This window comes from Bacillus cereus group sp. MYBK5-2, assembly GCF_051915685.1.
GTDB classification, from domain to species: domain Bacteria; phylum Bacillota; class Bacilli; order Bacillales; family Bacillaceae_G; genus Bacillus_A; species Bacillus_A cereus.
Window position 1 is genome coordinate 1 of sequence record NZ_JBQAFE010000002.1, and the last position, 115343, is coordinate 115343.

Below are 115343 nucleotides of genomic sequence, written 5' to 3' on the forward strand. Positions count from 1 at the left end.
AGTAGCGCCCGTGTTACCTTGAGGTCCAGTAGCGCCGGTAGCGCCCGTGTTACCTCGAGGTCCAGTGGCACCGGTAGCGCCAGTAGCGCCCGTGTTACCTTGAGGTCCAGTGGCACCGGTAGCGCCAGTAGCGCCCGTGTTACCTCGAGGTCCGGTAGCGCCAGTAGCGCCCGTGTTACCTCGAGGTCCAGTGGCACCGGTAGCACCCGTGTTACCTTGAACACCTTGAGGTCCAGTAGCGCCAGTAGCGCCCGTGTTACCTCGAGGTCCAGTGGCACCGGTAGCGCCCGTGTTACCTCGAGGTCCGGTAGCGCCAGTAGCGCCTGCTGGTCCAGTAGGTCCGGTAGGTCCTTGAATGAACGAAGCAGAATTAACTAGAGCAGTTTGTAATGCTGCTATTAATTTAAGAAGTTCTTGAAGTGTGCAAGGGTCAATTCGGAATAATTTTGTAATGTATAGTAAATAGTTAATGAGATTTTGAAGCTCAATAAATACAGCGCTTGCTACAAAGGTTGGATTTCTTAATATAGTTATTAAGTTTTTAATGATAGCTAACCCTTGTGCTTTCAGGGAGGAAGTAGCGTCTAGTGAACAAATAAATTTACTCAGTAGGTTCAATGTATCGATTAGATCTTCAATATTTTGGGGAGATGGATTTGCGAAAAGTGTTGGGATTATTTTTGTTAAATCAATAATAATCGCACGAAATGTTCTAAGTTGAGCTTTAGTAATTGGGATTGATGGAGTATTTGGGATTCGTCCGGCGCTACTTGGAAAGCATGGTTTGGAGAATTTGTTTTGATTGTCGTTATAACGAGACATTAAATCTCTCCTTTCTCACGAAAATGTGAACGAAACTCATCATAGTAGATGCAGAAATTAGTTAAATGGTCATAGTAAAATCGTTTGTTTAAAGAAAAAATAGAAAAAACGCCTTACAATAAGGCGTTTTTTCTATTTTCTGCGTATTGATAATATCGCTTTAATGAAATTTTTGATTTGAATCCAGCGAGTTTTATAATTTCTGATTCAGGAGTTTCTTTTTTTATTAAGTTTAAAATATAGGTGTTACGAAAATGTTGTCCTGAAATTCCTTTGCGTAAATTGGCTCTAGCCACTTCGAGGCGAATCATTTTTTGTATAGCAATTTCCGTTAATGCCTTTGGTGCATCATTTTCATATACCCACCTGTATGTTCCACGGTTAAAATCGAATGCGACAAATAATGGATCATCACTATGGTATTTAGGACGAACTGGTTCCGGGATGCTTTTGTAATAATTATATAGTTGTTTTTTGTCTTCTTTTGCTAATGTAATTGTTCTTTCTACACCTGCGGTTGCTGGGATTGATAATGTGTTAGTTTCAAAGTGAACGTGATGCATTGTTAATGCTGTAAGTTCCTGTAAGGATAAACCGTAGTCAATCAATAGATTTAAAATAGCAATATTGCGATCCATTAATAAGGGGCGCACAGGAAGTTGTTTTTCTGAAAGTCCTTCTAATGAAGTGACTATATACTTTAACCTTTTTTCTTCATCAGGTGAAATGAAATCTTCGTTACGAAGTGTACGGTCTGGTTGAATAGATATCTCCATATTTTTCAATGGATTAGGAATGTTTAGAAAATGATGCATTCTATTTAGTACAATAAATACACGATGCATCGTTTTTTCTGAGTAATGTCGATTCGTTTTTAAATCGGAAAAGTAATCTTCGTAGTCTTTTGTACAAAGTGTAGCCCATATATTACTGGAAGGGAGCTTTTTGTTTTTTTCTAACCAATGTCCGAAGTCTTCAACGTCATAAACATAACGTTTAATAGTTGAGGGTTTTCGGCCTTTATTCAATAAAAAAATAGAAAAGGCTTGTATTGTATCATGGAATTCCGTTGTCTCCATAGTCCCACCACCTTAATTATTTCTTATATTATAGCAAACTTTTCTGAAAATAGGCATTTACAAGGGGGACAGGAATAATAATATTTGGTGAGTGGATAAAATGAGGTGATTGTATGGAACAATCGATGCGAAAGAAAAACAACAATCAAATTAATATTGTGTTAAACCATCGAAAGAAAATTTCTTTGCCAGCCGCAGAAAATAAAACGGTAATTTCAAATGAAACTACAATTAAACATGAAATGCTGCAGAGAATTGAAGAAGAGATGGGGAAGCTTGTTGGGATGGATGATATAAAAAAGATAATAAAAGAAATATATGCTTGGATTTATGTGAATAAAAAAAGACAAGAGAAGGGATTGAAGTCTGAGAAGCAAGTGCTTCATATGCTGTTTAAAGGGAATCCGGGTACAGGGAAGACAACTGTTGCTAGAATGATAGGAAAATTGCTGTTTGAGATGAATATTCTATCGAAAGGCCACTTGGTTGAAGCTGAACGTGCTGATCTTGTAGGAGAGTACATCGGCCATACAGCTCAAAAAACAAGAGACTTAATAAAAAAAGCAATGGGAGGTATTTTGTTTATTGATGAGGCGTATTCTTTAGCTCGAGGAGGAGAGAAGGACTTTGGAAAAGAAGCAATTGATACGCTTGTAAAACATATGGAAGATAAACAACATGGTTTTGTATTGATTTTAGCTGGATATTCAAGAGAGATGAATCACTTTCTTTCATTAAATCCAGGGCTGCAATCTCGTTTTCCGTTTATTATTGAATTTGCGGATTACTCGGTAAATCAGTTGTTGGAAATTGGGAAAAGAATGTATGAAGAGCGTGAATATCAGTTATCGAAAGAGGCTGAATGGAAATTTAGGGATCATTTACATGCTGTAAAGTATTCGTCGCAAATTACATCGTTTAGTAATGGGCGGTATGTACGGAATATTGTTGAAAAATCAATTCGTACACAGGCGATGCGGTTGTTGCAAGAAGATGCCTATGATAAAAATGATTTAATTGGAATATCGAGTATGGATTTGATGCTCGAAGAGGAGACGCACAGTACATAAACTGTGCGTCGATTTTTGTGTATAAGTTCGTTTACTCTTTTTTTGTTTTTTCTTGGTGTGCTTTATGGAAGTGTTCCATTTTAGCGCTCTTTTCGTGTGCTGAATTAGGATCGTGCCCGAATTGATTTACTGAGCTTTTTTGAGCTCCTTTATTAACGTGGTTTGTCATTTGTATTCACCTCACTTTAAAAATTAGTATAAACATTATATAAAGAAAAAATCGTTAGAAAAGAAAAACCTCTTTACGATATGTAAAGAGGTTAGATTGCTATTTATGCATTGAACGTTCTTTCGTTTCGATACGTCTGTGCGGTAAATGCCATTTGTAATGAATAGAAACCATGCGGAAGCAAACAATTAAAATGAATAAAATGTAAAGAGCCCAATCGCTAACAATAATTTGAGCGCCAATTAAGAAACCTGCTAAAATTGTCCAAAAGGCATATACTTCAGCTCGAAGAACGAGAGGTTTTCTGCGGGCTAAAAGATCGCGAATGATACCGCCGCCGATACCAGTTAAAACAGCTGCTACAATTGTGGCGCTAATTGGTAAATTTAATTTTTGGGCATATAATGCTCCTTGTACAGCAAATGCTGATAAGCCGATAGCGTCAGTGATATTTTCCCACTTTTTCCAATGTCTAATTAACTTATTTGGAAAAAGAAAAATAATAGTCATTGATAAAAGTGCGATTTGGAATAACATGTCTTGTTGCCAAAATGCGACAATCGGATAACCGATTAATAAATTACGAAGGGCACCTCCCCCAAATGCGGTTGCCATTCCTAAAATATACACCCCGAAAATATCATAATCCTCTTCCATTGCAACAATGGCTCCGCTTAGTGCGAAAGCGATTGTGCCTATGATGCTAAAAATCTCCCATGCCATGAATTTTCTCCCCCGCTAACTAGATGAAATGTGCTTCCTCTGCTATTATATTAGAAGGTTTAAATTTCGAAAAGGATGAGTGAACATATTTGATGGAAGAAAAAGAAAAAGTCATATTAGTAGGCTGTCAATTGCCACAAGATGATGATGAAAAATTTATGCATTCCATGAAAGAGCTTGCATCACTAGCGAAGACTGCACGAGCAGAATTGTTAGTGTCAACAACGCAAAAACGACCAAAGTTTCATCCGGCAACTTACATAGGTAAAGGGAAATTAGAAGAGCTTACAATGTTAACTGAAGAATTAGAGCCGGATGTTATTGTATTTAATAATGAATTAACGCCGAGTCAAATTCGGAATTTATCCTCAGTATTAAATGCGAGAGTAATTGATCGAACGCAACTAATACTGGATATTTTTGCGCAACGTGCGAAGTCGAGGGAAGGTAAGCTTCAAGTAGAATTAGCTCAGTTGCAATATACAATGCCGCGTCTTATGGGGCAAGGATTGTCCTTATCGCGTCTTGGTGGTGGTATTGGAACGAGAGGACCAGGTGAGACGAAATTAGAGACGGATCGTCGTCATATTCGATCCCGTATTGATGAAATAAAGAAACAACTTGCAGTTGTTGTGGAACATCGAAAAAGATATCGTGAGAGAAGAAAAGATAATAAAGTATTTCAAGTTTCGTTAATAGGGTATACAAATGCAGGGAAATCGACACTGTTTAATAGATTAACGGAAGCTGATACGTTTGAAGAAAACCTTCTGTTTGCAACATTAGACCCAACGACGAGGAAGATGCCGTTACCTTCTGGTTATACAGTATTACTAACTGATACTGTTGGTTTTATACAAGATTTACCCACTTCATTAATCGCTGCTTTTCGTTCGACACTGGAAGAAGCGGGGGAAGCAGATGTCATTTTACATGTAGTTGATTCCGCGGATCCTAACTACATAGGGCATGAAAAAACAGTAAAACGATTATTATCAGAACTTGAAATTAACCATATTCCTATTATTACGTTATATAATAAAAAAGATGAATTACATCAAAACTTTATTCCGTTTCCGAAAAGTGATTTCTTAATGACTAGTGCTTTTGAAGAAAGTGATTTATTGCGTATAAAAGAAGCGATAGAAACGAAGATGAAGAAAGAAATGGATTGTTATCGAGTGGAAATCCCTCCGAGTGAAGGTAAGTTGTTAACGCTTTTAAAGACGGAAACTCTATTAGCAAAGATGGAGTTTCTAGAAGATAAATTTGTATATGATTGTGCAGGGTATATTTTTACTCATTCATCGCTTAATGTGCAATTAAAGAGATTTTTAGTGGAAGAAGGAGAAAATAAAAATGTTTGATCGTTTGAAAAATGGAGAAAAAATTGCTCCAATTGTAAAAGAAGTAGAGAGTCAGATTACAGAAGTACATAAACGTGCGGATGAAGTGATTGAAAGCAATCAGTTTCGTGTATTAGAAAGTTTTCGGAAACATAAAATTAGTGACTCGCATTTTATCCCGACAACAGGTTATGGTTATGATGATATTGGCCGTGATACGTTAGAAAAAGTGTATGCTGATGTATTTGGGGCGGAAGCTGGACTTGTTCGTCCGCAAATTATTTCAGGTACTCACGCTATCTCTACAGCGTTATTTGGTATTTTACGCCCGGGAGATGAGTTATTGTATATCACTGGGAAACCGTATGATACGTTAGAGGAAATTGTTGGTGTACGTGGGAAAGGTGTAGGTTCATTTAAAGAATATAATATCGGTTACAATGCAGTTCCGCTAACTAGTGCTGGGCTTGTTGATTTTGAGGCTGTTGCAGCGGCGATTCATAATAATACGAAAATGATCGGTATTCAGCGTTCGAAAGGTTATGCTACTCGTCCATCGTTTACTATTTCTCAAATTAAAGAGATGATCGCGTTTGTTAAAGAAATTAAACCTGATGTTGTTGTGTTTGTAGATAACTGTTATGGCGAGTTTATTGAAGAGCAAGAGTCATGTCATGTTGGTGCAGATTTAATGGCGGGTTCGCTTATTAAAAACCCGGGCGGCGGAATTGTTAAAACTGGTGGTTATATTGTCGGGAAAGAACAGTATGTTGAAGCGTGTGCATATCGTTTAACGTCTCCGGGAATTGGTGCGGAAGCTGGAGCGTCTTTATACAGTCTGCAAGAAATGTATCAAGGGTTCTTCTTAGCGCCACATGTTGCAGGACAAGCGCTGAAAGGTGCAATTTTTACAGCTGCGTTTTTAGAAAAGTTAGGAATGAACACGTCACCAGCGTGGAATGCGCCAAGAACAGACTTAATTCAATCGGTTCAATTTGATGATAAAGACCGTATGATTGCCTTCTGCCAAGCGATTCAATATGCATCTCCAATTAATTCGCATTTTACTCCGTATGCAAACTATATGCCAGGTTATGAAGATGATGTAATTATGGCGGCGGGAACATTTATTCAAGGTGCAAGTATTGAATTGTCTGCTGATGGTCCGATTAGACCACCGTATGTTGCATATGTGCAAGGTGGATTAACGTATTCGCATGTTAAAATTGCGATTTGTTCTGCAATTGATGAATTGATTGAAAAGAATTTATTAACAATTTCTTAAAGGGGAGCTGTCGATATCGGCAGCTTTTTTCGTATAAAAGTAACGATTTATGCGATTAGAAAAAAGAATGAAAAAATTTATAAAAAAATCATGTAAGAAAAGCTAACATCTATTGACACTAAACATAACATGTTATAAAATGAGAAGCAGTTAAGGCGAAGGAGGAACTGAAAAATGAAAGAAGATAGACGTTCTGCCCCGCTGTTTCCAATTGGTATTGTTATGGATTTAACACAATTGTCTGCACGTCAAATTCGCTACTATGAAGAGCATAATCTTGTTTCTCCAACCCGTACAAAGGGGAATCGTAGATTATTTTCATTTAACGATGTAGATAAGTTGTTAGAAATTAAAGATTTGTTAGATCAAGGCCTGAATATGGCTGGTATTAAACAAGTGTTACTAATGAAAGAAAATCAAACAGAAGCAGTGAAAGTAAAAGAAGAAACGAAAGAAATTTCAAAAACTGAGCTTCGCAAAATACTTCGAGATGAACTACAACATACAGGTAGATTCAATCGAACTTCATTGCGACAAGGTGACATTTCAAGATTTTTTCACTAAAGATAACTGATTCTGAAGGCGATTAGAGGGACTAAGGAGGAATTTATAATGTCTAGATACACAAAAGAAGATATTTTCCGTTTGGCGAAAGAAGAGAATGTAAAGTATATCCGTTTACAATTTACGGACCTTTTAGGGGTAATTAAAAACGTAGAGATTCCAGTGAGACAATTAACGAAAGCTCTTGATAACAAAATGATGTTTGATGGATCTTCGATTGAAGGTTTCGTACGTATTGAAGAGTCTGATATGTATTTATATCCTGATTTAGACACTTGGGTAATTTTCCCTTGGACAGCTGAAAAAGGTAAAGTAGCTCGACTAATCTGTGATATTTACAATGCAGATGGCACTCCATTTGATGGAGACCCACGTAACAACTTAAAACGTGTGTTAAAAGAAATGGAAGCTTTAGGATTTTCAGACTTCAATCTTGGACCAGAGCCAGAATTCTTCCTATTTAAGGTTGATGAAAAAGGAAATCCAACATTAGAACTAAACGATAACGGTGGATACTTCGACCTTGCGCCGATGGATCTAGGGGAAAACTGTCGTCGTGATATCGTTCTTGAACTTGAAGAAATGGGATTTGAAATTGAAGCATCTCACCATGAGGTTGCTCCAGGGCAGCACGAAATTGACTTTAAATATGCAAATGCAATTCGCTCATGTGATGACATTCAAACATTCAAACTTGTTGTAAAAACAATTGCTCGTAAACATGGTTTACACGCAACGTTTATGCCAAAACCACTATACGGTGTGAACGGTTCGGGTATGCACTGTAACTTATCATTATTTAAAAATGGTGAGAACGTATTCTTTGATGCAAACGGTGACTTACAATTAAGTGATGATGCTCGTCACTTCATCGCAGGTATTTTAAAACATGCACCAGCATTTACAGCGATAGCAAACCCAACTGTAAACTCATACAAACGTCTAGTACCTGGATATGAAGCGCCTTGTTACGTAGCATGGTCTGCACAAAACCGTAGTCCGTTAGTACGTATCCCTGCATCTCGTGGTATTAGCACACGCGTAGAAGTGCGTAGTGTTGACCCAGCTGCAAACCCATATTTAGTAATGGCTACATTATTAGCTGCAGGTCTTGATGGAATTAAAAACAAATTAACTCCACCAGCAGCAGTAGATCGTAACATCTATGTAATGACAAAAGAAGAGCGCGAAGAAGCAGGTATCGTTGACTTACCAGCAACATTAGCGCAAGCATTAGTTACATTACAATCTAATGAAGTAGTATGCGGTGCACTAGGAGAACACTTACTTGAGCACTTCATCGAAGCGAAAGAGATTGAGTGGGATATCTTTAGAACACAAGTTCACCAATGGGAACGCGATCAATATATGTCTCTATACTAAGAGGCTTGAACCCTTGATACAACTCGTATCAAGGGTTTTTTAATTCCCTATTATTACAATTTTATGTGGTTGCAAAATGAAAAATAGCCACATAAAAGCCAATAATTAATAACAAGTAGTGATATCATAGAAAAACATTATCAGATAAACGTAAGTTTTATATAATTTATGAACTAAAAAAGCCTTGATACTACGGTATCAGGGCTTTTTTAGTGAAGTTATTGGATATATTAACTACTAGATAATGGATTGTTTTTGGTTATTTTGAATCATGTTACTAAGAAAATCTTTTCAAAAGAATTGATTTTATCTTTTTTAAATCACTTGTGCTATAACTTAATAATTCTTTACTGCCTGTACAACGCGACCAATTATTTTTACATCTTCAGCTGAAAGGTCGTAAGTTTTTGGTTCGTGGATAGGGTCATTACTCAATGGTATTAAAGTAATGATGCTTCCGGATTTTGAAATCTTTTTCACGGTAGCATCATAACCATTGACTTTTACAACAGCAATTTGTCCGTTTTCAACATAAGGAGTTTCCTCTACTAAAACATAAGAACCATCAGGGAATTCGAGATTCATGCTAGTGCCTTTTACAGTAAGATAAAAATACTTTTTACGCTTGTTTAAAAATGTACTCAGCATGGGTAAATAGCCTTCAATATTTTCTTCAGCGAATATTGGTGTACCAGCTGCTACAGAACCAATGATAGGAATATGAAGAATGTTTGATTGATCGTTTTGGATGGTTTCATAAATAGAAACTTCTTCTTTAACAGTATTGTCCTCTTGAGTTGCGAGTCTTTCTAAATCATCAGTAGTAATTCCTAATCCCTTACAAACTTTTATGACATTATCAACAGACGCTTTACCAATCCCTCTTGATAACATGGATTGCAGTGTTGTGGGGGGGAGACCTATTTTTTCGGCGAAGGCTCTTTTGCTATAGCCAGCTTCTTTTATTAAGCGTGTTACAACCTCTGCTTTTTTCATTACTTTCACCATCTTTCTTATTAAAATGTATACGATATTGCGTATTTCTGTATATATCATAACCTAACTAAAATTGTTAGTAAATAGAAAATTATACGAAATTGAGTATTTAAATACGTTTTTTTGTTGACTAAATACGAAACTGAGTTTATATTTAAATGGAAATGAACGCAATATCGTACAAAAAACAGGTGGTGAGTCAATGTATCCGAATTTGCGTGCAGAGATGGCGAGAAAAAGAATTATGATTACACAAATTTCTTCGCATCTGAAACTTCGCCACGCAACAGTGAGCGACAAAATAAATGGTAAATTTCGTTTTTATTATGATGAAGCTTTTGAAATTAAGAAAACTTTTTTTCCAGAACATAGTTTGGAATATCTTTTTGAATTTGAAGAAAATGAAGCGAATTGAAATCGGAGGAAATTTACTTAAAATGTAACCCTATAATCGAATTATTGAATGATGATTTAATAAGAGGGTTCATATCAAAGTATTTAATTTAAATTCCGATAACTAGTTAATTTGTAAAAAGAAAGTAAAGAATTATGCGTAGTGCGAAATTATCTCAATGCAATAAAGATAGTCCAAAATTAGTAGTGAGGAGGAGATGAGGATGGGGCAATTAATTGACTCATCAGTACATAGTTCATTAGTATTTGAAGTTAATGGCAAAGTAGTAACGGATAGTTTGATAATTGCGAAGATATTCAAAAAAAATCACTTCGACGTTTTGAAGGAAGTTCGAAAACAAATTGTATATGTAGGTGAAGAGTTTGGAGGAGAAAATTTTCACGAGTCCACTTATTTTAATTCAAAGAATAGGCGAATCCCTAAATATGATTTAACAGAAGAAGCATTCACGTTACTTGTTATGGGATATACCAGTAGAGAAGCGGTTGGAATGAAAATCAAATTTATGAAAGAGTTCAAACGAATGAAGCAATATATACAAAATCAACAAAATGTGCCAAAGGATCCAATGGGGGTTTTAAAGTTAACATTTGCTGCGTTAGAAGGACATACTCAGGAGATACAAGAGATAAAGTCTGAGGTGAAGGGTTTGCGAGAAAATACGCCGCTTTATGCTATCGAGTGTGAAGAGATAACAAGGGCTGTAAAAAGGTTAGGTGTTATGTTATTGGGAGGTAAAAATTCAAATTCTTATCAGGATATCGGTCTTAGAAGGAAGTTATATAGAGATATTTATAGTCAGTTACATCGGGAATTTGGTGTGAATAGTTATAAAGCTATTAAACGTTATCATTTGGATAGAGCAATACAAATGATTAATGAAGAATATTCAATTCCAACTGTTTTAAATGAAGCAATTACAGTTAAAAACTCACAAATAAATATGGCAGACATTCAGTAGGAGGAAAGAACATGCAAAGAAAGATTTTAGTAATTACTAGCAGTTTAGCAGGGTTACCAACTGTCAGTGAATTTAAAACAAAAGAAGATGCAAAAGAGCAGGTTAGAAAGCTTATTCAAAAAGGAATGAGTCAAAATGTGATTCGTATAACACAAGAAATTCCAATGAATATCGAAATCCAAGTGGATGTTGAACTTGAGGAATAAGAGAGGTTTAGAAGAAAATAGATATGGATAGCATGATTGTTTTGAATGAATGCATAAGAAAAGAATCCGTTGCAGCGGATTCTATAAGAAAAAATATCTCTAGATAAGTATAACATTGAATACCGTTTTTGAGAATTGATGAGGTGGCTAGTATGGGGATTATTCGAGTGAAAAAAGATAGTAATTATTCCGTTATAAATAATACTGGTTTAAAAGATGAAAGGTTGTCATGGAAAGCGAAAGGAATCTTAGCCTATGCGCTTACATTACCAGACGATTGGACTTTTCATATTAGCGAATTAGCTCGACATGCTAAGGATGGAGAAGATTCGCTCCGTACAGGTTTTAAGGAATTAAAAGAATTAGGTTATGTAAAACGTTATCCTGTTCGTGATGGGAATACAAAGAAAATTAAAAGATGGGATACGGAAATTTATGAAACACCACAAAGGAGAATTCCACGAATGGAAAAGCAAGATGTAGGAAAGCCATATGAGGAAAATCCGACACTACTAAATATTAATAAACTAAATACTAAAATACAAAATACTAATCATGATAATAAGGATAAATTAGAATCTCATATATTATTCGGTGGAGAGTTTAAAAAAATTCATAATTTTTTTAAAGAGAGCGGCATTCCGTTAAGTGAAATTGCATTGACGGAGTTAGGCGATTTTTGTGATTTGTTTAGTAGTGAGTTAATTCAGTATGCAATTAATAAAGCTATTGATGAGAACGCACCAAGATGGAACTACGTTAAAGCTATATTGAGTAATTGGAAGGAGCAAAAAGTTAAAACATTTGCTGATGTGATCGCGCTAGATAGGCGTTTCAAAATGAGTAAGAATAAGAAATTTAATGAATCAGGTAGAAATTATTTGACTAGAAAAGAGGTTGTCCCAGATTGGTTATATAAAGATGACGAACAAACGAATCAAGAAGTGGAAAGACAACAAGCACAATCCACTGATGAAGAGCGTGAGAGATTACAAGAGGTATTAAATAAATATAAGTCTTAAAAAAGATAAAATGGTCGTTGACTTTGATGTTTTAAAATGTTTTTTCTTAATGTAAAGATTAAATGATTTTATTCTTTAAGGATGTTCGATGTATATTGAACATTCACATGAAGATATTCGTGAATGTTTGGAGCAGGTATTAATAATTTGTGATTTCTGTTTGCTTCTTAATGTCCTATAAGGACTGCTAGAAGGGGGTTTTTTTATTATCTAGTCAGGAGTTAATTACAATATTGGAATTCTAAAGAGAAAATGAGTTTATAAATAGTAGGAAATGATTGTGTTTATTAAATGAAAGATGTTCTACAAATAACAAAGATTAAAAAAGCTAATAAGGATATAAGTTTTATTAAATTAGTAGTATTTAAATTTACAAAAAAGAAAGTAGGTGAATCGTTAGATGTTTGAATGGCTCAAAGATTATAAGAAGTTAGAAGAAGAAATTGCTTATTTAGAACACAACTTAGACAAATCAAAAGCGGAATTAAAGCGTTGGACTAGTGGGGACTTGCAAAATGTACGATTAACCGCTGAGTCAGAAGGGGCTAAGGTAGAAGACCGGATTGAAGCAATTGAATATGAATTAGCTCATAAGATGAATGAAGAATATGATTTAAAGCTTTTGATGAATAAGTTTGCAGGACTAGATCATCAAATACTTAAAATGAAATATGTTGATGGAATGACCTTAGAACAAATAGCATTTGAATTGCATTATAGTACAGGCTATATTCGACGCAAACATGCTGAAATAAGAAAGATTGTCAAGTTTTTAGATGGATTTTAATGTTACCTTTTTGTAGGGTACATGCGGTGTACAGAAAGTATTGAAAAAGTGATTTATAGTAGTAATATAAGATTTCGACGAAAGAGCAATTATTTTTATGGTTGCTCTTTTTGTTGTGAAAGAGGTGAGCCACATGAAGTGATTTTATAGATTAATGGGTATTTGGCTAATAACCATATGTAGTAAAGTAGTAGTTTTTTAGACAAAAATAATAGGAAAATAAGGAGATGTTTAGTAATGAGTATATTAGCTGCTTCAGCTACAACAAAAAATCTGCCACAACAAGTGTTACGTTGGCAATCGATGGTAGAAAGTGAATGTTCTGCACAAGGTGTTTCTGAGTTGGTTCCTTACGTACTTGGAATTATTATGGTGGAAAGTGGAGGGAACTCTGAAACAACACCGGATATTATGCAGTCAAGTGAATCACAAGGTTGGTCAATGAATACAATTAAAAACCCTAAAGATTCAATTTATTACGGAGTAAAGCATTTGAAAGGAGCTTTTGATGATGCAAAGAAAAATGGTATTACAGATTTAAGTGCCATTGTTCAATCATATAATTTTGGACGAGCTTACCTTCGCTGGTTAGCTTCTAACAATAAACAACATTCATTACCGGTCGCAGATCAATATTCTAAAACAGTGGTTGCACCATCGCTTGGAAATACGACTGGTGCTATGGTGAAATATAGTAACCCTATCGCTGTTGCATACAATGGTGGTTATCGATATAAAAACGGAGGGAATTTCTTCTACTCTGAAATTGTTAAACAATATGTAGATTTTAATGCAGGTGGAGTTCCGCAACCAGAGGGGATTGGGATGGCAAGATCAATATACTGGGAAGGATATGGCATTAACTATTATGATGGACCACACGGTAACTATCTTGGGGACTTTACGACAGCAGCAGAAGTATTATATTGGGATGCGTACTGGGGAGAAGATAATGATGTTTGGTTGGATTTAGGTAGAAGTCGTTGGGTAAAGGCAGAGCACTATTATTGGAGACCCTTCAAAGCAATATCAAAATTCCCAGAAGGATATGAAGTAAGCTATTGTGATGGAATTGACGGCGCATACAAAGGCAGTATTAATTCAAAAAAACCTCTTACAGTATTCTTCCGTAAAGAAGGCTGGATTGATATTGGTGGGAATAGTTGGGCACCAGAGAAACACTTTGACATTGTAGATATTCGATAAAAAAACAGCTCTGTTAAGAGTTGTTTTTTATCTTTAAACGGTGTTTTAGGCAAGAAGAGTTAGTTATATAGATAATAGCTTTCGATATTTTTGACTAAATTCAGTGACATTTAACTTATGGTTACAAGATGGATATTTTAATAGTAGATAACAATAGGGAAATGTTCTGTCTTGTTCACTTTAAGGTTGGGAAACCTACAGTATATTTAAAAAATAATAAATATAGACAATATAAAAATAGAAAGGAAGATTTATATGGCAACATTTATTTATCCAACAGATATAACGAGAGTAACAAGTGGTTTTAGGGGTGACAGACCGGATCATCATGGGATAGACCTTGCCCAAACAGGCTATCATCCGATTTATGCAGCGGCTAGTGGGAAAGTTAGTCGTTCGTATCTTTCATCTAGTTACGGTGAATGTATTATGATTGTTCATAATATTAATGGAGTTACATGGGAAACTGTATACGCTCATATGCGAAGTGGTTCTCGTACAGTTAAAGAAGGCGATTCTGTTACACAAGGACAAACAATCGGGGTTATGGGAGAAACAGGACAGGCTTATGGTCAACATTTACATTTTGAAATGCATAAAGGCGGCTGGAATATTAATAAGAGTAATGCTGTGAACCCATTAGACTACTTGGGAAAAGGTGGCGTTGTTGGTACACCGCAACCAGAAGGAATTGGGTTCGCAAAATCAATATACTGGGAAGGATATGGCATTAACTATTACGATGGACCGCACGGTAAATATATTGCGGACTTTACGACAGCAGCAGAAGTATTATATTGGGATGCGTACTGGGGAGAAGATAATGATGTTTGGTTAGATTTAGGTAGAAGCCGATGGGTAAAAGCAGAGCATTATTATTGGAGACCTTTCAAAGCAATATCAAAATTCCCAGAAGGATATGAAGTAAGCTATTGTGATGGAATTGACGGTGCATACAAAGGCAGCATTAACTCAAAGGAACCTCTCACAGTATTCTTCCGTAAAGAAGGCTGGATTGATATTGGTGGGAATCGTTGGACACCAGAGAAACACTTTGACATTGTAGATATTCGATAAAAACAACTCTGTTAGGAGTTGTTTTTTTATTCTTAAATTTTTATAGGGGAAAGAAGGAAAATGGAAATGAAGAAAATTGCAGATTTATCTCATCACAATAATTCAATAAATTGGGCTGCAGCTAGTAAAGAGCTAGACCTTGCTATTATACGTGTACAATATGGGTCAAGGACAATTGATAAACGTTATAAAGAGTATGTGCAAGGTTGTAAAGACTATGGTGTTCCATTTGGACACTATGCTTATGGATGTTATGTAAGTGTTCAGGATGCTATTGTAGAAGCAAATGATTTTATGGCACGCGCTGATAAAGAGGCGAAATTTTTAGTATTAGATGTAGAAGATGATACTTTAGCAAGTTGTGGAGCGGCTAACTTAGCAAAAGCTTCGCAGGCATTTATTGATACGTGCCGTGCAGCAGGCTGGAAAGTGGGGCTATATGTATCACACCACATGTATACAAGCTATGGACTAAATACTGTGAATGCGGATTTCCTTTGGATTCCACGTTATGGAAATAAACCAGCATATAGTTGTGATTTATGGCAGTATACAGAAACTGGTAGTCTTGCAGGCGTAACTGGTAATGTAGATTTAAATTATTTAAACAGTGAAAAATCTCTTGACTGGTTTACAGGTAAGGGTGGCGCTGTTGGTACACCACAACCAGAGGGGATTGGGATGGCAAGATCGATATACTGGGAAGGCTATGGCATTAACTATCATGATAGACCACACGGTAAATATTTGGGGGACTTCACAACAGCAGCAGAAGTATTATACTGGGATGCGTACTGGGGAGAAGATAATGATGTTTGGTTAGATTTAGGTAGAAGTCGTTGGGTAAAGGCAGAGCACTATTATTGGAGACCCTTCAAAGCAATATCAAAATTCCCAGAAGGATATGAAGTAAGCTATTGTGATGGAATTAACGGCGCATACAAAGGCAGTATTAACTCAAAAGAACCTCTTACAGTATTCTTCCGTAAAGAAGGCTGGATTGATATTGGTGGGAATCGTTGGACGCCAGAGAAACACTTTGACATTGTGGATATTCGATAAAAACTCCAGTAGTAACTGTTTTTGTATTTTATAAAGTTATGACATAAAAGATAGCTTTAGTAAGAATTATAAGACAGAGAGATAGCGATAAGGACATATTGGTGTTAAAAGATGATAAAAGATTAGAGTCACTCGAATGAGTAATTATTTAGGTTAGAAAAGGAGTGAGAATAATAGAAGAACAGATCTTAAATTCAATGATTCAACAAGGAGCATTCGCAGCTTTATTTGTGTGGATGCTGTTTACTACGCAAAAAAAGAATGAACAGCGTGAAGAACAATATCAAAAAGTTATTGAAAAAAATCAACAGGTCATTGAAGAACAAGCAAAAGCATTTAGTTCGTTATCAAAGGATTTATCAGATGTTAAACAAAAAATCTTGGGAAACGGGGATGAGAAATAAAATATAATATTAAATTATTCGTCGCGTATGCAGATTTCCCAGTAAGAATTCGACTAATATATACTAATGAGAAAAAGCCCTAATACCGCTAAGTATTGGGGCTTTTTTTCATTAATCTATAGTGAATACGGTTATGGTTGATTCTTCAAGAGGAAAGGGCGAATGAATTCCAATATTAATGTAAAGGAAATGAAACCTTGAATGATGTTTAGTGATAATACGTTTTTATTCAAGAGTTCGTTTGTTCATTTTCTAAATTTAAGGAATACATATAGTTGAGTACCTTGCAATAAACAATACTAAGTGGTATATTATGGATATGTCAGGTACCGTGTATTGAACAGTACTGGAATGAGAAAGGGGGATTGCACTTGAACGTTCAGTTTAAAAAAGGTGTGTTAGAACTGTGTGTACTGGCACTTGTGAAACGTAAGGATTGTTACGGTTATGAACTTGTTCAGCAAATCTCAAATAAATTTTTAATATCGGAAGGCTCAGTGTATCCTTTATTACGCCGTTTAACGAAAGAAGGATATTTTCAAACGTATTTAAAGGAATCCACGGAAGGGCCACCTCGTAAATATTATCAATTAACAGAGCAAGGGGAAACGCAACTGAATTTGTTAGTAACAGAGTGGCGTGATTTTGCGAAAGGTGTACAAGAAATTATTGAAGGGGTGGAATGGGATGAGTAAAGAACAGTTTCTTAAGGAATTATCAAGTCACCTTAGAAAGTTACCGGACGAAGAGAGGAAAGATATTTTATTGGATTATGAAGAGCATTTTCAGTTTGGGATAGAAGAGGGGAAAACTGAATCGGAAATAATAAAGGGTCTTGGCTCTCCGAAAGTAATTGCAAAAGAATTGCTTGCGATGTATCGTTTCGATGAAATGAAAAAAGATCCATCAACTTCAAATGTGACAAGAGCTGTTATGGCAGCGATTGGACTTAGTTTGTTTAATTTCATTATTGTGTTAGGCCCATTAGTTGCAATTATTGCTTTTATATTTTCTTTTTGGGTCGGTGGGATTGCTAGTGTAGTGACACCATTTTTCGTAATTGGAAAAGTATTTATGGGTACTTTTATATGGTTAGATTTATTCGTTAGTATAACTTTTGTTGGAGTAGGTTTGCTGTTATGTATTATTGCTTATTATAGTACGAAGTGGTTTAAAAGGCTTTGCGTACGTTATGTAATATGGAACTTCAAAATGATAAAAGGGGAGTAGATGATGAAAAAAATATTGTTAGTAGCAATCGCTTGTATCATTATTGGAGTAATTGGGATTTCGCAAACATATGAAAAAGCAGTGCAAACTGCAGAAGAAGGAAACAAAGAAGATATAATTAAAAACGAAACATTAAAAAATATAGAAGTTAAGTTAGATGCCGGGGATATTGTTGTTCAAAAATCTCCTGACTCTTCTTTTTATGTAAAGCAATCGGGAGATGTACGTAAACAAGAGATTCGTATCGCAGAAGATGGTGACACATTAAAAATTATTGGGGAAAGAGAAAAAGGTGCTTCATTTGATTTTTCTTTTTACGATTTTAGGTTTCAAACGTCTAAATTGACTCTACTTGTGCCCGAACGCTCTTACCAAGATGTAAAAGTAAATGCATCTGCTGGACAAATCGAAATGAGTGATGTGAAAAGTGATAGCGTAAGTGTTAGAACACTTGCTGGAGAAGTAGAGTTGAAACAAGTAACGGCTAAGAATGTGGAGGGATCGACAAAAGCTGGTGAGGTGAACTTTAAGAAGGTATTAGGGAAAGTGACCGCAAAAACAACAAGTGGGGAAATAAATATTCAAGATCATGATTCTAAATATAATCTAGAAGCAAGTTCAACTGCGGGAGATATAGATATTACTTTATCGGAAAAACCACAAGATGCGGTAATTACTGGGCAAAGTGCTGCGGGAGATGTAACGATTTTTAATGAAGAAAATAAAAATGTAACAATTGGAAATGGTAGTAAAAAGATTAGCGGTAAAACGGCTGCGGGAGATGTGACGATTGAAACTCGTTAATAAGAAATAGAATGCATGGAAATCTATCAAAATACAAAAAGAAGATAATTACCGTATATAAATAAGGTAATTATCTTCTTTTTGTTATTTTTAATGTAAATCACGATATACGCCAATTACTTTCCCGATAACTGACACTTGTTTTAAAATGATAGGTTCTAATGAAGAGTTTTCTGGTTGTAGACGGAAATGGTCTTTTTCTTTATAGAAACGTTTAACTGTTGCTTCGTTATCCTCTGTTAAAGCGACTACAATTTCACCATTATATGCAGACTGCTGTTGGCGAACAACAACTAAATCTCCATCGAAAATACCAGCTTCAATCATACTATCTCCAGAAATACGTAACATGAACACTTGGTCTGCTCCAGCAACAATACTAGCTGGAAGTGGGAAATGTTCTTCTACGCTTTCGACCGCTGTAATTGGTAAACCAGCAGTGACTTTTCCGACAATTGGAACTTGAATAACAGATTGTGTTTCCGTATCCATTCGGTCTTCACCTAAAATTTCAATGGCACGTGGTTTTGTTGGATCGCGTCGAATGTATCCTTTTTCTTCTAATCGTGATAAATGTCCGTGCACTGTAGAACTAGAAGCGAGGCCGACTGCTTGACCAATTTCACGTACGGAAGGTGGATATCCTTTTTCTTGTACTTTTAGCTTAATAAAGTCGAGAATGTCTTGCTGGCGTTTCGTTAACTTTTCCATGTTTTCTAACACCTCGTTTTCTTTCATTTTTCTTATTAATAAGTATAACATGTGAAAAAACATTCTACAAACATAAGTTCGAACAAATGGCGGATTTATGTTACACTATAGGGAAATAATAGGGAGAAAGAGGGGTTCAAAATGAATGCAATTATTTATGCACGTGTGAGTACAACGAAAGAAGCGCAAGAAACATCATTATTACGTCAAAAAGATGAATTATTGCATTTAGCTGAGCGCTATCAAATGAATGTTACTAAGGTGATTGAAGAGCAGGCTAGTGGATATACAATTGAACGTGACGGTATATTAGAGGTGTTGGATACAATTCGAGACGAACAAATTGATGTGTTACTTATACAAGATGAAACGCGTCTTGGTAGAGGAAATGCGAAGATCGCGTTAATGCATTGTTTACATAAAGAAGGCATAAAAGTATATACGCATACACATAATGGTGAATTACAATTGTCGGATTCTGATTCAATGGTATTAGATATTATTGGTATTGTTGAAGAATATCAAAGAAAGATTCATAATTTGAAAATTAAACGAGGTATGCAACGTGCAGTAGAAAAAGGTTATCGTCCAGAAAAAAATTTAAAAAATCGTCATTTAAGTGTAGGAAGAGAGAAAAAAGAAGTGCCAATTGAGGAAATTGTACGTTTGCGAAAAAGTGAACTCACGTTTGAAGAAATTGCAGCAACATTACGTGGATTTGGTCATAATGTTTCAAAGGCGACTGTACATCGTAGATATGTAGAGTATACGAAGCAATTGCTTGATAAAGAAGAGTAACTATTGTATGATAATAATCAGTTTTGATTAGAAGGGGGATTCGAGATGATTAATCACGAACTCGTTGAACGCATTAACTTCTTAGCGAAAAAAGCAAAAGCTGAAGGTTTAACTGAAGAAGAGCAACGTGAGCGTCAATCGCTACGTGAACAATATTTAAAAGGATTTCGTCAAAATATGTTAAACGAACTTAAAGGAATTAAAGTTGTTAACGAAGAAGGTACAGATGTTACACCGGCGAAATTAAAAGCTTTAAAAAAGCAAGATAATGCAAAATTAAATTAAAAGATGGGCGAAGCCCATCTTTTTTTATTTGTAAAAAATCGTTAGTTAATAACTTTCCAGTTGTTATTAACTGTTGCTTCTATCGTTTTATGTTCCAATATATAATTAGCGATAAGTTCAGACATATCTGTGGGTATATCTTTTACTACCGGTTTGTTTTGAAACATAAAGAAATTTCCCCCGCCACTTGCACGATAATTATTCATTACAACGTCATATTCTTCATTCATATTAAGAGGAGCACTGTTATGCTGTAAAGATTCTACTCTTTCACCAATTGGTTTTGAAATGTTTAATACGTATGAAATCCCTTCCCACATATCATAATTATAATGTTGTGGCTTTGGTTCTATGTAGGTAGGACTTACGGTGATGGATCCATCTGTTTTTAATGTGAAATAAGAAGCAGAGAGTTCAAGAGCATTTTTTATGTCCGCTCCAGTTAGTCTAATTACTTTTAATGTGTTCGGATAAATATAATTAGAAACGATGTCACGCATTGTTACATGTTCCGGGAAACCTGGAGATGTATTATGGAACAAACTTGTACAAGAAATTGATACATTAGCTATATCCATCTGTATTTTATTTATGAATTCGATAAAAGGATGATCATGCAAACGAGTTTGCATAGCATCTGAAATTTGCATATCCCCCTGAATGATTCCAATAGGTTGATCAAGCCACTTTTGTGTTTTCTCTTCGTAATCGGCTACCAATGAAAGTACATCTTGGTCAGCCTCAACTCCTTGTACAGATAATAATTCAGAAGAACTCTCTTTTTTAACCCATTTATGTTTTGTTTTTTCGAATGTTATTTTTACTTTTCCAACTGAGTGTCCATTACATCCGGTCTGTAAAATTGTTACACCGTTAGCCATTGTGTGAGCAATTTCCCGGTGCTGGTGGCCTGTTAATAAAATATCTATGTCTTCAATTTCATGGCACATTGCATATCCTTGGTTTTCTCCTGTTAAAACTTCAGTCGGTACCCCGGTTTGTAAATCTCGTTCAACTCCCCCGTGATACGCTACGACTAGTAAATCTGGTTTCTCATGTTTGCGAATGTAAGAAACCCACTTTTTCGTTGTTTCTAATGCGTCTTCAAATTGTAAGTCTTTAATGTGATGGGGTTGTTCCCAATTGGTAATGTAGTGCGTTGTCACCCCTAAAATAGCAATTTTTATATTGGATTCAATCTGTTTGATTATATAAGGTTTTCCGAAATAAGGCTTCTTTATGTTTTTATCTAAAATGTTTGCTGATAGGTACGGGAAGTTCGCAGTAGTCACAGCATTATTTAATATATCCATCCCGTAATTAAACTCATGATTGCCGATAATTGCAGCGTCATACTGTAAGTAATTCGCTAATAAGGACATTGGGTTTTTTTTGTTTTTTTCGTATGTAACATAATGATAAGTAAATGGTGTTCCTTGAATAAAGTCGCCATTATCAATTAAAAGAACGTTTGTATTTTGGGAACGTTCTTTTTTTATAAGAGTAGAAATTTTAGCTAAACCAAGTTCTGCTGGGGAGTTATCTTGGTAGTGAATAGGATAAACAGTGCCATGTATATCGCTTGTTAATAAGATGTTTAAAGTTACAGTTTGATTTTGTTCCAATATGACTCACCTTTTCTATTGTTATCTTCCAATTCATCATATCAAATATGTGAAGAGAATTTTAATGTGAGTGTATAGAATGTGTAAAGATTCTGTAAATAATCAATTATTTGTAAAAATATGTGATATATTTCTTCATGTTTATGAAAGGTTATTTTATAACAATGAAAAATGGAGGCATTAATATGTTGAAAAAAGTTTTTGCAATGAGCACAACAGTTGTACTAGCAGCGGGATTATTAAGTGGCTGTGGAACGAAGGAATCAAGTGCAAGTAAAAATGAAGATACGAAAAAAGGGTATGTACCGAAGACTTTAAATGTTCAATTTGTTCCTTCTCAAAATGCAGATACGTTAGAGGCGAAGGCAAAACCGCTTGAGAAGCTATTAAGTGATAAGTTAAATATTCCAGTAAAAGTTAGTATTTCAACGAACTACAATACAATTGTAGAAGCGATGGCATCTAAACAAGTAGATGTAGGATTTTTACCGCCAACAGCGTACGTATTAGCACATGAAAAGAAGGCTGCAAATGTAATTTTACAAGCACAACGTTTTGGAGTAGAGGATGAAACAGGAGCTCCTACAAAAGATTTAGTAGATTATTATAAATCTGAGTTTGTTGTTAAAAAAGACTCTAATATAAATAGTGTAAAAGATTTAAAAGGTAAAAAGATTGGTTATCAAGATGTAACATCATCAGCAGGGTATGTATGGCCTGCAGCTGTTCTATTAAAAGAGGGAATTGATCCGTTAAAAGATGTGAAACCTGTTACATTAAAAGGTCACGATCAGTCGCTTATTGCTCTTTTAAATGGTGACGTAGATGCAGCTGTTGTATTCCAAGATGCTCGTAATATTGTAAAAAAAGATTATCCGAATATATTCGAGCAAACGAAAATAGTGAAATTTACGGAGAAAATTCCAAACGATACGATTTCGGTACGTTCTGATTTAGATGAAGAGTGGAGCAAGAAATTACAGGATGCTTTCATTGAAATTGGAAAAAATGAGGAAGGTCACAAAATCATTAAAGAAGTATATTCACATGAAGGATATGTTAAATCTGATGATAGTAAATTTGACATCGTTCGTGAATATGGGAAGAAAGTAAAAACGCAATAATACATATGGAAATGGCAGCTAGCTGAAAGGGAATGTTTTCAGTTAGTTTGCCGTTTTGAATACATAGAAGGTAGGTAAGATGTGTGATAGAATTTCGAAATGTCTCCAAAGTGTATCCAAATGGTACAAAAGGATTGAATAATATAAACTTGAAAATTCAAAAAGGTGAGTTTGTTGTAATGGTAGGGCTGTCCGGAGCTGGAAAGTCTACACTTCTAAAATCGGTAAATCGTCTTCATGAGATTACAGAAGGCGAAATCATGATTGAATGTGAGTCTATTACTGCTGCAAAAGGAAAAGATTTACGACGTATGCGCCGGGATATTGGTATGATCTTTCAAAGTTTTAACCTTGTAAAGCGATCAACAGTATTGAAGAATGTATTAGCTGGCCGTGTTGGATATCATTCGACATTGCGTACAACGTTAGGTTTGTTTCCGAAAGAGGATGTGGAGCTCGCATTTCAAGCGTTAAAAAGAGTGAATATTTTAGAAAAAGCATATGCACGTGCTGATGAATTATCAGGAGGACAACAACAACGTGTATCGATAGCTAGAGCATTGGCGCAAGAAGCAAAAATCATATTGGCAGATGAACCTGTTGCGTCGTTAGATCCGCTAACAACAAAGCAAGTATTAGATGATTTAAAGAAAATTAATGAAGATTTTGGAATTACAACAATTGTAAACTTACATTCTATTGCTTTAGCTAGGCAATATGCGACGCGTATTATTGGATTACATGCAGGTGAAATTGTTTTTGATGGTTTAGTAGAAGCAGCAACGGATGAAAAGTTTGCTGAAATTTATGGTGACGTAGCACAGAAAAGTGAATTGTTAGAGGTGGCAGCTAAATGAATGATGTGACGATATATTCGAAGTCGATACCGAAGCCGCCGAGTAAGTTAAAACATATGTTAACGTTTATTCTAGTCATTTTACTGTTGTGGGGAAGTAGTATACAGGTCGACGCATCATTTTCAAAGCTAGTAGTTGGTTTTCCTAATATAATGGATTTGTTAAAAGAAATGGTGCCGCCAGATTGGAGTTATTTTCAAGTTATTACAACAGCAATGCTAGATACAATACGTATGGCGATTATTGGGACGACTTTAGGAGCGATTTTAGCTATTCCACTTGCACTGTTTGCGGCAAGTAATGTGTTTACTAGTACATTTTTATACAGTCCAGCTCGATTGATTTTAAATTTTATTCGAACGATACCAGATTTATTATTAGCGGCAATTTTCGTAGCTATTTTTGGAATAGGACCACTTCCGGGTATTTTAGCTCTTACTTTTTTCTCAATTGGGCTCGTGGCGAAATTGTTGTATGAATCAATTGAATCAATTGACCCTGGCCCACTAGAAGCGATGACAGCTGTAGGGGCTAATAAGGTGCAATGGATTGTTTATGGAGTCATTCCACAAGTAAAAGCACACTTTGTTTCCTATGTACTATATACATTTGAGGTGAATGTACGGGCAGCGGCTGTCCTAGGTTTAGTAGGAGCAGGTGGTATTGGACTATATTATGATCGTACACTTGGATTTTTACAATATCAACAAACTGCATCTATTATCATCTATACTCTTGTTGTTGTATTGGTAATTGATTATGTAAGTACATTGTTGCGGGAGAAATTATAATGAGTAAAACGACGATAATCGTACCAAAACCGAAGAAACCGAGTGTGTATCGCTCGTTTATTTTTATAGCACTTACATTTGTTTATATATGGGCTTTTTCAGGAGTACCGCTAGAGGGAATAAAGGAAACGGCGGGAGAAATTACAAAAGCAATTATGACAGGGATATTGAGTCCAGACTGGTCGTATGTATCTTTGCCAGATGGTGAAGATTTATTACATGGATTAATTGATACGTTGGCAATTGCGATATTAGGTACATTTATTTCTGCATTTTTATCTGTTCCGTTTGCCTTTTGGGCGGCAACGAATATGAGTAGTGGAAAATTAACTTCAGGATCTGGGAAAATTGTACTTAGTTTTGTTCGTACGTTTCCTGAATTAGTTATGGCTCTTTTATTTATAAAAGCTGTTGGTCCAGGCTCTTTTGCAGGAGTATTAGCCTTAGGATTGCATTCTATTGGAATGTTAGGAAAACTATATTCAGAAGGAATTGAAAACATAGATAAAGGACCGACGGAAGCGTTACTAGCAACAGGAGCAAATCGTTTTCAAATACTTTGGTATGCGGTGTTACCGCAAGTGTTACCAGATTTTCTATCGTATACGTTATACAGATTTGAAATTAATGTACGATCCGCTGCAATTTTAGGGGTTATTGGAGCAGGAGGGATTGGTACACCTTTAATTTTTGCGCTGAGTTCACGGAATTGGTCTCGTGTTGGTATTATTTTATTAGGTATTATTTTAATGGTAATTATAATTGATTTGATTTCAAGCTCGATTCGGAAACGGATTGTTTAACTTATTTGAAAAGCATCGAAGTTAGATGCTTTTTTATGTTTTTAAAAACTTATTTAAAAAAGTAAGTATAGAAGGAATTTGTATAAATATACAGATAATTCCCTTTCTTTTTAAAATAAAAATAATGAAAAAGTATGTCATATTGAATGCCCATACATTCCCGGAAACATTGATTTTTTTTATAAAAAATCAAAAAAATATCAACATATTTGTCGATACATGTTGTATAATCTTGCGTGGGAAGCTATCATATAAATGTATAAAACGTTTACTAATATAAGCGAAGGGAAGAATAGCATGTCACATTCAATCGAACAACTTTCTATCAACACGATTCGCACATTATCCATCGATGCGATTGAAAAAGCAAACTCTGGTCACCCAGGAATGCCAATGGGTGCAGCACCAATGGCTTATACATTATGGACTCAATTTATGAAACACAATCCAAATAACCCAACGTGGTTTAACCGTGATCGTTTCGTATTATCTGCAGGTCATGGTTCAATGTTATTATACAGTCTACTTCACCTATCTGGTTATGATGTAACAATGGATGACTTAAAGAACTTCCGTCAATGGGGAAGCAAAACTCCAGGACATCCTGAGTACGGTCATACAGCTGGTGTAGATGCAACGACTGGTCCACTTGGACAAGGTATTGCAACTGCTGTAGGTATGGCAATGGCTGAAAGACATTTAGCTGCTAAATATAACCGTGATGCGTATAATGTAGTAGATCATTATACATACGCTATTTGTGGTGATGGAGATTTAATGGAGGGCGTTTCTGCTGAAGCATCTTCATTAGCTGCTCATTTACAATTAGGTCGTCTTGTTGTGCTTTACGATTCAAACGATATTTCATTAGATGGCGATTTAAATCGTTCATTCTCTGAAAGTGTAGAAGATCGTTACAAAGCATACGGATGGCAAGTAATCCGTGTTGAGGATGGAAACGATATTGAAGCAATCGCGAAAGCAATTGAAGAAGCGAAAGCTGACGAAAAACGCCCAACGCTAATTGAAGTAAGAACGACAATTGGTTTCGGTTCTCCAAACAAATCAGGAAAATCAGCTTCACATGGTTCTCCACTTGGTGTAGAAGAAACAAAATTAACGAAAGAAGCATATGCTTGGACTGCTGAGCAAGACTTCCACGTAGCAGAAGAAGTATATGACAACTTCCGTAAAACAGTACAAGATGTTGGTGAAACTGCGCAAGCTGAGTGGAACACGATGCTAGGTGAATATGCACAAGCATACCCAGAATTAGCAAACGAATTCCAAGCAGCAATGAACGGTCAACTTCCAGAAGGTTGGGAGCAAAACTTACCGACTTATGAATTAGGATCAAAAGCAGCAACTCGTAATTCTTCTGGTGCTGTAATTAATGCAATTGCAGAGTCTGTACCATCATTCTTCGGTGGATCTGCTGACCTTGCTGGTTCTAACAAAACATACATGAATAACGAAAAAGACTTTACAAGAGATGATTACAGCGGTAAAAACATTTGGTACGGTGTACGTGAGTTCGCAATGGGTGCAGCAATGAACGGTATTGCACTACATGGTGGTTTAAAAACTTACGGTGGTACGTTCTTCGTATTCTCTGATTACTTACGTCCAGCAATTCGCCTTGCAGCATTAATGCAATTGCCAGTAACGTATGTATTCACACATGACAGTATCGCTGTTGGTGAAGATGGTCCAACACATGAACCAATCGAGCAATTAGCAGCGCTTCGTGCAATGCCAAACGTTTCTGTTATTCGTCCTGCTGATGGTAACGAATCTGTTGCAGCTTGGAGACTAGCTTTAGAATCTACAAACAAACCAACTGCTTTAGTATTAACTCGTCAAGACCTTCCAACATTAGAAGGTGCAAAAGATGATACGTATGAAAAAGTAGCAAAAGGTGCATATGTAGTTTCTGCAAGCAAGAAAGAAACGGCTGATGTAATCTTACTTGCAACTGGATCTGAAGTAAGCCTAGCTGTTGAAGCTCAAAAAGCATTAGCAGTAGACGGCGTTGACGCAGCTGTTGTCAGCATGCCATCTATGGATCGCTTCGAAGCTCAAACTGCAGAGTACAAAGAATCTGTATTACCAAAAGCAGTAACAAAACGTTTCGCAATCGAAATGGGTGCTACATTCGGATGGCACCGTTACGTAGGTCTTGAAGGAGATGTGTTAGGTATCGATACATTCGGTGCTTCTGCTCCTGGTGAGAAGATTATGGAAGAGTATGGATTTACTGTAGAGAACGTTGTTCGTAAAGTAAAAGAAATGCTTTAATGATTTTAGAAAAATCTCTCCAGCATGGAGAGGTTTTTCTATGTAAATGAGTTTTTTCGACAGAAAAAGTTTTTTATCTCTCCGCAGTCAGACAATCATTGCAAATTTTCTTATATATAATGAAGAGAAAAGGTTGTCCAGATTGGGAGTGGAAAAATGAAAACGTATGAATTGTATTTAATTCAAGAGGATATTGCGAAAGCTTATTTTGGTCGTGAATATTTGTTTTTTGATTTATTTGCTCGATTTTCAGAATCTGGGTCCCTTTCGGAGAAAAAAGTGTTATATAAGCAAATGATGTATATAACGATGCCATTGCAAGTAATGAAAATTCATCATAAATTAGAACAAGCTTTGCGCGTTCTTGGTAAATATGATAGAACACATCATACACATACACTTTATACGGGAGCGGAGTACGGCGAAATAATGGTGAAACCGCACTATATTCGTATGAATACCTCTGGAAATGTCTCTATGGAAACGACGTTCTTTGAGGTGTTAAGAAAGTGTGAATTAACATTTTTAGCTATGGATTATGAAAATACAAAGTACGGATGGCTGAATCCTCTAAAACAAGTACGAACATATGTGTAAAAAATGTCGAATTGTATCTTGTCTTATTGAAAAGGTTTTAGTACACTGTAAGGTAGACAACATGAAGGAGGAAAATATATGCCAATTTGGTTAGGTATTCTAGTGGGCGTAGTAGCACTAGTAGCAGGCGTGGCGTTAGGATTTTTCATTGCCCGCAAATACATGATGAATTACTTACAAAAAAATCCACCAATTAACGAACAAATGTTAAAAATGATGATGATGCAAATGGGACAAAAACCTTCCCAAAAGAAAATCAATCAAATGATGAGCGCAATGAACAAGCAACAAATGAAATAAGCGCTAAAAGACACTCGCTAAGAGTGTCTTTCTTTTTGTTAGTTATAGTTTTTAAAACTTTTAAAAATTCTGTATTTTTGGTAAACTGAAAACATCGCTCATTTTAAGGGAGGAGGAAAAAAATGAAAGTGTTTATGAATTTAGCATGGTTTTTTAAACAAGAAAAACGAGCGTACATAACTGGAATTATTTTATTGTTTGGCGTTGCACTTTTAGAACTTGTAGCACCAAAAGTAATTGGAATCGTTGTAGATGAAATTAATGATGGAACATTGACGACCGATAAGTTACTAAAATGGGTTGTACTATTAGTAATTGTAGGTATTACGATGTACATATTACGTTACATATGGCGTATTATGATTTTCGGGTCTTCATTAAAATTAGCTCGCCAATTACGAAAAAATTTGTATGAACATTTTACAAAGATGAGTCCATCTTTCTATCAGTCAAATCGAACAGGTGATTTAATGGCACATGCGACCAATGATATTCAAGCGATCCAGCAAACTGCTGGAGCAGGTGTTTTGACGCTTGTTGACTCATTAGCTGTCGGAGGATGTGTACTCGTAGCGATGGGGTTTACAATTAGTTGGAAGTTAACATTATTAAGTTTAATTCCAATGCCGATTGTAGCTATTTCGACAAATTATTATGGAACTTTATTACATAAAAGGTTTCATAAAGCACAGCAATCGTTTTCGGAAATCAATGATAAAGTGCAAGAGAGTATGAGTGGAATGAAAGTGATTCGCTCGCTTGGACAAGAGAAAGAAGATTTACAGGCGTTTCGAAGAAAATCAGAAGATGTTGTACATAAAAATGTGTTAGTTGCACGTATTGATTCGTTATTTGATCCGACAATCTCTCTTATCGTTGGATTTTCTTTTTTAATCGCAGTATGTTACGGATCGGTATTAGTTGTAAGAGGTGAATTAACAGTAGGTGATCTCGTTACATTTACGACATATTTAGGTACCCTCGTTTGGCCAATGTTAGCGTTTGGATGGTTATTCAATATTATGGAGCGTGGGCGTGCTTCATATGACCGTGTAGAAAAAATTCTTTCACAAAAATCAGATGTAGTAAATAGCGAAAATGCTGTACATACAATAGCGAGCGGTAATGTTTCGTTTGCCGTTGATTCATTTTCGTATAAGAAAAATGAATTGTTACATTTAAACGATATTCACTTTGATTTGAAGAAGGGCGAAACGCTAGGAGTTGTAGGACGTACAGGCGCAGGGAAAACGACTTTATTAAAATGTTTAATCCGTGAGTATGATCATTTTAATGGTGAATTAAAAATTGGGGAGCGAGATATTCGAGATATAACACTTCATGGTGTCCGTTCTGCCATTTCATACGTGCCGCAAGATCATTTTTTATTTTCAGCAAGTATTGGTGAGAATATTGCCTTTGGAAAGGCGGATGCTACATATAATGAAATTACCCAAGCTGCAGAGATTGCTTGTATTCATAATGACATCCTCCAATTTTCAGAAGGATATGAAACAGTAGTAGGGGAAAGAGGTGTTTCGTTATCTGGTGGTCAAAAACAGCGAATCTCTATTGCTCGTGCTTTATTAACAAATGCTGAAATTTTAATTTTGGATGATTGTTTATCAGCGGTAGATGCAAAAACAGAAGAGACGATTTTAAGTGCCTTAAAGAGGGAGAGAGCAGGGAAAACGACGATTATTACTGCACACCGATTAAGTGCAATTCAGCATGCCAATCTTATTCTTGTTGTTGATGAAGGTAGAATTGTACAAAGAGGTACACATGAAGAATTAATGAAGGAAAACGGCTGGTATAAGGAAATGTATGAAAGCCAGCAATTAGAAGCTTTAGTCGAGAAAGGAGGCGTATGATGGTAGAGAAGAAGCGAAGTGATTTAAGTAGATTGCTTTCCTATATGAAGCCATATAAAGGGTTACTATCTTTAGCATTTATCTTTTTAGTTGGTGCGACAGTAACGGAAATGATGGGTCCTTTTTTAATTAAACAATTCCTCGATGAACACCTAGTACCGCGGGATTTTGAACGATCAGCGCTCGTTACTTTATTTGTAATTTACATAGTTGCTCATTTATTAAAAGTACTATTTACGTATTTAAATCTATTGTACTTTCAGAACATTGCTTTTAAGATTGTTCAAGATATGCGAGTTGAAGTATATGAACATGTTCAAAAGCTGTCATTAAGTTTCTTTGATCGTACGCCGATTGGTACACTTGTATCGCGTATAACAAATGATACGGAAGCGATTAAAGATTTTTATGTCAGTGTATTATCAACATTTGTAAAAAATGTAGTCTTTTTAGTAGGTATTTTAGTAGCGATGTTTTTATTAGATGTAAAATTAGCGCTATTTTCTCTCGTATTAATTCCGATAATGTTTGCGATTATGGTATTATATCGCCGGAAAAGTGCAGCTTTTTATTTAGAAGTACGTAATCAACTAAGCGTGTTAAATGCAAAGTTGAACGAGTCCATACAAGGAATGAATATTGTTCAAGTGTTCAGACAAGAAAAACGTATGAGAAAAGAGTTTGAAGAAGTGAATAATAAACATTATAGTGCAGGGCGACGTACTTTGAAGTTAGACGCATTACTTTTACGACCAGCTACGGATTTAGTACATATTGTAGCTATTGCGTTAGTACTAGGTTTATTTGGGATTGATGCTTTAAAGAGCCCTGTTGAAGTAGGAGTGTTATATGCTTTTGTTAACTATATACATCGTTTCTTCCAACCTGTAAATGAGATGATGATGAAATTGTCCTTCTTCCAACAGGCACTTGTTTCGTCATCACGTGTATTTCATTTAATGGACGAGAAAGATTTAGCACCTGTTCAAAAAGGCAATGAGAATCCTGAAATCGTGGATGGAGATATTGAATTTAAAAATGTTACTTTTTCATATGATGGAAAGCGTGACGTTTTAAAAAATGTATCATTTCACGTGAAACAAGGGCAAACGGTTGCTTTTGTTGGGCATACTGGTAGCGGAAAAAGTACGATTATGAATTTGTTAATGCGATTTTATAATATTAAGTCAGGAAATATTGTAATAGACGGTGTAGATTTAGAAAAATTTGAAGAACGAGAAATTAGAAAGAAAATAGGACTCGTATTGCAAGATGCATTTTTATTTGCTGGAAATGTAAAGCAAAATATTCGTATGTATAATGAAGAAATTACGGATGAAGAAGTAAAAGAAGCTGCTCGATTTGTGCAAGCGAATACGTTTATTGAAAAGTTACCAAAACAGTATGAAACAGAAGTAGTAGAAAGAGGTGCAGCATTTTCAAGCGGTCAACGACAATTAATTGCTTTTGCTAGAACGATAGCAACGAATCCGAAAGTATTAGTATTAGATGAAGCAACAGCTAATATCGATACAGAAACAGAAGAGGCTATTCAAACAGCGTTGCAACAAATGCGAAAAGGTAGAACGACGATAGCCATTGCGCATAGGTTATCTACAATTCAAGATGCGGATCAAATTTTTGTGATGCATGATGGAGAGATAATAGAGAGAGGGACACATCAAGAATTATTAAGTGAGCAAGGTTTGTATTATAATATGTATTTGCTACAAAATAAAGTGAGTTTGCAAAAGGCCTTGTAATACAAGGTCTTTTTTATTTTGTATACAAAATATGTTTACTCTTTGTTTCTATAGCATAAATGTTGTGTCCTCTTATGAAACTTGTACATATTGTATGTATACGAAGTAAAAAAATGATAGGAGATTTTATATGCAAAACAGATCAAGTTCAAATGTTACGTTTATTGATGTGTCTCATTGGGAAGGGAATATTGATTGGAATGCAGTGAAGGCATCTGGAATTCCAGCAGCGTATGCAAAAGCAACAGAAGGTGTAAACTACATTGATCCTACTTTTACTAAGAATGTACAAGCAGCACGAAATGCGAATGTATTAATTGGTGCATACCATTTTGCACGCCCAGAACAAAATGATGCAATTTCAGAGGCAAAATATTTTGTGAGTATATTACAAAATAACCAGACAGACTTAATGCCAGTTCTGGATTTAGAATCACCAACAGATCCGAGTAACAGTAATTTAACTGGTAACGCTATATCGAATTGGGCAAGAAGCTTCATAAATTATGTGAAACAGGCTACTGGAAAAGATGTAATGTTATATACAGGAGTTTGGTATATTAATGAGTTCGGAATTAGCGGATTAAGTGATATACCGCTTTGGATTGCTAAATACTCGAGTACACCGCCTGCTGATGCTGGTGGATGGACAACGTGGACAGCGTGGCAGTACACAGATTCTGGACAAATTTCAGGCGTAGGAAATTGTGATGTATCAGCTGCAGTTTCATTAGAAGCTTTAAAAGGGAATGGAGCAAGTGGTGGAGGTAATGTTTCCCCGCCTAATAATGCAACTCCAGTGTACGGGGTTGCTATAATTAATGGAGATAATGTGAATTTGAGAAGTGGACCATCTTTGCAGTCTAGTGTAATTCGCCAATTGAATCGTGGCGAAACATATGAAGTTTGGGGAGAACAAGATGGATGGCTTTGTTTAGGGACAAATCAGTGGGTATATAATGATCCGAGTTATATTCAGTATAAACATTATGTGGCGACTATTACTGGTGATAATGTAAATTTGCGTGATGCTCCATCATTAAATGGAAATGTTATAAGACAGTTACATCATGGTGAATCGTATCGAGTATGGAGTAAGCAAGATGGATGGCTTTGCTTAGGGACAAATCAATGGATATACTACGATCCAAGTTATATTCAGTATGGTGTACAATAGAGTGAAAATAAAAGGTGCCCCGTCAGAGGTGCCTTTTATTAAAAATATACAACTTTTACAAAGTCTATATCGAAACCATAGTATACTATAATAGATATATTTATAAAAAATAATCGAAAATGAAATAAAGGGGTAAAAATATGAATTATGTGCTAATAGGTGCGGTTTTAATATTATTAGCTGTAGTATTTGTGCTGTTTTATAAAAATAAACAGTTAGAATCAGAGAGTCAGCAAGTAGAATTTGAAAAGAAACAAGCGATTGAAACGTATAAAAATGAAATTGCAGCTACGGTGATAGAGCATAAAGAACAACAAAATAATTTAAAAAATATGGAACAGAAAAAATACAATGATTTACAAGTAAGTGCAAATAGAGAAATTGAAAATATGCGTATGATGAAAAATCAATTAGCTGTGCAGCATAGTAAAGAACGTAGTGAAATGCAAAATAAACATAATAACGAAATACATATGTTTCAAAAACTAATTGCAAATCTACGAGAATATACTAAAAACGGCGCTGAAATGAATACGTACGAAACATTACATTATATGAAACGAGGATTCATAGAGCAAGGCACCATATTAGATGCTGAAATTCAAATCATGCCGAATGTTTTTATTAAAAATAATAGTGAAATAAACGATAATCGAATCCATCATCTCATCTTGTGCAAAACTGGTATTTATCTACTTGAGACGAAAGAATGGGAAGAGAAATTAATTCATGGTTTAACGAAAGAAAATGCTGGTATATATTCATTTATGATTGATGAAATGGGTAAGTATCAACAAGAAGTTGAAAAAGAAGAGACATTTGAATATATAGTAGGTAAAGATTCGTCAACTATACAAGTGAAAAATGAAGGGAATCCAGTATATAGGGCGAAGAAACTATCTCAAATTTTATACAGTGGTTTGAAAGAAATGCAGGCTAATAGTATAAAAGAAAAAGTAAAACCAGTTGTATATTTTTATAATAAAAATGGAAAAGAAATAGTAGACCTTTCTAGTGAGGAAACACCTAGATTAAAAGATCGGGAGCAAATTGTAACGTTCTTTAGAAATGAAATATTAGCAGGGGAAGTAGTATATACAGTGCAAGAATTAGAACAGATTCAAGAAATGATTAGCCGGATGAATTATATAGTGAGTTAAAAGGGGAGATCTTTCTGAACGCTATGCTACGTGGCATTTTGTATGTCTTTTTTTGTTTATATATAGTAATGTACATTGTATTTATATTCGTCATTGATATGGTCCATATACCCTTAAGTGTAAGGAGCATTTTTGTAGTATTCATACCATTTGTTTTATTAGTCATGATTCAAAGGGCTATTTTATATGTTTCTAAAAATCGTAATGAAGAAAAGAAGCAAATGTTGGGGGGGTTAATAGTAACACTCATACCATTAATAGTGTGCACTGTACAACTAAGTGTAAATGAATATACATCAAAGTTTAATCAAAATAGATGGTTAAATCATGCAGATAAGCGGGTACATATGGTAGATGATCTATTACAAAAATATAAATTAATAGGGAAATCAAATGAAGAAATTACACAATTGTTAGGAGCCCAACGGAAACGAGAAGTGGGGAAGAAGGAGTTATCACTTTGTATTATCTTGGGGCTGAACGTGGCTTTATTCCAATAGATAGCGAACAGCTTATTTTACAATTTGATAGAGATGGTAAAGTCATGGAATATACGGTGCATAAAGATTAAAGAAACGTGTAGGGAAGCTATATGTTATAGCTTCTTTTTTATTTTTCAATATGTCAAGGAAGGGGGAGAAGGTTTTTGAGTGGAATAAGGAATGAAAGCGGAGGTGATGCATATATATAGATGCATTGGGCAATTATTCGCCCGATTGGTGAGGGTTAATAATCAATAAGTACGGACAAAAACCCCACTGATGAAAGTTTCACTTTATCATATTGTATAAATGAAAAGGAGGTAAGACGGTGAAAGCAATCCCGACTGATGTCCTGAGTAAAGAATTGATGGAAAGAGAAGGAGTTATATCTATTACAGTAAAGGAATTTGAAAAAATAGAAGTAGCTGGAGTAGTAGTAGCTGGTCCAGCGGTTATTTTGATTAATCAAGATTAAGTACATATCATTGAAATAAAAAGCATCCATCTAGGATGCTTTTTATTTGTATGTAAGGATAAATATGATGGATAATTGTGTTACTGGAGGGAAAGTCTGTGGCAATTATTATAACAATGTTAGTAATGGGTATTTTATTAGGATTTGTTGGAGCTGGAGGAGCTGGGTTTATTATCGCGATACTCACTTTAGTATTTCATATTCCTATTCATGTTGCTCTTGCAACATCTTTAACTGCAATGGCGTTTACGACATTATCAGGTGTTGTCAGTCATTACCGTGAAGGTAATGTAGCACTTATTATAGGCGGGATTGTTGGGGGATTTGGCGCAATTGGCTCTTATATTGGTTCTAAATTTGGTTCACTTATACCAGCACATCTTCTTCATTGGTTTACAGCTGGGATGTTATTTTTATCGGCGATTTTTATGTTTATTAAATTAATTATGTTCCAAAACAAAGAACAGTCATCTTTATATAAGCATAAAAAGTTTTCCATGAACTACTTGTTGAAATGTATATGCCTTGGATTAGTTACTGGAATGATGGCTGGTTCATTTGGGATTGGTTCGGCACCGTTTATTCAGCTTGGATTAATGGTTCTATTGGGATTAACGATTCAGCAATCTGTAGGGACAACAATGCTTGTTATATTACCGATTGCAATTGGAGGCGGTCTAGGATATAGTTCGGAAGGATATTTAGATTATATATTGTTATTGCAAGTATTAATTGGGACCATGTTAGGGGCATATATTGGCGCGAAGTTTACAAATTATGCACCGCGAATGCTTTTGAGGTTTTCGATGATTATGACACCGGTTTTAGCTGGATGTATGCTATTGATGGAATAAGGTGAAATTATAATAAGTAGGGGGTTACTGCTTACAAATAGCGGGATAAAATTAATATAGCAAACTATTAATATATTTTACGAATGAATTATGTAGGTAATTCATATTTCCCATATAAAAGGATTTGTTTTAATATTATGAGTGTAAAGTTCGAGTATTCGAAGTACTACTTGAATTATATCCCTATCCCTTTTCTAAAAATGCGAACAAGTTTTGCCCTATTCTATTCAATAGTTAATTGCATAGAAATATATTGTTCGATGACCATTATGGAACGTACATAATGGGAAAATCCCGATCCTTAAAGAGGATGCCCCTAATCTTCATGTGAAAATATGATCGGATAAGAAAGCTGACCAATTTATGGTCGGCTTTCTTTTTGTTCAAAAACAATTTTTTCTTTAATTTCTGTTTGTAATAATACAGTTTTTCCGAAGCGACGTTTGCATTCCGCACGCACTTTTTCAATGGCTAGTAGCTGAGTAGTCGCGGGAACTGTGACAATAGCTTGGCGAGCCTTTCGATTTTCTTCACAAAAGACACATTCCACAACATAATTAGAAATCATATTTTCATCCTTCCAGTTTTAATTTCTAAAAAAGGATTGTCTATGAAGTTGATGTAATTTTTCGTCATTGTTTTATTATTTTCCTCTTTTTTTCAAGGGGAAAATAATAAAGAGGGCGAATTTTAGTAGGGGAGGGATGTTTATGGAGAGATGGATAGGTAGTGCAGCGGTATGTGTAAATGAAAGAAATGAAGTTTTAATGGTACTGCAGGGCAAAGAGGGAGAAGAAAAAAGATGGTCTGTCCCAAGTGGAGGACTTGAAAAGGGAGAGACACTAGAAGAATGTTGTATCAGGGAAGTTTGGGAAGAAACAGGTTACAATGTGGAAGTGGTAAATAAAATATATGAAAAAGAGGGTATTACATACGGTGTTCCAGTGTATGTCCATTATTATTTTGTTAAACAAATAGGCGGTAATATGAAAATCCAAGATCCTGATGAGTTAATACATGAAATTGCTTGGAAAGGGATACATGAAGTTGAACAATTGTGTTTAGCTTTTCCAGAGGATTATGAATTGCTGTGCCAATATATAGATAAAGAAGCAAGTATGTAAATACTTGCTTCTTTAATGTATCCAAGACAAGAAAAGCGGAACGATAACTAAACTAGCGCCTGCTGTTAAAAGCATGGATAAACTTGCAATTGTTCCTTCCACAGGACCGATTTCGAATGCTTTTGATGTACCGGTTCCATTTGCGCTCGTTCCTAACATAATACCTTTTGCGATTGCTGTTTTAATACGGCAAATACGTATGAGAGAAGGACCGAGCAATGCTCCTGTTAAGGCAGTTAAAACGACAAATACAGCAGTTAATTGTGACATACCACCAATCATTTCTGAAATAGCCATTGCGATTGGTGTTGTTACGATATGTGGCGCTAAACTATGTTCTAGTGATGAATCAATTTGAAAATAATTTGCTAGTAGTGCTGAAGTAATGACTGATAAAAACGAACCGACAATGACATTAAGTAAGATAGCCATTCCATGTTTCTTTAATAAATCAAAATATTTATAGATTGGCCATGCAAAAGCAACTGTTGCGGGCTTTAATAATTCAGTTAACCAGTGACCACCAGATTCATATGTTTCATAAGGTGTATCTAATCCGAGCAATAAAGCAATTAAAATAATGGGACAGACGAGAAGAGGAGAAAGTAGACTCCAATTCCAACGTTGATACATTTTTTTTGATATCCAATATGTGAATAGTGTTAATAGTAAACAAAGAAATCCGATCATTGCGTTGATCCTTTCCGCTTTAGTAGCAATTCTGTTAAAAGTCCTGTAACTAAGGTAACGCAAAGAGTGCTAATCATAATAATTAAAATGAGATCGATTCCATATTGTGTTAGTGTATCTCTGTAACGTATGACAGCGACTGCAGAAGGGATGAAAAATAAAATAAGTTCTTTTAATAAAAAATCTGCTCCGTCCTGTATCCATTCTTTTTTAACTAGGTTAAATTTTAACGAAATTAATAATAAAAAAATACCGATTATACTTCCTGGAACTGGGAGGTGTGCCTGTTTTGCAATCCATTCACCTGTCCAAGCGAAACAAAATAGTAATAAAATTTGTCCGCTTAACTTCCACCATTTCATACAGTAACCACCTCTTTCTTTTTTTACATAAAAATTGTAAAAAAGAATTAACAATTTCTACTATACGTTCATTCAAAATATTTGTCTAATATATAAATTATATGTTATTAATATATTAGACATATTAATCGAAAGTGAAAAGGGTGTCCAAAAATGGAATTACGGCATTTGCAATATTTTGTTGTTGTGGCAGAAGAGTTACACTTTGGACGGGCAGCTGCTCGTTTACAAATGACACAACCACCACTTAGTCAACAAATACAGCAATTAGAAAAAGAAATGGGAGTTACATTATTTTCAAGAACGAAAAGAAAGGTTGAACTAACAGAAGCAGGAGAAATGTTTTTAAAAGAAGTAAAAAAAGCGTTTGAACAAATTGAAAAAGCAGTAGAAGTTGCACAAAGTGCGCAAAGGGGAGAAGTAGGATCACTTTCAATTGGTTTTGTAGGTGCGGCGATATATGATATTTTACCATCAATTGTTAGGGAATATAGAAAGAAATTTCCGAGAGTGTCTGTTGCATTACATGAATTGTCAACACCAGATCAAGTTCATGCACTTCATGATAACCGTATTGATATTGGCTTTTTACGTCCACCAATTCCAACACAATTATTAGAATTAGAGCCAATTCAAAGGTTATCTTGCACCTTATGTTTACCAAAGGCACATCCACTTGCAGAGAAAGATGAAATACATATAGAAGATTTACGAGATGAGCCGTTTGTATTTATTACGAGACCAGTATGGCCAGCTTTGTATGATACAATTTTATCTCTTTGCAGAGAAGTAGGATTTAGTCCACGTATTGTACAAGAAGCAACAGAGTATCAAACAGTTATGGGGCTTGTAGCAGCAGGGATTGGAATTACAGTAATACCCGTATCGGCAAATAAGTTATATAAAACAGAAGTTGTATATAAAGAATTATATGATTCTAATTTTGTGGCAGAAATGTCAGTGGCTTACAAAAAAATGAATAGTAATCCAGAGCTACTAGAGTTTTTAAAAATTGCAAGAGAGAAGAAAAGAATAGAAGTAGAAGATGAGTAATAGTAGTAACAGAAAATGGAGTTAATTCAGATTTATAAAAGTACACCTTGTTAAACAATAAAGCGGAAATGCAACTTAAGTTGCATTTCCGCTTTATTGTTCTTTTTTTAGCTCGATACTAAATAGATAAACGTGTTCATTTTCTTTTAAGAGTAAATCGATACCTTTGTCTTCGTCAATTGTAGGGACGCTTACAGTTTCTTTACTTGTTTGGATTACAGCAGCTAAAATTGTTTTTTGATTGTATTTTAAATTTTTTATAGATTGGATTGTAGTAGTTGCGGAGCTATTTACGCTTGGTGGTGCTTCTTCATGAACAAGCGTTGAACCACCTTCAATATTCATATACCACTGCCTTTTTTCTTGTATATCTTTATTGAATTGGAAATGTGGTGGTAAAAAAGAAAGCTTTACTTTCTTTTTTGAAAAATGTGAGGTAGCTATATTAGCAATTTCTTTTGTTTTTTTACCATTGTTATAATAATCAATTGTAGCATTTATTTCATCTTTATCATTTTTAAGCGTAACGTTATAAAACATGCTATTTCCTTCTTGAAAAGGAGTCATTTGTAAAATAGAAGCTTGCTCTTTTGTTAATTTGTATGGCTCAACAATGGCAACTTCATTGTTTTTTATTTGGCTACAACTTGGGAGTAATAATAAACACAAGATTGATAGTAATTTTATACGCATGCAATCTCCTCCTTTTTACAATTATATTCTAAATGTGATTTTTTATCATTTCGTTTTCTAGGACTAAAGACTTAGAAGAAATTCCGATTGTAGTGCGATGTTTAAAATGTCATATTTTTATACACTAGTAGTATAGAATGCGTATGTAATAAGGTAGGGGAAGAATTTTATGTCTTTATGTCGGTTAGCGAGAAAAAATATTAGAACATTTGCTACCAAAAGGATGAAGCAATTTATGTGGATTGCTATGAGTACTATGATTTTGTTTTTTATGATATCGTTACAATTTAATGAAGTAGTTGCTGGGGAATTAGGGACTACGCTTTTATTTCAAATGTGTTTTTACACGTTGTTTATCGTAGTCATTTTCATATGTACGTTTATTACATATAAAATGACTTATTCTCTTCTGCAAGTGAGGAAAGAAGAAGTTAAATCTTATGTAGAAGAGAATAGGAAGAGAAATGATGTACTATGTTTATTATGTCAGGAGCAATTATTCATTTATGGAGCAGCGTTTGTTTTTGGATTAGTTAATGGGATGTTATTTTTAAAATTATTTACGATTATCTTTATAAGAATAGCAGGAATACAAGGGATAAATAGTGCACCGATTACAATATATGCAATAGTAGTAGTGAGTATAATTATGATTGTTATCCTTCTATTATCGATGGTGCAATGTTTTCGATTTGTTCAAAGTTTACAAGATAAAAATTCGTTGCATTTCAAGAAAAAGGCATGAGAAATCATGCCTTTTTCCATTTTACACATAAAAATAATCATGTTACAGTGAAAAGACCTGACAAAGAATGGGAAGGAAAGGTTGTATAGAATGACAAATGAACAATCAATTGTAAAAGTCGATCGGTTAACGAAGCGAATCGGATCAAAGACACTTGTACAAAATATTAGTTTTGAAGTGAAAAAAGGCGAGGTTGTCGGTTTACTCGGACCAAACGGTGCTGGAAAAACGACTTTAATGAGAATGATGGTTGGTATGATCCGTATGACAGAAGGTGAAGTATGGATTGATGGTCAATCTGTGAAACAGCAATTCGAAAAAACAGCTGCGAAAATTGGAGCGGTAATTGAGACACCTGAATTTTATCCTTTTTTGAGCGGCTATGAAAATTTAACATATTTCGGACGAATGAATGGTAATGTGACCGAAGAACGTATCGATGAAGTAGTGAAATTGTTAGGGATGGGACAAGTAATTGATCGCAAAGTAAAAGCGTATTCACTTGGCATGAGACAACGTTTAGGAATCGCTCAGGCACTTATTCACGATCCAGACGTGTTGATACTAGATGAACCGACAAATGGATTAGACCCTAGTGGAATACATGAAATGAGAATGTACATAAAAAAAATTGCACATGAACAAGGAAAAGCTGTACTTGTATCAAGTCACTTACTTTCAGAAGTTGAATTAATGTGTGACAGAGTTATCATTATTCAGCACGGGGAATATGTGGCTACGCAAAATATTCAGCATAGCCAAAGCGAAGAGATGGAGACGATCCGTATACGTGTAGATGATGCGAATAAAGCAGCAGAAATATTAGGGCATGATGTTTTAGTAAAAGATAATGAATTACTTATTAATGTAAAAGATGAAGAAATCCCAAATGTTATTCGTACATTGCTTGAGAAAAATATTCAAGTGTATCGTGTATATGAAGAAAGAAAAACGTTAGAAGAGCAATTTTTAGAATTAACAGGGGGAAAAGATATTGTTTAATTTAGTATATAACGAACTGTATAAAATATTTAAGCGGAAGCGAACGATTATTCCATTTGCAGTTATTGCAGTATTAATAATCGGATTAGGATGGGTTACGGTAAAGTATTTTGAACCGGAAACAAAAGGATGGAAAGTAGATTATACAGAACGAACTGTAGAAATTGAGAAAAAGCTTGGCATGAAAAAAGAAGCTATTTTAGCAGAAAAATCAGGGGATGAGCTTGTAAAAGAATACCAGCTTAAGATGAAGCATTTAGATACGGATACAGCACCGGCAAGCAGTTCTCCACTTTCTTTCATGAGAGATACAGGTTTTATCGTATTTCCAATTTTGCTCCCATTTATCCTCGTGTATGCAAGTACAATTTTTGCGAATGAATATAGCTGGGGAACATATAAATTTTTAACGATACGACCAGCGAGTCGCTTTAAAATTTTAACAGCAAAATTTTTAGCAATCGTTATATTTGCAGCTTTATTATTTATATTTAATATGATCTTCTCCGCTTTATGTGGACTTGTTATTTATAAATTCCAACAGCCTGCATGGAGTGAGTTTATTTTCCAAGATGGAAATATAATAAAACAAAACATTTTTGTAGAAGCAAGTAAATATTATGTTTTATCGTGGTTACCAACGGTTGTGTACGCATCGTTTGCATTTATGATTTCTGTGTTAACGAGATCTAGTGGAGGTGCAATTGGTATTTCACTATTCCTTGCTTTATCAGGCAATATTGCGTTATTAGCAGCCACTAGATATAACTGGGCGAAATATTTATTGCCAGCAAACACAGATTTATATAGTATTTCAAAGAATGGAAGTTTTATTGATGGAGTAACATTCCCGTTTGCATCATGTATGTTGCTACTTTATTTGTTCGTATTTTTATGTATTTCATATACTGTGTTTTTAAAACGTGATTTAACTTAATAAGAAAAGCCGTTCAGGGTGCTGAGATGCACTTTGAACGGCTTTTTTTATGAGAATTGTTTAAGTGCTCTTTCGGCTAGTAAAGCAAAGTATTCTGCACTTATAGGCAGTGCCTCTTCATTAATTGTAAAAGCAGGATGATGCCATTCATGTGTACCGCTCGTTCCCATAAAGACGAATGAACCTGGTATTTCCTGTTGGTAAAATGAGAAATCTTCTCCAGCCATTGATAGACTAGGCGAGATGATATTAAGATTCATCTTTGTGGCAACTTGAGTAGATAAGTCTGTAAGAGCTTTATCGTTGTGAACAGCAGGAGGACCTGAATAAAAACGGAATTTCGTTTTTACACCTAATGCATCAGATACACCTTTAATAATACGCTCCATGAGTGCTGGAATCTTTTCACGTGTTTCAGCTTGGAACGTGCGAATCGTTCCTTCTAACGTAGCTTTTTCAGGAATCACGTTCCACGTATTTCCTGCGTGAATATTTGTAACACTAACAACCGCATTATGAGATGAACTTATATTTCGGCTTACAATTGTTTGCAGTGCCATCACAATTTGAGAGGATGCGACAATAGGATCTACGCCAGCATCTGGTACAGCCGCGTGTGTACCAACTCCGTGAATTTTAATTTCGAATCGATCAACTCCAGCCATCAGTGGACCATCTTTAATGCCAATTGTACCTACTGGTAAATCAGGTTTATTATGCATGCCGAAAATCGCTTGCACATTACGTAAATGTCCAGCATCAATAACTTTGCAAGCGCCATTACTACTTTCTTCAGCTGGTTGGAATATGAAGCGAACCGTTCCATTTAGGGAAGATTCTTTTTCTTTTAATAAGAAAGCAGTACCTAAAATGGCAGCTGTATGAAAATCGTGTCCACAAGCATGCATTTTCCCTCGTACTTTAGATGCATAGGACAAATGTGTTTCTTCTTGAATAGGAAGGGCATCAATATCAGCACGAACTGCTACAATTGGTCCGTTTTTATTACCAGACACTTCAGCGATAATTCCTGTTTCTAAATTGGAGTCAATGATAGTAATGTTTTTTTCTTCTAACCAATTTTTTATTGCTTTTGTTGTTTCGAACTCTTCATATGATAGTTCTGGATACTCATGTAAATGTCGACGGATGGAAATAAGTTTTTCTTTTAGTTGATTTGAAATAGATACCATGTAGTATGCCTTCTTTCTTCAGCAAAATATTTATCATAAGTATACAACAATAAAAGAGAGGATTCTCAAATGAAAATCCTCTCTCGTTTATCCCGTATTAATGGGCAGTCCGATTGGTTCAACTAATTAAAGTTTCACTTTATGCTGCGACTTTTTTATGCGTATGATGTTTACGATAACGTCCACGCATTGCGTATGCAATTTGCGGGATTGCAATCCCGATTAAAATAAGTGATACACCGAACCATTGTGAAGATAGTACAGCCTCTTTTAAAACGAATACTGACATAATTGTTGTAACTGGTAGTTCCGCTGCACTAAGAATAGTTGCTAAGCCAGAACCGATTTTTGGAATACCGATTGTAAAGGCAATAGATGGAATTACGATACTAAATGTTCCTAATCCTAAACCGTATTTCCAAAGACCTTGAGAAATGGCACCATTAAAAATAAATGTTGGTGGGAATATAATCATGACTAAAGTTAAAGCACCAGTCATTAAGAGAACACCGCGCGGTAATGAAGGTACTTCAACAGCAACTTTTCCGCTCACGAAAATGTATGTTGCGAATGTAACTGCAGATAATAAACCTAAAATGATCCCAGTCGTATCGAAAGCACCTGCTGATTGTTCAAGTAAACCACTTGATAAAAATGTCCCTGCAAGTAAGAAAATAACAGAAATAACTTTTTCTCTTGAAGGTAATGTTTTTGTTGCGACTGCTTCAATGATAATTCCGACCCAAACAAATTGGAATAAAAGAATAATTGCAATAGAAGCTGGTACAGTTTTTAATGAAGCATAATAAAAAATTCCGGTAAAACTTGCAGATGTTCCTGCAACGAATAAAAGTAATGCTTGCTTTAAAGGAACGCGATGTCTAGAAAATAGAAGTGTAATAGCAAGCAAAATAATCCAACCGAACAAATATTGGCTGCCAATTACCTCTCCAAGTGAAAATCCTTCTGCATATGCAAGCTTAACAAAAATAGCTAAAATTCCATAACTACACGCTCCTAATAAAACTAAAAGAGAATAACGAAGCATGAAAAATTCCTCCCATCTATATGAAGTTGTTCCGTATCGAAAATATATAACTAGAGGGAAGTATACAAAATTAGAAATAAAGGGTCAAATGAAAGAAAAGTATGACATTTTATAGAATAATAATAAAAGTATGATATTTATGCATAATCTTGAAATTATTAATAGTAGAAGTATTATAAAATCAACTTTGCATTGTATAGAGCTAGCATTTGAAAAAAATATTTTTTAAACCAATATGTATATAGACGTACTAGTAACGTGCTAATTATTTGAGAAACTATGTTACCTTTGTTATGGTAGTGACAATTAAAGGAGTTTCATAATCCATTTGAGTTTTTTCTATATAATAGAAGGAAATGAAAACGTTTTATTAGAAACTGTGAGGAAGTACGGTTTTTCTTATTGCCACGTTGTAAAAGTGATTTCACGAATTGTTCATAGTATTTTTATGTGTTTTTGTTACAATATTTAGGGAGAGGAGTGGAATGATGCAAGATATTAGTATTTTTTTAGCGTTTGGTGCCGGGTTCTTATCATTTATTTCCCCATGTTGCTTACCGCTTTATCCGGCATTTTTATCGTACATAACAGGTATGTCGGTTTCTGAATTGAAAGAAGAAAATGCAATGCTTCGCAAAAGAAGTATGATACATACAGCGTTTTTCTTACTTGGATTTTCAATTATATTTATTGCAATTGGATTTGGTACAAGTTTTATTGGAGGAATCTTTACTGACTATAAAGATTTAATCAGACAGTTAGGTGGTATATTTATCATCGTGTTCGGCTTAATTATTGTCGGGGTGTTTAAGCCGAAATTTTTAATGCAAGACCGTAAATTTACATTTAAAAATCGTCCAAGTGGCTATTTTGGATCAGTACTAATTGGATTAGCCTTTGCAGCAGGGTGGACGCCATGTACCGGACCAATTCTAGTGTCTGTAATTGGATTAGCAGCAACAAACCCAGAATCAGCAATGATTTACATGATTGCTTACATACTTGGATTTGCTATCCCGTTTTTCGTACTGTCATTCTTTATTACGAAAATGTCTTGGATTAAAAGAAATAGTATGGCCTTCATGAAAGTCGGAGGATATATTATGATTGTTATGGGGGTCTTCCTATACTTTAACTGGATGACGAAAATTATCGTATATTTCTCAAGTTTATTTGGTGGTTTTACCGGTTTTTAGTATTATTCTGCGAAAATGTTGGAAATACTAACGGAAAAGCATATAATGAAAGTATATTTTGCATATAGCCACAAAAAAGGATGAGAAAATATGAACATAGTTCTTTTATCAAGTATCGTTGCTGTTTGTATGGCTGTCGGTGCGATGTTTATTCGTTTAAAAGCAGCTAAGAAACCTGCAACATTGAAAAAAATTATACTTCCACCATTTTTTATGAGTACGGGTGCATTGATGTATGTTTTTCCTGAATTTCGATTAACTCCAGCAGAAATGTTAGAAGCAATTGGTGTCGGTTTGATTTTCTCTATTTTTCTTATTAAAACATCTAAATTTGAAATTAGAGGACAAGAGATTTATTTGAAGCGTTCAAAAGCCTTTGTTTTCATATTAATTGGATTACTTGTAGTGCGGATTGTATTTAAAACCTACTTAAGTCAATCTCTTGATTTAGGACAACTTAGTGGCATGTTCTTCTTACTTGCGTTTGCGATGATTGTGTCATGGAGAATTGCAATGTATCGTTCCTTTACGAAATTACAGAAGGAAATGGAAAAAGAAGATGGTTTTTATAATGAAAAAGATATGAAGCTAACTTAAAAACTGTATATGTATAAAATAAAAAGACAGCGTTTTTTGACGCTGTCTTTTTATTTTATATTGTTAACACCTTCTATCCCAGCCGCGGCGTATAAAACGTGTACCATTAAAAAAGCAATTTAAATTTGGTGAGACGAACGGACCGATAAATGGAATAATGTTTGGCTCTGAAGTCTCATCAACAGAAATCGGTGGTTGAGTAGGATCTGGTCTGAGTGTATAGCGAATGCGGGCGGTATTTCGAATGAGACCATTTCGTGGCTCTGCTGTTACTTGAACGATAAAACGGACAACAACAGATTCGCCTGGATTAACAGTGCTGATAAGAATACCAATAGTTGGGTTAGTTCCGGGACGTGCTATTCCATTTACTGTTACTGAATTTGGATAGAAAGTAACTTCAGGAGGAAGTGGGTCGGTAATGAGTACATTATTTGCCGGAATGGTGCCATTGTTAGTAAAGGTAAGTGTATATGTGATGAAATCACCGAGATTGGCGCTATTTACATTTGCGGTCTTAATAAATGTGTTTGGCTCATTAGGGTTTACTTCTATCGTAATTGGTGGTGTTGTAGTTGTTGTTGTGACAGGTGGTCTAGTAGGATCAGGTTGAGAAGTATACGTAATGGATGCAATATTTGTAATCATTTTATTAAGTGGAAGTGTAATAACCTGTACTTTGAATGAAATAGTTACTGATTCTGATGGATTAAGAGTTCCAACTGGAATTCCTGTAGATGGATTTGCATTTGGGACTGGAATGTTGTTAATTGTAACACTGTTTGGAATGAATGATGTACCTGCAGGAAGTGAATCAGTAACAGAAATACTAGTCACGGGAATCGTACCTTCGTTTTGGAATGTGATAGTAAACGTAATTGTATCACCCACGGAAACGACGGATTTATCAGCGGTTTTTATCGGATTAATAGTTCCAACATTTACAGGAGTAATTGTAGTAGGTGTAGGCGTAGTAACGGATACTGGTGGTTTAGTAGCATCTGGTTGGTATTGGAATGAAACGTTACCTTGGTTTTGGATCTCTCCGCTTGGGGGAATTGAAGTAACTAGGACACGGAAAGAAATCGTTGCTGATTCAGAAGGAGCAAGTGTTGAAATCGGGATGCCTGTGGATGGATTTGCGGTTGGTTGCGGCACAGTGTTAATCGTAACACTGTCTTGAATGAACGAAGTCCCGACAGGAATTGTATCAGTTACAACGATATTATTAGCAGGAATGGTACCTGTATTTTGGAGAGAAATCGTATACGTAATGATATCACCTAAAGTAACTGTTTTCGGCGTAGCTGTTTTTTGTGGATTTAATATAGCTGTGTTTACGTTCGTTGTGTTAATTGGTGTAGGGTCTGTAATAGTAACAGGTGGTTCACCAGGAATTGGTTCATATGTGAAAGTAACAGTTGCTTGATTTCGAATGATACCACCAGGTGGTACACTTGTTATCCTCGCTTGGAATTGAACAGTAATTGTATCGTTCGGATTGACTGTACCTACAGGTATACCTTCTATAGGATTTGCTCCAAGATCAGGAATACCATTTAATATAACGGTACCTGGAACAAATGTTAGCCCATTTGCTAACGGATCAGTAATGATAACGGAAGTTGCAGGGACTGATCCGCGATTTTGGAAGGTTACAGTATACGTTATGATTTCATTTATATCTACAATTTGTTTGTCAGCTAGTTTATTTGGGTTAGGTGTAGGTGTAATAACGGATACTTCAACAGTTGGAGTAGGATCTGTAATCGTAATAGGGGGTTCGCCAGGGTTTGGCTGGAATGTGTAAGTGACAGTTGCAGTGTTTTTAATAATACCATCGGGCGGTAGTGCGGTTACAGTAACTTGATAAGTTAACGTAACAATTTGTCCTGGAGTAACAGTCCCGACGTTTACACCACTATTTGGATTTGCTCCAGGCGAAGAAACGCCATTAATCGTAACACTATTCGGAATGAAAGTAGTACCAGCTGGAGTAGGGTCTGTAATAATAACATCTGTCGCATTAATATTCCCGACATTTTGGAACGTAATTGTATATGTGACAGTATCACCAAGATTAATAGTTTGAGGGTTACCTTGTTTGTTAGGATTAATAGTAACTTCACTTACTTGCGTCTTTGTAGTAGGTGTAGGCGTAGTAATAGATACAGGTGGTCTAGTAGGATCTGGCTGGTATTGGAATGAAACTGTTCCTTGATTTTCGATAAAGCCTGTTGGTGGTATCGATGTTACTTGGACTTGGAAAGTTAAGACGGCGGAAGTGTTAGGTTCTAATGTACCGATAAGAATTCCAGAACTAGGAACAATACCTGGCTGTGTAACGTCGTTTATCGTAACACTATTCGGAATGAAAGTAGTGCCAGCTGGAATAGGATCGGTTACGAGTACATTTGTTGCAGGGACAGTTCCTGTGTTTTGTAAGGAGATTGTATAGGTGATTGTGTCACCTAATAAAGCAAATACTTTATCGGCGGATTTTGTAGGGTTCGTTGTTGCCGTGTTGACATTGGTAGTAGTAGGAGGCGTTGGAGTAGTCACTGTTACTGGAGGTTCTCCAGGATTAGGTTGGAATGTGTAGGTGATAGTAGCTTCATTTATAATAATTCCGTTAGGGGGTATGGAAACAACGCGAACTTGGAAAGTTACAACAACTGATTGACTAGGATTTAATGTGCCAAGAGGAATGCCAAGAGCTGGATTAACATCACTAGTTGGGATACCATTAATTGTTACACTATTTGGAATGAAAGTCGTACCAACTGGAATCGAATCTGTGAAAATGATATTTGTTAGTTCGACAGTTTGTAAGTTTTGGAATGTAACGGTGTACGTAATGATATCGTCTATATCAACGTTGTTTCTATCAGATGTTTTTGCTGGATTAATAATGCTGTTAATGATTTCAGTATTAACAGGTGGTGTTGCTTCTGTTTCTGTAATAGGAGGTTCATTTGAATTAGGCTGAGAGGTAAAGTTGACTGAACCAACATTTGTAACAACCCCGTTAGGCGGTATATTCGTAATCGTTACTTGGAATGTGATGGTTACTATTTGATTCGGTTGTATTGTACCGATAGGTATTCCAATACTTGGATCAATACCTGGTTGTGGAATACCATTTACTGTAACGGAATCCACAATAAATTGTGTACCTACTGGTGGTGGATCAATGACAGATACATTTGTCATAGGAATATTTCCAATGTTTTCAAGAGTGATCGTATACGTGAGTGCATCTCCAATGTTAGCGACTGGTAAATCTACTATTTTAGCTGACTCTAACTCTGCATTTTGTACAATTGTTTCTGCGATTGGAGTAGGTGTTGTTGTTGTAATAGGCGGAAGAGTAGGGTCTGGTTGAGATGTGTAAGTGACATTTGCTTCATTTGAGATAATGCCATTTGGTGGTAAAGCTGTTACTTGTACTTCTAAAGTAACAGTCACTATTTGTCTAGGGTTTAATGTGCCAACCGGGATTCCTATTTCAGGGGTCAAATTAGGTTGTGGAAGGCCATTAATCGTAACGCTACCAGGGATAAATGTAGTTCCGGTAGGGATAGAATCTGTAATAATGACATTAGTTGCAGGTATATTACCAGTATTTTGAAGGGTGATCGTATAAGTGAGCGTATCACCAATACTTGCAAACTCACGATCTACTGTTTTTTGTGGATTCGGGTTAGCGGTACGAACAGGTATTGTTACCGTAGGAGTCGTTTCTGTTGTTGTGATAGGAGGTTCACTTGGATTAGGTTGAGAAGTATAGGTAACACTTGCTGTGTTTTCTATTTTTCCGCTAGGGGGAATAGCGTTTATTTGAATTTGAAAAGTAACTGTAATTGTCTCACCAGGATTAACTGTTCCAGCAGGAATTCCTGTGACTGGACTGACACCAGGTTGAGTCACATTGTTTATTGTAACGCTATTTGTAACAAAAGAAGTACCTGGAGGTAAAGTGTCTGCAATTGTTACATTTGTAGCAGGTATTGTGCCTTGGTTTGTGAAAGTGACAGTATAAGTTACAGTATCACCTATTTCTGCAAACGTTAAATCAGCAATTTTTGTTGGATTAATGACTACGGTTTGAATAGGAGTAGTGGTTTCTGGTGTTGTTTCTGTTTGCGTAACAGGAGGTAAAGTCGGATCAGTTTGATAATTAAATGTAGCACTTCCTTGGTTATTTATGATTCCGCTAGGTGGAATGCTAACGACTTGAACTTGGAAAGTGATAGTAACTCTTTCGACTGGTGCTAAAGTACCGATTGGAATTCCTAACGCTGGGTTCATTCCTGCTTGAGAAATACCATTAATGGTAACGCTATTTGGAATAAACGTGGTACCAGCTGGGATAGAATCTGTGATGGTTATGTTAGTAGCTGGAACAGTGCCAACGTTTTGGAAAGAAAGGGTATAGGTGATAATGTCATTTAATGCAACGAAGGAGCGATCTGCTGTTTTTTGTGGGTTTAGTGTTGCGGTATTAACTACCGTCTCTGTTTCAGGAGTTGTAATAGTTGTTGTAACAGGAGGTTCATTCGGATTTGGCTCATATGTGAATGTTATATTTGCTTGATTTCTAATAACTCCCCCGGGCGGGATACTATTTACTACACCTTGGAACGTAACTGTAATATTTTGACCAGGGTTAACAGTTCCAATCGGTATGCCAATCTCAGGATTTTCGCCAAGCTGAGATATTCCATTAATAACAGTACTACCTGGAACAAATGAAACACCTTGCGGAAGCGTATCTTGCACAATAACATTCGTAGCAGGGACGGTTCCTTTATTTTGGAAAGTAACGGTGAAAGTAACTGTATCACCTATATCAGCTATTTGGCGATTTACAGATTTTGTAGTTGTCGGATTTGGGTTGTTAATAGATACGTTCACATTAGGTGTTGGTGTGGTTGAAGTGACAGGAGGTTCACTTGGATTTGGTTGATATTGATAGGTGAACGATGCTTGGTTTTCAATTATTCCATTTGGTGGGAAATTTGTAACGAGGACTTGATAGGTGATTGTTTTTGTTTCCCCAACAGCTACCGTACCTAATTGAATGCCAAGTTCTGGGTTTAATCCCGGAGAGGAAACACCATCAACGGTCACACTATTAGTAATAAAAGTAGTTCCATTAGGGATAGGGTCTGTTAGTGAAACGTTAGTAGCTGGAACGGTACCACCATTTCGAAATGTGATAGTGTACGTAATGGTATCACCTATATCAGCAACTCGTTTGTCGGCAGTTTTAGTTGGAGTTGAAATAATAGTATTAACGGCTGTTTCTGTTTTTGGGGTAGGATTTATTTTTGTAACAGGAGGTTCATTAGGATTTACAAGATGATTAAAGGAAACGATACCTTGGTTTTCAACTAAACCATTTGGTGGAACACTAATAACTTGAACTTGAAAAGATATAGTTGCTGCTTCAGTAGGATCCAATGTACCTACTGTTATACCTGTGACAGGATTTGTATTTGGCTGTGAAACCCCGTTAATAGTCACGCTATTTGGAATGAAAGTAGTTCCATTTGGAATAGGGTCTGTTAGGACAATATTAGTAGCTGGAACAGTTCCGTTGTTTTGTAAGCTAATGGTATACGTAATAATATCACCGATATCAGCAAAAGCTCGATTTGCAGATTTCGTAGGATTCACTGTTGCTGTATTGACAGTTACACTTGTAGGTGGAGTTGGTTCAGTAGTTGTTACAGGAGGTAGGATAGGATCTGGTTGGTACGTAAAAGTTGTTGAAGCTTCGTTTATAATGGTACTGCCAGCAGGGATTTGTGTAACACGAACTTGGAATGATAGTGTTTTTGTTTCACCGGGATTTAGTGTACCAACAGTAATCCCTAATGCGGGATTCGAATTTGGAACAGGGTTATTATTTAGAACTACACTATTTGGAATGAAAGTAGTGCCAGCAGGGATTGAATCAGTAAATATTACGTTAGTAGCTGGAATGGTTCCGTCATTATTAAATGTAATACTATACGTAATGATGTCACCAATATCAGCAGCAGTTTTATCAACTGTTTTTACAGGATTAATAATGGCCGTATTAATAGGAACGGTAGTAGGTGGAGTTGGGTTTGTTGTTGTAATTGTAGGTTTACTTGGGTCAGGCTGATAGGTAAAGGTTGTATTTCCAACATTTCGAATTACCCCATTTTGTGGAAGGGAAGTGACTTGGACTTGGAATGTAACGTTTACTGTTGAACCTGAATTAATAGTTCCAACTTGTATCCCACCAGAGGGGATAATACTGGGTTGAGTAACGCCGTTAATGGTCACACTATTTGGAACGAAAGTGGTACCTGCAGGAATTGGATCAGTCACAATTACGTTTGTAGCAGGAATATTTCCCATGTTTTGTAAGGTAATCGTATACGTAATAATATCACCAATATCAGCAATTTGTGGATTAGCAGTTTTTATTGGATTTACAATTGCAGTTCGGACAGAAGTGTTAGTTGGAGGTGGTGTAGTTGTAGTAGTTGTTGGAGGTTCAGTTGGGTTCGGTTGTGACGTATAGGTTATGTTTGCTTCGTTCGTAATCGTTCCGTTAGCTGGAAGGGAAGTGACTTGAACTTGAAAAGTAACGGTCGACGTTTGACCAGCTGCAACAGTACCGATTGGAATATTTGTCGGGGTTACGCCAGGTTGTGTAGTACCATTAACTGTAACGCTGTTAGGAATAAAAGTAGTACCTGTAGGAATTGGATCAGTAATTGAAACATTTGTTGCTGAAATGTTACCGTTATTTGGGATTGTGATCGTGTAAGTAATAATGTCACCAATATTTACAATTTGTTGGTTTGCCGTTTTTGATGGATTAATGATAGCGGCATTAATTAATGTTTCTACAATATTACTAGTTGACGTTCTATTAATAGGAGGTTGACCAGGTGGACTATATTGAAAGCTTGATGAAGCACTATTTCGAATTGGATTTTGCACAGGTAAACTATTAACTTGAACTTTAAAAGTAATGGTTGCATTTCCATTAGCTGCAATCGTTCCAATGTTTATACCAGTAGCAGGATTGTCTGTAGTAGACGTACCATTAACTGTAACACTACCTGGTACAAAAGTAGTGCCAGCAGGAGGTGTATCTGTAATGGTAACATTATTAGCAGCTAATGGTGCTTGGTTAGTTGCTGTAATGGTATACGTAATCGTATCACCGATGGTAGCAATTGTTTTGTTAACCGTTTTCATTAATGCAACATTAGCTGTAAAAATATCTGTATTAACTATATTGCTTGTTGTTGTACGTGTGATAGTGGGTGCGTTGGGTGCAGGTTGAAATTCATATCCAAATGATGCTACGTTGCTGGCGATAGGTGGGGCAGGAATACTTGTTACATCTACTTGAAAAGTAATTGTAACAGAACCACCAGCTGGAATATTATTGATAGGAATTCCAGCTGAGGGATTCCCAGCTGTTGGAGTGCCATTAACAGTCACACTGTTTGGAACGAAAGTGGTGCCAGCTGGTATGGGGTCTGTAAATGTAACGTTTTGGGCAGGAAGTGTTCCAGTATTTTGGACAACGATTGTATAGGTTAAACGACTTCCTATTGTTGCTATTGCCATTAGATTCGTCCTTTCTGTATAAATTTCAATCCGGTCAAGGAATAGAATATTTACAAACAGTATTATTTTAATCATCCAGAAACAATACTATGTGAAAATATTAGTATAAAATGAATTCGTCATTGCATCCTATTCAAATTTATATGGATAGGAATAGGCAAAGGCTTTTTTTTACCTAAATTATTCTTTGCGTTACGTATACAAATGTAACTTTTTTTCCTTGTTCGCATTAAATGAAATAGCGAATAAATATTTATTTTATATGGAAGGGAAGTGGAATTATTGGCTTTTGTACAAACATATACGAAAACGGACTCTTTATTTATGGCGCACACAGGGAATACAGTTGGCATGCGTGGTATTACAACAGCGACGGCTTATCAGTACAATGCATTAATAACAAGAGATACAAGTTTAAGCTTTGCAGGAGTTCCTTCTTCGGCAGATCCATTAACTTTTGCAGGAACGACAAATGATTGGGCATTAAATGGTTCTTGGGCAAGGCTTAATCCTTCAGTAACAGATGTACCAGCAACAGCAACTGTAGATTTTGCTATGTTAGTTTGGCAAGGAACATTGAGTGCAACTGTGACAGAAACTGTAGTAAATAACAACATACCTACTTTACAAACACCGGATGGGGTCACTCATACAATTACGAGTGTTTCTGCATGGGGAGAGACGAGATCAAGTGGAACATTTCAAGGCACCATTTATACACGTGCTGCAAATGTAACAAGTATTTTGCAAGGACTTTCAAACCGAGCGACAGGAGATTATTTTGTAGAAAGAATACCAACAGCAAATCCTCCGACGCAAGGGACAGGAGTAGGATGGGCATTAATTGTTGTGTATCGTGATAATTCATATCCTGTTAGGAATGTTAGTTTATATACTGGTTTACTCATTTCTACATTGGGTGAGACAGCGACGATTTCAAATTTCATCACTCCATCTGTAGCACCGGTTAATGCTCGTGTATTTACAATGGCGATTAATGGTGATACAGATGCAACGGGTGACAATTTTAATTTAAATGGTACGGGGCTTTCGGGGCCAAATAATGTAATAAACAACTTTTTTGCTTCACAGGTAAATAATTATTTAGGAAATTTAAATACAGTCGGAAGTTTTGGGGATAGAAATATGCCAATTGGTACTTCTGCGACTAACCGTCGTGCGGAATTTGATGTGACAAATGTTCCTGCAAATGGCGTGTTAACAGCTGGATCTACTTCTACTACCGTGAATATCCCAAATACATTTGATTATATTTACGCTGGTGCTGTCGGTTTACAAATAGACTTAGCAGAGGCTAGATTAACAGCTGTAAAATCAGTAACTGTAAGTTAAAAAGATTGCTATAACTTAGCAATCTTTTTTATGAGGGATATTTTGATAGTAAAGATTGATAGTTAGAATAATCAATCTTTTTTTCTTGTAGTTTTTTAATTAAAAATTTATGATCACGCTTTGGTGTGGCAATGATATATCCTTTAATAATTAAGTCTTGTGTAATTTGAGAGGCATTTTCTTGTAATGCTAGTTCACCGATTTTTCCAGCGATCTTTGATTTTGCAACATCGCGAAATAGTTCTGGAACAGGGCTTACAAGCTCTTCTAACAATTGTTTTTGTTCGTCAGCCCATAAATGTCTCGTTTTATTTATGTAGTGTTCTTCCCAATCCAAAATGGACATGCCGTCTTCTTTTGGTAATCGTTTTAAAAATTTTCTGAACATAAAGTATCCACCGATAGACATAAGCCCTAATAAAATAACCGTCCATAATACAATGAACCAACTGAACCATCCTTCGAGCAAGCATATCCCCCCTTAATGATAGCGGTTTTCTTTTATTCATATTATATACAGTGAGATTCATAGAAAGCAAGAACGCTTGGTCATTTTGACCAAGCGTTATAGTTTAAACGAAGTATAGTTGTTCAACACATAAATTATTATTATCGTCTTCAACATACTCAATAATAAGTGTGCCAACTTTACGATCTTTATCTTCAGTTGTGAAAATAGAGTAAGAAGTAAAACGTGTTTTTGATAGGCCACTTATATGTGTAGGTAAAGAAATGTAGTCGTTATCGCGGAAGAATTCCATCAGTTCAATATCCTCAAATTCTTTTCGGTCAACTTGTTTGTTTGTATAGCGGCGTTGAAGTTGTTTTAAAGACTCATTCCAAGAAATTGCTTTTGTATCGTATACCATTGTCTTATCTCCTTACTGTATGTAATCATTAAGAACATACGTTCTAAACTAGTATACTCTTTTTATTAGAAAAGGGAAAGCAAAAAATAATGTAAGCTTGGATTTCCAAGCTTACATTATTGATGCGTCCGTCATAATCTCTATTTTTTATTATAAGTTACATAAGAATAAGAAACAAGATGATATATATTTTGTTGATAGTTTTCAAGATTCTGTATATTATAGTTTTACTAAAGCGCAAGGGAATGAGAGGAATGGCATATGTAATTTCACTCCAAGGACCGATGGCAAGCGGAAAAACGACATTGGCTAAAAGGTTAGAGCGATATGGGTTTTCAGTTATATATGAAAATCCTTATCCAATTGTAGAAAAGCGAAAGCGATTAAAGTTGGATATGAATTCAAAAGAAGGGTTTATAGCAAATCAAAAAATGTTTATAGAAGCTAAAATAAAAGATTTTCAAAATGCAAAAGGTTCAGTCGTGATTTTTGATCGTGGGCCAGAAGACATCGAATTTTATACACTTTTTTACCCAATGGTTATAGGGAAAGAGTGGGATATAGAAATTGAATTGAAAGATGAATTATATAAATTAAGAGAATGCCGTTCGGATGCTATTTTTTATTTGGATGTATCGGAAAGTAATTTATATGATAGAAAAAATAATGATAGAACAAGAAACAGAAGTACATTTGAGGAGCAATTTAAATTAGTAGAAACTGAAAAAGACTGGTATAAACAATTTCCTGTAACTTATGTGGACACGAATAGATTAATAGTGGACGATTTAGAGGTATATTTTATGGATTGGTTAAAGGAGAGAGGGCTATGAAAAAAATACTTTTATTTGTATACCCAACATTTGCAGAGTTTGAAATAACAGTAGCAACGGCATTGCTGAAAAATAAATATGAAATCATTACAGCGGGCTTAACGAATGAATTGGTTATAAGTGAAACTGGGTTGCAAGTGCAGCCACATATAGAAGTAAGTGAAGTACGTGTAGATGAGTATGAGGGGATACTTATTCCAGGTGGAGAAGAAGTACAGTTGGAAGATGCAAAACCTCTTTTTTCAATCATTCGTCAATTTCATGAACAAGAAAAATTAGTGGCGGCAATTTGTGCTGGACCGTATGCGCTAGCAAAAGCAGGGTTATTTAAAGAGATTTCTTATACTGCGACTATAGATTATCAAAAATTCGATTGTTTTCCAGTAGAAAATTTCGTGTATGAAGAAGTTGTGCAACACTCAAATATTATTACAGCACAAGGGCATGCATTTGTACCATTTGGAATAGCAATTGCCTCTTATTTTGGAGTGGCAGACGAACATAATACAGATTTTTATTGTGGTAAAGGTAATGTAGTAATGGAGAAACTTTTACGAGAAAACGTGTAAAAGCTAGCAAACGCTAGCTTTTTTCTTTTTTACACCGATAAATTACTAACGTTTTTGGATCGCGCCATATACCGTTATGGAGCGATAATTCCTTGTTGATTTCTTCTGTTAGCCATTCTTTCATCTCGGCTTGAAGATACATATTATCGGGTATATTTAGCGATGGAAACATGCTGGAAATATAGTTTACTATTGGGGTAGCATGATGAAAAACGAGCGCATTATGAATAACTGTTTCTTCAACCGTTGGAAAAGCAGATGCTACTATCTCTTTACCATTTTCTAAACAAAACGGAGAGACTGCTGGTGATGTTTTCGGTAGATCAAATGCGTCAAGCATGTTGTTACACATTTCAACTATACGAGGTAAGGAAACTTTAGAATTTGTTGTAGCTAAAAGTGTTCCGCCAGGACGAATGACTTTATAAAAGCCTTGAATTGTTTTTTCAACATCTTTCACATGGTATAACATATGTCTTGCAATTATTAGGTCATAACAATTTGTTTCGAAAGGAAGTTTACTAGCATCCCCTCGTTTCCATTCTATTAAGTTATTTATTTTAACAGCTTCAGCAAGCATAGCTTCGGATTGATCAAACCCGGTTAATGGGCCTTTATGACCATTTGTTTGTAAAAGGGAAAGGAATTTTCCACTAGCGCACCCAACCTCTAATATGTTTTCATCCCCTTGAAGGTGTAAATGTTCAATGACAATCTTATCTAAATCTACGTGTTTTTCTTCGTAATGTGTATGTGTGTCGATGCGTGTTTGTAAATGGTTGCTAACGTTATATTGTCGTTTTACATCATTCATTTTGTCACATTCCACCTTTGTGCAAAATTGTTGGATTGCATGTGTTAATACATCTGTTTTCTTTAAACCTTCGTAATGGAGTGCTGATTCAAACCTTTCAAGTAATTTCTCTTCAATTCGAAAATGAATATCTTTTCGTTTTGTCACTGAAATTTCGCTCCTTTGCATCTGTTAGTGAGACTATAGCACGTCTGGAAATTTTGTGTAAATCATTTGTGTACACAAAATTAGGGGGATGAAAAAAATGTTTGAATATGATTTTAAACTATTGACGATTTAACCGTTTTCATATATTCTTAAATTAAGTAATATTCAAATAATTCAAAAGAAATGAGAGAGTCACATGCTTCTTCAAGGAACACATCGAATTGGTCGTATGGCCATGCTGTTGGCACTTGCGGATGAGAATGAAAGTCCTGTATTATCCATTCCAAAAGGTTGGAAGTATTGTACGGGGAAAGTGGGTTCGATGAATTCGCAAAAGGTTGTCGCAGCAATGGAAACAGCGGCTAAAAGCAACCAAGTTATTGAAACAGACGTTTACAGAGAAACACATGCACTTTATCATGCAATTATGGAAGCTTTGTACGGAGTGACGAGAGGTCAAATTCAGTTAGCAGACGTTCTTCGTACAGTAGGACTTCGTTTTGCGATTGTGCGCGGTACACCATACGACGGGAAAAAAGAAGGCGAATGGGTTGCTGTTGCATTATATGGAACGATTGGTGCACCTGTAAAAGGATCTGAGCATGAGGCGATTGGTTTAGGAATTAATCACATATGATTTGCCCATAGTCTATTAGTTAGAAGGGGGCCTTACTTTTTTAGGACAGAAGTCTGTCTTAAAAAGATAAGGTCCCCTTTTGCCTTTTTAAGGAGGAAAAATGATGATTACGTTAACAGGACATACATTGACAGTTGAAGAAATGAAGAGGTTATTACTGGAAGGAGAAGGTGTAACAGCTTGTCCAACTAGTATGCAAAAGGTAGCGGAGTGCCGTGAAGTAGTTGAGAAAATTGTAGAGGACGGAAAAGTCGTTTACGGTATTACAACTGGATTTGGAAAGTTTAGTGATGTGCTTATCCAAAAAGATGATGTAAAGGCACTTCAACATAATTTAATACAGTCACATGCATGTGGAATTGGTGATCCATTCCCGGAAGAAGTATCGCGCGGAATGTTAATTTTACGAGCGAACACGATGCTTAAAGGAGTATCAGGCGTAAGGCCGCTCGTTGTAAATATGCTTCTTGAGTTTGTAAATCGTAAAATTCATCCAGTCGTTCCGCAACAAGGTTCACTTGGTGCAAGTGGAGATTTAGCACCTTTATCTCATCTTGCGCTCGTATTATTAGGCGAAGGTGAAGTGTTCTATAAAGGGAAACGCGTTCATGCAATGGTTGCTCTTACAGAAGAAGGGCTTGAGCCAATTGAACTTGAAGCGAAAGAAGGTCTTGCGTTAATTAATGGTACGCAGGCGATGACAGCACAAGGAGTTCTTTCTTATATAGAAGCAGAAGCAACGGCGTATCAAGCTGAACTAATTGCTTCGATGACAATTGAAGGGTTACAAGGCATTATTGATGCATTTGATGAAAATGTTCATAAAGCACGTGGTTATAAAGAGCAAGTGGATGTAGCAAGCAGAATTCGTGACATTCTTCATGATAGTAAGTTAACAACAAAACAAGGAGAACTACGTGTACAGGATGCCTATTCACTTCGTTGTATCCCGCAAGTACACGGTGCTTCTTGGCAAGTTTTGAATTATGTGAAAGAAAAATTAGAAATTGAAATGAATGCCGCAACAGATAATCCGCTAATCTTTGATGGCGGGGAAAAAGTAATTTCAGGTGGTAATTTCCATGGTCAACCGATTGCGTTTGCGATGGACTTCTTAAAAGTAGGAATGGCGGAACTTGCAAACATTTCAGAGCGTCGTATTGAGCGTTTAGTAAATCCGCAGTTAAACGATTTACCACCATTTTTAAGTCCAGAACCAGGACTTCAGTCTGGTGCAATGATTATGCAATATGCTGCAGCGTCGCTAGTTTCTGAAAATAAAACGTTAGCACATCCGGCGAGTGTTGATTCAATCCCGTCATCAGCTAACCAAGAAGATCACGTAAGTATGGGAACAATCGCTTCACGTCATGCACATCAAATTATTCAAAATGTAAGACGTGTTCTTTCAATTGAAATGATTTGTGCGATGCAAGCGGCAGAATATCGCGGAATTGAAAACATGAGTACAGTGACGAAGAGCTTCTACCATCAAGGTCGTCAGCAGGTGCCATCTATTAAAAATGACCGTATATTCTCAACGGATATTGAAAATATTGCGCACTGGTTAAAAACGAATTATTCAATAAAAGAAAGATTAGACGTAAACGCAGCACTATAAAATGAGAAAAGGGAGAGATTGAAATGGAAAAAGTACAACAAACAATTCGCGCGCCAAGAGGTACAGAGTTACAAACGAAAGGGTGGGTGCAAGAAGCTGCACTTCGTATGTTAATGAACAATTTAGATCCGGAAGTTGCTGAAAAACCAGAAGAATTAGTTGTGTATGGCGGAATTGGCCGTGCAGCTCGTAACTGGGAAAGCTATCAGGCGATTGTAGATTCATTAAAAACGTTAGAAAGCGATGAAACGTTACTTGTTCAATCAGGAAAACCAGTTGCTATTTTTAAATCACATGAAGATGCACCTCGCGTTCTGTTAGCGAACTCAAACTTAGTACCAAAATGGGCAAACTGGGATCACTTCCGAGAACTAGAGAAAAAAGGTCTTATGATGTACGGACAAATGACAGCTGGTAGCTGGATTTACATTGGAACACAAGGGATTCTACAAGGAACATATGAAACATTTGGTGAAGCAGCTCGTCAACATTTCGACGGTTCATTAAAAGGTACATTAACACTTACTGCTGGTTTAGGTGGTATGGGTGGTGCACAACCTCTTGCTGTAACGATGAACGGCGGTGTTGTCATTGCTATTGATGTTGATAAGCGCAGCATCGATCGTCGTATTGAAAAGAGATATTGTGACATGTATACAGAATCATTAGAAGAAGCATTAACTGTTGCGAACGAGTATAAAGAGAAGAAAGAACCAATTTCAATTGGCTTGCTAGGAAATGCGGCAGAGATTTTACCAGAACTAGTGAAGCGTGATATTACGCCAGATTTAGTTACAGATCAAACATCTGCTCATGATCCATTAAACGGTTATATTCCAGTAGGTTACACATTAGAAGAAGCAGCGAAACTTCGTGAAAAAGATCCAGAACGTTACGTACAATTATCAAAAGAAAGTATGACAAAACATGTGGAAGCGATGCTTGCGATGCAAGAAAAAGGTGCAATTACATTTGATTATGGAAATAACATTCGCCAAGTTGCTTTCGATGAAGGTTTGAAAAATGCTTTCGATTTCCCAGGATTCGTTCCAGCATTTATTCGTCCATTATTCTGTGAAGGAAAAGGCCCATTCCGCTGGGTAGCACTTTCTGGTGATCCAGAAGATATTTATAAAACAGACGAAGTAATTTTACGTGAGTTCGCTGATAATGAACATTTATGTAACTGGATTCGTATGGCACGTCAACAAGTTGAGTTCCAAGGACTTCCATCACGTATTTGTTGGTTAGGTTACGGTGAGCGTGCGAAATTTGGTCGCATCATTAATGAAATGGTTGCAAATGGTGAATTATCAGCACCGATTGTTATTGGTCGTGACCATTTAGATTGCGGATCAGTAGCATCTCCAAACCGTGAAACAGAAGCGATGAAAGACGGTAGTGATGCAGTAGCTGACTGGCCAATTTTAAATGCATTAATTAATAGTGTAAACGGTGCGAGCTGGGTATCTGTTCACCACGGTGGTGGCGTTGGTATGGGTTATTCACTTCATGCGGGAATGGTTATCGTTGCAGATGGAACAGAAGCAGCAGCAAAACGTATTGAGCGCGTATTAACTTCTGACCCTGGTATGGGTGTTGTTCGTCACGTGGATGCAGGGTATGACTTAGCTGTGGAAACTGCGAAAGAAAAAGGCGTTAATATTCCAATGATGAAATAAGGAGGAGAAAAACATGCTGGACACTTTACTAATAAATATCGGTCAATTGCTAACAATGGATCAAGAAGATGGCTTGTTAAGACGGGAAGCGATGAATACGCTTCCTGTTATCGAAAACGGTGCGGTTGGAATTGAAAATGGTGTAATCACTTTCGTTGGAACAGCAGAAGAAGCAAAAGGACTTCAGGCGAAAGAAGTTATTGATTGTGGCGGGAAAATGGTTTCTCCTGGTCTTGTTGACCCGCATACTCACCTTGTATTTGGTGGATCTCGTGAAAATGAAATTGCACTAAAACTACAAGGAGTTCCGTACTTAGAAATTTTAGAACAAGGCGGAGGTATTCTTTCAACTGTAAATGCAACGAAACAGGCGTCGAAAGAAGAACTTGTTCAAAAAGCGAAATTCCATTTAGACCGTATGCTATCTTTCGGAGTTACAACTGTAGAAGCGAAGAGTGGTTACGGATTAGATGATGAGACAGAATGGAAACAATTAGAGGCAACTGCACAATTACAAAAAGAGCATCCCATCGATTTAGTTTCTACATTTTTAGGTGCTCATGCAGTTCCGAAAGAATATAAAGGTAGATCGAAAGAATTTTTACAATGGATGTTAGACCTACTACCAGAAATGAAGGAGAAGCAATTAGCTGAATTCGTTGATATTTTCTGTGAAACAGGTGTGTTCTCTGTTGAAGAGTCGAAAGAGTTTTTATTAAAAGCGAAAGAGCTTGGCTTTGACGTGAAAATTCATGCAGATGAAATTGATCCTCTTGGTGGTGCGGAAGCAGCGGCTGAAATTGGTGCAGCATCAGCCGACCATTTAGTTGGTGCTTCTGATAAAGGAATTGAAATGCTTGCAAACTCTAATACAGTAGCAACATTATTACCAGGAACAACTTTCTATTTAAATAAAGAAAGCTTTGCTCGTGGTCGTAAAATGATTGATGAAGGTGTTGCAGTTGCGTTAGCTACAGACTTTAACCCAGGTAGCTGTCCAACTGAAAATATTCAGCTTATTATGAGCATTGCGATGCTAAAACTGAAAATGACACCAGAAGAAGTTTGGAATGCCGTAACGGTTAACTCATCATATGCTATTAACCGTGGTGATGTAGCTGGGAAAATTAGAGTTGGTCGTAAGGCAGATTTAGTTTTATGGGATGCTTACAATTATGCTTACGTACCGTATCATTACGGCGTAAGTCATGTGAATACAGTATGGAAGAATGGTAATATTGCATATACAAGAGGTGAACAATCGTGGAGCACGGCCACTATTTAAAGAAAAATGCAAAGTTTATTGATCGTGAAGTGACAAAATGGAGTGAGATGATTAAAGATTGGGAGGAAGGCGTAGAAATATTCGGTGCTGCCTTAATTGGAGCACCCCTTTCTAAACCATCTATTAGTCATTCAGGAGCAAGTTTTGCTCCAAAGACAATTCGTGCGATGTTAGATGCATATAGCACATATGCAATTACAGAAAAACACGATATGAAAGAAAGTGTCTTATATGATTGCGGCGATATTACGATGCATGTGACGGATATAAAAGAAAGTCATAAACGAATTGCGGAAACAGTTGGTCATGTAACGAAAGTAAACCCGAACATGATACCAATCGTTCTTGGCGGTGACCACTCGATTAGTTTTCCGAGTATAACAGGTTTTGCAAACAGTAAAGGAAAGGTCGGAATTATTCAATTTGATGCTCATCATGATTTACGTAATTTAGATGATGGAGGCCCGTCAAATGGTACACCATTCCGTAGTTTACTAGAAAATGATGTCATTACAGGGAAACAACTTGTTCAAATTGGAATTCGTAATTTTTCTAATGCACGTGCGTACCATGAATATGCAATAGAGCATGGTGTAACAGTGTATACAATGAAAGACGTACGAGAGCGAGAAATAAAAGATATTATCACGGAAAGTATTGAATTATTAAGAAATCAAGGTGTGACTTCTATTTATATTTCTCTTGATATGGATGTGCTAGACCAAGCGTTTGCACCAGGTTGTCCAGCAATTGGGCCTGGTGGAATGGATAGTACGACTTTACTAGATGCGATTGAATTCCTTGGTAAAGAACCGCTCGTTCAAGGGATGGATATAGTAGAGATTGATCCAACTCTTGATTTCAGAGATATGACGAGTAGAGTAGCAGCGCAAGTGATTATGAGTTTTCTTTTAGCGAGGGAAACGGTTAGTAAGCAAGTTAGTATATAGACGGAAAAGTAGATCTTTATTTATGCCTTAACAAAAACACATCACTACTTAAATGTAGTGATGTGTTTTTGTATTAAAAGAGAATGAATGTGTGTGGAACCGTTAATGGAATTGCGATTTTTATAGTGTATTGTGTAAATTTAATTTCTTGCTTCTGAAGTGTTGACGTGTAAAATAATTTTATGATAAAATAAAAATTTTGCTAAAAAACTAAAAGTATGTTAAGCTTGAGAAGGTTACCATATATGGAGGTGGATTATTTGTTTCAAATTGGCGATAACATTGTTTATCCAATGCAGGGAGCAGGTATAATTAAAGCCATAGAAGAGAAGGAAATCTCAGGAGAAAAACAACAGTATTATGTTATAAAAATGTCGGCTAGTAATATGGAACTAATGATTCCAGCAGGGAGAATATTGAATTCGAATATACGTCCAGTTACGGATATAACCGCATTAGCACACATAATGGATATTTTTCAACATGGGGAATCAGATAGATTACTTACATGGAAACAAAGGTATAAATTGAACACTGATAAAATAAAGACGGGTAAAATGCAAGAAGGTGCTGAAGTTGTGCGTGATTTAATGCGTATACAGAAAGAAAAAGCACTTAATGCAAGCGAAAAGAAGATGTTAGATAACGCATATGAATTTTTGATTAGTGAACTGGGATTAATTGAAGGTATCACAGAAAATCAGATAAAAAGCTTTTGTTAAGGTTCATTACAAATAATGTATTATATCCCAAAAAAAATCTTGAATTTTTTGGGAACATAATTATAGAAAATTTATCATTTCAAAGACATTCAACTCTTTCAAACCACTTTTAGAGCATTACCTCTATTGTTATTACTACAACCAAATCCATTTTTATTTGTTAATTTCATTTATGAATGTTCGAAGTTTAATTGAATACTTCGATAAAATAGTTACTTGATTTTTGCAATCCTGATTCACACTGGCACGGACGAGGAGCCGTAAGGATGAAAGAGAGGTAGGGCTTTCATTGTTTTAGGTATATAAGTTATTATTTTTAGAAGAATACTGAACCATTTTTACTTCTATTGATAAGGTGTTTTTTTTATTAAAGAGATAAACGAATTGACAGCCATATATGGTCAACAAAAAAGGTTTCCTCTTAAGGAAACCTTTTTAATATTATTTATAGCATTTTATTTTTTTGATATTCGAATTTTTTATTGTAAAGTCGTAAAAATTGACGTTACTATCTAAAAGTAAGTATGATGCGATTATAGTAAGATTTTTTAGGGGGAAGAAAAATGACAAGTTCAAGTAATAAAGCAGCGAGTATTTATGAAGGAACAAATGTAAATGCTGGGGGATTTTTTGAAAACGTTGAAGAAACAAAGTTGTTTGATCCAATTCAAGTTGGAGCTTGGCCTCTTCGTAATCGTATAGCGATGGCACCGATGACAAGATGCTTTGCAGATAATGAGACTGGAGTAGTTGGTGCGGATGTAGTGGAGTACTACAGAAAACGTGCTGCGGATGGAATTGGACTAATTATTACAGAAGGAATTGTCATTAGTCCGAGAGCAAAAGGAAACCCAGGAGTACCAGGTATTTATACACAAGAGCAAATCGATTCTTGGAAACCTGTTACAGAGGCGGTACATAAAGAAGGTGGGACGATTATTGCTCAAATATGGCATGTTGGGCGTATGAGTCATCATGAAATAATTGGTGGTCAAATGCCACAAGCACCGTCGGCTATCGCTGCAGAGGGAAATGTTCCACGCTTTCGTAAACCGTTTGATACGCCAGAAGCAATGACGTTAGAAGAAATACAAGAAGTGATCGGGCAATACGCACAAGCTGCGAAAAATGCGATCGAAGCTGGATTTGATGGAGTAGAAATTCACGGTGCACACGGATATTTAATCGATCAATTTACGTATGAGTTTGCGAATAAGCGAACAGATAAATATGGCGGTGATTTAAAACAAAGGTTAACGTTTATGAAAGAAGTAACGGCGGCTGTAATAGAAGCTGTTGGAGCTAATAAAACACTTCTTCGTTTCTCTGCTTTCAAAGGTGATAATCCTACTTATATGTGGGAAAACCCTGAGTTTGCAATTGAAACGTTCATAAATATGTTTAAAGAGGTTGGGTTAACGATGATCCATCCTTCAACGATGAATTATACCCAAGAGATTGCTGACGGAAAGAATTTTCATCAACTAGTAAGAAAATATTGGGATGGTACGATTGTTGGGGTTGGTAATTTAAATCCGAAAGAGGCCGAAGAAGCGTTGCAAGAAGGAACGATTGATGTAGCGGCATTCGGAAGACCGTTAATTGCTAATCCAGACTTTGTTCATCGAATTAAACACGCTGAAAGTTTAGTTGAATATGACGCGAAAGAGCATCTTGCTACGTTAGTATGAATAAAGATAAAAGGAGAGCACATCTAGTGTTCTCCTTTTATTATGGAATTTCATAGGGGGAAGCGGGATGAGTGAAACGCTACTCGTTATTATTAGTATATTACTATTTTTAATGTTGCTTTTAATCGTCTTTTTTATCATTACATTTTTTATAAAAAAACGAACACACCATTCTATTTTAAAATTACATCCGTACTTAGGAAGAATGCGCTACTTACTGGAAAAGATAGGGCCTGAATTTCGACAATATTGGTTTGATCATGATACGGATGGAAAGCCTTTCTCACGTTATGATTTTCAAAGTGTTATGTTTTTAGCGAAATATCGCTCTGAAATACTTGGTTTTGGATCAAAACGAGATTTTGAAGCTTCTGGATATTATATTGCTAATACATTATTTCCGATATTAACTGAGGAATTAAGTGTGAATCTCACGCAAGAGCGGGAAGGTAAAAAGTACGTGATTCATAAAGAAGGGTTATTTTCAAGAAGAGAAAAATTGACAGCGGATACAACGAATCTTTGGCTGTACGAAGAAGATGATGCAATTATAGTCGGTGAGAACCGTAAATATCCGTGGAAGCTACATGGCATGTTTGGTGCATCTGCGACTTCTTACGGTGCGATTGGAGAAAATTATATTTTAGCGAGTGGTTTTGGAGCAAAAATGGCAGGCGGATCGTGGATTAATACGGGTGAAGGTGGCGTTATTCCAGAACATTTACATACAGGAGCGAATATCGTTGCGCAAATTGGTCCAGGGTTATTTGGATACCGTGATGAAGACGGTAATTTTTCAATGGGAAAATTCATGGAGAAAGCGAAAGAAAGTAATATTAGAGCATTCGAATTGAAATTTGGGCAAGGTGCTAAAATACGTGGTGGTCATTTAGAGGGGCAAAAAGTAAATGAGAAAATTGCTTCTGTTCGCAACGTCCGAAAGGGAGAGACGATTAATTCACCGAATCGATTTTCATTTTTAAAGAATGCAGCGGATACACTTTGTTTTATTCAACAGTTGCAAGAAAACAGCGGTAAACCAGTTGGAATGAAAATTGTAATTGGTCAGCAGGAGCCTTTGGAAGATTTAATAAAAACAATGAAAGAACTAAACATTTACCCAGATTTTATTACAATCGACGGTTCAGAAGGCGGGTCAGGGGCAACGTATAAATCGATGGCAGATTATATGGGACTGCCGCTTATTCCAGCATTACTTACATTTATTGATACAGCAAACCATTATGGTGTCCGTAACAAGTTTAAAGTATTTGCATCGGGTAAATTAATCACACCAGATAAAGTGGCGATTGCTTTAGCGATTGGGGCGGATGCTGTAAGTTCAGCCCGTGGATTTATGATGGCAAGCGGCTGTATTATGGCCCTTCAATGTAATTCTGGTCAATGTCCATCTGGTGTAGCCACGACGAATCCGCATTATCAAAAAGCGTTAGATCCGTATGAGAAGAAGTGGCGAGTCATGAATTATATTATTAGTATGAGATATAGTTTATTTTCATTAGCGGCAGCGGCGGGAGTGAAGAGCCCGCGTCATTTAAAGAGAGATCATATTGTATTTAAAGACGAGATGGGGCGGGTAGTTCCTCTCTCAGAATTGTTTCCTACTAGTAAATAGTAAGCTATGTTTAATAGATTAAAAGTCATACATTTGTATGGCTTATTTTTATTAAAAAATAAGGTGTTTAATTATCTGAATATTATTACTTTAATTTCTTGAAAAATCATTGTAATCCACTGGGATAAAGGCGTTTATAAAGGTTTTCACATGTAATGAAAAGTGCTCGTTCACTTGAAAGAACAAAAAATGTTTGTTAAGGTAGGGAACCATAAGCGAAAACAAGAAAATAGAAAAAGTCATTTTTCGAAATTTTGAATGGCTTATGGACTAAGGGAGAGATTTGGTGAAGATTGAAATTATGGTTTCGCTTGCTATTTATATGGCAGGTATGTTGTATATCGGATATTGGTCTTATAAGAAGACATCCGATTTATCAGATTATATGTTAGGCGGGAGGGGACTCGGCCCAGCAGTTACAGCTTTATCAGCTGGTGCTTCTGACATGAGTGGTTGGATGCTAATGGGATTACCTGGTGCGATGTATGCAACAGGATTATCAAGTGTATGGATTGCGATAGGTTTATTAATAGGTGCGTATGCAAACTATTTAATCATTGCCCCGCGTTTACGAACGTATACAGAAGTGGCAAATGATTCAATTACGATTCCAGACTTTTTAGAGAATCGGTTTAAAGATTGTACGAAAATACTTCGTTTTGTCTCCGCTATCGTCATTTTAGTATTTTTCACATTTTATGCGTCGGCTGGTTTAGTTTCAGGTGGACGTTTGTTTGAAAATTCTTTTAACCTTGATTATAAAATTGGTTTATTTGTAACAGTAGGTGTCGTTGTTGCGTATACACTATTTGGTGGCTTTCTAGCCGTAAGTTGGACGGACTTTGTGCAAGGTTGTATTATGTTTATTGCGCTTGTACTAGTGCCAATTGTTGCTTTTACGGATGTCGGTGGTGTAACAGAAACATTTAATACGATTAAACAAGTCGATGCATCGCATTTAGATATGTTTAAAGGGACCACAATACTTGGTATTATTTCATTTTTAGCATGGGGACTTGGGTATTTTGGTCAACCACATATTATTGTCCGCTTTATGGCAATTACCTCTATTAAAGATTTAAAAACTTCTCGTAGAATCGGTATCGGTTGGATGACGATTTCAATTATAGGTGCAATGCTTACTGGTCTAATTGGTATCGCCTATTATGCTAAAAATAATGCGACATTACAAGACCCAGAAATGGTCTTTGTAACATTCTCAAATATTTTATTCCATCCGTATATTACAGGATTTTTATTATCAGCTATTTTGGCTTCGATTATGAGTAGTATTTCCTCACAATTACTTGTTATTTCAAGTGCAGTAACGGAAGACTTTTATAAAACATTTTTCCGTCGTAACGCAAGTGACAAAGAACTTGTATTCATCGGTAGATTATCAGTATTAGTAGTAGCTATAATCGCAGTTGTTTTAGCGTATCATCCAAGTGATACAATTTTAACACTTGTAGGTTATGCTTGGGCTGGATTTGGTTCAGCATTCGGACCGGCCATTTTATTAAGTTTATATTGGAAAAGGACGAACAAGTGGGGTGTTCTTGCAGGTATGATTGTTGGTGCAGTAGTTGTTATAGCATGGGTACAAATTCCAAGTTTAAAAGCAATTATGTATGAAATGGTACCTGGATTCTTCTGTAGTTTATTAACTGTTATCGTTGTAAGTTTATTAACGAAAGAACCCGTTAAGGCAGTTCATCGTGAATTTAATGAGATGGAAGCAGTACTGGAAGAAGAAACGAAATGATTAGCGAAGAGAGTAAACGAAACTGGCGTTTACTCTTTTTTTATTTAAAGTGAAAATAAGGAACTTATTGACAACTAAAAGTAAGTAACTTATAATAAATTTGAGTTCAAGTTAATTTGTACTTCGAATAAAGATTTTAAATGGAATAAATATTTTTTGAAAACTATCTCGAATTTGAGATGAATTGACAAGCTGGAAGTTAATGTGTATTTTTATAATCAATATCTCGAATTCGAGATAAAATTATTATAACGGATTTTACTTTGCAGCATGGACAAAATGAATAATGAATTTAAATGTAAAAGAATTTTTATAATGAAATAAAAAAGGAGTGGAAGAAATGGAAAAGAAAACAATGGGAATCCATCACATTACAGCGATTGTAGGGCATCCACAAGAAAATGTAGACTTTTATGCTGGTGTATTAGGGTTACGTTTAGTGAAACAAACAGTGAATTTTGATGATCCAGGTACGTACCATCTTTATTTTGGAAATGAAGGAGGAAAACCTGGAACAATTATTACGTTTTTCCCATGGGCAGGTGCTCGTCAAGGTATTATTGGGGACGGTCAAGTAGGAATTACGTCTTACGTTGTACCAAAAGGTGCAATGGAGTTTTGGGAAAATAGATTAGAAAAATTCGATGTTTCGTATACGAAAATGACTCGTTTTGGAGAGCAGTATTTAGAATTTGATGATCCGCATGGTTTGCATATAGAATTAGTTGAAAGAGAAGCAGGCGAATTAAATAATTGGAGTTTTGGAGAAGTTACACCAGAAGTAGCAATTAAAGGGTTTGGAGGTGCTGTTCTTTTATCTGCACAGCCTCAAAAAACAGCTGAATTGTTAGAACATATTATGGGTCTTGAGAAAATCGGAGAAGAGGGTGAATTTGTTCGATTCCGTTCTTCTGCTGATATTGGAAATATTATTGATTTGAAATTATCAACAATCGGTCGTGGCCAAATGGGCGTTGGTACAGTTCATCATATAGCTTGGAGAGCGATTGACGATGCTGATCAGCTAGACTGGAAAGAGCATGTGTCGCGTTTTGGATATCACGTAACTCCTGTACAAGATCGAAATTATTTTAACGCGATTTATTTTAGAGAACATGGTGAAATCTTATTTGAAATTGCAACAGATCCTCCTGGTTTCGCTCATGATGAATCGTTAGAGACGATGGGTGAGGAATTAAAGTTACCGGAACAATATGAACAACATAGAAAACAGATTGAACAAACGCTTTTACCATTTGAAGTGAGAAATTTAGATTAAAGTGATTGAAGGGGGGAAAGGATTATGATGAAACATGTTTTTCAAAAAGGAAAAGATACGTCAAAACCAGTGTTATTATTACTTCATGGCACAGGTGGTAATGAATTAGATTTACTACCACTTGCAGAAATAATTGATCCGGAAGCGTCGGTATTAAGCGTTAGGGGAAATGTGTTAGAGAATGGGATGCCGCGTTTCTTCCGCCGATTAGCAGAGGGCATTTTTGATGAAGAGGATTTAATTTTCCGTACGAAGGAATTAAATGAATTTTTAGATGAAGCGGCTAAAGAATATAAATTCGATAGAAACAACATTGTAGCTATCGGTTATTCGAATGGGGCAAATATCGCAGCAAGCTTATTATTCCATTATGAGAATGCATTAAAAGGTGCTGTGCTTCATCACCCAATGGTGCCTAGAAGAGGAATGCAATTAGCAAATTTAGCAGGGAAATCTGTGTTTATTGCTGCTGGGACAAATGACCCAATTTGTTCATCAGCAGAGTCAGAGGAATTGAAGGTACTATTAGAAAATGCAAATGCGAATGTAACAATGCATTGGGAAAATCGAGGGCATCAATTAACGATGGGTGAAGTAGAAAAAGCAAAAGAGTGGTATGACAAAGTATTTTAAAAAAAGAAGCATCTGCTAACGATTAGCAGATGCTTCTTTTTTATTTAAGACTGGATTGCAAGGTGAGATGAAGAAAGTGGTAGCTCAATATCAACAATTGTACCTTTATTTAATTCGCTTGAAATGTGTAATTTACCATGATGTTCTTCAATTATTTTGTAACACATCATTAATCCTAGTCCTGTGCCTTTTTCTTTTAAACTATAAAAAGGTTCGCCTAGACGGGAGATACGATCTTCTGGAATGCCACAACCTTCATCGATAATTCGTATTAAGATGAAATTATTCTCTAATGGTTTTGTTTGGATGAAAATATTTCCGCCATTTGGCATTGCTTCTATCGCATTTTTTAATATGTTTATAAAAACTTGTTTTAATTGGTTACCGTCACATTGAATATCATATACGTAATCAAAATGATCCATGATGATATGAACGCTATGCATAATTGCAGTCGGTAAAATAAATGTAACTACCTCTTCAATTAAAGTTTGTATGTTACAAGTTTGGATAGATAATACTTGTGGCTTAGACATCGCCATAAATTGACTCGTGATGGATTCCATTTGTGAAATCTCACTTAACATAACATCGATATACCATTTTTGCTCCTCATTTATTTCAGGGAGGAGCAACGTTAGAAAACCTTTTAGAGAAGTGAGTGGATTTCGAATTTCATGGGCAATTCCAGCTGTCAGTTGTCCGACTACTGCGAGCTTCTCTGATTTTCGTAGTAACTTTTCAGTTTCTTTTAGCTCAGTAACATCTCTCCCCATCACGATAAGACCTTTGCGAGAACCGTCAGGATGATAAAGCGGGACTTTTGATATACTTAAGATTAGATCGAAATCATCTCTATGTATAATAAATTCCTCGCCATGAAGAATTTGTCTTTGTTGCCATGCTAGTTCATCGATTTCTTCACAATGTAAAAAAGCTTCTCGGTATGCTTCATTATATTGAATGAGTTCGCTATCTTTTTTCCCGTGGTAAGGTACATGATGGAAATTGAAGCAAGAAAGTGCGTAGTCATTTGCCTCAAGCCAGCGCCCTTCATGATCTTTAAATATAACAAACGCAGGCATGGAGTTTACTAATGTACGTAATCTCTTCTCACTTTCTTTTAGCATATTCTCAATTCTTTCTGATTTTTCAAGCGGCTTCATAATAGCATATACGCCAGTAAGACGATTTTGAACAAAAATAGGAACTAGTTTTGTCACAACATCTAATAAGAATCCATTTTTATGATAAATAGATAAGATATACTCTTGTTGATTATCCGCTTCAGTATTCTTTATATTTTGTAATACTTGCTCAGAAATATGGGCTTCTAAAATAGAGGTAATATTTTTCTGTTCTAATTCTAAAGAAGTGTAACCTAATATTCTTTCGGCAGAAGGATTTATATGTAGAATAACTCCTTCTAAATTTAATGAAATAATACTATCAGGATTGTGTTCGAACAGAGATGCGTACATTTCTGTTAATGAACGATCTTGTATATGGTTTCGCAAACGTCTAGAAATGTTCGGATGACGTTTTTTTTGAGTTGGTGAATATTTTTTACGACTCATAATAGTTCCTCCGTACAAATAGCATCTAAAAAGATTTGTCTATTCATAACTATAATATAGATGTAATGTGTATTTCTATAAAAAATGGAAGTTATAGAATGAATTTTGTTTTTTTATTTTTTGTAAGGTGAGTGCAGGATGGTAATAAGGGGAGCTTATATTGTTTTATAAACCTTTTGTAAGTTACAGACGGCTGTTTTCCGTATAACATTAGGGTAGAGGAGGGGGAGAGAAAATGAAAAATTATATTCAAGGGATTGATCACGTGCAAGTAGCTGCACCTGTAGGGTGTGAAGAAGAGGCGCGTGATTTTTATGGGAATACGATTGGTATGGAAGAAATTCCAAAGCCAGAAGAGTTGAAAAAACGAGGTGGATGTTGGTTTAAATGTGGAAATCAAGAAATCCATATTGGTGTCGAGCGGAACTTTACACCAGCTAAAAAGGCTCATCCAGCTTTTTATGTGAATGAAATTAATGAATTTAAGCAAACACTTATAGAGCAAGGTGTTAAAGTGATTGATGATTATGCACGGCCAGATGTAATTCGATTTTACGTGTCAGATCCATTTGGAAACCGAATTGAATTTATGCAAAATAAAGACTAGGTGGATTCCCACCTAGTCTTTAACTTCTTCTGAAAAGTCCTAACACTTCTACAGTTTCTGTAATATTAACGAAAGCATTCGGGTCGATTTCAGAAATTGTTAGTTTCATACTTGCTAATTCTTCACGAGAAACGACGGTCATAAGTACACGCTTTTTCTCGCTTGAATAAGCACCTTCGCCATCAAGTAACGTTATTCCACGTACAACAGTTGAAAGAAGTTGTTTTTTCATTTTTTCTGCTTCATTTGTTACAATCATAAGTGTAACTTTACGATGTTTTGTATGAACAGCATCAATTACTTTACCAGTTACATAAATTGAAAGTAAGCTTGTAAGTGCAACATCCCAGGTGAAGAAGAATCCTGCGATTATTACAACGACTGCATTTAAAATAATAAGGAATCCGCCAAGTTTAATGTCTCGCTTGCGGGATAAAAGCATACCGATAATATCAAATCCACCAGTGGATCCATTACAGTTAAAAACAAGACCAATACCAGCTCCGGCGATTACACCTCCGAAGATAGAAGATAACAATGGATCTGTTGCTACGACTTTTACTGGAACGTAGTATAATGCAACAGATAATACAACTACAGAGACAACTGTGTTAAAAATTACTTTTTTTCCAAGGCCTATGTACCCTAAAATAAGGATAGGTAAGTTTAATACAAAGTTAATAATGCCTGTGTTTACAGGGGTTACAATCCCTAAAATAATAGCAATTCCGCCAATTCCACTACTTAAAATTTTGTGGGGGATAAGGAAAAGATTAAAGGCAACCGCAATAATAATAGAACCGATAATAACACCAAGGAATCTGACCATTTCTTTCCCGTCCTTCACTGAAAAATTCATATTATTTCAAGATTATATATGATATTGAAAGTTTTGGGTAAAAACAGTTTATTTTGGTAAATTAGATTAATCGAAAGAATTTGAGTATTTTATCATTTGAAAGGGGATACAGTTGTGAAGATAAAAACATATCAACAGAAAAGCCCGTTGAAGCAAGAATGTGAGGATTCTTATTTTTGTAATAAAGATAAAAAGATTTATGGTGTATGTGACGGTGCAACACCACTTGTCCCGTTTCGTGATGAAAATGGACATAATGGGGCATACATCGCTTCGCATTTATTTGCAAATTATTTTACTGCATTACGAGAGAATCATAGTTTACAATTTGCAGTTGCCAAAGCAAATGAAGCATTACAAAGCAAAATGTTAGAATATGAAGTAGACACGAGAAAAAAAGAGCATTTGTGGTGCACATGTATCGCGGCAGTTCAAATAGTTGGTGAGAAAATTGAATATGCGCAGCTTGGGGACTGTATGATTGTCGCAACTTTTCAAAATGGAACGATGCAAGTATTAACGAAAGACACAGTTGAAGGAATTAGTAAACGAGCAAAAAGGAAGAGGGAAGAAGATCGTAAGAAAGGTTTATCTGTGCCGGAAGAACCTGTTTTTCAAGATGTTCGAGAACAATTAAAGTACAATCGTTATCTTGCAAATATGCCAAATGGTTACTCAGTTGCAAATGGAATGAAAGAAGCGATACATTATTTACAACATGGTGAATTACATACAGATGAAGTGAGTGGGATTTTTATTTGTTCAGACGGGTTATTTCACCCAGATTGGTCATTAGAACAAACTGTTGCATATATAAGAAAGAATAGTATAAACGAATATATAGCAATTATTGAAGAGCTAGAAGCGGAAAAGAGAATAAGGCCAGATGATAAAACGATTATTATGATTGATTTTTAAGAGGAGGCAGTTCAAATGGAAATTAAACGTGTCAATCTAACATTTCAAGATGAATTAGTTCCTTTAGAAAAAGTAAACAAACTGATTATTCACCATACAGCTGAAGATGGATGGGACGTGTATAAAACGCATGAATTTCATCAAACTGTAAGGGGGTGGAGCGGAATTGGTTACAACTATTTTATCGAAAAGGATGGAACTGTAGTGGAAGGACGAGGTTTACATATTGGAGCGCACGCGAAAGACCATAACCGTCATACAATTGGAATATGTATGACGGGAAATTTCGATAAATACGATCCAACTCCTGCACAAGTGAATGCATTATATTCTTTATGCAAACTGTTTATGAAGCAATTTGCTATAAAGAAAGAAAATATACTCGGTCATAGAGAGTTAGAAGGAGTTACAAAAAGCTGTCCTGGTAATCGTTTTTCTATGGTAGAGTTAAGGAAGATACTATCTTAAATATAGAGGAGTAACAACGATGATGAATATAAAAATACCAAATGATAAAAAAGAAGAACTTGTAGCACAAATTCAGCAATTTTTCATGGAAGAAGATCTAGATGAAATTGGACGTTTCCAAGCAGAGCGTTTAATAGAAGAAATGGTTAAATTAGTTGGACCATTTGCATACAATCAAGCAATTGGAGATGCAAGAAAGCTTGTAAGTGAGAAATTAACGAATATCGAAGAAGATTTATACGTGTTAGAGAAGAATGAAGGAAAATAAAAAAAGAGCCCATCGGCTCTTTTTTTATTTGATTGATAGCAAAAAAACATAGGGAAAACACGGAAAAGACATTGAAAATACACCTTTTATTTTTAGAATATTCTTAGTTTTAAAATACTTCAGAAAGGAAGATTGTAATGAGATTAACGCCAAGAGAAATTGATAAACTGCTAGTAGTTGTTGCGGCTGATTTAGCTTATCGACGAAAGGAGAGGGGGCTTAAGTTAAACTATCCAGAAAGTATCGCTATTATTACGTATGAAATTTTGGAAGGAGCAAGAGATGGTAAAAATGTAGCGGAATTAATGGAACTTGGAAAAAACATTTTAAGTGCTGAAGATGTTATGGATGGTATTGCAGACATGATATCAGATATTCAAGTTGAGGCAACTTTTCCTGATGGAACAAAATTAGTAACTATTCATCAACCAATTCATTAAAGGAAGTGAATGTTATGATTCCAGGGCAATATATCCTTGCGAAAGAAGACATAGTATGTAATGGAAATAAAAAAGCAATGAAAGTCAAAGTGATAAATCAGGGAGATAGACCCATTCAAATTGGATCTCATTACCACTTTTATGAAGTGAATGAGGCGTTAAAATTCAATCGCAGTGTAGCAATTGGACAACATTTAAATATTCCAGCAGGTACAGCGGTAAGATTTGAGCCTGGAGATGAAAAAACGATTGAACTAGTTCCATATTCAGGGGAACAAGAAGTATATGGATTTAAAAATAAAGTGGATGGCGATATTCAATCTTACACAAAAAGAGGGAGATAGCATGAGTTTTAAGATGTCACGTAAACAATATGCTGATTTATATGGTCCAACTACAGGAGATTCTATTCGTTTAGCGGATACACAATTATTCGCACATGTTGATCGAAATGCCACTGTATATGGTGATGAAGCTGTCTTTGGTGGAGGAAAATCAATTAGGGATGGTATGGGACAAAATTCACAACTTACAAGAGAACAGGGGGTTGTGGATGTTGTTATTACGAATGCAATTATTATTGATTATACGGGAGTATATAAAGCGGATATTGGTATAAAAGATGGGAAGATTTCAGCGATTGGTAAGAGTGGTAATCCTTCAGTTATGGATAATATTGATATCATCATTGGAACATCAACGGAAGTAATTTCTGGTGAGCGGAAAATCGTTACAGCTGGAGGTATTGATACACATGTGCATTTCATATCCCCACAACAAATTGATACGGCATTGGCTTCAGGTATAACAACTTTAATTGGTGGGGGAACAGGACCGGCAGAAGGGACTAAGGCAACTACAATAACACCTGGATCTTGGAATTTAAGAAAAATGCTAGAAGCAGCAGAAGCTTTTCCTATAAATCTTGGATTTTTAGGGAAAGGAAATAGTTCAAGTTTACCTGCCCTGGAAGAACAAATATTTGCAGGGGCTATCGGATTGAAAATCCATGAAGATTGGGGAGCAACTTCGTCAGCAATTAATCACTCGTTACAGATTGCTGATAAATATGATATTCAAGTCGCTATTCATACGGATACGTTAAACGAATGTGGTTTTGTGGAAGAAACGATAAAAGCTATTGATAATCGTGTTATTCATACGTACCACACTGAAGGAGCTGGAGGTGGGCATGCACCAGATATTATAAAGATTGCTGCGCTGAATAATATTTTACCATCATCAACGAACCCGACCTTGCCATATACAGTGAATACGCTGGATGAACATTTAGATATGCTCATGGTATGTCATCATTTAAAAGCTAATATTCCAGAAGATGTAATGTTTGCAGATTCAAGGATTCGAAAAGAAACAATCGCGGCAGAGGATATTTTGCAAGATTTAGGGGTTTTCAGCATGATTAGCTCTGACTCACAGGCGATGGGAAGGGTTGGAGAGGTTATTATTCGCAATTGGCAAACCGCCGATAAAATGAAAAAGCAGATTGGTAGTTTAGAGGGAGATAAAGAATATAACGATAATAATAGAATTCAACGTTATATAGCTAAGTATACAATTAATCCAGCTATTACACATGGGATTTCAGAATACGTGGGCTCTATTGAAATAGGAAAGTATGCAGACCTTGTAATATGGGATCCACAATTTTTCGGTGTTAAGCCAGATATGGTTTTGAAAAACGGAATGGTAGTGATGGCATTAATGGGAGACGAGAATGCTTCAATTCCTACCCCACAACCATATTATGAAAAAAAGATGTTTGGTGCATATGGAAAAGCAGTACAGTCAAGTTCGATTACATTTGTATCGAAAGTAGCTTATGAGAATAATATTAAAGAAAAATTAGGTTTAAATAAAGTTGTATTACCTGTTAAAAATACGAGAGAGATTTCGAAGCAAGATATGAAGCTAAATAATGCAACACCAGAAATTGAAGTAGATCCGCAGACATATGAAGTTAAAGTTGATGGACAAGTAATCACGTGTGAAGCAGTAGATATACTACCTATGGCTCAAAGATATTTTTTATTTTGATATAACGGGGGAGATAAAATGATTATTGAAAAAATTAATAACAACGTATGCAATATGAATGATTTCTCAAACACAAAAAAGCATCTTGATAAGATATTAATTTCTAGTGAGCTTTTACTGAAGAGAGTTCAGAAATTATATTCAGAATCTGGTTTTGAAATTGGGGTGTCTTTAGATAGTGGAGAAACATTAAAGAACGGTGATATTTTATATGAAGATGAAAATCGAATTGTGTATATTGAAGTATTACCAGAAGAGGTAATTGTAATTACTCCAACATCAATAAAAGAAATGGGAATTATTGCTCATAACTTAGGGAATAGACATTTACCAGCACAATTCGATGAAGGGTGCATGATTTTGGCGAACGACTACTTAGTAGAAGATTTACTTAAAAAGGAAGGTGTTCCTTATCAAAAAGAAAATAGAGTATTACCAAAACCGTTCAAGCATGCTTCGCACAAACATATTTAACCTACTCCAAATTGGTGATTCGAACTTCCCGACAGGAAGTTTTAGTCACTCTTTTGGATTAGAAACATTTATTCAAGAGGGACAAGTTAAAAATAAAGACGGGTTTTTCAAATGGGTTAATCGATATGTAAAAGTCCAATTAACATACACGGACGGCTTAATTTGCAAATATACTTACGAAGCCATTAAGAATAATGAGGGAGAACAAATTACATTTTTAGATGATTTAATAACAGCACAAACATTGCCTTTTGAATGTAGAAAAGCAAATAGAATGATTAGTAAAAGTACTTCTAAATTATTGTGTGAATTGTTCTCGTTTGTAAATTTAAATATATATAAAGAAAATATTATGGGTAATAAATTACAAGGTCATCCGAGTATCGTATACGGAATATTAGGGGCGGAATTGAAAATGACAATAGAAGAAACGCTCTTAGTTTTCTTATACTCAAGTGTTGGAAGTATAATTCAAAACGGTGTGAGAGCCATTCCTCTTGGACAAACAGATGGTCAAAAACTATTACAAGAATGCCATGAATTGATCTGCGAATCTATTGATAGAATTCAAATACTTTTATTAGAGGATTTTGGATTGAATGATCCTGAATTCGAAATAAATCAAATGCAACATGAAGATGTAAATGTAAGGGTCTTCATGTCATAGGGAGGAAGAATAAAATGATAAAGCCTATTAAAATTGGTATCGGTGGTCCGGTAGGTGCTGGGAAAACCATGTTAGTTGAAAAGTTAACAAAACATCTAAATACAGATTATGAAATTGCAGCAATTACAAACGATATTTATACGAAAGAAGATGCAAAGATTTTATTGAAAACAGGTGTTTTACCAGAAGATAGAATTATTGGTGTAGAGACAGGGGGGTGCCCGCATACAGCAATTCGAGAGGACGCTTCTATGAATTTTGAAGCAATTGAAGAACTCATGATTAGACATAATAATTTAGATATTATTTTTATTGAAAGTGGGGGTGATAATTTAGCTGCCACATTTAGTCCGGAGCTAGTGGATTTTTCAATTTATATTATTGATGTGGCACAGGGAGAAAAGATTCCGCGTAAAGGTGGACAAGGAATGATCAAATCTGATGTATTTGTAATTAATAAAACGGATTTGGCACCTTATGTAGGAGCTAATCTTGGAGTTATGGAGCAGGATACGAAAAATTACCGACATAATAAACCATACTTTTTTACAAATTTGAAGGATGAGGAAGGTTTACAAGAATTAATAAATTGGATGAGACAGAACATTATGTTAGAAGGACTGAAAAAATGAAATCCCCTACAGGTGTCTTAAACATTGATATGATGGAAAAGAGACATAAAACCGTACCTATTAAGGTTTATCATAAAGATGCCTTAAAAGTAACGCAGCCAATATATTTGGATGAGTATGGTAGAGCATATTACTATATTATGAATTCTGGTGGAGGCTATTTAAAAGGAGATTTCTATTCTATAAATATAAATGTTGGTAAAGATGCGAAAACATATATAACAAGCCAATCAGCAACGAAAGTTTACAAGACTCCAAATAGTTATGCTTTGCAAGAATTGAATTTTTATATTGGTGAGAATGCTGTTATGGAATATCTGCCAGACCCGTTAATTATGTACAAGGATGCAGCATATAAGCAAAAAACAAATATATATATGCAAAATAATTCTACATTGATTTTATGCGATTCAGTTACGCCTGGTTGGTCGCCAAATATGGAGAAGTTCACATACCAATATTTTGATTCGTTAACAAAAATATATATGAAAAATAAACTTGTAGTATACGATCATCTATTGCTAAACCCTTTCAAAGAGTCGTTAGATCAAATGGGAATATTAAATCAATATTCCCATTATGGTACTTTCATAGTTATTAATGAGAACATTACAAATGATTTAATTGCAGCATTGAAAACATCACTTTCTAACACTAACAATATGAAAATTGGAATATCTTCTACACCATGTAAAGGCTTTGTCATACGCATACTTAGTCATAATACAGAGGATATGGAGTCTATATTTTTTCAGTGCCATCGTTTTGTTAGAGAGAATTGTCTACATGAAGAATTAACATCCTATCGAAAATATTAAGTAAGAGAAGGGGATACTATGACTAATGTGGGATTATTGTTTGTCGGTGCAGTTCTATTTATGAATTCACTAGCAGCTTTTAAACTCATTGATAGCAAAAGTGTAGGATACTTTAATTTATTTGTAGGGGCATTACAAACTTTGACACCATTATATTTATTATTTACAGGAAGTCAATCTGATGAGTGGGCTATCCTATCTAATGGAACTATTTTTTTATTTGGTTTTACTTATTTATATGTTGGTCTTACGAATATATTAAAACTTGATTCTGCAGGTGTAGGTTACTATTCTCTTTGGGTTGCTATCATTGCAACGGTTATGGGAATAGTGAATCAATTACATGAGAGTGGAAGTCTACAAAGTACAATAATTTGGTTCTTTTGGGCATTCCTTTGGTTTTTATTTTTCCTACAAGATGGATTGAAAAAGAAGATTCATATTTATGTAGGTATTGTTTGCTTTGTTGAATCTTGGATTACTGCAACGGTACCAGCTCTGTTAACACTTACAAATCATACAGACGTATTAAATAATTTTGTAATTATTTTAGCGACTATTATAACGATTGTAGTTTTTATTATGGCACTTTTCTTTTTCAAAAGTATTCAATTTAAAGTAGAAAGGGTTAGTAACTATGTGGAAAAGTGAACTGAAAAAGGCAACTAACTTTTTTGTTATTATTATATTTCTTCATGTGCTTGGAATTCTCTTATTATTACCGGCACTGTATAAAGGTAATAGCATAATCGGAATGGCTATTATTGCATATTCTTTAGGGTTGCGTCATGCGTTTGATAGTGATCATATTGTCGCAATTGATAATACTGTTCGGAAATTAATTGAAAAAGGTAAAAACTCACAGGGGGTGGGATTTTACTTCTCATTAGGACACTCTACGGTAGTATTTGTGATGATTGTATTGATTGCTTTAATTGGAAAAACGGCAAAACATGGAATGGAGAGTTTTTCAACTATAGGCGGTATTATCGGTACAATCGTTTCTAGTACATTCCTTATTATTATCGGCCTTACCAATCTGTTTTACCTTATTAAAGTGTTACGAAGCCAAGAGGAAAAACAGCCAGAAAACTTAGGATTTATATACCGTTTCACGCAGCGTTTATTTACGTTTATTGATAGTCAAAAGCAATTGTATATGATCGGTTTTTTATTTGGTCTTGGTTTTGATACAGCAAGTGAAATTGGGTTAATTGCTCTTTCTACAGTAACCGCAACAAGTCAATCTATTCCACTTGTAAGTATATTTGCTTTTCCCGTTTTGTTTGCTGCAGGAATGTCATTGATGGATACATTAGATAGTACATTCATGAATACGAATTATAAGTGGGCAATGGAAAATAGTCGAATAAGAAATTCATATAATGTATTCATTACCTCAATATCTGTTATAACGGCTTTTTTAATAGGGGGATATCAACTATTATCTTTGCTTATTGAAAGCTATAATTTACAGGGACCGTTTTGGAATCTCATACAGGTAGTTAATTTTGATTATCTGGGTATATGTCTTGTTGTATTCTTTATTATTTCTCTTATTGTTTTTGCTGTATGGAATAGAAATGCCTTTAAAGAACCGCTTACAAAGAGTATAGAGAAATAAAAATATATCGTATGTTATTTGGTTCATTATGTATATAAAGTAAAATAAAAAACACGTTAGATGAAAATTCATCTAACGTGTTTTTTATTATTTATGTTCCTTATATTCATGTACTTTTTCTTTCACATTACCAACTGTATCTTTGGCGGTGCCTTTCACCTTATCCCATTTTCCTTCAGCTTGTAATTTCTTATTGTCAGTTACTTTCCCAACAACTTCTTTTACTTCGCCTTTTACCTTATCAATGGCACCTTCTACTTTTTCTTTTAAACCGTGTTCATGCTTAGTCATACATTTCTCCTCCTTGTAGTTTGATTAGAATTCTCTTTTCATAGTGCAAGTTGAATGATGTATCTAGTAATAGCGTAAAAAATTTAGTTGGAATATTCAAATGATTAATAGGATAGAAAAGGAATTGTCATAAAGTGAAACTTTAATTAGTGGGGTTTTTGTTCATCCTTCCACTGATTATCAGCCCGACCCCACCTAACTTCTTTGCTTTCGCTGAATTTTGGGATGGGGGGTCTTACTGCCCGTTAATGCGGGATAAAATGTATAAGATTGTACTAGAAAGAGAAAGTATGTTAATTATATGTCTTTTGCAGTCCATATTGATTTCGTATAAGCAATTTTCATATGGGCACGTTCCATATTATTTTGACTGCCGCTACCGAACCTTGCTTGTCCAACTATTAAAGTACAATTGGATTCAATAGCTGTCTTAATTCGTTTTTGAATTAAGGCAGTATGACAGCCTTTTCGCTGAAATTCTGGCAAAGTAGCAGAAGCAGCTAATGATGCGACACCTTTATTTATATACAGGACACCAATACCAGCAGGGCTATTTTGAACTTCAGCTATGAAAAAATGCCATTCTGGTTTATTGTAAAGAATTTCGTTATTTTGGCGAACGCCATCTTTTGTAAAGGAGGGCATATTAAATCCACGTACATATATGTCTGCAAAAATATCAAACTCATTTTCTTTTAGTTTGCGTACTGAAATGTTAGAAGGAAGAAGAGATGGATCTTCTTTCGGTTTACTATATAAAGCGGTATGGAAGCTAGATTGGTAAAATCCTTTTTCAGATAAGTATTGAAATAATTCAGTTGTGCCTTGCGCGGGTGTAATTTCAAAACGGCAAGGGATTTGTAGTGGTTCATAATAAGAAATGATTGCATCTATCGTATCTACATTTGTAATACCTTTTACCGTATTAAAAGCAGGACCAGCAATTACTTTTGATGAAAAGGCAGTGGCACTACCGAACTTTTTCATTTGCACTTGCATTGGATTTCCGATCATTGCTTGTAGTCCCTCTAATCTAGAAGAGAGCATATCAATTTCTGCATTTTCAATTTCTGTTGCTATATCGAGTGTTATAACAGTATTCATAAAATTCCTCCGTTAATAAATATATTTCATAGTACATATACGATTTTTGTTTTGAGATTCCTGTTGAAATGTGAGAGAATAAGAGGTTTTTTGGAAGGGAAATGGAAGTGAGCTGTCGAAGGGAGTGGAAACAGATTAAAGGTGGTGCTCTCATGAAACAAAAAACCGTGCAGACATGCTCTAATTGTGGTTCTCAAAACATAGGAGAAGGTGAGTTTGTCGGATATGCACAAATACGGAAAAAGGAAACGATGTTCACATCTTCACCGGTGGATGCTTATATTTGTACAGATTGCGGGAATATCCTTTTACTAAAGGTACGGAATTATGAAAAGTTTAAGCAGAAGCCGTTATGATCATTGAGAAATGGTCATATCCAACGTTGTATACGAAACGACTTATGTTAAGGAAAATGAATATGAGTGATAGTTTACATATATATGAGTATGCTACAGATAAAGAGATGACAACTTTTACTGTATGGGATGCTCATCGATCGTTATGTGACACATATAACTATGTAGAAGAAATTGTGGGGCAATATAATGAAGGGCAAGTAGCACCTCTTGGAATTGTATTAAAAGAGGAGAAAAAACTTATAGGCACGTGTGGATTTATAAAATATGATTTGGTCACACATACAGCAGAAATTGCATACGCCTTATCTCGAAAATATTGGGGAAGAGGATTAGCTACGGAGGCTGCATTAGCTTTTTTCTACTATGGTTTTCATGAGTTGCATCTTAATAGTATTGAAGCGGGATGTGATTCAGAAAATGAAGCATCTGAAAAATTAATGAAACGTTTGAATATGGAGTACAAATATACAATTCAGAAGGATATGTTTATTAAAGGTAAGAATCGCGATACAAAAAGATATTGTATATCTAGAGAAGGATATATGAATCAATGAAATATCTTACATTGAAAACTCCTTTAAATGAATCAAGGAGTTTTTTTATTTTGATAACAACAATTGGGCTATTAGGAAGCGCTATTTTTATTAACGTTCTAAGTATAGAAAAAACCGCTATATAACACAATCGCAACCGTAAGTTGACAAAGTGCAACCGCGGGAAGATAGAGATAAAGGCAATGTTTACATACAATTTAGGTAAGAAAACAAAGGGGGACACACATATGGGATTTGGTGAAAAGCTTTTTAAATTAAGAAAGGAAAAGGGCCTTTCTCAAGAAGCATTAGCTGAAAAATTAAACACAACAAGGCAAGCGGTTAGTAAATGGGAAAACGGTCAAGGTTTTCCTGAAACTGAAAAGCTAATAATGATTGGAAATGTATTTGAAGTATCACTTGACTATTTATTAAAAGAAACTGCTGAGCAAAGTTACGAAAAGGAAAATGGTTATTATGTAAGTAAGGAAATGGCAGAAGGGTATGTAGTGTATGGACAAAAAATTTCTAAATATATTGCATTAGGATTTAGCTTGCTTATTTTATCTACAATACCGTACTTATTATTTAAAGAAAATGCAACAATGTCTACGTTTCTTGTCATTATCATTGCAGTGCTTGGGATCGGAGCAATGATGGCACCTGTAACGATAGAAGAGAGTCGATACAATGTATTGAAAAAGGAAGAACTACTATTTGATCAAAACTTTCTAAAAGAATTGACCAAAAGATATGCGACTATTAAAAAGAAGTATACGGCAGTAGTGATCGTTGGATTTTGTTTTATTGCAGCAGGAGCGATACCGTTTTTATTTGAGAAAAAACGAATTACTTCAGGAGAACTCGTACAGTATTATCCTTATTGTGTTGTACTTATTGCTATCGGAGTTTATCTTTTTGTTCGTGTGTTAGGGGTGTTAGAGACGTATCGGATTTTAGTAGAAAATAAGGAATACAGTAATCGTTATATTTTTAAATTGAAAAAGAAAGTAAGGAAAAAGGTAGATAGTTTATAAAAAATAAAAAACATGTTTCGAATCAATGTATTCAAAACATGTTTTTTATCGTTCTGAATTATTTCCAAAGAAATAATTCAGAAAATACAGAAAAATGTCGTAATTATTTGTAGAAGTCTGTTATAATGAACAAAAAATGAAAACGTTTTAAAGGGGGACATAACCAATATGATGATGAATGTACCGCTAACAATTAGTTCTATGATGGAAAGAGCAGAGAAACTGTTTTCGAAGAAAGAAATTGTTTCACGGACGCATGATACAGTTACAACGTTAACGTATAAGCAGTTAGGGGAAAGGACGAGAAGACTCTCCAGTGCGTTGAAAAAGCTTGGAATTAAAGAAGGTGAACGTGTAGGAACGTTAGCGTGGAACCATCATCGGCATGTGGAAGCGTATTTTGCTATTCCAGGTATTGCTTCTGTTTTGCACACAATTAACATTCGTTTATCTCCTCAACATATTTCATATATTATTCAGCACGCAGAAGACCGAACTCTACTTATAGATGAAGATCTCGTACCGCTTGTTGAAAATATTCAATCACAATTATCAACTGTACAAGCTTACATTATTATGACTGATAAAGATGAACTCCCAAACACTACGCTGAAGCCTGTATATCATTATGAAAAGCTATTAGAAGAAGGCGATCCAAATTTCCAATTTGTAAAAGATATTGATGAAAATACACCAGCTGGTATGTGTTATACGTCAGCGACTACAGGAAATCCGAAAGGTGTTGTATATACGCATCGTAGTACTGTATTACACTGTATGGCACTCGGTTTAGCGGATACAGCTGCTTTATCGGAAAGTGATGCTGCAATGGCGATTGTACCGATGTTCCATGTGAACGCTTGGGGACTTCCTTTCGCAGCTACTTGGTTTGGGTCAAAACAAGTTCTTCCAGGACCGATGTTTACTCCGAAAATTTTATTAGAGATGATTCAATCAGAAAAAGTGACGTTAGCTGCGGGTGTGCCGACAATTTGGCTCGGCGTATTACAAGAGTTAGAAAATAATAGTTACGATTTATCTAGTATGACGAGAATACTATGCGGAGGTGCAGCTGCGCCGAAAAGTGTTATTAAAGCATTTGAACAGAAACATAATGTTCCGTTCATACATGCATATGGTATGACTGAAACGAGTCCACTCGTAACACTTGCGCGTTTAAAAAGTTATGAAACGGAAGTATCGTATGAAGAGCAACTAGAAATTCGCTCTAAACAAGGATATCTTGTACCTGGTGTCGAGATGAAAGTAGTCGGTACAAATGGTGACGTGAAGTGGGATGGTACTGAGATGGGAGAATTATGTTTACGAGCACCTTGGATCGCTGAAAGCTATTATAACGATGATCGTACTGTCGAAGGTTTTCGCGATGGATGGTTATATACTGGTGATGTTGTCACAGTGGATGAGGAAGGTTGCGTGAAAATTGTTGACCGTACGAAGGATGTTATTAAAAGCGGGGGAGAATGGATTTCTTCGGTCGATCTTGAAAATGCTTTAATGGCACATGATGCTATATTTGAAGCGGCTGTCGTTGCAGTTCCTCACCCTCAGTGGCAAGAGCGACCAATTGCCTGCGTTGTTCAAAAGAAAAATAGTACGGTTACAAAAGAAGAAATATATGAGTTTTTAAAACCACAGTTTGCGAAGTGGTGGTTGCCAGACGATATTGTCTTTATGGAAGAAATACCGAAAACATCTGTTGGGAAGTTTTTAAAACAGGCGCTTCGGAAAGAACTGGAGCATTTGCATAGAGAGAAATAAGTGAACTTCTATTTGTAAACTCTAATACATTAACGGTTGACAAAAGAGGGGTGGAAAGATAATATAATTTTTGTGATATGTTATCTAAAAACAATTTTAAGTTTACAAATAGGAGAAGCAAATATGAATACAAAAAATTTAGTTTTCGTCGCTTTATTTAGTTCTATTATGGGAGTGTTAGGGTTAATACCTCCGATTGCTCTTTCTATTACACCAGTTCCAATTACATTGCAATCACTCGGTGTTATGCTTGCGGGTGGGTTGTTAGGATCACGTCTAGGTGCGTTAAGTCAGCTTATTTTCTTACTTATTGTAGGAGTTGGAGCACCATTGCTTGCTGGTGGACGTGGTGGCCTTGGTGTATTTGTTGGACCAAGTGCAGGATATTTACTTGGTTACATCATTGGGGCGTTTGTTATTGGTTATTTAATTGAGCGTTTACGTGAAGTTTCTATTATAAAAGTATTATGTATTAATATAATTGGTGGTATTTTCGTAGTTTATGTATTTGGTATTACTGTACAAGCGTTCTTAATGGATGTTTCTGTATGGGAGATAATGAAAGTGAGTGCTGTGTTTTTACCAGGGGATTGTATAAAAGCAATTATTGCGGCAGTTCTCGTAACAAAATTACATCGTTCATTGAAACATATTATTACGCCCGCTTTAAAGAATGGAAAATATACAAATGCGGGATGATAAAGGGAAGAAACACGTTCATTGCGTGTTTCTTTTTATTATTTTTGTAAAGAAAGGACGTCTCATATGGGGATTACAAAAGAATATAAAAAGCATGCCTCTCTACAACCAAATAAAATAGCGATAAAGGAAAATGATAGAGTTTTAACATATGAAGAGTGGTTCGAATCAGTTTGTAAAGTAGCAAGCTGGTTAAATGAAAAAAAATCGAAGAATAAAACGATAGCAATCCTATTAGAAAATCGTATAGAGTTTTTACAACTATTTTCTGGTGCCGCTATGGCCGGGTGGGTTTGTGTTCCGTTAGATATAAAGTGGAAACAAGATGAGCTCAGAGAAAGAATTGAAATTAGTAATCCGGATATGATTGTGACAGAACGATATAAGGTGAATGATCTATTGGATGAAGAAGGAAGAGTAATTGAAATTGATGAGTGGAAAAGAATGATAGAGAAATATCTTCCTACATATTCCATTGTAGAAAGTGTACAACATGCTCCTTTTTATATGGGATTTACATCAGGATCAACAGGAACAGCAAAAGCATTTTTACGTGCACAACAATCGTGGGTTCATAGTTTTGATTGTAATGTACATGACTTTCATATGAAAAGGGAGGATTCGATTTTAATAGTTGGGACGCTCGTTCATTCTCTTTTCTTATACGGGGCAATAAGTGCATTATATGTAGGACAAACAGTGCACATTATGAGAAAGTTCTTTCCAAATCAAGTATTAGATAAGTTAGAAACTGAAAATATATCAGTTATGTATACAGTTCCAACAATGCTTGAATCTTTATATAAAGAAAGTAGATTAATAGAAAATAAAGTGAAAATTATTTCGTCAGGAGCGAAATGGGAAGCTGAAGCGAAAGAAAAAATAAAGAATATATTTCCTTATGCGACAAGATATGAATTTTATGGTGCATCAGAGTTAAGTTTTGTAACAGCACTAGTCGATGCAGAAAGCGAAAGAAGGCCAAATTCAGTAGGAAAACCTTGTCATAATGTGCAAGTTCGAATATGTAATGAAGCAGGCGAAGAAGTACAAAAAGGTGAAATAGGAACTGTTTATGTGAAAAGTGATCAGTTTTTTATGGGATACATAATAGATGGGGTTTTAACACGGGAGTTGAATGCAGAAGGCTGGATGACAGTGCGAGATGTAGGCTATGAAGATGAAGAAGGCTTCATATATATTGTTGGTAGAGAGAAGAATATGATTTTATTTGGAGGAATCAATATTTATCCAGAAGAAATAGAAAGTGTATTACATGAACACCCAGCTGTTGATGAAATAGTTGTAATTGGTGTGAAAGATAGTTACTGGGGTGAAAAGCCGGTCGCGATCGTAAAAGGAAGTGCTACAAAACAACAATTAAAGAGTTTTTGCTTACAACGATTATCCTCGTTTAAAATACCGAAAGAATGGCATTTTGTAGATGGAATACCTTATACAAATAGTGGGAAAATCGCTCGTATGGAAGCAAAAAGTATGATTGAAAACCGGGAGAAAATATATGAATAGAGCAGTTATTGTAGAGGCGAAAAGAACACCTATCGGTAAGAAGAATGGGATGTTAAAAGAGTATGAAGTTCAGCAATTAACAACGCCGCTTCTTACGTTTTTAAGTAAAGGGATTGAGAGGGAAATAGATGATGTCATATTAGGTAATGTTGTTGGGCCAGGAGGGAATGTTGCGAGACTATCTGCTTTAGAGGCGGGACTTGGCTATCATATTCCTGGTGTAACGATTGATCGGCAATGTGGTGCTGGTTTAGAAGCAATTCGAACTGCGTGTCATCTCATTCAAGGCGGGGCAGGTAAGTGTTATATCGCCGGGGGAGTAGAGAGTACAAGTACGTCACCTTTTCAAAAAAGAGCACGATTTTCACCTGAAACAATTGGTGATCCTGACATGGGAGTAGCGGCTGAATATGTTGCGGAGCGTTATAATATAACGAGAGAAATGCAAGACGAGTATGCTTGTCTTAGTTATAAGCGGACACTGCAAGCGTTAGAAAAAGGATATATACATGATGAAATATTTTCTTTTAATGGATTATTAGATGAATCTATAAAGCCAGAAATGAATTATGAACGAATCATTAAAAGAACAAAGCCCGCATTTTTACAAAATGGAACAGTGACGGCAGGTAATTCATGTGGTGTAAATGATGGGGCATGTGCTGTTCTTGTAATGGAAGAGGGACAAGCCCGAAAGTTAGGGTATAAACCTGTCCTTCGTTTCGTTCGTAGTGCTGTAGTGGGAGTGGATCCTAATCTTCCAGGGACTGGTCCGATATTTGCGGTGAACAAATTATTAAACGAAATGAATGTAAAAGTAGAGGACATCGATTATTTTGAAATAAATGAAGCATTCGCCTCAAAAGTTGTTGCTTGCGCAAAAGAGTTACAAATTCCGTACGAAAAAGTAAATGTAAATGGTGGAGCAATTGCGCTCGGTCATCCGTACGGCGCATCTGGTGCTATGCTTGTAACACGTTTGTTTTATCAGGCACAAAGAGAGTCTGTGAAATATGGAATTGCTACATTAGGAATTGGAGGCGGGATAGGGATTGCGCTATTATTTGAGAAAGTAGAAGACTAGCGAGGTAACTAGTTTTCTACTTTTTGAGGAACATAAACATTACTACCAGGTTTCGCTTTCATTTCGTTCCAAGCAGCAATCGCATCAGCTTTTGCTTTCCCTTTATTATTTGGATCTTCGAAAAAGTCACGAGTAAAGCGATTGTATTCAAATTGTGCACCGATAGTTGTTTTGTATGCAGGGTCTTTTTTTCGTTTGTTTTCTTCATGCCAAAAAGCTACCGCGTCTTCATATGTTTTTCCAACATTGTCTTTAAAAAACTTTTGAAGAGCTACTGTAAAGCGGAAGTTTGCTCCGATTTTTTCTTTGAAAAAAGCACGAACCTCTTCGCTACAGCGGTGATTGTTAGTAATAATCGTTTGAAGAGAAAGGTCTTTATAGGATAGGGAAGCTTTACTCACCTTTTGAACAGAGCTGTTTTTTAATATTTTACCAGTAGTTAAATAATGTGAGATACGCTCGGTTATTTCGATCTTAGAGCCACTAGCTGGCAACCCATTCTCACGACAAAATGTTTGGAGTTCTGCTTTTAACCAATAATAGTTTTGGAAATCTTCAATTGATATAGACTTTGTTAAAGGTGGACGCATGAATGTAACAACTACTTTCTTCCATAATTTTCTTTAATTATAAAACGTATGTTCTTTTTATGGAAGGGTTAATTTGTAAATATAATGGGAAGAGGAGATTACATATGGAAAATGTAATGCAAGTTCGTGTTACGGGAATTTTAATTGAAGGTGAAAAATTATTGCTAGTAAAGCAAAAAGTTGCTAATAGGAATTGGTCTTTACCTGGAGGAAGAGTGGAGAATGGCGAAACGTTAGAGGAAGCAATGATTCGAGAAATGAGAGAAGAGACAGGGTTAGAAGTTAACATTCAGAAGCTACTCTATGTTTGTGATAAACCAGATACTCGCCCGTCTTTATTACATATAACGTTTTTGCTTAAAAGGATTGAAGGTGAAATTATGCTACCTTCTAACGAGTTTGATCATAATCCAATTCATGATGTGCAAATGGTGCCGATTAAAGATTTAAGTCATTATGGTTTTTCGGAAACTTTTATCAATCTTATAAGTGAAGGTTTTGTAAATGCAGGGAGTTATCAAGGTTTGAAACAAAATATAGGTCTGTAAATATAGGGGAAGGATAGCCTTTCGCTATCCTTCATAACATGTTTTAAACTGCTGACTGTAAAGAAGAAACAAGCTGATTTAAAAATTCATCTCCACTCATAATTGCTTTCCCGCCACCGCGGGCACTCTTTTTATTTCCGCCACCTTTTCCTTCGATTGTAGGAAGAGCATCTTTTAAAAGAGCATTCATATCGAGCGATACTGATTTTCCGCAAGCGAGAATACATTGTAGTTTGTCATCATTTTCGATGACGAAATACGTAATTGCATGCTCTTGTTGTTCTGTAATAATAGCGGGAAGCTTTGCGATTTCTTGCATAGAACGATTTGTAAATACTTTAGAAATAAGTATGCCGGCATGTATTTCCGTAGGGTGTTGAAGTAGTTCATTTGCCTCTGCAAATAATAATTTTTCATTCATTGTTTGTATTGCTTTTTCGTTTTCTTTTTGAGAAGTAAGCAGTTGCGCCACTTTTGCTGGAATATCAGTTTCGCTACTGTTTAATTGTTTAGAAACATTTTTCATAATTTGTTGCTGTTGTCCCATTAATTTAAGTGTACGCCAACCAGCGATAAACGTTAAGCGTATACCACCTTTATTGCGCTCCCATCCTAGTACTTGAATAGGACCAACTTCACCAGTTCGTTTCGGATGCGTTCCACCACAGCCGTTGTAGTCAAAGTTTTCGATCATAACAACGCGTATATTTTCTGTCATAGTCGGTTCTTTACGAAGGGGCAACCTTTTCGCTTCTTCTAAGTTCATCCACTGGATGCGGATTGGATGGTTTTCAAAAACAATTTTGTTTGCAATTTGTATTGCTTTTTCAACCGTTTCTGCATGAAGATTTTCTGTTTCTAAATCAATTGTTACTGTTTCTTTACCAAGATGGAATCCAATTGTAGGCATGTTAAAATGGTCCCAAAAAGCAGCAGATAAAATGTGCTGAGCTGCATGTTGTTGCATATGATCAAAACGGCGCTCCCAATTGATTTTACCTTCTACGTCTTCTGTATGTAATTGTTCTGCAATGTAGTGACGAATTTCTCCGTTTATCTCTTCTACATTGATTACATTGATATCATTTAATGTACCAGTATCATATGGTTGTCCGCCACCTGTCGGATAAAATGCTGTTTCATTCAAAACAACGTATAAGTTACCGTCTTTATCATAATCTTGCTTTATAATTTTAGTAGTAAAGTCTTGCTTATAAGCGTCAGTGTAATATAATTTGTGCTCCAATTTTCTTTCTCCTCTCGCATTAACTAGTTTCATTGTAAAGCAATTGAAATTAGTTTCCTAATATTTCAGAAGAAAGAAACTATTTTTAGAATTTTCTTGCTATAATAAGAAAAAGAAAATGCGGGGGTGGAATGAATATGTTATATGAAAACGGCGTAGATAAACTGCTTAGTTTAAGCAGAAATATTTCTGAATTATATCGAGAATTAAATGAAATGACCCGGATTTTAACGGATTGTAATCGAGAAAGTGTGAAGTTTGATCGGTTATATGTAAAAGAGTTACTTTGGAAGAAAGAAGATGTAATAGAGAAATATGACCAGCTACTTGTACAACTTTGTATTAACGAATGCTTTGATCTAAAAAGTGTCATTACAGGGGAATATAAGTATACATATGAAGAAGTAGAAAACATAGTTTTACAATTTAATGAAAAGTATAATGTCGCAATCTTAATTAAAGATGTGTGTAAAGAATTACAGTTCACATATGGAATTGATATGGACATAACGAGAACAACTCGGGTATCAACAGCTCAAGTATAGAAAAAGGAAAAGAAAGCAGATCCTTTGCTTTCTTTTTTTTGTGAAAATAGAGAGAGTAGGTTTAACGATGAAGGGGAAGCTACAGCATATTCATCCGCTTGGAATGAGTATTATTTTAGGGACATTGTTTGCTAGGTTTGCAACTTCAATGAGTATCCCTTTTTTAGCGATTTATTTAACGACTGTTAAAGGTGTATCAGCTGGAATGACTGGTGCTATTATCGGAACGAGTGCACTTGTTGGTGTTTTTGCTAGTTTTATCGGAGGGAATTTATCAGATCGATTTGGCCGGAAAACAATTATGCTCTGGTCCATGATCGTTTGGATTTTTGTGTTTATAGGTTTTTCACTTGCGGATCATGTTTTAAGTTTCTTTTTATTAAACGCTTTAAATGGATTATGTAGGTCGTTTTTTGAGCCAACATCAAGAGCATTATTATCAGATTTAACAAAGCCTGAGTATCGGTTACTCGTCTATAACTTACGATACGGTGCAATAAATGTTGGAGTTGCTATTGGACCAATTGTTGGATTACAGATTGGAAGTGCAAAATCAACAATTCCTTTTTTAGTAGCAGCTGGGGTATATATTCTATATACAGCTATATTAGCGTTCCAATTTAAGAAGTATCCAATGGAAAAAAAGAAAGTGAGTACAGAAAAACCTGTTACAATGTTAAATGCAATGCGTATATTGCGAAAAGATATAGTATTTTTAGTTGCTTTAGTCGGTATTATTTTGAGTAATTGCGGTTTTTCACATTTAACGACGACAGTATCTCAATATTTTGCAAATGCACATATATTTGAGGATGGGGTGAAGCTATTCTCATATATGCTCGCTTTAAATGCAATTGTTGTAGTGATTATCCAATACCCTGTTATTCAAATGTGCAAAAAGTATACACCGTTAACATCCATTATGGTTGGGACTTTATTTGTGAGCGGGGGATTATTTGGCTTTGGAATAGTAGAATCTATGCTAGGTGCTGCCGTTTGTACAATTATTTTTACAATTGGAGAAGTCTTAATGTTTTCGATGACGGATGTATTTATTGATGATATTGCTGTTGCGCATCTAAAAGGAACATACTTCGGTGCGATGGGTTTTTCGGGAATTGGAGCAGTAATAGGTCCGTGGTTTGGAGGAGTACTTCTCGATTACTACGGGTACCAAAATGGGTTTGCAGTATTTTCAGCACTAGCTATATTTTCAACTGTGGCATTTCCTGTGCTTTTAGTTACAAAAGGTTTATCGAAAAAAAGATATGATAGAAATTCTAATATAGAAATGCATGCGAAATAACATAAGCCCCAGTAACCAACTGGGGCTTAGTGTGTATTATATTAACTCTTAATTTGAAAAAAGAACTTTCTTTTCATGCTTATCAGCAACTTCATTTTTGGAAATATGAATGGCTAAATATCCATTTTCTAAGCAGGCTAGCATCTTCTTATAAATAATATTATCGGGTAAAGGAATGATCCGCTGTAAAGAAATATTATTATGAAGTATGCAAATGGTTAGGCCTGTCTTCATCTTTTTAATGACTACATTTTGTTCAGTTACATTTGGTACATCTGTTTCCAAAATGTATTCTTGTTCCGTTTCGCAAAGATCAATATGAATTTGATTTGGGAAACTAAAGTTACTACAAGAGTCAGAACAAAATTGATCCATCCATTCTTCGAAACCATCAACATGAAAAAGACAATCCTTCTTTTTCTTGCCCATGTAAGACACCCTCCGTAAAATCTCAATTCATACTATGTTATGCATGAATGAATTAGGGGTGAAGAATAAATGGAAAAATATAAACATTGTATGTGGAAAAGATAGCTAGTGTGCACTTTTTGTTTTACATATCATGATGCGCATGATGTTTTTGGCGTGAATGGTTCCGGTTTTTTACTTTATGAGATCCGCTTAATGGTTCAGGTTGTCCTTTTTTTTCTTTCGCTTCACGATTGTTTTTTCCCATTGTATGTGACACCTCCTCTTCCTCTTTAGAATGAGAGAAGTTTGCAAATTTATACGAGAATGTTTTTAGAAAAAAAGGTAAAGATAATTGGGACTAACTATTACAGAAAGGGGATTATATAATGCCATATCATAAAGATAAACAACAAGCGTTTCAAGCAGCGCAGCAAGGCGTTACACAAGCAGAAAATGCATTTAACAACATTGTGAAAAATGATCCAAACTACGGTCATGATTTAAAAGAATTACGCCAAGAGGTTCAGGAAGCATATGAACAAATTCAAAATGCACTAGAGGTAGCTTCAGAAACACAACGTCCACAACTTGAGCAATATGAAAATAATCTCCAAAATATAATGCGAAATGTAGATCGATTAGAAAAGTAAATGAGGTTGTTGTTTATTCGACAACCTTGCTGCTTTAGTAAACGTTATGCTAAAACAGAAAATTTTTCTATTAGTTTTTTCTTTGCTATGTGCAGTACATATATTTCAAGTGGAAAAAGTGGAAGCGAAAATGTTGCTCAGAAAAGAGTTAGAACCAACTGGTTATGTAACATGGGAAGTACCTAATAATGAAAAAATTATTGCAATTACATTTGATGATGGACCAGATCCAACGTATACACCACAAGTTTTAGATTTATTACGTCAATATAAGGCTGAAGCGACATTTTTTATGATTGGATTTCGAGTTCAGCGCAATCCATATTTAGTGAAACAAGTGTTAAAAGAGGGACATGAAATTGGAAATCATACGATGAATCATTTGTATGCGAGTAATTCATCAGATGAAAAATTAGAAAATGATATTTTAGATGGAAAGAAATTTTTTGAAAAATGGGTGAAAGAACCTTTGTTATTCCGTCCTCCTGGCGGATATATTAACGACGCTGTATTTAAAACAGCGAAAGAAGCTGGTTATCAAACTGTTCTATGGTCGTGGCATCAAGATCCACGTGATTGGGCAAATCCAGGGGTTGAATCCATTGTAAATCATGTAGTGAAAAATGCTAAAAGTGGCGATATTGTATTGTTACATGATGGAGGAAATGATCGTAGTCAAACGGTAGCGGCACTAGCAAAAATTTTACCTGAGCTGAAAAAGCAGGGCTATCGATTTGTAACGGTTTCGGAATTACTACGTTATAAACATTAGAAAAAATCCCAAAAGGAAAATAGACCTTTTGGGATTTTTCTTTACTGGTTCTTTTTACGTTTCTTATTATTTTGTCGCTCTGCTGGAGTTAAAGGCTCGTTTGCAAATTCTTCATTGTAACCAGTTCCTTGTCCTTGTGCAGATGCAGCATTCATTCCTGAAATAGTATGATTTGCTTTTCTTTTACCCATTTTATTTCACCTCTATAACATTTTTTGTATGTTGAATGATGAGCAGTTCATAGTATGTATGAACTGTAAGTAAACCGCTGATAGAGCACTTTACTTTATGATAATAGTATTCATAAGGAGTATGAAAGCTATTCAAATTTAGAAACATAAAGAAAACTTATGATAATCTATAAGTTTCTTATTATTTACTTATTTAGAAAGTTGTAATAAGATATTATCGTAAGGTATTGAAAAGTTTGTCTACATTTTATATTCAGACAACTTAGTCACGTTTAACAGGGGGGAAACATAATGGTCAAACATAATCCATTTCAATCACGTGCAACTTTTGAAGTAGATGGAAAAACGTATCATTATTATGATTTGAAAGCGCTTGAAAATGCAGGGGTTGGCAACGTATCTCAATTACCATATTCCGTGAAAGTTTTACTTGAATCAGTACTTCGTCAAGTAGACGGACGTGTAATCACAGAAGAGCATGTTACAAATTTAGCGAAATGGGGAACGAAAGATGTTCAAGATATCGATGTTCCATTTAAACCATCTCGTGTAATTTTACAAGATTTCACTGGTGTTCCAGCTGTTGTTGATTTGGCTTCGCTTCGTAAAGCAATGGCAGACATGGGCGGAGATCCTGACAAAATTAATCCTGAAATTACTGTAGACCTTGTAATTGACCACTCTGTACAGGTTGATAGAGCGGGTACGGCAGACGCGCTTGCATTCAACATGGACTTAGAGTTTAAACGTAATGAAGAACGTTATAAATTTTTAAGCTGGGCACAAAAATCATTTGATAACTACCGTGCGGTTCCACCAGCTACAGGTATTGTACACCAAGTAAACCTTGAATATTTAGCACCAGTTGTTCATGCTGTGAAAAATGCTGAAGGTGACTTAGTTGCATACCCAGATTCATTAGTTGGAACAGACTCACATACAACAATGATTAACGGTATCGGCGTTCTTGGATGGGGCGTTGGTGGTATTGAAGCAGAAGCAGGAATGCTTGGACAGCCTTCATACTTCCCAGTACCTGAAGTAATCGGTGTGAAATTAACTGGTACACTTCCAAGTGGTACTACAGCGACAGACGTTGCATTAAAAGTAACACAAGTATTACGTCAAAAAGGTGTAGTTGGTAAATTTGTTGAGTTCTTCGGTAATGGACTAAAGAGCATGCCTTTAGCTGACCGTGCAACAATTTCAAATATGGCACCAGAATACGGCGCAACTTGTGGATTCTTCCCAATCGATGATATTTCATTAGAATACTTACGTTTAACAGGTAGAGATGAAGAACAAATTCGCGTTGTTGAAGAATACTGTAAAGCGAACGGTTTATTCTATACAGCAGACAGTAAAGATCCAATCTATACTGATCTTGTTGAAATTGATTTAAATACAATTGAATCTAACCTTTCTGGACCGAAACGCCCACAAGATTTAATTCCACTTTCAGATATGAAAGATGCGTTCCACAAAGCTGTTGTAGCACCAGTTGGAACACAAGGACTTGGATTTAATGAGCAAGAGTTCGATAAAGAAGTGAAGGTTACATTAGAAGATAAAGAAGTAACGATGAAAACAGGTGCAATTGCAATCGCAGCAATTACAAGCTGTACAAATACATCAAACCCATACGTATTAATTGGAGCAGGTCTAGTTGCGAAGAAAGCAATTGAAAAAGGACTTGTAGTACCTGAGTATGTAAAAACATCATTAGCACCAGGATCTAAAGTTGTTACAGAGTACTTAGATAAGTCTGGTTTAACAACATATTTAGATCAATTAGGTTTCCAAACAGTTGGTTACGGCTGTACGACTTGTATCGGTAACTCTGGTCCATTAGCGCCAGAATTAGAAGAAGCAATCGCAGCAAACGACTTACTAGTAACATCTGTTTTATCTGGTAACCGTAACTTTGAAGGTCGTATTCATCCACTTGTAAAAGCAAACTACTTAGCATCACCACCACTTGTTGTGGCATATGCACTTGCAGGTACTGTTGATATTGACCTGAAAAATGATGAAATCGGTAAAGATGCAAATGGCAATGCTGTTTACTTCAACGATATTTGGCCATCAGCTAAAGAAATTGAAGATGTAGTTCAAAGCGTTGTTACATCTGAACTGTTCAAGAAAGAATATGCACAAGTATTTAACAGCAATGAGCGTTGGAATGAAATCCAAACTTCAAACGAAGCTTTATATACTTGGGATAATGATTCAACATACATTCAAAACCCACCATTCTTTGAAGGTTTATCTAAAGAACCAGGTGAAGTTGAAACGTTATCAGGCTTACGTGTAGTTGGTAAATTTGGTGACTCTGTAACGACAGACCACATTTCACCAGCAGGTTCAATCGGTAAGCACACACCAGCTGGACGTTACTTATTAGAAAACGGCGTACAACCAGTTGACTTTAACTCTTACGGTTCTCGTCGTGGTAACCATGAAGTTATGATGCGTGGTACATTCGCGAACATCCGTATTAAAAACCAAATTGCACCAGGAACAGAAGGCGGATATACAACATACTGGCCGACTGGTGAAGTAACATCAATCTATGATGCTGCTATGAAATATAAAGAAGATGGCACAGGTCTTCTAGTTGTTGCTGGTAAAGATTATGGTATGGGAAGTTCTCGTGACTGGGCTGCGAAAGGTACTAACTTATTAGGTATTAAAGCAGTAATCGCAGAAAGCTTCGAACGTATTCACCGCAGTAACTTAGTGTTAATGGGTGTATTACCACTTCAATTTAAAGATGGCGAAAGTGCTGAAACGTTAGGTCTTGTTGGTAACGAGTCATTTGAAATTCAAATCGACAAATCAGTTAGACCACGTGATCTTGTAAAAGTAGTTGCAACTGATTTAGATGGCAACGAAAAACAATTTGAAGTAGTAGCTCGTTTCGATAGTGAAGTTGAAATTGATTACTACCGTCACGGTGGTATTCTGCAAATGGTTCTTCGTGAGAAAATTGAAGAATCAAAAGTGTCGAACTAAATAATTGAAATGAACAATAAGGAAGCTAACAATAGTTAGCTTCCTTATTTTATGGAAAGGGATGAAACCATTTGGTTTCATCCCTTTCTTTTTACTATAAAAATGGAGGAAACGTCATGACAGAGTATAAAAGAATATTGTTGCCGTTACGACAAGAGAAAATATTAGTAATAGCAGCTGTATGTAGTGGGATAATTGCTGCCATTTTAAACTTATCACGCCCAATTTTCATGGGATTAATTGTAGACAATCTTATTCAAAGAGAGCTAAAAGGTGCGTATTTATATAGCTTTGTTTGCGGGTAGTCGCTTTTTAATGTGGGCGAACAATCTTTTATTTGATTATATAAGTTCAAAAGCGAGTCAACGTATATTACAAACGAAACGTATAGAATTATTGCGTCACTATTTCTCATTACCGTTTGAAGAGAGTGAGAAGATTAAGCAAGGAGAGTTAGAAACTTTGGTCGTGTCTGATATTCCGAACTGGGTCAGATTATATGGCTCTATATTAATAGAATATATACACGCTATTGCCCAATTTATTGGAGCTTTCATAGCACTACAACATATAGATATACAGTTTATATTGTGGGTAACTCCGTTTTTATTTTTAAGTACAATTGTTCCAATACTGATGGGAGAAAAGGTAAGAGATATTGCAAGCGTTGCTCAAAAAAATCACTCAAGTGTTGTAGAGATGGTGTCACAGTTTGTAAAGGGGATACAAGATTTGCGGAGTTTACAAAAAGAAAAATGGGCAATTCGCTTATTTAAAAGAGTAACGGCACAATCGTATAAATCGGAAGTAAAGAAGACGATGATGCAACATTGTATTGGAGTAGTTGGAACGGTGATTGAAACAGGAGCATATATCCTTGTTCTCATTATAGGTGCACAAAAAATAATGAGGGGAGAAATAGAAGTTGGTTCACTCATTGCAGTGTTAGCGACAATTGAGATGCTCTTTTTCCCTGTCCGTTATGTGGGCGATTTATTAATAATGACACAAGTTGCAGTCGCTTCGGCAAATAGAACTTTTTGCTTTTTAAATAAACGAGCAGCAGATAACAATGTAGAAAGAGCGATGGGTATCAGGATAACAAATGTTTCATTTCAGGAGAATGACGAAGAGAAATGCAGAATTCATAATATTGATTTGCAAATTCGTCCTGGTGAACTCGTTATTATTGCGGGAGAAAGCGGTGCAGGAAAAACAACGCTTTTAAAGTTAATAACGGGCTTGTATAAACCATCTAACGGTAGCATTGCTTATTATGGTAATGAAGCTCGTATGACTACAGTGTGGCAAGAACCACGTTTTTTCCGAACGACGGTAACAGAGAATATGTATTTCGGGGAAGAGTGTTTAGAAAATCAGTTAGAAAAAAATAGTGAACTTATAAATGTAACGCCGATTATTAGAGGGTTACCTGAAGGGAGTCAAACTGTGCTACATAAAAGCGGTGAAGAGTTTTCAGGAGGCGAAAGAAAACGTCTTGCATTATTACGAGCAATTGGTTCAAATCCGAATCTTATTATTTTAGATGAACCGACTGCGGGGTTAGATCCGAGTAATCAAGAAACTGTTTGGAATATGATTGAAGGACTGGGAATAGATGTAACGAGAATTGTGGCAACACATGATGTAGAGAAAGTGATACTAGCGGATCGTGTTGTCATAATGAGAGAAGGAAGTATTGTTGCATGTGGAAGTCCTGAAAAATTAATAAATAGTCATTCATTTTGAAAGAGATGTGAATAAAGATAAGAGCAGTGCCCTTATCTTTATTCAACATCATTTATTTGATATTGGATAGATTCTGAATGATTTAGATCTACGTTAAAAGTAGCAGTCATAAGGAAAGTTGCAATTCCAAGGATTAAGAAAAGGACGAATGAGACTAGAGAGATGTAAAGACAAATACGCCCTACTTTCTTTTTTTCAAGATCGTTACTAAAGAGTGAAATGATCCATGTAATAATACCGATTGGGTATAAAAGAAAACTAAGAATATATAATGTTATTTTTTCGAATGAATTCATAAAAAATCCCCCTTTTGTTGAAGTTTATATAACTACGAAAGTAAAAAGGTGAATGGGCCCATAAGAAGATAAACAACACTTCATCTGTTTTTCTAATTATATGATAAAAAGGAAAAGATTACACTTCAAATGAGAATATTCTAATTATTTCGACTCTGAATATTTCCAAGCTTGTCCGTATAAGCTAAAATAAGGTATATAGTATTTTGATGAATGTGTTAAAAGAAGATAATACGTTAGGGTGATATAAAATGTGGCGGAAGCTTACGATTATTGTAGTGTTACTTTGTTTAGCGGGATATGCAGCTTATGAACAGTTTGGTAATAAAGAGCAGGCGGTAAAAGTGAAGCAAGAAAAAAGTGAAGCTGCGATGAAAGAGATTATCGCAAGGAATGGTATTGAAATAGGGAAGAGTGCGCCAGACTTCGAATTAACGAAGTTAGATGGAACGAATGTAAAGCTATCAGATTTAAAAGGAAAGAAAGTGATTTTAAACTTTTGGGCAACGTGGTGTGGACCTTGCCAACAAGAAATGCCTGATATGGAGGCTTTCTATAAAGAACATAAAGAGAACGTAGAAATTTTAGCGGTCAATTATACGCCTTCAGAAAAAGGTGGGGGGGAAGAGAAGGTAAGCAATTTTATTAAAGAAAAAGGAATTACTTTTCCTGTTTTATTGGACAAGAACATTGATGTGACAACAGCGTATAAAGTAATTACGATTCCAACTTCGTATTTTATAGATACAAAAGGTGTCATTCAAGATAAGTTTATTGGGCCGATGACACAAAAAGAGATGGAGAAAAGAGTTGCTAAATTAAAATAATGGTGAAAAGGTAGAGGTGGAGAGTTCCCATTTCTGCCTTTTCTTTTTCAAGTAGTAATCACTTCATGATATGATGTAAGAAATATAACCGTTTAGAGATAAAGGAGTGTATGGAGTGGGGAATGTATCCTTACCGTTAGATTATGTTGTAATTGATTTTGAAACAACAGGATTTAACCCTTATAATGATAAAATTATTCAAGTTGCAGCAGTGAAATATCGTAATCATGAATTAGTAGATCAATTTGTTTCATACGTGAATCCAGAGCGGCCAATTCCGGACCGAATAACGAGTTTAACAGGTATTACTAATTATCGCGTTTCAGATGCACCGACGATTGAAGAAGTGTTACCTTTATTTTTAGCATTTTTACATACAAATGTTATTGTGGCCCATAATGCTTCTTTTGATATGCGCTTTTTGAAAAGTAATGTAAATATGCTTGGGTTGCCTGAACCTAAAAATAAAGTAATTGATACTGTATTTTTAGCGAAGAAATACATGAAGCATGCGCCTAATCATAAACTTGAAACGTTAAAACGAATGCTTGGAATTCGTTTAAGCTCTCATAATGCATTTGACGATTGCATTACGTGTGCTGCTGTTTATCAAAAGTGTGTAGCTATTGAAGAAGAAGGGAAACGAAAAGTAAATAAGGCTATGCTTGATGAAACTGCGGTATATGAAGCGGTGAAAGAAATACTTGCATGTAATAAACGGAATGTAGAATGGCTACGTTGTATGAACGTAGGAAGTTATTTAGATATAAAAGCTTTTTATCCAGTTATGAGAGTAAAGGTAAAAGGGCGAAAGAAATATGTATTAACAGAGATATTAGAAGAAGATGTGAAAGAAATATGTACAAGCTTAAAATGTGAACCAGCGTTAAAAAGTGAAGTTGGTAATACGAGAATTATGCTTAATAGCTTAGAGGATGTTATGAGATTAGAAAGTTATATTTTAGAACAGTATGATTTTGTATTACAGGCGCTTCATGATTATAAAGAAAATGAAATGAATGCAGATGAAAAGTTGAAAGAGTATTTAAATATTATGGTATGAAAAACTCCGTGTGCAATATATTGTACACGGAGTTTTTTTAGGAGTACTAAAACATAAAATTTTCTTGCAAATCTGATTAAAGAGTTTTTTGTTTGCTCATACTATGTAATAAGAAAGCGAAGGAGAGAGGGTGAACAACATGAGAAGAAGTCGCCGTAAATCGTTTGAAGAACTTGTAAATGAAAATAAACAACAATTATTAAGCGATCGTGAGGCAATTGATCGCATTGAAGAGCGCATTGAAAAACGTTATGAAATGAAACTTTTTAAGCAAGCTGAATAATTCTTAACACTAGTACGATACTAGTGTTAAGGAGGCGATAGTAATGGGTAATCCGAAAAAAAATTCAAAAGACTTTGCACCGAATCATATTGGAACACAATCAAAAAAAGCTGGTGGAAATAAAGGAAAGCAAATGCAAGATCAAACAGGTAAACAACCGATTGTTGATAATGGTTAAAGAAAAGGAGAATATTACATTCTCCTTTTTTATGTATAAATTTGAGGAAAGATAGGTAATTTAAGATGGTGTGTATATACAATATTAGGAGGGAAGTACATGCCAAATCCAGATAATCGAAGTGACAACGCTGAAAAGTTACAAGAAATGGTGCAAAATACAGTTGATAACTTTAATGAAGCAAAAGAAACAGCGGAACTTTCTAATGAAAAAGATCGTGCTGCTATTGAAGCAAAAAATCAAAGACGTTTAGAAAGTATTGACTCATTAAAAAGTGAAATCAAAGATGAATCTTAACAAAATGTACAAAAAGGGCTGACTTTTGTCAGCCCTTTTTCGTAATCGTAAAATTTTCAACGAGTAAACGCCAATTTTGTGGGAATGGTAAACCGATTTTCCAGTAACTAATACCACCTATACCTTGTTCTTTCATTAAATTGAATTTACTTTGAACAGACCGTGAATCTTCAAACCAAACTTCGTGTTGCACGCCGTTTTCATCAAAATAATTAAAATGAGGAGCTTGGGCTGTGAAATCATAACGAATAGGGACATTATATTTACGAGCTAGTGCAACAGCTGCGACAGAGCTAATTGCTTTTGCGGGTGGATTTCCTTGTTTAAATGGAAGCTTCCAATCAAACCCGTATAAATTTTGCCCCATCATAATTTTTTGTGGAGGCATTTGAGATTTTGCATATTGAAGTACTTCTTTCACTGGACCGATAGGAGAAATCGCCATCGGTGGACCGCCTTGCCATCCCCAGTCATATGTCATAATGACGACGAAATCAACAATTTGCCCTTGCGCTTTATAATCGTGAGCTTCGAAAAATTTTCCCTTTTGATTTGAACTTGTTTTCGGTACGAGAGTTGTGCTCAATGTGTACCCGCTAGGTAAGCGTGTTTTTACATTTCGTAAAAAGCGATTATACGCCTCGCGGTCTTCAGGTGCTACACTCTCGAAATCGAAATGAATGTCTCGCATGCCATATTTTTGAGCTGTTTGCAAAATGTTAGTAATAAATTTGTTTTGAATCGTTGCGTCGCGTAAAATAACTGATGTTAGATCGGCACTGAAATTACCATTTTCAATATTTGTAATAACGAGCATAGGGATTGTTTTACCTTGCGTTGCAATATTAGCAATTTTAGCTGTTTCAGTAGGTTCTTTTAATGTGCCATCTCTTTTTGCCTCAAAACTAAAATAGGCTAAGTATGTTAAAAATGGATTGATGGCGCGTGTCGCATTAACTAAACTCTCTTTAATCGGTATAGTTGAAGGTTGTAAATAAGCGATGGATTCTACAGCTCGTTTTGTGCCTTTTGGTACATATAATTGTTGTCCGACATGGAGAATAGATTTTAAAGATAAATTATTAACTTTAGCTAAACTAGCGAGGGGGACATTATATGTTTGAGAAATTCGATATAGGCTGTCACCAGGCTGTACATAATAATTATTCCCTTTCGTATTAACGATAAGTGCCTGACCAACAACGAGCGTTTCAGCTGGATTTAATCCATTGTCTTTTACTATTTCGTCAGGTGTTGATCCATATTTTGATGCCAAGCTATATACGCTATCACCACTACGAACCGTTACAATTTGAATCATATGCTGGCTCCTTTCGGGAAAAGATTCACTATTTTTATTTTATTTTTGATGTCACTGTATTATGATTAAATGTATGCAAGGTAGCAGAAGTGAAAGAAGGCGAATACATATGTTTGTAGCAGAACATGAAGTTGAAATCCGTTATGCGGAAACAGATCAAATGGGTGTTGTTTACCATTCAAACTACTTAGTGTGGCTTGAGTTAGGTCGCACGAAACTTATACAAGATTTAGGTTTTTCATATGTTGAAATGGAGAAAGAAGGAATTATTTCTCCTGTGTTAGATTTACAAATTTCATACCGTAAAGCGATGCGTTACGGAGAAAAAGCAATCGTAAAAACATGGGTAGATACTGTGAGCCCACTTCGCGTTGTATATGGATATGAAATATATAATGGTGATGGTGAACTGTGTATTACTGCAAGCACAACGAATATTTGTGCGAAAAAAGAAGGGTTCCGCCCTGTATCATTTAAAAAGTTGTATCCTGAGTGGTATGCGAAATATGAGGAAATTAAGAAAAAATAAAAAAGCGTGGCAGAAGCCACGTTTTTTTATTTTTCATAATTAAATTGTGGGAAGTCGTCACCTTCGTTAAGTGTAACAGATAAATTATGTCCATCGAAGAACCATTCATCATCGCCTTCAATAAAGAAATTAATACCTTCTTCTTGAATTTGAACAGCAGGATGTGCAGGATCATCTTTACGAATACCTAAAGAAAGTCCTTTTTGCACAGTACTGCAACCACCGTATTGTACGAAAAAGCGTAGTGTTTCATTTGATTGTAAGTTTAATTCAGTTTTATACCATTGTGCTGCTTCTTTTGTTACGGAAAGATTCATGTATAGTTCCTCCAAATTATGTTGCTTTTTCTTTAGTATAAAAAATAACGCAAAAAGACGCTATTAATATGCTTCACGTTTTCTTTTTGCGTTATGTGGGTTACGATCTTATTTTTGCTTTTTTGAAAAGTTTGCTTTTGGTTCAGTTTTATTTATAATTCGTCCGATATTTGCACGGTGTTTATAAATAACCATACCTGCTAATAAACACATCGCAATAATGAAGATTTTATCCCCGCTAACAATGGATGCAATAACAGCAACAACTGCTGTTACCATAGAAGAAAGTGATACGTATCTTGTTGTAAATAAAAGGGTGAAAAATACAACAGCCAATATTGCAAAAACAACTGGTGAATAGCATAATAGCACCCCAGCAGAAGTTGCAACTGCTTTACCACCGCGGAATTTCGCGAAGATTGGATAGACATGTCCAAGAACAGCCGCTAACCCGAACCATAGTGGATGAATATCTAACCCGAAAATCATTGGTAGACTTGTTGCTAATGTCCCTTTTAAAATGTCAGCAATTGTAACGGTAAAACCTGCTTTTTTCCCTAATGTGCGGAATGTGTTTGTTCCGCCTAGATTACCGCTCCCGTGCTCACGAATATCGATTCCGTAGCCGATTTTTCCAACAACTAGTGCAAATGGAATCGAGCCAAGTAAGTAGGCAACGATAAATAAAAGATATGTAGTAACCATAAGTTCAGTCTCCTTTATTCAAATGTGTTGATAAAGGGTAAAAAGAGTTTTTCCCGTATATTGTACCATACATTTGTAAAGAGCACATTTCTTTTTTGTAAATGAAAAATTCATTATTTCGTGAAAAAAATTTCACAGTAATGTTACATTTCTCACAGAAACAGTAAGACTATATGTAGTAACATTTTAATCAAAAGATAACAACATATTGGTGGAGGGTTATAAATGTTACAAAATAATACACGTGGAGAAGAAGAATTAATGAAAGTGTTTGAGACAATAGTCCACGGCAATGAACAAGATTTGATGCAAGAAAATGCAAATGTAGACGGCCGCTCTCCAATGGGCGTAATGGGAACGTTCGCATCTGAGAGTGCAAAATATTATGCTGTTGAGAATTTATTGTCAGATCAAGTGAAAAAAGCCATAAATGAAAATATATTATATCCACATGATTTAGATTTTTATGCAACAGGAACGACGACTTGTTCACAAATTCCGTTAGCGCAAATGCTTGCTAATGGTTTTCATACTGGACATGGACATATGAGACAACCGCAAGACATTAAAAGTGCATTGGCTCTTTCGTCTATTATTTTTCAAGCGAATCAAAATATGCAGCATGGTGGTCAATCGTTTGCACTCTTTGATATTGATTTAGCACCTTATGTACGAAAAACAATTGAGAGACATAAAAAACGATTACAATCATATCCGCTTACGAAAGAACAAATAGAAGAATTTGCATGGGAAGAAACGGAAAATGATACGTATCAAGCGTGTGAGGCTTTCGTTCATAATTCGAATAGTATGCATAGTAGGGGCGGAGGACAAGTACCGTTTATTTCTATTAATTATGGAACAGATACATCAAAAGAAGGAAGAATGTTAATTAAACAACTTTTAAAAGCGACACAAGCTGGACTTGGTAAAGGGGAGACACCGATTTTTCCGATTCAAATTTTCAAGATGAAAAAAGGTGTGAATTTTGAAGAAAGTGATCCGAACTACGATTTATTTGAATTAGCATTAGAGACAACGGCTGAACGATTGTTCCCTAACTTTTCATTTTTAGATGCTCCGTTTAATGCAGTACATTATGATGGAAGACCAGAAAGTGAAGTATGTTACATGGGATGTCGTACCCGTGTTATGTCTAATATACATGGAGAAGAAACAGCGATTGGTAGAGGGAATTTATCATTTACGTCTATTAATTTAGTGAAATTAGCGTTAATTAGTGGTTCAAAAGAAGCGTTTTTTGAAGCGCTAAACTATTATTTAGATTTAGGAATTAAGCAGTTATTAGAAAGATTTGCGTATCAATGTACGAAGCGAGCAAGAGATTTTCAGTTTTTATATTCACAAGGTGTATGGCGTGGTGGAGAAACGTTGCAGCCTGAAGACTCCGTAGCCTCGATTTTAAAACAAGGGACGTTAAGTATTGGTTTTATCGGTCTTGCGGAATGTTTAGTAGCTTTAACAGGAAAGCATCATGGGGAAGATGAAGAATCATGGAAACTTGGGTATGAAATTATTTCCTTTATGAGAGATAGAATGGATAAAGCGACAGAAGAACATCAACTGAATTTCTCAGTAATTGCAACTCCAGCAGAAGGATTATCAGGGAAGTTTGTGAAAAAAGATAGAAAAGAATTTGGCGTGATTAGCGGTATAACGAACCATAATTACTATACGAATTCATTCCATATTCCAGTTTATTATAACATTCAAGCGATAAATAAAATCCGTTTAGAAGGCCCGTTTCATGCTCTATGTAACGGGGGACATATTACTTATATTGAACTAGACGGAGCAGCAATGCATAACAAAAAGGCATTAAAACAAATTGTACAAGCCATGGCAGAACATGGCGTTGGATACGGTTCAATTAATCATCCTGTTGACCGTTGTAAGTGCTGTAGTTATCACGGGGTTATTGGGAATGAATGTCCAAGTTGCGGGAATGAAGATGAGGCTAATATAGAAAGAATTCGCCGTATAACAGGCTATCTTGTAGGAGATATGTCGAAGTGGAATAGTGCGAAACGTAGTGAAGAGATAGATCGGGTGAAACATAAATGAAAGTGATGAATATTATTCATGATAGTGTAGTAGATGGAGAAGGGTTGCGGACAGTCGTGTTTTTTGCGGGCTGTCCGCATCGTTGCGTTGGTTGCCACAATCCGAAATCGTGGAATATTTGCAACGGAACGGAAATGACAGTAGAAGAAATTGTGAAAGAGATTGCAAGTAATCCATTAACTGATGTAACATTTTCAGGTGGAGATCCATTTTTTCAAGCTGCTGAAGTGAAAAAGGTAGCAAAAATCGTGAAAGATTTGAAAAAAAACCTATGGATGTATACAGGTTATACGTTAGAAGAGATACAGAGTTCTCAAAATAATGATATGATAGAGTTGTTACATTATGGGGATGTTTTAGTCGATGGAAGGTTTGAAATTGAGGAAAAAGATTTAACACTTCCATTTCGCGGAAGCTCCAATCAACGTATTATTCGATTGAAAGAGTAAAAAGGCGGGATAGATTATATGAACAAAACGGTATTGCTTGTTGAAGATGAAAGAAGATTACGTGAAATTGTTAGTGATTATTTTCGTAATGAAGGCTTTGAAGTAATCGAAGCAGAAGATGGAAAAAAAGCGTTAGAGTTATTTGCAGAGCATGAAATTGATTTAATTATGTTAGATATTATGTTACCGGAAATAGATGGATGGTCTGTTTGTAGAAGAATTAGAAAAGAATCAGCAGTACCAATTATTATGTTGACAGCACGTTCGGATGAGGATGATACATTGCTAGGTTTCGAATTAGGTGCAGACGAGTATGTAACGAAACCATTTAGCCCGAAAGTATTAGTAGCTCGTGCAAAGACGTTATTGAAACGTGCGGATGGTGCGGTAGGAGTAGCGGAAGAAAATGCTATGTCTTTAGCTGGAATAGAAGTGAATCGTCTATCTAGAACTGTTTTAGTAGATGGAGAAGAAATTATATTGACACATAAAGAATTTGAACTTCTTGTGTATTTAATGGAGAACAAAGGAATTGTGTTATCACGTCAACATTTATTAGACCAGTTATGGGGATATGACTATTACGGTGATGACCGAACGGTTGATACCCATATTAAAAAACTTCGAAATAAGCTAGGAGATAAAGCGAAGCATATCGGTACTGTTATTCGAGTTGGTTATAAATTTGAAGAATAATCTAGAACGATTTGTGTAATTTAGCCTAGGGAAATGGTAATTTTATACTCTCTTTTGAAGGTAAAATGTACAAAAAATACTTTTTTTGTCTACAATGTTAGATAAGTGTATTTTTTTAATTGGATTTCACGATGAGTTCACAAGAAGGACACAAAACGTGACTATACTGAAAATACGAATTCACCAGAGAGGGGAAATAAAACATGGGATATTACGACGGACCAAATTTAAATGAAGAGCATAGTGAAACGAGAGAAGTGAGAAAATCAGGTAGTAAAAAAGGCTATTTCTTCACAGGTTTAGTGGGAGCTGTAGTCGGAGCGGTTTCGATTAGTTTTGCAGCACCATATATGCCATGGGCTCAAAATAATGGAGCGCCAGTATCATCATTTAGTTCGGATTCAAAAGTAGAAGGTACTGTAGTTCCTGTTGTAAATAAAGCGAAAAATGAAACTGATTTACCTGGTATGATTGAAGGGGCGAAAGATGTTGTTGTAGGTGTTATTAATATGCAACAAAGTGTTGATCCATTTGCAATGCAACCGACAGGTCAAGAACAACAAGCCGGTTCAGGATCAGGTGTTATTTATAAAAAAGCAGGGAATAAAGCATATATTGTAACAAACAACCACGTAGTAGATGGAGCAAATAAACTTGCTGTGAAGCTGAGCGACGGAAAGCAAGTTGATGCGAAATTAGTTGGTAAGGACCCTTGGTTAGACTTAGCAGTTGTTGAAATTGATGGATCTAATGTAAATAAAGTTGCCACTTTAGGTGATTCAAGTAAACTTCGTGCGGGTGAAAAAGCAATTGCAATCGGTAATCCACTTGGATTTGATGGAAGTGTAACGGAAGGTATAATCAGTAGTAAAGAACGCGAAATTCCGGTTGATATTGATGGGGATAAACGACCAGATTGGCAAGCACAAGTTATTCAAACGGATGCAGCGATTAATCCAGGTAATAGTGGTGGTGCATTATTTAACCAAAATGGTGAAATAATTGGGATTAATTCAAGTAAAATTGCACAACAAGAAGTTGAAGGAATTGGATTTGCTATTCCAATTAACATCGCAAAACCAGTTATTGAATCTCTTGAAAAAGATGGAGTAGTAAAACGTCCAGCTCTTGGAGTAGGTGTTGTTTCACTAGAAGATGTGCAAGCTTATGCAGTCAATCAATTGAAAGTACCGAAAGACGTAACAAACGGCGTTGTATTAGGTAAAATTTACCCAATATCACCAGCTGAAAAAGCTGGTTTAGAGCAATATGATATTGTAGTAGCATTAGATAATCAAAAAGTAGAGAATGCTCTTCAATTCCGTAAATATTTATATGAAAAGAAAAAAGTAGGCGAGAAAGTAGAAGTTACATTCTACCGTAACGGTCAAAAAATGACGAAATCGGCTACTTTAGCAGATAATTCAGCTACAAAGAATCAATAATCGAAATAAAAGAAAGTCTCTTTCATATTGAAAGAGACTTTCTTTATCGGCTATACTAAAGGAATAGGAGGGATTAATTATGACAATTGAAAACCCAACTCGTACGGAAATTGGTGAAGTGTTAAAGAAAAGCAAAACAATTGCGGTTGTTGGATTATCAGATAAGCCAGAACGTACATCGTATATGGTTTCAAAAGCAATGCAAGATGCTGGATACCGCATTATTCCAGTTAATCCAACAGTAGATGAGGTGCTCGGAGAAAAGGCAGTTTCTTCACTAAAGGATATTAAGGAACACGTTGACATTGTAAATGTATTTCGTCGCTCAGAGTTTTTAATGGATGTTGCAAAAGAATTTGTAGAGATTGATGCAGATGTTTTTTGGGCACAATTAGGAGTACAAGATGAGGATACATATAAACTTTTAAAAGAAAAAGACTATACTGTAATAATGGATCGTTGTATTAAAGTAGAACATGCGATGACAAAATAGTATAGATTTAAAAGTAGAAAGATTGATTCAGCCCTCATTATAGATAAGTAGGGCCGATGAACGAGGTGTTCATCATGAGATTTTTTAAAGGCTGTTTTTGGGGATTGTTATTTGTAATCCCATTTTGGATCTTGATCATTTGGATCATAATAAAGGTTTGGAATGTGTAA

At 35.6% G+C, this 115343-nt stretch carries 121 protein-coding genes and 2 pseudogenes; 93 read left to right on the forward strand and 30 right to left on the reverse strand.

Features of this window, described 5'->3' with window-relative positions; all coding sequences use genetic code 11:
- Both ACTFP3_RS08335 and ACTFP3_RS08340 read right to left on the reverse strand, forming a co-directional pair.
- On the reverse strand, positions 1-822 hold an 822-nt coding region (locus ACTFP3_RS08335; RefSeq protein WP_440010026.1), incomplete at its 3' end, for a collagen-like repeat preface domain-containing protein.
- A gap of 113 nt (positions 823-935) precedes the next feature.
- Complete coding sequence (locus tag ACTFP3_RS08340) at positions 936-1901, reverse strand: tyrosine-type recombinase/integrase (protein WP_000450326.1); 966 nt, start codon at positions 1899-1901, stop codon at positions 936-938.
- 113 nt (positions 1902-2014) lie between these two features.
- Here ACTFP3_RS08340 and spoVK point away from each other — a divergent pair, with 113 nt between their 5' ends.
- On the forward strand, positions 2015-2971 hold the full coding sequence (gene spoVK, locus ACTFP3_RS08345) for a stage V sporulation protein K (protein ID WP_000438178.1): 957 nt from the start codon (positions 2015-2017) through the stop codon (positions 2969-2971).
- Positions 2972-3002: 31 nt separating this feature from the next.
- Here the strand turns inward: spoVK and ACTFP3_RS08350 are convergent, their stop codons facing one another.
- Positions 3003-3140, reverse strand: coding sequence for a hypothetical protein (locus tag ACTFP3_RS08350; protein ID WP_440010029.1), 138 nt, complete (start codon positions 3138-3140; stop codon positions 3003-3005).
- A 99-nt stretch (positions 3141-3239) separates the two neighbouring features.
- Positions 3240-3863: a trimeric intracellular cation channel family protein gene (locus ACTFP3_RS08355; protein WP_000312267.1), complete on the reverse strand. Its 624-nt coding sequence runs from the start codon at positions 3861-3863 to the stop codon at positions 3240-3242.
- Between the two features lie 92 nt (positions 3864-3955).
- On the opposite strand from ACTFP3_RS08355, the gene hflX reads away from it, so the two are divergent.
- The 4 genes from hflX (at position 3956) to glnA (ending at position 8441) form a co-directional block, all read left to right on the forward strand.
- Positions 3956-5230: a GTPase HflX gene (gene hflX / locus ACTFP3_RS08360; RefSeq protein WP_000391407.1), complete on the forward strand. Its 1275-nt coding sequence runs from the start codon at positions 3956-3958 to the stop codon at positions 5228-5230.
- Positions 5223-6494 carry an aminotransferase class I/II-fold pyridoxal phosphate-dependent enzyme gene (locus ACTFP3_RS08365; RefSeq protein WP_440010032.1) on the forward strand — a complete coding sequence of 424 codons (1272 nt, stop codon included), beginning with the start codon at positions 5223-5225 and terminating at the stop codon, positions 6492-6494. The genes hflX and ACTFP3_RS08365 overlap by 8 nt, the downstream gene beginning before the upstream one ends.
- A gap of 174 nt (positions 6495-6668) precedes the next feature.
- Complete coding sequence (gene glnR, locus ACTFP3_RS08370) at positions 6669-7058, forward strand: transcriptional repressor GlnR (RefSeq protein ID WP_000656783.1); 390 nt, start codon at positions 6669-6671, stop codon at positions 7056-7058.
- A gap of 48 nt (positions 7059-7106) precedes the next feature.
- Positions 7107-8441: a type I glutamate--ammonia ligase gene (gene glnA, locus ACTFP3_RS08375; protein ID WP_000092763.1), complete on the forward strand. Its 1335-nt coding sequence runs from the start codon at positions 7107-7109 to the stop codon at positions 8439-8441.
- Between the two features lie 336 nt (positions 8442-8777).
- Here glnA and ACTFP3_RS08380 read toward each other — a convergent pair whose 3' ends face one another.
- Entirely contained in the window at positions 8778-9437 is a 660-nt protein-coding gene (locus ACTFP3_RS08380) for a LexA family protein (protein WP_033692152.1), read from the reverse strand.
- Positions 9438-9639: 202 nt separating this feature from the next.
- Here ACTFP3_RS08380 and ACTFP3_RS08385 point away from each other — a divergent pair, with 202 nt between their 5' ends.
- The 12 genes from ACTFP3_RS08385 to ACTFP3_RS08440 all read left to right on the forward strand — a co-directional run bounded on the left by ACTFP3_RS08385 (position 9640) and on the right by ACTFP3_RS08440 (position 18611).
- Positions 9640-9852 carry a hypothetical protein gene (locus ACTFP3_RS08385; protein WP_000283431.1) on the forward strand — a complete coding sequence of 71 codons (213 nt, stop codon included), beginning with the start codon at positions 9640-9642 and terminating at the stop codon, positions 9850-9852.
- Positions 9853-10054: 202 nt separating this feature from the next.
- On the forward strand, positions 10055-10813 hold the full coding sequence (locus ACTFP3_RS08390) for a phage regulatory protein (protein WP_000531222.1): 759 nt from the start codon (positions 10055-10057) through the stop codon (positions 10811-10813).
- A gap of 11 nt (positions 10814-10824) precedes the next feature.
- Entirely contained in the window at positions 10825-11019 is a 195-nt protein-coding gene (locus ACTFP3_RS08395; protein WP_001189065.1) for a hypothetical protein, read from the forward strand.
- Positions 11020-11171: 152 nt separating this feature from the next.
- Entirely contained in the window at positions 11172-12041 is an 870-nt protein-coding gene (locus tag ACTFP3_RS08400; RefSeq protein WP_139846898.1) for a DnaD domain protein, read from the forward strand.
- A gap of 400 nt (positions 12042-12441) precedes the next feature.
- On the forward strand, positions 12442-12828 hold the full coding sequence (locus tag ACTFP3_RS08405) for a hypothetical protein (protein ID WP_000464423.1): 387 nt from the start codon (positions 12442-12444) through the stop codon (positions 12826-12828).
- Positions 12829-13065: 237 nt separating this feature from the next.
- Positions 13066-14034, forward strand: a complete 969-nt coding sequence (locus tag ACTFP3_RS08410; protein ID WP_087967178.1) for a lysozyme family protein — start codon at positions 13066-13068, stop codon at positions 14032-14034.
- A 255-nt stretch (positions 14035-14289) separates the two neighbouring features.
- Positions 14290-15111 (forward strand): M23 family metallopeptidase, encoded by an 822-nt coding sequence (locus ACTFP3_RS08415; protein ID WP_000190128.1) that lies wholly within the window; start codon positions 14290-14292, stop codon positions 15109-15111.
- Between the two features lie 66 nt (positions 15112-15177).
- Complete coding sequence (locus ACTFP3_RS08420; protein WP_002183845.1) at positions 15178-16173, forward strand: GH25 family lysozyme; 996 nt, start codon at positions 15178-15180, stop codon at positions 16171-16173.
- A gap of 173 nt (positions 16174-16346) precedes the next feature.
- Positions 16347-16577 carry a BhlA/UviB family holin-like peptide gene (locus ACTFP3_RS08425; RefSeq protein ID WP_033690712.1) on the forward strand — a complete coding sequence of 77 codons (231 nt, stop codon included), beginning with the start codon at positions 16347-16349 and terminating at the stop codon, positions 16575-16577.
- 371 nt (positions 16578-16948) lie between these two features.
- Positions 16949-17272 (forward strand): PadR family transcriptional regulator, encoded by a 324-nt coding sequence (locus ACTFP3_RS08430; protein WP_001102620.1) that lies wholly within the window; start codon positions 16949-16951, stop codon positions 17270-17272.
- Complete coding sequence (locus ACTFP3_RS08435; RefSeq protein ID WP_326036446.1) at positions 17265-17807, forward strand: DUF1700 domain-containing protein; 543 nt, start codon at positions 17265-17267, stop codon at positions 17805-17807. The genes ACTFP3_RS08430 and ACTFP3_RS08435 overlap by 8 nt, the downstream gene beginning before the upstream one ends.
- Positions 17808-18611: a DUF4097 family beta strand repeat-containing protein gene (locus tag ACTFP3_RS08440; protein ID WP_000976106.1), complete on the forward strand. Its 804-nt coding sequence runs from the start codon at positions 17808-17810 to the stop codon at positions 18609-18611.
- Between the two features lie 90 nt (positions 18612-18701).
- Here ACTFP3_RS08440 and lexA read toward each other — a convergent pair whose 3' ends face one another.
- On the reverse strand, positions 18702-19322 hold the full coding sequence (gene lexA, locus ACTFP3_RS08445; protein WP_000413738.1) for a transcriptional repressor LexA: 621 nt from the start codon (positions 19320-19322) through the stop codon (positions 18702-18704).
- A 141-nt stretch (positions 19323-19463) separates the two neighbouring features.
- Here lexA and ACTFP3_RS08450 point away from each other — a divergent pair, with 141 nt between their 5' ends.
- Positions 19464-20120 carry a YneB family resolvase-like protein gene (locus ACTFP3_RS08450; RefSeq protein ID WP_000991469.1) on the forward strand — a complete coding sequence of 219 codons (657 nt, stop codon included), beginning with the start codon at positions 19464-19466 and terminating at the stop codon, positions 20118-20120.
- A gap of 45 nt (positions 20121-20165) precedes the next feature.
- Positions 20166-20405 (forward strand): DUF896 domain-containing protein, encoded by a 240-nt coding sequence (locus ACTFP3_RS08455; protein WP_000607014.1) that lies wholly within the window; start codon positions 20166-20168, stop codon positions 20403-20405.
- Between the two features lie 41 nt (positions 20406-20446).
- Here ACTFP3_RS08455 and ACTFP3_RS08460 read toward each other — a convergent pair whose 3' ends face one another.
- Positions 20447-22030 carry a bifunctional metallophosphatase/5'-nucleotidase gene (locus tag ACTFP3_RS08460; RefSeq protein WP_139846897.1) on the reverse strand — a complete coding sequence of 528 codons (1584 nt, stop codon included), beginning with the start codon at positions 22028-22030 and terminating at the stop codon, positions 20447-20449.
- Positions 22031-22215: 185 nt separating this feature from the next.
- Between ACTFP3_RS08460 and ACTFP3_RS08465 the strand changes: the two genes are divergently transcribed.
- From ACTFP3_RS08465 to ACTFP3_RS08530, 14 genes and pseudogenes are all read left to right on the forward strand, one after another.
- Positions 22216-23154 (forward strand): phosphate/phosphite/phosphonate ABC transporter substrate-binding protein, encoded by a 939-nt coding sequence (locus ACTFP3_RS08465; RefSeq protein ID WP_000915065.1) that lies wholly within the window; start codon positions 22216-22218, stop codon positions 23152-23154.
- Between the two features lie 83 nt (positions 23155-23237).
- The gene (gene phnC, locus ACTFP3_RS08470; protein ID WP_000569244.1) at positions 23238-24011 is read left to right on the forward strand and encodes a phosphonate ABC transporter ATP-binding protein; all 774 of its coding nucleotides are present in this window, start codon (positions 23238-23240) and stop codon (positions 24009-24011) included.
- On the forward strand, positions 24008-24802 hold the full coding sequence (gene phnE, locus ACTFP3_RS08475) for a phosphonate ABC transporter, permease protein PhnE (protein WP_001000764.1): 795 nt from the start codon (positions 24008-24010) through the stop codon (positions 24800-24802). Before phnC ends, phnE (ACTFP3_RS08475) begins: the two co-directional genes overlap by 4 nt.
- Entirely contained in the window at positions 24802-25605 is an 804-nt protein-coding gene (phnE, locus tag ACTFP3_RS08480) for a phosphonate ABC transporter, permease protein PhnE (protein WP_000047893.1), read from the forward strand. Before phnE (ACTFP3_RS08475) ends, phnE (ACTFP3_RS08480) begins: the two co-directional genes overlap by 1 nt.
- Before the next feature lie 297 nt (positions 25606-25902).
- Positions 25903-27903 (forward strand): transketolase, encoded by a 2001-nt coding sequence (tkt, locus tag ACTFP3_RS08485; protein ID WP_000019766.1) that lies wholly within the window; start codon positions 25903-25905, stop codon positions 27901-27903.
- Between the two features lie 156 nt (positions 27904-28059).
- Positions 28060-28500: a sporulation inhibitor of replication protein SirA gene (gene sirA, locus ACTFP3_RS08490; RefSeq protein ID WP_000860645.1), complete on the forward strand. Its 441-nt coding sequence runs from the start codon at positions 28060-28062 to the stop codon at positions 28498-28500.
- A 78-nt stretch (positions 28501-28578) separates the two neighbouring features.
- Positions 28579-28800, forward strand: a complete 222-nt coding sequence (locus ACTFP3_RS08495; RefSeq protein WP_001123317.1) for a YneF family protein — start codon at positions 28579-28581, stop codon at positions 28798-28800.
- Between the two features lie 122 nt (positions 28801-28922).
- On the forward strand, positions 28923-30674 hold the full coding sequence (locus ACTFP3_RS08500) for an ABC transporter ATP-binding protein (protein ID WP_000862455.1): 1752 nt from the start codon (positions 28923-28925) through the stop codon (positions 30672-30674).
- Complete coding sequence (locus ACTFP3_RS08505) at positions 30674-32437, forward strand: ABC transporter ATP-binding protein (RefSeq protein WP_326036445.1); 1764 nt, start codon at positions 30674-30676, stop codon at positions 32435-32437. Before ACTFP3_RS08500 ends, ACTFP3_RS08505 begins: the two co-directional genes overlap by 1 nt.
- Before the next feature lie 130 nt (positions 32438-32567).
- Positions 32568-33614, forward strand: a complete 1047-nt coding sequence (locus tag ACTFP3_RS08510; protein WP_001181398.1) for a GH25 family lysozyme — start codon at positions 32568-32570, stop codon at positions 33612-33614.
- Positions 33615-33754: 140 nt separating this feature from the next.
- Complete coding sequence (locus ACTFP3_RS08515; RefSeq protein ID WP_001110280.1) at positions 33755-34774, forward strand: NERD domain-containing protein; 1020 nt, start codon at positions 33755-33757, stop codon at positions 34772-34774.
- Between the two features lie 23 nt (positions 34775-34797).
- A pseudogene (locus ACTFP3_RS08520) lies at positions 34798-35345 on the forward strand (hypothetical protein).
- A gap of 239 nt (positions 35346-35584) precedes the next feature.
- Positions 35585-35731 carry a BC1881 family protein gene (locus ACTFP3_RS08525; RefSeq protein ID WP_000644411.1) on the forward strand — a complete coding sequence of 49 codons (147 nt, stop codon included), beginning with the start codon at positions 35585-35587 and terminating at the stop codon, positions 35729-35731.
- Between the two features lie 98 nt (positions 35732-35829).
- Positions 35830-36585, forward strand: a complete 756-nt coding sequence (locus ACTFP3_RS08530) for a sulfite exporter TauE/SafE family protein (RefSeq protein WP_000974660.1) — start codon at positions 35830-35832, stop codon at positions 36583-36585.
- A 361-nt stretch (positions 36586-36946) separates the two neighbouring features.
- Here ACTFP3_RS08530 and ACTFP3_RS08535 read toward each other — a convergent pair whose 3' ends face one another.
- Positions 36947-37153, reverse strand: a complete 207-nt coding sequence (locus ACTFP3_RS08535) for a DUF3903 domain-containing protein (protein WP_000625222.1) — start codon at positions 37151-37153, stop codon at positions 36947-36949.
- A 142-nt stretch (positions 37154-37295) separates the two neighbouring features.
- Between ACTFP3_RS08535 and ACTFP3_RS08540 the strand changes: the two genes are divergently transcribed.
- Positions 37296-37709, forward strand: a complete 414-nt coding sequence (locus ACTFP3_RS08540) for an NUDIX hydrolase (RefSeq protein ID WP_000442982.1) — start codon at positions 37296-37298, stop codon at positions 37707-37709.
- A 12-nt stretch (positions 37710-37721) separates the two neighbouring features.
- On the opposite strand, the gene ACTFP3_RS08545 is transcribed toward ACTFP3_RS08540, so the two are convergent.
- Together ACTFP3_RS08545 and ACTFP3_RS08550 are read right to left on the reverse strand one after the other, a co-directional pair.
- Positions 37722-38399: an LrgB family protein gene (locus tag ACTFP3_RS08545; RefSeq protein WP_000578954.1), complete on the reverse strand. Its 678-nt coding sequence runs from the start codon at positions 38397-38399 to the stop codon at positions 37722-37724.
- On the reverse strand, positions 38396-38761 hold the full coding sequence (locus tag ACTFP3_RS08550) for a CidA/LrgA family holin-like protein (protein ID WP_000872365.1): 366 nt from the start codon (positions 38759-38761) through the stop codon (positions 38396-38398). The genes ACTFP3_RS08545 and ACTFP3_RS08550 overlap by 4 nt, the downstream gene beginning before the upstream one ends.
- Positions 38762-38914: 153 nt before the next feature.
- On the opposite strand from ACTFP3_RS08550, the gene alsR reads away from it, so the two are divergent.
- Complete coding sequence (alsR, locus tag ACTFP3_RS08555) at positions 38915-39814, forward strand: acetoin biosynthesis transcriptional regulator AlsR (RefSeq protein ID WP_000423234.1); 900 nt, start codon at positions 38915-38917, stop codon at positions 39812-39814.
- Between the two features lie 93 nt (positions 39815-39907).
- On the opposite strand, the gene ACTFP3_RS08560 is transcribed toward alsR, so the two are convergent.
- A complete protein-coding gene (locus tag ACTFP3_RS08560; protein WP_086412324.1) occupies positions 39908-40507 on the reverse strand; it encodes a histidine kinase in 600 nt (199 codons plus the stop codon).
- A gap of 169 nt (positions 40508-40676) precedes the next feature.
- Between ACTFP3_RS08560 and ACTFP3_RS08565 the strand changes: the two genes are divergently transcribed.
- The 3 genes from ACTFP3_RS08565 to ACTFP3_RS08575 all read left to right on the forward strand — a co-directional run bounded on the left by ACTFP3_RS08565 (position 40677) and on the right by ACTFP3_RS08575 (position 43191).
- On the forward strand, positions 40677-41252 hold the full coding sequence (locus ACTFP3_RS08565) for a hypothetical protein (RefSeq protein WP_000050632.1): 576 nt from the start codon (positions 40677-40679) through the stop codon (positions 41250-41252).
- A 90-nt stretch (positions 41253-41342) separates the two neighbouring features.
- A complete protein-coding gene (locus ACTFP3_RS08570) occupies positions 41343-42254 on the forward strand; it encodes an ABC transporter ATP-binding protein (RefSeq protein WP_000180622.1) in 912 nt (303 codons plus the stop codon).
- Positions 42247-43191 (forward strand): ABC transporter permease, encoded by a 945-nt coding sequence (locus ACTFP3_RS08575; RefSeq protein ID WP_000482759.1) that lies wholly within the window; start codon positions 42247-42249, stop codon positions 43189-43191. Before ACTFP3_RS08570 ends, ACTFP3_RS08575 begins: the two co-directional genes overlap by 8 nt.
- 47 nt (positions 43192-43238) lie before the next feature.
- Here ACTFP3_RS08575 and ACTFP3_RS08580 read toward each other — a convergent pair whose 3' ends face one another.
- Complete coding sequence (locus tag ACTFP3_RS08580) at positions 43239-44384, reverse strand: M20 peptidase aminoacylase family protein (protein WP_440010044.1); 1146 nt, start codon at positions 44382-44384, stop codon at positions 43239-43241.
- A 139-nt stretch (positions 44385-44523) separates the two neighbouring features.
- Entirely contained in the window at positions 44524-45432 is a 909-nt protein-coding gene (locus ACTFP3_RS08585) for an EamA family transporter (RefSeq protein ID WP_440010047.1), read from the reverse strand.
- A 322-nt stretch (positions 45433-45754) separates the two neighbouring features.
- Between ACTFP3_RS08585 and ACTFP3_RS08590 the strand changes: the two genes are divergently transcribed.
- The 3 genes from ACTFP3_RS08590 (at position 45755) to ACTFP3_RS08600 (ending at position 47225) form a co-directional block, all read left to right on the forward strand.
- Positions 45755-45904: a peptidase T gene (locus tag ACTFP3_RS08590; protein ID WP_071732505.1), complete on the forward strand. Its 150-nt coding sequence runs from the start codon at positions 45755-45757 to the stop codon at positions 45902-45904.
- A 16-nt stretch (positions 45905-45920) separates the two neighbouring features.
- Positions 45921-46628, forward strand: a complete 708-nt coding sequence (gene ccdA / locus ACTFP3_RS08595) for a cytochrome c-type biogenesis protein CcdA (protein ID WP_001152676.1) — start codon at positions 45921-45923, stop codon at positions 46626-46628.
- Between the two features lie 90 nt (positions 46629-46718).
- Entirely contained in the window at positions 46719-47225 is a 507-nt protein-coding gene (locus ACTFP3_RS08600) for a CcdC family protein (protein WP_001028440.1), read from the forward strand.
- Positions 47226-47288: 63 nt separating this feature from the next.
- Here the strand turns inward: ACTFP3_RS08600 and ACTFP3_RS08605 are convergent, their stop codons facing one another.
- Positions 47289-54851, reverse strand: coding sequence for a DUF7507 domain-containing protein (locus ACTFP3_RS08605; RefSeq protein ID WP_440010049.1), 7563 nt, complete (start codon positions 54849-54851; stop codon positions 47289-47291).
- Positions 54852-55133: 282 nt separating this feature from the next.
- Between ACTFP3_RS08605 and ACTFP3_RS08610 the strand changes: the two genes are divergently transcribed.
- A complete protein-coding gene (locus tag ACTFP3_RS08610) occupies positions 55134-56204 on the forward strand; it encodes a hypothetical protein (RefSeq protein ID WP_440010051.1) in 1071 nt (356 codons plus the stop codon).
- A 28-nt stretch (positions 56205-56232) separates the two neighbouring features.
- Here the strand turns inward: ACTFP3_RS08610 and ACTFP3_RS08615 are convergent, their stop codons facing one another.
- Complete coding sequence (locus ACTFP3_RS08615; RefSeq protein WP_153582455.1) at positions 56233-56673, reverse strand: DUF2621 domain-containing protein; 441 nt, start codon at positions 56671-56673, stop codon at positions 56233-56235.
- A gap of 103 nt (positions 56674-56776) precedes the next feature.
- Positions 56777-57073: a hypothetical protein gene (locus ACTFP3_RS08620; RefSeq protein ID WP_000262400.1), complete on the reverse strand. Its 297-nt coding sequence runs from the start codon at positions 57071-57073 to the stop codon at positions 56777-56779.
- A gap of 254 nt (positions 57074-57327) precedes the next feature.
- Here ACTFP3_RS08620 and ACTFP3_RS08625 point away from each other — a divergent pair, with 254 nt between their 5' ends.
- A complete protein-coding gene (locus ACTFP3_RS08625; RefSeq protein ID WP_440010054.1) occupies positions 57328-57906 on the forward strand; it encodes an AAA family ATPase in 579 nt (192 codons plus the stop codon).
- Positions 57903-58475, forward strand: coding sequence for a DJ-1/PfpI family protein (locus ACTFP3_RS08630; protein ID WP_049106774.1), 573 nt, complete (start codon positions 57903-57905; stop codon positions 58473-58475). The genes ACTFP3_RS08625 and ACTFP3_RS08630 overlap by 4 nt, the downstream gene beginning before the upstream one ends.
- Before the next feature lie 13 nt (positions 58476-58488).
- Here the strand turns inward: ACTFP3_RS08630 and ACTFP3_RS08635 are convergent, their stop codons facing one another.
- The gene (locus ACTFP3_RS08635; RefSeq protein WP_000166761.1) at positions 58489-59436 is read right to left on the reverse strand and encodes a class I SAM-dependent methyltransferase; all 948 of its coding nucleotides are present in this window, start codon (positions 59434-59436) and stop codon (positions 58489-58491) included.
- A 196-nt stretch (positions 59437-59632) separates the two neighbouring features.
- On the opposite strand from ACTFP3_RS08635, the gene hutP reads away from it, so the two are divergent.
- The 11 genes from hutP (at position 59633) to ACTFP3_RS08690 (ending at position 73337) form a co-directional block, all read left to right on the forward strand.
- The gene (gene hutP / locus ACTFP3_RS08640; RefSeq protein ID WP_000926516.1) at positions 59633-60073 is read left to right on the forward strand and encodes a hut operon transcriptional regulator HutP; all 441 of its coding nucleotides are present in this window, start codon (positions 59633-59635) and stop codon (positions 60071-60073) included.
- A 103-nt stretch (positions 60074-60176) separates the two neighbouring features.
- Positions 60177-61694 carry a histidine ammonia-lyase gene (hutH, locus tag ACTFP3_RS08645; RefSeq protein WP_000631872.1) on the forward strand — a complete coding sequence of 506 codons (1518 nt, stop codon included), beginning with the start codon at positions 60177-60179 and terminating at the stop codon, positions 61692-61694.
- Between the two features lie 23 nt (positions 61695-61717).
- Entirely contained in the window at positions 61718-63376 is a 1659-nt protein-coding gene (hutU, locus tag ACTFP3_RS08650) for a urocanate hydratase (protein ID WP_000416944.1), read from the forward strand.
- Between the two features lie 13 nt (positions 63377-63389).
- The gene (gene hutI, locus ACTFP3_RS08655; protein WP_000887529.1) at positions 63390-64661 is read left to right on the forward strand and encodes an imidazolonepropionase; all 1272 of its coding nucleotides are present in this window, start codon (positions 63390-63392) and stop codon (positions 64659-64661) included.
- Positions 64640-65611 (forward strand): formimidoylglutamase, encoded by a 972-nt coding sequence (gene hutG, locus ACTFP3_RS08660; protein WP_000399850.1) that lies wholly within the window; start codon positions 64640-64642, stop codon positions 65609-65611. The genes hutI and hutG overlap by 22 nt, the downstream gene beginning before the upstream one ends.
- Before the next feature lie 260 nt (positions 65612-65871).
- Positions 65872-66333, forward strand: coding sequence for a CarD family transcriptional regulator (locus ACTFP3_RS08665; RefSeq protein ID WP_170317877.1), 462 nt, complete (start codon positions 65872-65874; stop codon positions 66331-66333).
- A gap of 563 nt (positions 66334-66896) precedes the next feature.
- Positions 66897-68024 (forward strand): alkene reductase, encoded by a 1128-nt coding sequence (locus ACTFP3_RS08670; protein WP_440010059.1) that lies wholly within the window; start codon positions 66897-66899, stop codon positions 68022-68024.
- A gap of 67 nt (positions 68025-68091) precedes the next feature.
- On the forward strand, positions 68092-69660 hold the full coding sequence (locus tag ACTFP3_RS08675; protein WP_061457605.1) for an FMN-binding glutamate synthase family protein: 1569 nt from the start codon (positions 68092-68094) through the stop codon (positions 69658-69660).
- 286 nt (positions 69661-69946) lie between these two features.
- On the forward strand, positions 69947-71425 hold the full coding sequence (putP, locus tag ACTFP3_RS08680) for a sodium/proline symporter PutP (protein ID WP_326036439.1): 1479 nt from the start codon (positions 69947-69949) through the stop codon (positions 71423-71425).
- 340 nt (positions 71426-71765) lie between these two features.
- On the forward strand, positions 71766-72704 hold the full coding sequence (locus ACTFP3_RS08685) for a ring-cleaving dioxygenase (protein ID WP_000412727.1): 939 nt from the start codon (positions 71766-71768) through the stop codon (positions 72702-72704).
- Positions 72705-72728: 24 nt separating this feature from the next.
- Complete coding sequence (locus ACTFP3_RS08690; protein ID WP_284996936.1) at positions 72729-73337, forward strand: alpha/beta hydrolase; 609 nt, start codon at positions 72729-72731, stop codon at positions 73335-73337.
- 44 nt (positions 73338-73381) lie between these two features.
- Here ACTFP3_RS08690 and ACTFP3_RS08695 read toward each other — a convergent pair whose 3' ends face one another.
- Positions 73382-74914 carry a BA3702 family sensor histidine kinase gene (locus ACTFP3_RS08695; protein WP_149149872.1) on the reverse strand — a complete coding sequence of 511 codons (1533 nt, stop codon included), beginning with the start codon at positions 74912-74914 and terminating at the stop codon, positions 73382-73384.
- A 235-nt stretch (positions 74915-75149) separates the two neighbouring features.
- Between ACTFP3_RS08695 and ACTFP3_RS08700 the strand changes: the two genes are divergently transcribed.
- Complete coding sequence (locus ACTFP3_RS08700; RefSeq protein WP_000800772.1) at positions 75150-75521, forward strand: VOC family protein; 372 nt, start codon at positions 75150-75152, stop codon at positions 75519-75521.
- A 19-nt stretch (positions 75522-75540) separates the two neighbouring features.
- Here ACTFP3_RS08700 and ACTFP3_RS08705 read toward each other — a convergent pair whose 3' ends face one another.
- A complete protein-coding gene (locus tag ACTFP3_RS08705) occupies positions 75541-76350 on the reverse strand; it encodes a YitT family protein (RefSeq protein ID WP_000251344.1) in 810 nt (269 codons plus the stop codon).
- Between the two features lie 126 nt (positions 76351-76476).
- Here ACTFP3_RS08705 and ACTFP3_RS08710 point away from each other — a divergent pair, with 126 nt between their 5' ends.
- The 12 genes from ACTFP3_RS08710 (at position 76477) to ACTFP3_RS08765 (ending at position 84747) form a co-directional block, all read left to right on the forward strand.
- On the forward strand, positions 76477-77298 hold the full coding sequence (locus ACTFP3_RS08710; protein WP_440010066.1) for a protein phosphatase 2C domain-containing protein: 822 nt from the start codon (positions 76477-76479) through the stop codon (positions 77296-77298).
- Positions 77299-77313: 15 nt separating this feature from the next.
- Entirely contained in the window at positions 77314-77766 is a 453-nt protein-coding gene (locus ACTFP3_RS08715) for a peptidoglycan recognition protein family protein (protein ID WP_000403999.1), read from the forward strand.
- A gap of 19 nt (positions 77767-77785) precedes the next feature.
- Positions 77786-78034, forward strand: coding sequence for a DUF2164 domain-containing protein (locus ACTFP3_RS08720; RefSeq protein WP_440010069.1), 249 nt, complete (start codon positions 77786-77788; stop codon positions 78032-78034).
- A gap of 137 nt (positions 78035-78171) precedes the next feature.
- The gene (locus ACTFP3_RS08725) at positions 78172-78474 is read left to right on the forward strand and encodes an urease subunit gamma (protein WP_001241327.1); all 303 of its coding nucleotides are present in this window, start codon (positions 78172-78174) and stop codon (positions 78472-78474) included.
- A 14-nt stretch (positions 78475-78488) separates the two neighbouring features.
- The gene (locus tag ACTFP3_RS08730; protein ID WP_000612160.1) at positions 78489-78818 is read left to right on the forward strand and encodes an urease subunit beta; all 330 of its coding nucleotides are present in this window, start codon (positions 78489-78491) and stop codon (positions 78816-78818) included.
- 1 nt (position 78819) lies between these two features.
- Positions 78820-80532 carry an urease subunit alpha gene (gene ureC, locus ACTFP3_RS08735; protein WP_049106780.1) on the forward strand — a complete coding sequence of 571 codons (1713 nt, stop codon included), beginning with the start codon at positions 78820-78822 and terminating at the stop codon, positions 80530-80532.
- A gap of 18 nt (positions 80533-80550) precedes the next feature.
- The gene (locus ACTFP3_RS08740) at positions 80551-81006 is read left to right on the forward strand and encodes an urease accessory protein UreE (RefSeq protein ID WP_000582806.1); all 456 of its coding nucleotides are present in this window, start codon (positions 80551-80553) and stop codon (positions 81004-81006) included.
- Positions 80984-81673 carry an urease accessory protein UreF gene (locus ACTFP3_RS08745; RefSeq protein ID WP_326036436.1) on the forward strand — a complete coding sequence of 230 codons (690 nt, stop codon included), beginning with the start codon at positions 80984-80986 and terminating at the stop codon, positions 81671-81673. The genes ACTFP3_RS08740 and ACTFP3_RS08745 overlap by 23 nt, the downstream gene beginning before the upstream one ends.
- 14 nt (positions 81674-81687) lie before the next feature.
- Positions 81688-82305: an urease accessory protein UreG gene (gene ureG / locus ACTFP3_RS08750; protein ID WP_000594926.1), complete on the forward strand. Its 618-nt coding sequence runs from the start codon at positions 81688-81690 to the stop codon at positions 82303-82305.
- The gene (locus ACTFP3_RS08755; RefSeq protein ID WP_157418581.1) at positions 82302-83123 is read left to right on the forward strand and encodes an urease accessory protein UreD; all 822 of its coding nucleotides are present in this window, start codon (positions 82302-82304) and stop codon (positions 83121-83123) included. Before ureG ends, ACTFP3_RS08755 begins: the two co-directional genes overlap by 4 nt.
- 18 nt (positions 83124-83141) lie before the next feature.
- A complete protein-coding gene (locus tag ACTFP3_RS08760) occupies positions 83142-83774 on the forward strand; it encodes an AmiS/UreI family transporter (protein WP_049106784.1) in 633 nt (210 codons plus the stop codon).
- Positions 83761-84747 (forward strand): HoxN/HupN/NixA family nickel/cobalt transporter, encoded by a 987-nt coding sequence (locus tag ACTFP3_RS08765; RefSeq protein WP_157418582.1) that lies wholly within the window; start codon positions 83761-83763, stop codon positions 84745-84747. Before ACTFP3_RS08760 ends, ACTFP3_RS08765 begins: the two co-directional genes overlap by 14 nt.
- A gap of 87 nt (positions 84748-84834) precedes the next feature.
- Here the strand turns inward: ACTFP3_RS08765 and ACTFP3_RS08770 are convergent, their stop codons facing one another.
- The gene (locus ACTFP3_RS08770) at positions 84835-85038 is read right to left on the reverse strand and encodes a CsbD family protein (RefSeq protein ID WP_095690377.1); all 204 of its coding nucleotides are present in this window, start codon (positions 85036-85038) and stop codon (positions 84835-84837) included.
- A 297-nt stretch (positions 85039-85335) separates the two neighbouring features.
- The gene (locus tag ACTFP3_RS08775) at positions 85336-86142 is read right to left on the reverse strand and encodes a GNAT family N-acetyltransferase (protein WP_440010078.1); all 807 of its coding nucleotides are present in this window, start codon (positions 86140-86142) and stop codon (positions 85336-85338) included.
- 152 nt (positions 86143-86294) lie between these two features.
- Between ACTFP3_RS08775 and ACTFP3_RS08780 the strand changes: the two genes are divergently transcribed.
- The 7 genes from ACTFP3_RS08780 to ACTFP3_RS08810 all read left to right on the forward strand — a co-directional run bounded on the left by ACTFP3_RS08780 (position 86295) and on the right by ACTFP3_RS08810 (position 93166).
- A complete protein-coding gene (locus ACTFP3_RS08780) occupies positions 86295-86498 on the forward strand; it encodes a hypothetical protein (RefSeq protein ID WP_208906040.1) in 204 nt (67 codons plus the stop codon).
- Positions 86495-87055 (forward strand): GNAT family N-acetyltransferase, encoded by a 561-nt coding sequence (locus ACTFP3_RS08785; protein ID WP_000582845.1) that lies wholly within the window; start codon positions 86495-86497, stop codon positions 87053-87055. Before ACTFP3_RS08780 ends, ACTFP3_RS08785 begins: the two co-directional genes overlap by 4 nt.
- Before the next feature lie 227 nt (positions 87056-87282).
- On the forward strand, positions 87283-88071 hold the full coding sequence (locus ACTFP3_RS08790) for a helix-turn-helix domain-containing protein (RefSeq protein WP_326036434.1): 789 nt from the start codon (positions 87283-87285) through the stop codon (positions 88069-88071).
- A 168-nt stretch (positions 88072-88239) separates the two neighbouring features.
- A complete protein-coding gene (locus ACTFP3_RS08795) occupies positions 88240-89853 on the forward strand; it encodes a long-chain fatty acid--CoA ligase (RefSeq protein WP_326036433.1) in 1614 nt (537 codons plus the stop codon).
- Between the two features lie 123 nt (positions 89854-89976).
- Positions 89977-90552, forward strand: coding sequence for a biotin transporter BioY (locus ACTFP3_RS08800; RefSeq protein ID WP_001093333.1), 576 nt, complete (start codon positions 89977-89979; stop codon positions 90550-90552).
- 66 nt (positions 90553-90618) lie between these two features.
- Entirely contained in the window at positions 90619-92082 is a 1464-nt protein-coding gene (locus ACTFP3_RS08805; RefSeq protein ID WP_440010085.1) for an acyl-CoA synthetase, read from the forward strand.
- The gene (locus tag ACTFP3_RS08810; RefSeq protein ID WP_242283355.1) at positions 92075-93166 is read left to right on the forward strand and encodes an acetyl-CoA C-acyltransferase; all 1092 of its coding nucleotides are present in this window, start codon (positions 92075-92077) and stop codon (positions 93164-93166) included. Before ACTFP3_RS08805 ends, ACTFP3_RS08810 begins: the two co-directional genes overlap by 8 nt.
- 8 nt (positions 93167-93174) lie before the next feature.
- Here ACTFP3_RS08810 and ACTFP3_RS08815 read toward each other — a convergent pair whose 3' ends face one another.
- Positions 93175-93756, reverse strand: coding sequence for a DUF6434 domain-containing protein (locus ACTFP3_RS08815; protein WP_001247730.1), 582 nt, complete (start codon positions 93754-93756; stop codon positions 93175-93177).
- A gap of 104 nt (positions 93757-93860) precedes the next feature.
- Between ACTFP3_RS08815 and ACTFP3_RS08820 the strand changes: the two genes are divergently transcribed.
- Complete coding sequence (locus ACTFP3_RS08820; RefSeq protein ID WP_000432584.1) at positions 93861-94304, forward strand: NUDIX hydrolase; 444 nt, start codon at positions 93861-93863, stop codon at positions 94302-94304.
- A 43-nt stretch (positions 94305-94347) separates the two neighbouring features.
- On the opposite strand, the gene ACTFP3_RS08825 is transcribed toward ACTFP3_RS08820, so the two are convergent.
- On the reverse strand, positions 94348-95550 hold the full coding sequence (locus ACTFP3_RS08825; RefSeq protein ID WP_440010090.1) for an alanyl-tRNA editing protein: 1203 nt from the start codon (positions 95548-95550) through the stop codon (positions 94348-94350).
- A 137-nt stretch (positions 95551-95687) separates the two neighbouring features.
- On the opposite strand from ACTFP3_RS08825, the gene ACTFP3_RS08830 reads away from it, so the two are divergent.
- Positions 95688-96095 carry a hypothetical protein gene (locus ACTFP3_RS08830; RefSeq protein WP_000965149.1) on the forward strand — a complete coding sequence of 136 codons (408 nt, stop codon included), beginning with the start codon at positions 95688-95690 and terminating at the stop codon, positions 96093-96095.
- A 67-nt stretch (positions 96096-96162) separates the two neighbouring features.
- Positions 96163-97401, forward strand: a complete 1239-nt coding sequence (locus ACTFP3_RS08835) for an MDR family MFS transporter (RefSeq protein WP_000676812.1) — start codon at positions 96163-96165, stop codon at positions 97399-97401.
- 48 nt (positions 97402-97449) lie between these two features.
- Here ACTFP3_RS08835 and ACTFP3_RS08840 read toward each other — a convergent pair whose 3' ends face one another.
- Positions 97450-97830: an Hsp20 family protein gene (locus tag ACTFP3_RS08840; protein WP_000516748.1), complete on the reverse strand. Its 381-nt coding sequence runs from the start codon at positions 97828-97830 to the stop codon at positions 97450-97452.
- A 124-nt stretch (positions 97831-97954) separates the two neighbouring features.
- Complete coding sequence (locus ACTFP3_RS08845; RefSeq protein ID WP_000517649.1) at positions 97955-98077, reverse strand: small acid-soluble spore protein P; 123 nt, start codon at positions 98075-98077, stop codon at positions 97955-97957.
- Between the two features lie 121 nt (positions 98078-98198).
- Here ACTFP3_RS08845 and ACTFP3_RS08850 point away from each other — a divergent pair, with 121 nt between their 5' ends.
- Entirely contained in the window at positions 98199-98462 is a 264-nt protein-coding gene (locus tag ACTFP3_RS08850) for a hypothetical protein (protein ID WP_001146296.1), read from the forward strand.
- 46 nt (positions 98463-98508) lie between these two features.
- The gene (gene pdaB / locus ACTFP3_RS08855; RefSeq protein WP_061665781.1) at positions 98509-99234 is read left to right on the forward strand and encodes a polysaccharide deacetylase family sporulation protein PdaB; all 726 of its coding nucleotides are present in this window, start codon (positions 98509-98511) and stop codon (positions 99232-99234) included.
- Positions 99235-99275: 41 nt separating this feature from the next.
- Here pdaB and sspO read toward each other — a convergent pair whose 3' ends face one another.
- Positions 99276-99425 carry an acid-soluble spore protein SspO gene (gene sspO, locus ACTFP3_RS08860; protein WP_000518057.1) on the reverse strand — a complete coding sequence of 50 codons (150 nt, stop codon included), beginning with the start codon at positions 99423-99425 and terminating at the stop codon, positions 99276-99278.
- 291 nt (positions 99426-99716) lie between these two features.
- Between sspO and acnA the strand changes: the two genes are divergently transcribed.
- Both acnA and ACTFP3_RS08870 read left to right on the forward strand, forming a co-directional pair.
- Positions 99717-102440 carry an aconitate hydratase AcnA gene (gene acnA / locus ACTFP3_RS08865; protein ID WP_000238564.1) on the forward strand — a complete coding sequence of 908 codons (2724 nt, stop codon included), beginning with the start codon at positions 99717-99719 and terminating at the stop codon, positions 102438-102440.
- Positions 102441-102556: 116 nt separating this feature from the next.
- Positions 102557-104189 (forward strand): annotated as a pseudogene (locus ACTFP3_RS08870) (ABC transporter ATP-binding protein).
- Between the two features lie 38 nt (positions 104190-104227).
- Here ACTFP3_RS08870 and ACTFP3_RS08875 read toward each other — a convergent pair.
- Positions 104228-104485 carry a hypothetical protein gene (locus ACTFP3_RS08875; protein ID WP_001083876.1) on the reverse strand — a complete coding sequence of 86 codons (258 nt, stop codon included), beginning with the start codon at positions 104483-104485 and terminating at the stop codon, positions 104228-104230.
- A 251-nt stretch (positions 104486-104736) separates the two neighbouring features.
- Here ACTFP3_RS08875 and ACTFP3_RS08880 point away from each other — a divergent pair, with 251 nt between their 5' ends.
- The 5 genes from ACTFP3_RS08880 to tlp all read left to right on the forward strand — a co-directional run bounded on the left by ACTFP3_RS08880 (position 104737) and on the right by tlp (position 107133).
- Entirely contained in the window at positions 104737-105312 is a 576-nt protein-coding gene (locus tag ACTFP3_RS08880; RefSeq protein ID WP_000269085.1) for a redoxin domain-containing protein, read from the forward strand.
- A 115-nt stretch (positions 105313-105427) separates the two neighbouring features.
- Positions 105428-106375, forward strand: a complete 948-nt coding sequence (locus tag ACTFP3_RS08885) for a 3'-5' exonuclease (protein WP_000528764.1) — start codon at positions 105428-105430, stop codon at positions 106373-106375.
- Positions 106376-106514: 139 nt separating this feature from the next.
- Positions 106515-106658 (forward strand): FbpB family small basic protein, encoded by a 144-nt coding sequence (locus ACTFP3_RS08890; RefSeq protein WP_001254703.1) that lies wholly within the window; start codon positions 106515-106517, stop codon positions 106656-106658.
- 43 nt (positions 106659-106701) lie between these two features.
- Positions 106702-106836, forward strand: coding sequence for an acid-soluble spore protein SspN (gene sspN / locus ACTFP3_RS08895; RefSeq protein WP_000527987.1), 135 nt, complete (start codon positions 106702-106704; stop codon positions 106834-106836).
- A gap of 99 nt (positions 106837-106935) precedes the next feature.
- Positions 106936-107133 (forward strand): small acid-soluble spore protein Tlp, encoded by a 198-nt coding sequence (tlp, locus tag ACTFP3_RS08900; RefSeq protein WP_001133511.1) that lies wholly within the window; start codon positions 106936-106938, stop codon positions 107131-107133.
- Between the two features lie 28 nt (positions 107134-107161).
- Here tlp and ACTFP3_RS08905 read toward each other — a convergent pair whose 3' ends face one another.
- On the reverse strand, positions 107162-108454 hold the full coding sequence (locus ACTFP3_RS08905; RefSeq protein WP_000614858.1) for a glycosyl hydrolase family 18 protein: 1293 nt from the start codon (positions 108452-108454) through the stop codon (positions 107162-107164).
- A gap of 109 nt (positions 108455-108563) precedes the next feature.
- Between ACTFP3_RS08905 and ACTFP3_RS08910 the strand changes: the two genes are divergently transcribed.
- Positions 108564-108983: an acyl-CoA thioesterase gene (locus ACTFP3_RS08910; protein WP_000495812.1), complete on the forward strand. Its 420-nt coding sequence runs from the start codon at positions 108564-108566 to the stop codon at positions 108981-108983.
- 26 nt (positions 108984-109009) lie between these two features.
- On the opposite strand, the gene ACTFP3_RS08915 is transcribed toward ACTFP3_RS08910, so the two are convergent.
- Together ACTFP3_RS08915 and plsY are read right to left on the reverse strand one after the other, a co-directional pair.
- On the reverse strand, positions 109010-109300 hold the full coding sequence (locus ACTFP3_RS08915; RefSeq protein ID WP_001054455.1) for a HesB/YadR/YfhF family protein: 291 nt from the start codon (positions 109298-109300) through the stop codon (positions 109010-109012).
- Positions 109301-109408: 108 nt separating this feature from the next.
- A complete protein-coding gene (gene plsY, locus ACTFP3_RS08920) occupies positions 109409-110005 on the reverse strand; it encodes a glycerol-3-phosphate 1-O-acyltransferase PlsY (protein ID WP_000258974.1) in 597 nt (198 codons plus the stop codon).
- Between the two features lie 225 nt (positions 110006-110230).
- On the opposite strand from plsY, the gene ACTFP3_RS08925 reads away from it, so the two are divergent.
- From ACTFP3_RS08925 to ACTFP3_RS08945, 5 genes are all read left to right on the forward strand, one after another.
- A complete protein-coding gene (locus tag ACTFP3_RS08925) occupies positions 110231-112090 on the forward strand; it encodes an anaerobic ribonucleoside triphosphate reductase (protein ID WP_000940063.1) in 1860 nt (619 codons plus the stop codon).
- On the forward strand, positions 112087-112539 hold the full coding sequence (gene nrdG, locus ACTFP3_RS08930) for an anaerobic ribonucleoside-triphosphate reductase activating protein (protein WP_000867076.1): 453 nt from the start codon (positions 112087-112089) through the stop codon (positions 112537-112539). Before ACTFP3_RS08925 ends, nrdG begins: the two co-directional genes overlap by 4 nt.
- A gap of 18 nt (positions 112540-112557) precedes the next feature.
- Positions 112558-113235, forward strand: coding sequence for a response regulator transcription factor (locus ACTFP3_RS08935; protein WP_001044679.1), 678 nt, complete (start codon positions 112558-112560; stop codon positions 113233-113235).
- Positions 113236-113438: 203 nt separating this feature from the next.
- Complete coding sequence (locus ACTFP3_RS08940; protein ID WP_000542645.1) at positions 113439-114680, forward strand: S1C family serine protease; 1242 nt, start codon at positions 113439-113441, stop codon at positions 114678-114680.
- Between the two features lie 79 nt (positions 114681-114759).
- Complete coding sequence (locus ACTFP3_RS08945) at positions 114760-115173, forward strand: CoA-binding protein (protein ID WP_000151390.1); 414 nt, start codon at positions 114760-114762, stop codon at positions 115171-115173.
- Positions 115174-115343: the final 170 nt, after the last annotated feature.

What these genes read in the sequence shown, in the direction of transcription:
- ACTFP3_RS08915 (WP_001054455.1), bottom strand. Translation starts at nt 109,300, where the DNA reads ATGAATCTTTCCGTAACAAAAGAAGCAGCACAATGGTATAAAACTGAA.
- ACTFP3_RS08880 (WP_000269085.1), top strand. Translation starts at nt 104,737, where the DNA reads ATGTGGCGGAAGCTTACGATTATTGTAGTGTTACTTTGTTTAGCGGGA.
- ACTFP3_RS08580 (WP_440010044.1), bottom strand. Translation starts at nt 44,384, where the DNA reads ATGGTATCTATTTCAAATCAACTAAAAGAAAAACTTATTTCCATCCGT.
- ACTFP3_RS08805 (WP_440010085.1), top strand. Translation starts at nt 90,619, where the DNA reads ATGGGGATTACAAAAGAATATAAAAAGCATGCCTCTCTACAACCAAAT.
- ACTFP3_RS08755 (WP_157418581.1), top strand. Translation starts at nt 82,302, where the DNA reads ATGAAATCCCCTACAGGTGTCTTAAACATTGATATGATGGAAAAGAGA.
- ACTFP3_RS08355 (WP_000312267.1), bottom strand. Translation starts at nt 3,863, where the DNA reads ATGGCATGGGAGATTTTTAGCATCATAGGCACAATCGCTTTCGCACTA.
- ACTFP3_RS08550 (WP_000872365.1), bottom strand. Translation starts at nt 38,761, where the DNA reads ATGAAATGGTGGAAGTTAAGCGGACAAATTTTATTACTATTTTGTTTC.
- ACTFP3_RS08835 (WP_000676812.1), top strand. Translation starts at nt 96,163, where the DNA reads ATGAAGGGGAAGCTACAGCATATTCATCCGCTTGGAATGAGTATTATT.
- ACTFP3_RS08715 (WP_000403999.1), top strand. Translation starts at nt 77,314, where the DNA reads ATGGAAATTAAACGTGTCAATCTAACATTTCAAGATGAATTAGTTCCT.
- ureC (WP_049106780.1), top strand. Translation starts at nt 78,820, where the DNA reads ATGAGTTTTAAGATGTCACGTAAACAATATGCTGATTTATATGGTCCA.
- ACTFP3_RS08815 (WP_001247730.1), bottom strand. Translation starts at nt 93,756, where the DNA reads ATGCGTCCACCTTTAACAAAGTCTATATCAATTGAAGATTTCCAAAAC.
- ACTFP3_RS08435 (WP_326036446.1), top strand. Translation starts at nt 17,265, where the DNA reads ATGAGTAAAGAACAGTTTCTTAAGGAATTATCAAGTCACCTTAGAAAG.
- spoVK (WP_000438178.1), top strand. Translation starts at nt 2,015, where the DNA reads ATGGAACAATCGATGCGAAAGAAAAACAACAATCAAATTAATATTGTG.
- hflX (WP_000391407.1), top strand. Translation starts at nt 3,956, where the DNA reads ATGGAAGAAAAAGAAAAAGTCATATTAGTAGGCTGTCAATTGCCACAA.
- acnA (WP_000238564.1), top strand. Translation starts at nt 99,717, where the DNA reads ATGGTCAAACATAATCCATTTCAATCACGTGCAACTTTTGAAGTAGAT.
- ACTFP3_RS08905 (WP_000614858.1), bottom strand. Translation starts at nt 108,454, where the DNA reads ATGATTCAAATTGTAACGGTTCGTAGTGGTGATAGCGTATATAGCTTG.
- ACTFP3_RS08800 (WP_001093333.1), top strand. Translation starts at nt 89,977, where the DNA reads ATGAATACAAAAAATTTAGTTTTCGTCGCTTTATTTAGTTCTATTATG.
- ACTFP3_RS08760 (WP_049106784.1), top strand. Translation starts at nt 83,142, where the DNA reads ATGACTAATGTGGGATTATTGTTTGTCGGTGCAGTTCTATTTATGAAT.
- ACTFP3_RS08500 (WP_000862455.1), top strand. Translation starts at nt 28,923, where the DNA reads ATGAAAGTGTTTATGAATTTAGCATGGTTTTTTAAACAAGAAAAACGA.
- ACTFP3_RS08845 (WP_000517649.1), bottom strand. Translation starts at nt 98,077, where the DNA reads ATGGGAAAAAACAATCGTGAAGCGAAAGAAAAAAAAGGACAACCTGAA.
- ACTFP3_RS08700 (WP_000800772.1), top strand. Translation starts at nt 75,150, where the DNA reads ATGAAAAATTATATTCAAGGGATTGATCACGTGCAAGTAGCTGCACCT.
- phnE (WP_000047893.1), top strand. Translation starts at nt 24,802, where the DNA reads ATGAGTAAAACGACGATAATCGTACCAAAACCGAAGAAACCGAGTGTG.
- ACTFP3_RS08790 (WP_326036434.1), top strand. Translation starts at nt 87,283, where the DNA reads ATGGGATTTGGTGAAAAGCTTTTTAAATTAAGAAAGGAAAAGGGCCTT.
- ACTFP3_RS08455 (WP_000607014.1), top strand. Translation starts at nt 20,166, where the DNA reads ATGATTAATCACGAACTCGTTGAACGCATTAACTTCTTAGCGAAAAAA.
- tkt (WP_000019766.1), top strand. Translation starts at nt 25,903, where the DNA reads ATGTCACATTCAATCGAACAACTTTCTATCAACACGATTCGCACATTA.
- ACTFP3_RS08840 (WP_000516748.1), bottom strand. Translation starts at nt 97,830, where the DNA reads ATGGGCAAGAAAAAGAAGGATTGTCTTTTTCATGTTGATGGTTTCGAA.
- ACTFP3_RS08385 (WP_000283431.1), top strand. Translation starts at nt 9,640, where the DNA reads ATGTATCCGAATTTGCGTGCAGAGATGGCGAGAAAAAGAATTATGATT.
- ACTFP3_RS08695 (WP_149149872.1), bottom strand. Translation starts at nt 74,914, where the DNA reads ATGAGTCGTAAAAAATATTCACCAACTCAAAAAAAACGTCATCCGAAC.
- ACTFP3_RS08420 (WP_002183845.1), top strand. Translation starts at nt 15,178, where the DNA reads ATGAAGAAAATTGCAGATTTATCTCATCACAATAATTCAATAAATTGG.
- ureG (WP_000594926.1), top strand. Translation starts at nt 81,688, where the DNA reads ATGATAAAGCCTATTAAAATTGGTATCGGTGGTCCGGTAGGTGCTGGG.
- ACTFP3_RS08405 (WP_000464423.1), top strand. Translation starts at nt 12,442, where the DNA reads ATGTTTGAATGGCTCAAAGATTATAAGAAGTTAGAAGAAGAAATTGCT.
- ACTFP3_RS08400 (WP_139846898.1), top strand. Translation starts at nt 11,172, where the DNA reads ATGGGGATTATTCGAGTGAAAAAAGATAGTAATTATTCCGTTATAAAT.
- ACTFP3_RS08395 (WP_001189065.1), top strand. Translation starts at nt 10,825, where the DNA reads ATGCAAAGAAAGATTTTAGTAATTACTAGCAGTTTAGCAGGGTTACCA.
- glnR (WP_000656783.1), top strand. Translation starts at nt 6,669, where the DNA reads ATGAAAGAAGATAGACGTTCTGCCCCGCTGTTTCCAATTGGTATTGTT.
- ACTFP3_RS08495 (WP_001123317.1), top strand. Translation starts at nt 28,579, where the DNA reads ATGCCAATTTGGTTAGGTATTCTAGTGGGCGTAGTAGCACTAGTAGCA.
- ACTFP3_RS08875 (WP_001083876.1), bottom strand. Translation starts at nt 104,485, where the DNA reads ATGAATTCATTCGAAAAAATAACATTATATATTCTTAGTTTTCTTTTA.
- ACTFP3_RS08350 (WP_440010029.1), bottom strand. Translation starts at nt 3,140, where the DNA reads ATGACAAACCACGTTAATAAAGGAGCTCAAAAAAGCTCAGTAAATCAA.
- ACTFP3_RS08415 (WP_000190128.1), top strand. Translation starts at nt 14,290, where the DNA reads ATGGCAACATTTATTTATCCAACAGATATAACGAGAGTAACAAGTGGT.
- ACTFP3_RS08410 (WP_087967178.1), top strand. Translation starts at nt 13,066, where the DNA reads ATGAGTATATTAGCTGCTTCAGCTACAACAAAAAATCTGCCACAACAA.
- ACTFP3_RS08730 (WP_000612160.1), top strand. Translation starts at nt 78,489, where the DNA reads ATGATTCCAGGGCAATATATCCTTGCGAAAGAAGACATAGTATGTAAT.
- ACTFP3_RS08890 (WP_001254703.1), top strand. Translation starts at nt 106,515, where the DNA reads ATGAGAAGAAGTCGCCGTAAATCGTTTGAAGAACTTGTAAATGAAAAT.
- ACTFP3_RS08770 (WP_095690377.1), bottom strand. Translation starts at nt 85,038, where the DNA reads ATGACTAAGCATGAACACGGTTTAAAAGAAAAAGTAGAAGGTGCCATT.
- ACTFP3_RS08940 (WP_000542645.1), top strand. Translation starts at nt 113,439, where the DNA reads ATGGGATATTACGACGGACCAAATTTAAATGAAGAGCATAGTGAAACG.
- ACTFP3_RS08535 (WP_000625222.1), bottom strand. Translation starts at nt 37,153, where the DNA reads ATGATTTCTAATTATGTTGTGGAATGTGTCTTTTGTGAAGAAAATCGA.
- ACTFP3_RS08440 (WP_000976106.1), top strand. Translation starts at nt 17,808, where the DNA reads ATGATGAAAAAAATATTGTTAGTAGCAATCGCTTGTATCATTATTGGA.
- ACTFP3_RS08705 (WP_000251344.1), bottom strand. Translation starts at nt 76,350, where the DNA reads ATGGTCAGATTCCTTGGTGTTATTATCGGTTCTATTATTATTGCGGTT.
- ACTFP3_RS08630 (WP_049106774.1), top strand. Translation starts at nt 57,903, where the DNA reads ATGAAAAAAATACTTTTATTTGTATACCCAACATTTGCAGAGTTTGAA.
- tlp (WP_001133511.1), top strand. Translation starts at nt 106,936, where the DNA reads ATGCCAAATCCAGATAATCGAAGTGACAACGCTGAAAAGTTACAAGAA.
- ACTFP3_RS08465 (WP_000915065.1), top strand. Translation starts at nt 22,216, where the DNA reads ATGTTGAAAAAAGTTTTTGCAATGAGCACAACAGTTGTACTAGCAGCG.
- ACTFP3_RS08450 (WP_000991469.1), top strand. Translation starts at nt 19,464, where the DNA reads ATGAATGCAATTATTTATGCACGTGTGAGTACAACGAAAGAAGCGCAA.
- ACTFP3_RS08850 (WP_001146296.1), top strand. Translation starts at nt 98,199, where the DNA reads ATGCCATATCATAAAGATAAACAACAAGCGTTTCAAGCAGCGCAGCAA.
- ACTFP3_RS08540 (WP_000442982.1), top strand. Translation starts at nt 37,296, where the DNA reads ATGGAGAGATGGATAGGTAGTGCAGCGGTATGTGTAAATGAAAGAAAT.
- ACTFP3_RS08935 (WP_001044679.1), top strand. Translation starts at nt 112,558, where the DNA reads ATGAACAAAACGGTATTGCTTGTTGAAGATGAAAGAAGATTACGTGAA.
- ACTFP3_RS08720 (WP_440010069.1), top strand. Translation starts at nt 77,786, where the DNA reads ATGATGAATATAAAAATACCAAATGATAAAAAAGAAGAACTTGTAGCA.
- ACTFP3_RS08670 (WP_440010059.1), top strand. Translation starts at nt 66,897, where the DNA reads ATGACAAGTTCAAGTAATAAAGCAGCGAGTATTTATGAAGGAACAAAT.
- glnA (WP_000092763.1), top strand. Translation starts at nt 7,107, where the DNA reads ATGTCTAGATACACAAAAGAAGATATTTTCCGTTTGGCGAAAGAAGAG.
- ACTFP3_RS08510 (WP_001181398.1), top strand. Translation starts at nt 32,568, where the DNA reads ATGCAAAACAGATCAAGTTCAAATGTTACGTTTATTGATGTGTCTCAT.
- lexA (WP_000413738.1), bottom strand. Translation starts at nt 19,322, where the DNA reads ATGGAAAAGTTAACGAAACGCCAGCAAGACATTCTCGACTTTATTAAG.
- ACTFP3_RS08340 (WP_000450326.1), bottom strand. Translation starts at nt 1,901, where the DNA reads ATGGAGACAACGGAATTCCATGATACAATACAAGCCTTTTCTATTTTT.
- ACTFP3_RS08565 (WP_000050632.1), top strand. Translation starts at nt 40,677, where the DNA reads ATGTCTTTATGTCGGTTAGCGAGAAAAAATATTAGAACATTTGCTACC.
- hutU (WP_000416944.1), top strand. Translation starts at nt 61,718, where the DNA reads ATGGAAAAAGTACAACAAACAATTCGCGCGCCAAGAGGTACAGAGTTA.
- ACTFP3_RS08830 (WP_000965149.1), top strand. Translation starts at nt 95,688, where the DNA reads ATGTTATATGAAAACGGCGTAGATAAACTGCTTAGTTTAAGCAGAAAT.
- hutH (WP_000631872.1), top strand. Translation starts at nt 60,177, where the DNA reads ATGATTACGTTAACAGGACATACATTGACAGTTGAAGAAATGAAGAGG.
- ACTFP3_RS08725 (WP_001241327.1), top strand. Translation starts at nt 78,172, where the DNA reads ATGAGATTAACGCCAAGAGAAATTGATAAACTGCTAGTAGTTGTTGCG.
- phnE (WP_001000764.1), top strand. Translation starts at nt 24,008, where the DNA reads ATGAATGATGTGACGATATATTCGAAGTCGATACCGAAGCCGCCGAGT.
- sspO (WP_000518057.1), bottom strand. Translation starts at nt 99,425, where the DNA reads ATGGGTAAAAGAAAAGCAAATCATACTATTTCAGGAATGAATGCTGCA.
- hutI (WP_000887529.1), top strand. Translation starts at nt 63,390, where the DNA reads ATGCTGGACACTTTACTAATAAATATCGGTCAATTGCTAACAATGGAT.
- ACTFP3_RS08570 (WP_000180622.1), top strand. Translation starts at nt 41,343, where the DNA reads ATGACAAATGAACAATCAATTGTAAAAGTCGATCGGTTAACGAAGCGA.
- ACTFP3_RS08765 (WP_157418582.1), top strand. Translation starts at nt 83,761, where the DNA reads ATGTGGAAAAGTGAACTGAAAAAGGCAACTAACTTTTTTGTTATTATT.
- ACTFP3_RS08515 (WP_001110280.1), top strand. Translation starts at nt 33,755, where the DNA reads ATGAATTATGTGCTAATAGGTGCGGTTTTAATATTATTAGCTGTAGTA.
- sirA (WP_000860645.1), top strand. Translation starts at nt 28,060, where the DNA reads ATGAAAACGTATGAATTGTATTTAATTCAAGAGGATATTGCGAAAGCT.
- ACTFP3_RS08560 (WP_086412324.1), bottom strand. Translation starts at nt 40,507, where the DNA reads ATGCGTATAAAATTACTATCAATCTTGTGTTTATTATTACTCCCAAGT.
- ACTFP3_RS08585 (WP_440010047.1), bottom strand. Translation starts at nt 45,432, where the DNA reads ATGCTTCGTTATTCTCTTTTAGTTTTATTAGGAGCGTGTAGTTATGGA.
- ACTFP3_RS08505 (WP_326036445.1), top strand. Translation starts at nt 30,674, where the DNA reads ATGGTAGAGAAGAAGCGAAGTGATTTAAGTAGATTGCTTTCCTATATG.
- ACTFP3_RS08685 (WP_000412727.1), top strand. Translation starts at nt 71,766, where the DNA reads ATGGAAAAGAAAACAATGGGAATCCATCACATTACAGCGATTGTAGGG.
- plsY (WP_000258974.1), bottom strand. Translation starts at nt 110,005, where the DNA reads ATGGTTACTACATATCTTTTATTTATCGTTGCCTACTTACTTGGCTCG.
- pdaB (WP_061665781.1), top strand. Translation starts at nt 98,509, where the DNA reads ATGCTAAAACAGAAAATTTTTCTATTAGTTTTTTCTTTGCTATGTGCA.
- hutP (WP_000926516.1), top strand. Translation starts at nt 59,633, where the DNA reads ATGCTTCTTCAAGGAACACATCGAATTGGTCGTATGGCCATGCTGTTG.
- ACTFP3_RS08785 (WP_000582845.1), top strand. Translation starts at nt 86,495, where the DNA reads ATGATCATTGAGAAATGGTCATATCCAACGTTGTATACGAAACGACTT.
- ACTFP3_RS08380 (WP_033692152.1), bottom strand. Translation starts at nt 9,437, where the DNA reads ATGAAAAAAGCAGAGGTTGTAACACGCTTAATAAAAGAAGCTGGCTAT.
- ACTFP3_RS08600 (WP_001028440.1), top strand. Translation starts at nt 46,719, where the DNA reads ATGAACATAGTTCTTTTATCAAGTATCGTTGCTGTTTGTATGGCTGTC.
- ACTFP3_RS08675 (WP_061457605.1), top strand. Translation starts at nt 68,092, where the DNA reads ATGAGTGAAACGCTACTCGTTATTATTAGTATATTACTATTTTTAATG.
- ACTFP3_RS08745 (WP_326036436.1), top strand. Translation starts at nt 80,984, where the DNA reads ATGCTTCGCACAAACATATTTAACCTACTCCAAATTGGTGATTCGAAC.
- ACTFP3_RS08625 (WP_440010054.1), top strand. Translation starts at nt 57,328, where the DNA reads ATGGCATATGTAATTTCACTCCAAGGACCGATGGCAAGCGGAAAAACG.
- ACTFP3_RS08910 (WP_000495812.1), top strand. Translation starts at nt 108,564, where the DNA reads ATGTTTGTAGCAGAACATGAAGTTGAAATCCGTTATGCGGAAACAGAT.
- ccdA (WP_001152676.1), top strand. Translation starts at nt 45,921, where the DNA reads ATGCAAGATATTAGTATTTTTTTAGCGTTTGGTGCCGGGTTCTTATCA.
- ACTFP3_RS08945 (WP_000151390.1), top strand. Translation starts at nt 114,760, where the DNA reads ATGACAATTGAAAACCCAACTCGTACGGAAATTGGTGAAGTGTTAAAG.
- ACTFP3_RS08605 (WP_440010049.1), bottom strand. Translation starts at nt 54,851, where the DNA reads ATGGCAATAGCAACAATAGGAAGTCGTTTAACCTATACAATCGTTGTC.
- ACTFP3_RS08740 (WP_000582806.1), top strand. Translation starts at nt 80,551, where the DNA reads ATGATTATTGAAAAAATTAATAACAACGTATGCAATATGAATGATTTC.
- ACTFP3_RS08620 (WP_000262400.1), bottom strand. Translation starts at nt 57,073, where the DNA reads ATGGTATACGATACAAAAGCAATTTCTTGGAATGAGTCTTTAAAACAA.
- sspN (WP_000527987.1), top strand. Translation starts at nt 106,702, where the DNA reads ATGGGTAATCCGAAAAAAAATTCAAAAGACTTTGCACCGAATCATATT.
- ACTFP3_RS08925 (WP_000940063.1), top strand. Translation starts at nt 110,231, where the DNA reads ATGTTACAAAATAATACACGTGGAGAAGAAGAATTAATGAAAGTGTTT.
- ACTFP3_RS08390 (WP_000531222.1), top strand. Translation starts at nt 10,055, where the DNA reads ATGGGGCAATTAATTGACTCATCAGTACATAGTTCATTAGTATTTGAA.
- ACTFP3_RS08810 (WP_242283355.1), top strand. Translation starts at nt 92,075, where the DNA reads ATGAATAGAGCAGTTATTGTAGAGGCGAAAAGAACACCTATCGGTAAG.
- ACTFP3_RS08795 (WP_326036433.1), top strand. Translation starts at nt 88,240, where the DNA reads ATGATGATGAATGTACCGCTAACAATTAGTTCTATGATGGAAAGAGCA.
- ACTFP3_RS08820 (WP_000432584.1), top strand. Translation starts at nt 93,861, where the DNA reads ATGGAAAATGTAATGCAAGTTCGTGTTACGGGAATTTTAATTGAAGGT.
- ACTFP3_RS08690 (WP_284996936.1), top strand. Translation starts at nt 72,729, where the DNA reads ATGATGAAACATGTTTTTCAAAAAGGAAAAGATACGTCAAAACCAGTG.
- ACTFP3_RS08545 (WP_000578954.1), bottom strand. Translation starts at nt 38,399, where the DNA reads ATGATCGGATTTCTTTGTTTACTATTAACACTATTCACATATTGGATA.
- ACTFP3_RS08365 (WP_440010032.1), top strand. Translation starts at nt 5,223, where the DNA reads ATGTTTGATCGTTTGAAAAATGGAGAAAAAATTGCTCCAATTGTAAAA.
- ACTFP3_RS08780 (WP_208906040.1), top strand. Translation starts at nt 86,295, where the DNA reads ATGAAACAAAAAACCGTGCAGACATGCTCTAATTGTGGTTCTCAAAAC.
- nrdG (WP_000867076.1), top strand. Translation starts at nt 112,087, where the DNA reads ATGAAAGTGATGAATATTATTCATGATAGTGTAGTAGATGGAGAAGGG.
- ACTFP3_RS08775 (WP_440010078.1), bottom strand. Translation starts at nt 86,142, where the DNA reads ATGAATACTGTTATAACACTCGATATAGCAACAGAAATTGAAAATGCA.
- alsR (WP_000423234.1), top strand. Translation starts at nt 38,915, where the DNA reads ATGGAATTACGGCATTTGCAATATTTTGTTGTTGTGGCAGAAGAGTTA.